The sequence below is a fragment of the Bradyrhizobium sp. 190 genome (assembly GCF_023073415.1).
In the GTDB taxonomy this organism is placed as follows: domain Bacteria; phylum Pseudomonadota; class Alphaproteobacteria; order Rhizobiales; family Xanthobacteraceae; genus Bradyrhizobium.
Map to the genome: position 1 here is coordinate 322,501 of NZ_JADPJL010000012.1, position 111,279 is coordinate 433,779.

113 protein-coding genes, 2 tRNA genes and 3 pseudogenes (1 of these 118 only partly in view) are annotated in these 111,279 nt (G+C 58.6%); 71 read left to right on the forward strand and 47 right to left on the reverse strand.

What is annotated here, in order from left to right; translation table 11 throughout:
* Positions 1-57, reverse strand: the beginning of a protein-coding gene (locus IVB22_RS10600; RefSeq protein ID WP_256467397.1) for a DUF2199 domain-containing protein. The gene continues 447 nt to the left of window position 1, outside the view; 57 of the gene's 504 nt are visible here — the first part of the coding sequence; its start codon is at positions 55-57; its stop codon lies beyond the left edge, outside the window.
* 272 nt (positions 58-329) lie between these two features.
* Between IVB22_RS10600 and IVB22_RS10605 the strand changes: the two genes are divergently transcribed.
* Positions 330-938, forward strand: coding sequence for a hypothetical protein (locus IVB22_RS10605; RefSeq protein ID WP_247517271.1), 609 nt, complete (start codon positions 330-332; stop codon positions 936-938).
* 174 nt (positions 939-1,112) lie between these two features.
* Here IVB22_RS10605 and IVB22_RS10610 read toward each other — a convergent pair whose 3' ends face one another.
* Positions 1,113-2,201: a TRAP transporter substrate-binding protein gene (locus tag IVB22_RS10610; protein WP_247517272.1), complete on the reverse strand. Its 1,089-nt coding sequence runs from the start codon at positions 2,199-2,201 to the stop codon at positions 1,113-1,115.
* 343 nt (positions 2,202-2,544) lie between these two features.
* On the opposite strand from IVB22_RS10610, the gene IVB22_RS10615 reads away from it, so the two are divergent.
* A complete protein-coding gene (locus tag IVB22_RS10615; protein ID WP_247517273.1) occupies positions 2,545-3,630 on the forward strand; it encodes an SDR family oxidoreductase in 1,086 nt (361 codons plus the stop codon).
* Positions 3,631-3,638: 8 nt separating this feature from the next.
* Here IVB22_RS10615 and IVB22_RS10620 read toward each other — a convergent pair whose 3' ends face one another.
* The 3 genes from IVB22_RS10620 to IVB22_RS10630 form a co-directional block, all read right to left on the reverse strand.
* Positions 3,639-4,952: an NAD(P)H-dependent oxidoreductase gene (locus IVB22_RS10620; protein WP_247517274.1), complete on the reverse strand. Its 1,314-nt coding sequence runs from the start codon at positions 4,950-4,952 to the stop codon at positions 3,639-3,641.
* Between the two features lie 107 nt (positions 4,953-5,059).
* Complete coding sequence (locus IVB22_RS10625; protein ID WP_247517275.1) at positions 5,060-5,860, reverse strand: phytanoyl-CoA dioxygenase family protein; 801 nt, start codon at positions 5,858-5,860, stop codon at positions 5,060-5,062.
* Positions 5,861-5,893: 33 nt separating this feature from the next.
* Positions 5,894-6,571 (reverse strand): GntR family transcriptional regulator, encoded by a 678-nt coding sequence (locus IVB22_RS10630; protein ID WP_247517276.1) that lies wholly within the window; start codon positions 6,569-6,571, stop codon positions 5,894-5,896.
* A 137-nt stretch (positions 6,572-6,708) separates the two neighbouring features.
* Between IVB22_RS10630 and IVB22_RS10635 the strand changes: the two genes are divergently transcribed.
* Positions 6,709-7,521, forward strand: a complete 813-nt coding sequence (locus IVB22_RS10635) for a class I SAM-dependent methyltransferase (protein WP_247517277.1) — start codon at positions 6,709-6,711, stop codon at positions 7,519-7,521.
* 6 nt (positions 7,522-7,527) lie between these two features.
* Here IVB22_RS10635 and IVB22_RS10640 read toward each other — a convergent pair whose 3' ends face one another.
* A complete protein-coding gene (locus IVB22_RS10640; protein WP_247517278.1) occupies positions 7,528-8,385 on the reverse strand; it encodes a sigma-70 family RNA polymerase sigma factor in 858 nt (285 codons plus the stop codon).
* A gap of 115 nt (positions 8,386-8,500) precedes the next feature.
* Here IVB22_RS10640 and IVB22_RS10645 point away from each other — a divergent pair, with 115 nt between their 5' ends.
* Positions 8,501-8,956 carry a carboxymuconolactone decarboxylase family protein gene (locus tag IVB22_RS10645; RefSeq protein WP_247517854.1) on the forward strand — a complete coding sequence of 152 codons (456 nt, stop codon included), beginning with the start codon at positions 8,501-8,503 and terminating at the stop codon, positions 8,954-8,956.
* Between the two features lie 153 nt (positions 8,957-9,109).
* Entirely contained in the window at positions 9,110-10,837 is a 1,728-nt protein-coding gene (locus tag IVB22_RS10650) for an adenylate/guanylate cyclase domain-containing protein (RefSeq protein WP_247517279.1), read from the forward strand.
* A gap of 14 nt (positions 10,838-10,851) precedes the next feature.
* Here IVB22_RS10650 and IVB22_RS10655 read toward each other — a convergent pair whose 3' ends face one another.
* Both IVB22_RS10655 and IVB22_RS10660 read right to left on the reverse strand, forming a co-directional pair.
* Complete coding sequence (locus IVB22_RS10655; protein WP_247517280.1) at positions 10,852-11,676, reverse strand: alpha/beta fold hydrolase; 825 nt, start codon at positions 11,674-11,676, stop codon at positions 10,852-10,854.
* 5 nt (positions 11,677-11,681) lie between these two features.
* Positions 11,682-12,506 carry an alpha/beta fold hydrolase gene (locus IVB22_RS10660; protein ID WP_247517281.1) on the reverse strand — a complete coding sequence of 275 codons (825 nt, stop codon included), beginning with the start codon at positions 12,504-12,506 and terminating at the stop codon, positions 11,682-11,684.
* 184 nt (positions 12,507-12,690) lie between these two features.
* Between IVB22_RS10660 and IVB22_RS10665 the strand changes: the two genes are divergently transcribed.
* Positions 12,691-13,233 carry a methylated-DNA--[protein]-cysteine S-methyltransferase gene (locus IVB22_RS10665; protein WP_247517282.1) on the forward strand — a complete coding sequence of 181 codons (543 nt, stop codon included), beginning with the start codon at positions 12,691-12,693 and terminating at the stop codon, positions 13,231-13,233.
* Between the two features lie 6 nt (positions 13,234-13,239).
* On the opposite strand, the gene IVB22_RS10670 is transcribed toward IVB22_RS10665, so the two are convergent.
* The 6 genes from IVB22_RS10670 to IVB22_RS10695 all read right to left on the reverse strand — a co-directional run bounded on the left by IVB22_RS10670 (position 13,240) and on the right by IVB22_RS10695 (position 17,897).
* On the reverse strand, positions 13,240-14,043 hold the full coding sequence (locus tag IVB22_RS10670; RefSeq protein WP_247517283.1) for an enoyl-CoA hydratase/isomerase family protein: 804 nt from the start codon (positions 14,041-14,043) through the stop codon (positions 13,240-13,242).
* Positions 14,040-14,909, reverse strand: coding sequence for an MBL fold metallo-hydrolase (locus IVB22_RS10675; RefSeq protein WP_247517284.1), 870 nt, complete (start codon positions 14,907-14,909; stop codon positions 14,040-14,042). Before IVB22_RS10675 ends, IVB22_RS10670 begins: the two co-directional genes overlap by 4 nt.
* Positions 14,906-15,193 carry a hypothetical protein gene (locus tag IVB22_RS10680; RefSeq protein ID WP_247517285.1) on the reverse strand — a complete coding sequence of 96 codons (288 nt, stop codon included), beginning with the start codon at positions 15,191-15,193 and terminating at the stop codon, positions 14,906-14,908. The genes IVB22_RS10675 and IVB22_RS10680 overlap by 4 nt, the downstream gene beginning before the upstream one ends.
* Before the next feature lie 22 nt (positions 15,194-15,215).
* Positions 15,216-15,830, reverse strand: a complete 615-nt coding sequence (locus tag IVB22_RS10685) for a glutathione S-transferase family protein (protein ID WP_247517286.1) — start codon at positions 15,828-15,830, stop codon at positions 15,216-15,218.
* A gap of 143 nt (positions 15,831-15,973) precedes the next feature.
* Complete coding sequence (locus IVB22_RS10690) at positions 15,974-16,816, reverse strand: fumarylacetoacetate hydrolase family protein (RefSeq protein WP_247517287.1); 843 nt, start codon at positions 16,814-16,816, stop codon at positions 15,974-15,976.
* Positions 16,817-17,042: 226 nt separating this feature from the next.
* A complete protein-coding gene (locus IVB22_RS10695) occupies positions 17,043-17,897 on the reverse strand; it encodes an MBL fold metallo-hydrolase (RefSeq protein WP_247517288.1) in 855 nt (284 codons plus the stop codon).
* 116 nt (positions 17,898-18,013) lie between these two features.
* Between IVB22_RS10695 and IVB22_RS10700 the strand changes: the two genes are divergently transcribed.
* A complete protein-coding gene (locus IVB22_RS10700) occupies positions 18,014-18,427 on the forward strand; it encodes a DUF3775 domain-containing protein (protein WP_247517289.1) in 414 nt (137 codons plus the stop codon).
* A gap of 10 nt (positions 18,428-18,437) precedes the next feature.
* On the opposite strand, the gene IVB22_RS10705 is transcribed toward IVB22_RS10700, so the two are convergent.
* From IVB22_RS10705 to IVB22_RS10715, 3 genes are all read right to left on the reverse strand, one after another.
* Positions 18,438-19,427 carry an NADPH:quinone reductase gene (locus IVB22_RS10705; protein WP_247517290.1) on the reverse strand — a complete coding sequence of 330 codons (990 nt, stop codon included), beginning with the start codon at positions 19,425-19,427 and terminating at the stop codon, positions 18,438-18,440.
* Positions 19,424-20,206, reverse strand: a complete 783-nt coding sequence (locus tag IVB22_RS10710) for an SDR family oxidoreductase (protein WP_247517291.1) — start codon at positions 20,204-20,206, stop codon at positions 19,424-19,426. The genes IVB22_RS10705 and IVB22_RS10710 overlap by 4 nt, the downstream gene beginning before the upstream one ends.
* A gap of 243 nt (positions 20,207-20,449) precedes the next feature.
* The gene (locus tag IVB22_RS10715; protein ID WP_247517292.1) at positions 20,450-22,057 is read right to left on the reverse strand and encodes a GMC family oxidoreductase; all 1,608 of its coding nucleotides are present in this window, start codon (positions 22,055-22,057) and stop codon (positions 20,450-20,452) included.
* Between the two features lie 326 nt (positions 22,058-22,383).
* On the opposite strand from IVB22_RS10715, the gene IVB22_RS10720 reads away from it, so the two are divergent.
* The 14 genes from IVB22_RS10720 to IVB22_RS10785 all read left to right on the forward strand — a co-directional run bounded on the left by IVB22_RS10720 (position 22,384) and on the right by IVB22_RS10785 (position 40,101).
* Positions 22,384-22,460, forward strand: a tRNA-Met gene (locus tag IVB22_RS10720).
* 130 nt (positions 22,461-22,590) lie between these two features.
* A complete protein-coding gene (locus IVB22_RS10725) occupies positions 22,591-23,859 on the forward strand; it encodes a site-specific integrase (protein WP_247517293.1) in 1,269 nt (422 codons plus the stop codon).
* 161 nt (positions 23,860-24,020) lie between these two features.
* Positions 24,021-25,442 (forward strand): hypothetical protein, encoded by a 1,422-nt coding sequence (locus IVB22_RS10730; protein ID WP_247517294.1) that lies wholly within the window; start codon positions 24,021-24,023, stop codon positions 25,440-25,442.
* A 326-nt stretch (positions 25,443-25,768) separates the two neighbouring features.
* Positions 25,769-27,322 (forward strand): DEAD/DEAH box helicase, encoded by a 1,554-nt coding sequence (locus IVB22_RS10735; RefSeq protein WP_247517855.1) that lies wholly within the window; start codon positions 25,769-25,771, stop codon positions 27,320-27,322.
* Complete coding sequence (locus tag IVB22_RS10740) at positions 27,319-29,280, forward strand: hypothetical protein (RefSeq protein WP_247517295.1); 1,962 nt, start codon at positions 27,319-27,321, stop codon at positions 29,278-29,280. The genes IVB22_RS10735 and IVB22_RS10740 overlap by 4 nt, the downstream gene beginning before the upstream one ends.
* Before the next feature lie 563 nt (positions 29,281-29,843).
* On the forward strand, positions 29,844-31,112 hold the full coding sequence (dcm, locus tag IVB22_RS10745; protein ID WP_247517296.1) for a DNA (cytosine-5-)-methyltransferase: 1,269 nt from the start codon (positions 29,844-29,846) through the stop codon (positions 31,110-31,112).
* Entirely contained in the window at positions 31,105-31,560 is a 456-nt protein-coding gene (locus tag IVB22_RS10750) for a very short patch repair endonuclease (protein WP_247517297.1), read from the forward strand. The genes dcm and IVB22_RS10750 overlap by 8 nt, the downstream gene beginning before the upstream one ends.
* Positions 31,560-32,882 carry an MvaI/BcnI family restriction endonuclease gene (locus tag IVB22_RS10755; RefSeq protein ID WP_247517298.1) on the forward strand — a complete coding sequence of 441 codons (1,323 nt, stop codon included), beginning with the start codon at positions 31,560-31,562 and terminating at the stop codon, positions 32,880-32,882. Before IVB22_RS10750 ends, IVB22_RS10755 begins: the two co-directional genes overlap by 1 nt.
* 157 nt (positions 32,883-33,039) lie before the next feature.
* On the forward strand, positions 33,040-35,190 hold the full coding sequence (locus IVB22_RS10760) for an ATP-binding protein (RefSeq protein ID WP_247517299.1): 2,151 nt from the start codon (positions 33,040-33,042) through the stop codon (positions 35,188-35,190).
* Positions 35,187-36,518, forward strand: coding sequence for a hypothetical protein (locus tag IVB22_RS10765; protein WP_247517300.1), 1,332 nt, complete (start codon positions 35,187-35,189; stop codon positions 36,516-36,518). Before IVB22_RS10760 ends, IVB22_RS10765 begins: the two co-directional genes overlap by 4 nt.
* Before the next feature lie 271 nt (positions 36,519-36,789).
* Positions 36,790-36,990, forward strand: coding sequence for a hypothetical protein (locus IVB22_RS10770; protein ID WP_247517301.1), 201 nt, complete (start codon positions 36,790-36,792; stop codon positions 36,988-36,990).
* Between the two features lie 197 nt (positions 36,991-37,187).
* A complete protein-coding gene (locus IVB22_RS10775; protein WP_256467398.1) occupies positions 37,188-37,862 on the forward strand; it encodes a DNA methyltransferase in 675 nt (224 codons plus the stop codon).
* A gap of 613 nt (positions 37,863-38,475) precedes the next feature.
* Positions 38,476-38,649, forward strand: a complete 174-nt coding sequence (locus IVB22_RS10780) for a hypothetical protein (RefSeq protein ID WP_247517302.1) — start codon at positions 38,476-38,478, stop codon at positions 38,647-38,649.
* 126 nt (positions 38,650-38,775) lie between these two features.
* The gene (locus tag IVB22_RS10785; protein WP_247517303.1) at positions 38,776-40,101 is read left to right on the forward strand and encodes a hypothetical protein; all 1,326 of its coding nucleotides are present in this window, start codon (positions 38,776-38,778) and stop codon (positions 40,099-40,101) included.
* A 315-nt stretch (positions 40,102-40,416) separates the two neighbouring features.
* On the opposite strand, the gene IVB22_RS10790 is transcribed toward IVB22_RS10785, so the two are convergent.
* Positions 40,417-41,679: a type IV secretory system conjugative DNA transfer family protein gene (locus IVB22_RS10790; RefSeq protein WP_247517304.1), complete on the reverse strand. Its 1,263-nt coding sequence runs from the start codon at positions 41,677-41,679 to the stop codon at positions 40,417-40,419.
* A gap of 371 nt (positions 41,680-42,050) precedes the next feature.
* On the opposite strand from IVB22_RS10790, the gene IVB22_RS10795 reads away from it, so the two are divergent.
* From IVB22_RS10795 to mobQ, 4 genes are all read left to right on the forward strand, one after another.
* The gene (locus tag IVB22_RS10795; protein WP_247517305.1) at positions 42,051-42,776 is read left to right on the forward strand and encodes a MobA/MobL family protein; all 726 of its coding nucleotides are present in this window, start codon (positions 42,051-42,053) and stop codon (positions 42,774-42,776) included.
* A gap of 38 nt (positions 42,777-42,814) precedes the next feature.
* Entirely contained in the window at positions 42,815-43,099 is a 285-nt protein-coding gene (locus IVB22_RS10800; protein ID WP_247517306.1) for a hypothetical protein, read from the forward strand.
* A 30-nt stretch (positions 43,100-43,129) separates the two neighbouring features.
* A complete protein-coding gene (locus IVB22_RS10805) occupies positions 43,130-43,426 on the forward strand; it encodes a hypothetical protein (RefSeq protein ID WP_247517307.1) in 297 nt (98 codons plus the stop codon).
* Positions 43,427-43,650: 224 nt separating this feature from the next.
* Entirely contained in the window at positions 43,651-44,826 is a 1,176-nt protein-coding gene (mobQ, locus tag IVB22_RS10810; protein WP_247517308.1) for a MobQ family relaxase, read from the forward strand.
* Here the strand turns inward: mobQ and IVB22_RS10815 are convergent.
* The 3 genes from IVB22_RS10815 to IVB22_RS10825 form a co-directional block, all read right to left on the reverse strand.
* On the reverse strand, positions 44,795-46,303 hold the full coding sequence (locus tag IVB22_RS10815) for a type IV secretory system conjugative DNA transfer family protein (protein ID WP_247517309.1): 1,509 nt from the start codon (positions 46,301-46,303) through the stop codon (positions 44,795-44,797). The two genes, mobQ and IVB22_RS10815, sit on opposite strands and share 32 nt — an antisense overlap.
* A gap of 298 nt (positions 46,304-46,601) precedes the next feature.
* On the reverse strand, positions 46,602-47,162 hold the full coding sequence (locus IVB22_RS10820; RefSeq protein WP_247517310.1) for a recombinase family protein: 561 nt from the start codon (positions 47,160-47,162) through the stop codon (positions 46,602-46,604).
* A 191-nt stretch (positions 47,163-47,353) separates the two neighbouring features.
* Complete coding sequence (locus tag IVB22_RS10825; protein WP_247517311.1) at positions 47,354-47,731, reverse strand: hypothetical protein; 378 nt, start codon at positions 47,729-47,731, stop codon at positions 47,354-47,356.
* A 273-nt stretch (positions 47,732-48,004) separates the two neighbouring features.
* Between IVB22_RS10825 and IVB22_RS10830 the strand changes: the two genes are divergently transcribed.
* The 4 genes from IVB22_RS10830 (at position 48,005) to IVB22_RS10845 (ending at position 51,061) form a co-directional block, all read left to right on the forward strand.
* The gene (locus tag IVB22_RS10830; protein ID WP_247517312.1) at positions 48,005-48,214 is read left to right on the forward strand and encodes a hypothetical protein; all 210 of its coding nucleotides are present in this window, start codon (positions 48,005-48,007) and stop codon (positions 48,212-48,214) included.
* Between the two features lie 230 nt (positions 48,215-48,444).
* Positions 48,445-48,870: a hypothetical protein gene (locus tag IVB22_RS10835; RefSeq protein ID WP_247517313.1), complete on the forward strand. Its 426-nt coding sequence runs from the start codon at positions 48,445-48,447 to the stop codon at positions 48,868-48,870.
* A gap of 1,177 nt (positions 48,871-50,047) precedes the next feature.
* Positions 50,048-50,782: a LuxR family transcriptional regulator gene (locus IVB22_RS10840; RefSeq protein WP_247517314.1), complete on the forward strand. Its 735-nt coding sequence runs from the start codon at positions 50,048-50,050 to the stop codon at positions 50,780-50,782.
* A 126-nt stretch (positions 50,783-50,908) separates the two neighbouring features.
* On the forward strand, positions 50,909-51,061 hold the full coding sequence (locus tag IVB22_RS10845) for an acyl-homoserine-lactone synthase (protein ID WP_247517857.1): 153 nt from the start codon (positions 50,909-50,911) through the stop codon (positions 51,059-51,061).
* Here the strand turns inward: IVB22_RS10845 and IVB22_RS41350 are convergent.
* A pseudogene (locus IVB22_RS41350) lies at positions 51,062-51,205 on the reverse strand (hypothetical protein); the annotation flags it as partial.
* A 94-nt stretch (positions 51,206-51,299) separates the two neighbouring features.
* Between IVB22_RS41350 and IVB22_RS10855 the strand changes: the two are divergent.
* Positions 51,300-51,605: a hypothetical protein gene (locus IVB22_RS10855; RefSeq protein ID WP_247517315.1), complete on the forward strand. Its 306-nt coding sequence runs from the start codon at positions 51,300-51,302 to the stop codon at positions 51,603-51,605.
* A complete protein-coding gene (locus IVB22_RS10860) occupies positions 51,595-51,738 on the forward strand; it encodes a hypothetical protein (RefSeq protein ID WP_308200377.1) in 144 nt (47 codons plus the stop codon). The genes IVB22_RS10855 and IVB22_RS10860 overlap by 11 nt, the downstream gene beginning before the upstream one ends.
* 215 nt (positions 51,739-51,953) lie before the next feature.
* Here IVB22_RS10860 and IVB22_RS10865 read toward each other — a convergent pair whose 3' ends face one another.
* Complete coding sequence (locus IVB22_RS10865; RefSeq protein ID WP_247517316.1) at positions 51,954-52,118, reverse strand: hypothetical protein; 165 nt, start codon at positions 52,116-52,118, stop codon at positions 51,954-51,956.
* 227 nt (positions 52,119-52,345) lie between these two features.
* Between IVB22_RS10865 and ligD (IVB22_RS10870) the strand changes: the two genes are divergently transcribed.
* Complete coding sequence (gene ligD, locus IVB22_RS10870; protein WP_247517317.1) at positions 52,346-53,239, forward strand: non-homologous end-joining DNA ligase; 894 nt, start codon at positions 52,346-52,348, stop codon at positions 53,237-53,239.
* On the opposite strand, the gene IVB22_RS10875 is transcribed toward ligD (IVB22_RS10870), so the two are convergent.
* Positions 53,236-53,409, reverse strand: a complete 174-nt coding sequence (locus IVB22_RS10875) for a hypothetical protein (RefSeq protein WP_247517318.1) — start codon at positions 53,407-53,409, stop codon at positions 53,236-53,238. The two genes, ligD (IVB22_RS10870) and IVB22_RS10875, sit on opposite strands and share 4 nt — an antisense overlap.
* Before the next feature lie 103 nt (positions 53,410-53,512).
* On the opposite strand from IVB22_RS10875, the gene IVB22_RS10880 reads away from it, so the two are divergent.
* Together IVB22_RS10880 and IVB22_RS10885 are read left to right on the forward strand one after the other, a co-directional pair.
* A complete protein-coding gene (locus tag IVB22_RS10880) occupies positions 53,513-53,689 on the forward strand; it encodes a hypothetical protein (protein WP_247517319.1) in 177 nt (58 codons plus the stop codon).
* 275 nt (positions 53,690-53,964) lie between these two features.
* Complete coding sequence (locus IVB22_RS10885) at positions 53,965-54,171, forward strand: hypothetical protein (protein WP_247517320.1); 207 nt, start codon at positions 53,965-53,967, stop codon at positions 54,169-54,171.
* A gap of 61 nt (positions 54,172-54,232) precedes the next feature.
* Here IVB22_RS10885 and IVB22_RS10890 read toward each other — a convergent pair whose 3' ends face one another.
* Positions 54,233-54,406, reverse strand: coding sequence for a hypothetical protein (locus tag IVB22_RS10890; protein WP_247517321.1), 174 nt, complete (start codon positions 54,404-54,406; stop codon positions 54,233-54,235).
* A gap of 109 nt (positions 54,407-54,515) precedes the next feature.
* Entirely contained in the window at positions 54,516-54,791 is a 276-nt protein-coding gene (locus IVB22_RS10895; protein WP_247517322.1) for a DNA -binding domain-containing protein, read from the reverse strand.
* 337 nt (positions 54,792-55,128) lie between these two features.
* Here IVB22_RS10895 and IVB22_RS10900 point away from each other — a divergent pair, with 337 nt between their 5' ends.
* From IVB22_RS10900 to IVB22_RS10930, 7 genes are all read left to right on the forward strand, one after another.
* Positions 55,129-56,001, forward strand: coding sequence for an ArdC family protein (locus tag IVB22_RS10900; protein WP_247517323.1), 873 nt, complete (start codon positions 55,129-55,131; stop codon positions 55,999-56,001).
* A gap of 258 nt (positions 56,002-56,259) precedes the next feature.
* Complete coding sequence (locus IVB22_RS10905; RefSeq protein ID WP_247517324.1) at positions 56,260-56,481, forward strand: hypothetical protein; 222 nt, start codon at positions 56,260-56,262, stop codon at positions 56,479-56,481.
* Between the two features lie 906 nt (positions 56,482-57,387).
* Entirely contained in the window at positions 57,388-57,945 is a 558-nt protein-coding gene (locus IVB22_RS10910) for a hypothetical protein (protein WP_247517325.1), read from the forward strand.
* Positions 57,946-57,956: 11 nt separating this feature from the next.
* On the forward strand, positions 57,957-59,081 hold the full coding sequence (locus tag IVB22_RS10915; RefSeq protein ID WP_247517326.1) for a DUF3800 domain-containing protein: 1,125 nt from the start codon (positions 57,957-57,959) through the stop codon (positions 59,079-59,081).
* Positions 59,082-59,536: 455 nt separating this feature from the next.
* Positions 59,537-60,184 carry a hypothetical protein gene (locus IVB22_RS10920; RefSeq protein WP_247517327.1) on the forward strand — a complete coding sequence of 216 codons (648 nt, stop codon included), beginning with the start codon at positions 59,537-59,539 and terminating at the stop codon, positions 60,182-60,184.
* 5 nt (positions 60,185-60,189) lie between these two features.
* Entirely contained in the window at positions 60,190-60,435 is a 246-nt protein-coding gene (locus IVB22_RS10925; protein ID WP_247517328.1) for an ABC-three component system middle component 6, read from the forward strand.
* Complete coding sequence (locus IVB22_RS10930; RefSeq protein WP_247517329.1) at positions 60,432-62,198, forward strand: DUF2326 domain-containing protein; 1,767 nt, start codon at positions 60,432-60,434, stop codon at positions 62,196-62,198. The genes IVB22_RS10925 and IVB22_RS10930 overlap by 4 nt, the downstream gene beginning before the upstream one ends.
* Positions 62,199-62,362: 164 nt before the next feature.
* Here the strand turns inward: IVB22_RS10930 and IVB22_RS10935 are convergent, their stop codons facing one another.
* Together IVB22_RS10935 and IVB22_RS10940 are read right to left on the reverse strand one after the other, a co-directional pair.
* Positions 62,363-63,301, reverse strand: a complete 939-nt coding sequence (locus tag IVB22_RS10935) for a hypothetical protein (RefSeq protein ID WP_247517330.1) — start codon at positions 63,299-63,301, stop codon at positions 62,363-62,365.
* A gap of 73 nt (positions 63,302-63,374) precedes the next feature.
* On the reverse strand, positions 63,375-63,620 hold the full coding sequence (locus IVB22_RS10940) for a DUF2188 domain-containing protein (protein WP_247517331.1): 246 nt from the start codon (positions 63,618-63,620) through the stop codon (positions 63,375-63,377).
* A gap of 314 nt (positions 63,621-63,934) precedes the next feature.
* Here IVB22_RS10940 and IVB22_RS10945 point away from each other — a divergent pair, with 314 nt between their 5' ends.
* The 10 genes from IVB22_RS10945 (at position 63,935) to IVB22_RS41580 (ending at position 77,639) form a co-directional block, all read left to right on the forward strand.
* Positions 63,935-64,231, forward strand: a complete 297-nt coding sequence (locus IVB22_RS10945; RefSeq protein ID WP_247517332.1) for a nucleotidyltransferase family protein — start codon at positions 63,935-63,937, stop codon at positions 64,229-64,231.
* A gap of 35 nt (positions 64,232-64,266) precedes the next feature.
* On the forward strand, positions 64,267-64,584 hold the full coding sequence (locus IVB22_RS10950; RefSeq protein ID WP_247517333.1) for a DUF86 domain-containing protein: 318 nt from the start codon (positions 64,267-64,269) through the stop codon (positions 64,582-64,584).
* Complete coding sequence (locus IVB22_RS10955; protein WP_247517334.1) at positions 64,584-64,871, forward strand: hypothetical protein; 288 nt, start codon at positions 64,584-64,586, stop codon at positions 64,869-64,871. Before IVB22_RS10950 ends, IVB22_RS10955 begins: the two co-directional genes overlap by 1 nt.
* Before the next feature lie 275 nt (positions 64,872-65,146).
* A tRNA-OTHER gene (locus IVB22_RS10960) sits at positions 65,147-65,295 on the forward strand.
* A gap of 726 nt (positions 65,296-66,021) precedes the next feature.
* Positions 66,022-66,606 carry an SNF2-related protein gene (locus tag IVB22_RS10965; RefSeq protein ID WP_253075338.1) on the forward strand — a complete coding sequence of 195 codons (585 nt, stop codon included), beginning with the start codon at positions 66,022-66,024 and terminating at the stop codon, positions 66,604-66,606.
* Positions 66,606-69,542 carry a DEAD/DEAH box helicase gene (locus IVB22_RS10970; RefSeq protein ID WP_253075340.1) on the forward strand — a complete coding sequence of 979 codons (2,937 nt, stop codon included), beginning with the start codon at positions 66,606-66,608 and terminating at the stop codon, positions 69,540-69,542. The genes IVB22_RS10965 and IVB22_RS10970 overlap by 1 nt, the downstream gene beginning before the upstream one ends.
* A gap of 343 nt (positions 69,543-69,885) precedes the next feature.
* Positions 69,886-71,136 (forward strand): hypothetical protein, encoded by a 1,251-nt coding sequence (locus IVB22_RS10975; RefSeq protein WP_247517335.1) that lies wholly within the window; start codon positions 69,886-69,888, stop codon positions 71,134-71,136.
* Positions 71,137-71,462: 326 nt separating this feature from the next.
* Entirely contained in the window at positions 71,463-72,695 is a 1,233-nt protein-coding gene (locus IVB22_RS10980; RefSeq protein WP_247517336.1) for a DUF6361 family protein, read from the forward strand.
* The gene (locus IVB22_RS10985; protein WP_247517337.1) at positions 72,688-74,460 is read left to right on the forward strand and encodes a phospholipase D family protein; all 1,773 of its coding nucleotides are present in this window, start codon (positions 72,688-72,690) and stop codon (positions 74,458-74,460) included. The genes IVB22_RS10980 and IVB22_RS10985 overlap by 8 nt, the downstream gene beginning before the upstream one ends.
* An 83-nt stretch (positions 74,461-74,543) precedes the next feature.
* Positions 74,544-77,639 (forward strand): helicase-related protein, encoded by a 3,096-nt coding sequence (locus tag IVB22_RS41580; protein WP_247517338.1) that lies wholly within the window; start codon positions 74,544-74,546, stop codon positions 77,637-77,639.
* A 583-nt stretch (positions 77,640-78,222) separates the two neighbouring features.
* On the opposite strand, the gene IVB22_RS10995 is transcribed toward IVB22_RS41580, so the two are convergent.
* Both IVB22_RS10995 and IVB22_RS11000 read right to left on the reverse strand, forming a co-directional pair.
* Positions 78,223-79,023, reverse strand: a complete 801-nt coding sequence (locus tag IVB22_RS10995; protein WP_247517339.1) for a nodulation protein NodU — start codon at positions 79,021-79,023, stop codon at positions 78,223-78,225.
* Entirely contained in the window at positions 79,014-79,841 is an 828-nt protein-coding gene (locus tag IVB22_RS11000) for a hypothetical protein (protein ID WP_247517340.1), read from the reverse strand. The genes IVB22_RS10995 and IVB22_RS11000 overlap by 10 nt, the downstream gene beginning before the upstream one ends.
* 281 nt (positions 79,842-80,122) lie before the next feature.
* Between IVB22_RS11000 and IVB22_RS11005 the strand changes: the two genes are divergently transcribed.
* Positions 80,123-80,764, forward strand: a complete 642-nt coding sequence (locus IVB22_RS11005) for a glycosyltransferase family 32 protein (RefSeq protein ID WP_247517341.1) — start codon at positions 80,123-80,125, stop codon at positions 80,762-80,764.
* A gap of 74 nt (positions 80,765-80,838) precedes the next feature.
* Positions 80,839-82,992: a family 16 glycosylhydrolase gene (locus IVB22_RS11010; RefSeq protein WP_247517342.1), complete on the forward strand. Its 2,154-nt coding sequence runs from the start codon at positions 80,839-80,841 to the stop codon at positions 82,990-82,992.
* Between the two features lie 48 nt (positions 82,993-83,040).
* Here IVB22_RS11010 and IVB22_RS11015 read toward each other — a convergent pair whose 3' ends face one another.
* The 4 genes from IVB22_RS11015 to IVB22_RS11030 are packed head-to-tail and all read right to left on the reverse strand — an operon-like array spanning position 83,041 to position 85,879.
* The gene (locus tag IVB22_RS11015; protein ID WP_247517343.1) at positions 83,041-84,375 is read right to left on the reverse strand and encodes a hypothetical protein; all 1,335 of its coding nucleotides are present in this window, start codon (positions 84,373-84,375) and stop codon (positions 83,041-83,043) included.
* The gene (locus IVB22_RS11020) at positions 84,375-84,896 is read right to left on the reverse strand and encodes a hypothetical protein (RefSeq protein WP_247517344.1); all 522 of its coding nucleotides are present in this window, start codon (positions 84,894-84,896) and stop codon (positions 84,375-84,377) included. Before IVB22_RS11020 ends, IVB22_RS11015 begins: the two co-directional genes overlap by 1 nt.
* Positions 84,844-85,338 carry a hypothetical protein gene (locus IVB22_RS11025; RefSeq protein WP_247517345.1) on the reverse strand — a complete coding sequence of 165 codons (495 nt, stop codon included), beginning with the start codon at positions 85,336-85,338 and terminating at the stop codon, positions 84,844-84,846. Before IVB22_RS11025 ends, IVB22_RS11020 begins: the two co-directional genes overlap by 53 nt.
* On the reverse strand, positions 85,331-85,879 hold the full coding sequence (locus IVB22_RS11030; protein WP_247517346.1) for a hypothetical protein: 549 nt from the start codon (positions 85,877-85,879) through the stop codon (positions 85,331-85,333). The genes IVB22_RS11025 and IVB22_RS11030 overlap by 8 nt, the downstream gene beginning before the upstream one ends.
* 160 nt (positions 85,880-86,039) lie before the next feature.
* Between IVB22_RS11030 and IVB22_RS11035 the strand changes: the two genes are divergently transcribed.
* From IVB22_RS11035 to IVB22_RS11055, 5 genes are all read left to right on the forward strand, one after another.
* The gene (locus IVB22_RS11035) at positions 86,040-86,426 is read left to right on the forward strand and encodes an antitoxin Xre/MbcA/ParS toxin-binding domain-containing protein (protein ID WP_247517347.1); all 387 of its coding nucleotides are present in this window, start codon (positions 86,040-86,042) and stop codon (positions 86,424-86,426) included.
* On the forward strand, positions 86,426-87,139 hold the full coding sequence (locus tag IVB22_RS11040; protein ID WP_247517348.1) for an RES family NAD+ phosphorylase: 714 nt from the start codon (positions 86,426-86,428) through the stop codon (positions 87,137-87,139). The genes IVB22_RS11035 and IVB22_RS11040 overlap by 1 nt, the downstream gene beginning before the upstream one ends.
* Positions 87,140-87,159: 20 nt before the next feature.
* Positions 87,160-90,546: a TM0106 family RecB-like putative nuclease gene (locus tag IVB22_RS11045; protein ID WP_247517349.1), complete on the forward strand. Its 3,387-nt coding sequence runs from the start codon at positions 87,160-87,162 to the stop codon at positions 90,544-90,546.
* Positions 90,547-91,275: 729 nt separating this feature from the next.
* Entirely contained in the window at positions 91,276-91,719 is a 444-nt protein-coding gene (locus tag IVB22_RS11050) for an MbcA/ParS/Xre antitoxin family protein (RefSeq protein ID WP_247517350.1), read from the forward strand.
* On the forward strand, positions 91,720-92,415 hold the full coding sequence (locus tag IVB22_RS11055; protein WP_247517351.1) for an RES family NAD+ phosphorylase: 696 nt from the start codon (positions 91,720-91,722) through the stop codon (positions 92,413-92,415).
* A 321-nt stretch (positions 92,416-92,736) separates the two neighbouring features.
* On the opposite strand, the gene dinB is transcribed toward IVB22_RS11055, so the two are convergent.
* From dinB to IVB22_RS11075, 4 genes are read right to left on the reverse strand one after another with little or no spacing between them, the layout of a single operon-like run.
* Positions 92,737-93,840, reverse strand: a complete 1,104-nt coding sequence (gene dinB / locus IVB22_RS11060; RefSeq protein WP_308200378.1) for a DNA polymerase IV — start codon at positions 93,838-93,840, stop codon at positions 92,737-92,739.
* Entirely contained in the window at positions 93,837-94,562 is a 726-nt protein-coding gene (locus IVB22_RS11065; protein WP_247517352.1) for an SOS response-associated peptidase, read from the reverse strand. Before IVB22_RS11065 ends, dinB begins: the two co-directional genes overlap by 4 nt.
* Positions 94,499-95,014 carry a hypothetical protein gene (locus IVB22_RS11070; RefSeq protein WP_247517353.1) on the reverse strand — a complete coding sequence of 172 codons (516 nt, stop codon included), beginning with the start codon at positions 95,012-95,014 and terminating at the stop codon, positions 94,499-94,501. The genes IVB22_RS11065 and IVB22_RS11070 overlap by 64 nt, the downstream gene beginning before the upstream one ends.
* Positions 95,015-95,059: 45 nt before the next feature.
* On the reverse strand, positions 95,060-95,455 hold the full coding sequence (locus IVB22_RS11075) for a hypothetical protein (protein ID WP_247517354.1): 396 nt from the start codon (positions 95,453-95,455) through the stop codon (positions 95,060-95,062).
* Between the two features lie 144 nt (positions 95,456-95,599).
* Between IVB22_RS11075 and IVB22_RS11080 the strand changes: the two genes are divergently transcribed.
* The 5 genes from IVB22_RS11080 to IVB22_RS11100 all read left to right on the forward strand — a co-directional run bounded on the left by IVB22_RS11080 (position 95,600) and on the right by IVB22_RS11100 (position 98,568).
* The gene (locus tag IVB22_RS11080) at positions 95,600-96,532 is read left to right on the forward strand and encodes a Ku protein (RefSeq protein WP_247517355.1); all 933 of its coding nucleotides are present in this window, start codon (positions 95,600-95,602) and stop codon (positions 96,530-96,532) included.
* 5 nt (positions 96,533-96,537) lie between these two features.
* A complete protein-coding gene (locus IVB22_RS11085) occupies positions 96,538-96,873 on the forward strand; it encodes a hypothetical protein (RefSeq protein ID WP_247517356.1) in 336 nt (111 codons plus the stop codon).
* A complete protein-coding gene (locus IVB22_RS11090) occupies positions 96,860-97,537 on the forward strand; it encodes an HAD family hydrolase (protein WP_247517357.1) in 678 nt (225 codons plus the stop codon). The genes IVB22_RS11085 and IVB22_RS11090 overlap by 14 nt, the downstream gene beginning before the upstream one ends.
* 66 nt (positions 97,538-97,603) lie before the next feature.
* Positions 97,604-98,107 carry an NUDIX domain-containing protein gene (locus IVB22_RS11095; RefSeq protein WP_247517358.1) on the forward strand — a complete coding sequence of 168 codons (504 nt, stop codon included), beginning with the start codon at positions 97,604-97,606 and terminating at the stop codon, positions 98,105-98,107.
* Positions 98,104-98,568, forward strand: coding sequence for a metallophosphoesterase family protein (locus IVB22_RS11100; protein WP_247517359.1), 465 nt, complete (start codon positions 98,104-98,106; stop codon positions 98,566-98,568). Before IVB22_RS11095 ends, IVB22_RS11100 begins: the two co-directional genes overlap by 4 nt.
* 82 nt (positions 98,569-98,650) lie before the next feature.
* Here the strand turns inward: IVB22_RS11100 and ligD (IVB22_RS11105) are convergent, their stop codons facing one another.
* Positions 98,651-99,598 (reverse strand): non-homologous end-joining DNA ligase, encoded by a 948-nt coding sequence (gene ligD, locus IVB22_RS11105; protein WP_247517360.1) that lies wholly within the window; start codon positions 99,596-99,598, stop codon positions 98,651-98,653.
* Positions 99,599-99,751: 153 nt separating this feature from the next.
* On the opposite strand from ligD (IVB22_RS11105), the gene IVB22_RS11110 reads away from it, so the two are divergent.
* On the forward strand, positions 99,752-100,366 hold the full coding sequence (locus IVB22_RS11110) for a cell envelope biogenesis protein TolA (protein ID WP_247517860.1): 615 nt from the start codon (positions 99,752-99,754) through the stop codon (positions 100,364-100,366).
* Between the two features lie 35 nt (positions 100,367-100,401).
* On the opposite strand, the gene IVB22_RS11115 is transcribed toward IVB22_RS11110, so the two are convergent.
* Together IVB22_RS11115 and ligD (IVB22_RS11120) are read right to left on the reverse strand one after the other, a co-directional pair.
* On the reverse strand, positions 100,402-100,569 hold the full coding sequence (locus IVB22_RS11115; RefSeq protein WP_247517361.1) for a hypothetical protein: 168 nt from the start codon (positions 100,567-100,569) through the stop codon (positions 100,402-100,404).
* The gene (gene ligD / locus IVB22_RS11120) at positions 100,569-101,489 is read right to left on the reverse strand and encodes a non-homologous end-joining DNA ligase (RefSeq protein ID WP_247517362.1); all 921 of its coding nucleotides are present in this window, start codon (positions 101,487-101,489) and stop codon (positions 100,569-100,571) included. Before ligD (IVB22_RS11120) ends, IVB22_RS11115 begins: the two co-directional genes overlap by 1 nt.
* 109 nt (positions 101,490-101,598) lie before the next feature.
* Between ligD (IVB22_RS11120) and IVB22_RS11125 the strand changes: the two genes are divergently transcribed.
* On the forward strand, positions 101,599-101,784 hold the full coding sequence (locus tag IVB22_RS11125; RefSeq protein ID WP_247517363.1) for a DUF3606 domain-containing protein: 186 nt from the start codon (positions 101,599-101,601) through the stop codon (positions 101,782-101,784).
* Between the two features lie 38 nt (positions 101,785-101,822).
* Here IVB22_RS11125 and IVB22_RS11130 read toward each other — a convergent pair whose 3' ends face one another.
* The 5 genes from IVB22_RS11130 to IVB22_RS11150 all read right to left on the reverse strand — a co-directional run bounded on the left by IVB22_RS11130 (position 101,823) and on the right by IVB22_RS11150 (position 105,661).
* On the reverse strand, positions 101,823-102,089 hold the full coding sequence (locus IVB22_RS11130; RefSeq protein ID WP_247517364.1) for a hypothetical protein: 267 nt from the start codon (positions 102,087-102,089) through the stop codon (positions 101,823-101,825).
* Positions 102,090-102,189: 100 nt separating this feature from the next.
* Entirely contained in the window at positions 102,190-104,250 is a 2,061-nt protein-coding gene (locus tag IVB22_RS11135) for an ATP-dependent helicase (protein WP_247517861.1), read from the reverse strand.
* A 148-nt stretch (positions 104,251-104,398) separates the two neighbouring features.
* Complete coding sequence (locus tag IVB22_RS11140; RefSeq protein WP_247517365.1) at positions 104,399-105,061, reverse strand: SOS response-associated peptidase; 663 nt, start codon at positions 105,059-105,061, stop codon at positions 104,399-104,401.
* Between the two features lie 77 nt (positions 105,062-105,138).
* Positions 105,139-105,435 carry a hypothetical protein gene (locus IVB22_RS11145; protein ID WP_247517366.1) on the reverse strand — a complete coding sequence of 99 codons (297 nt, stop codon included), beginning with the start codon at positions 105,433-105,435 and terminating at the stop codon, positions 105,139-105,141.
* Positions 105,436-105,457: 22 nt separating this feature from the next.
* Positions 105,458-105,661 (reverse strand): hypothetical protein, encoded by a 204-nt coding sequence (locus IVB22_RS11150; RefSeq protein ID WP_247517367.1) that lies wholly within the window; start codon positions 105,659-105,661, stop codon positions 105,458-105,460.
* Between the two features lie 176 nt (positions 105,662-105,837).
* Between IVB22_RS11150 and IVB22_RS11155 the strand changes: the two genes are divergently transcribed.
* From IVB22_RS11155 to IVB22_RS11175, 5 genes and pseudogenes are all read left to right on the forward strand, one after another.
* A complete protein-coding gene (locus tag IVB22_RS11155) occupies positions 105,838-106,059 on the forward strand; it encodes a hypothetical protein (protein WP_247517368.1) in 222 nt (73 codons plus the stop codon).
* 303 nt (positions 106,060-106,362) lie between these two features.
* Positions 106,363-106,545 carry a hypothetical protein gene (locus tag IVB22_RS11160; protein WP_247517369.1) on the forward strand — a complete coding sequence of 61 codons (183 nt, stop codon included), beginning with the start codon at positions 106,363-106,365 and terminating at the stop codon, positions 106,543-106,545.
* A gap of 464 nt (positions 106,546-107,009) precedes the next feature.
* Positions 107,010-107,732: pseudogene (locus IVB22_RS11165) on the forward strand (ParB/RepB/Spo0J family partition protein); the annotation flags it as partial.
* A 45-nt stretch (positions 107,733-107,777) separates the two neighbouring features.
* Positions 107,778-108,275 (forward strand): annotated as a pseudogene (locus IVB22_RS11170) (TrbI/VirB10 family protein); the annotation flags it as partial.
* A gap of 3 nt (positions 108,276-108,278) precedes the next feature.
* Entirely contained in the window at positions 108,279-108,518 is a 240-nt protein-coding gene (locus tag IVB22_RS11175) for a DUF2274 domain-containing protein (RefSeq protein ID WP_247517370.1), read from the forward strand.
* Here the strand turns inward: IVB22_RS11175 and IVB22_RS11180 are convergent.
* Positions 108,494-109,450, reverse strand: coding sequence for a LysR family transcriptional regulator (locus tag IVB22_RS11180; protein WP_247517371.1), 957 nt, complete (start codon positions 109,448-109,450; stop codon positions 108,494-108,496). The genes IVB22_RS11175 and IVB22_RS11180 overlap by 25 nt on opposite strands.
* A 979-nt stretch (positions 109,451-110,429) precedes the next feature.
* On the opposite strand from IVB22_RS11180, the gene IVB22_RS11185 reads away from it, so the two are divergent.
* The gene (locus IVB22_RS11185; RefSeq protein WP_247517372.1) at positions 110,430-111,170 is read left to right on the forward strand and encodes an SDR family NAD(P)-dependent oxidoreductase; all 741 of its coding nucleotides are present in this window, start codon (positions 110,430-110,432) and stop codon (positions 111,168-111,170) included.
* Positions 111,171-111,279 lie beyond the last annotated feature (109 nt).

Here is a 111,279-nt window from a genome sequence, read left to right on the forward strand (position 1 = left end):
AAAGGTCGGCATGCCCTCGTGCCACTCATTGCAGCATGTGCACTTGAAACGAAACATTGCTCCGGGCCGATTGATTCATGTTGGCGACGCGCAACCCTCACAGATTTCGCATTTTGGCGCCAGTCGGTGAACCGCGAGGCCCGCTAACTCCGACCTCAAGGTGTCCGAACGACTGACGCGACGAGCGATCACCAAACTCTGAATGGGTTGTGATCATTCGGCCATGATTCGGCATCAGCTTTCGGCAAAAGTTCACGAGCCATTCAGTCGGGTTCCCATACCCCTTTTGCCCGAGAAACCCGCCCTGCCTTACCTCCAAGGAGCCTTCTATGCGTGAGATCTTTCGCCCCGCCGCCTGCGCTTTGAGTGCTGCATGTCTCGCGTTCGCGTTGTCGGCCATTTCCAGCGACGAGGTGCTGGCGCAGGCCAAGCAGGCGCCGCCGAAGCAATCCGCGCCGGCTCAGGCCGCCCCGCCGCCGGCTGCCGAAGTCCCTGCCATCAAGCAGATCGCGCTGACCGAGAAGCAGATCGAGGGTGTGCTTGCGGCGCAAAAGGATGTCGACGCGATCACCGACAAAATTCCGGACGACGCCAAGCCGGACCCGAAGATCGACGCCCAGCTCGACGCGGTCGCCAAGAAGAACGGTTTTGCCAGCTACGATGAATATAACACCGTGGTCGACAACATCAGCCTGGTGCTAGGCGGCTTCGATCCCGCGACGAAGAAGTTTGTCGGCGCCGAGGCTGTCCTCAAGGCGCAGATCGCCTTGGTCCAGGCTGACAAGAAGATGCCGGCCAAGGACAAGAAGGAAGCGCTCGCCGATCTCAACGAGGCGCTGAAGTCGCCGCCGCCGGCGATCGAGAACAAGGGCAACATCGATATCGTGGCGAAGTACTACGACAAGCTCGCCGAGGCGCTCGGCGAGGGCGAGGAATAGCCCGAAGCGTTTTCAAGCGAAGCATGCCCTCGGACGTGATCCGAGGGTGGACACCGGTTCGCGTGAAGAAAATGCGTCAGAAATAGAGAGCCAGCCGTTCAACGAAGAAGCCCCGGAGAAATCTCCGGGGCTTCTTTTTTTGTCAGCGATCGTGTTTGTCAGTGATCGTACGCCTCAGGTGCGGGTGCGCATCCGCATCATGAAGCTGTCGTAGCTCAATTCAGCCACCTGCATCCACGCCGTGGACTCGTTCCGGAACGCCGCCAGGCTGGTGTACATCTTGTTGAAGTGAGGATTGGTCTTGGACAGATCCGCATAGATTTCATTGGCGGCCTTGTAGCAGGCCTCGAGCACTTCCTGCGGGAACGGCCGCAGGATCGCGCCCCCCGCCAGCAGCCGCTTCAGCGCCGGCGGATTGACGTAGTCGTATTTGCCGGTGACCCAGGTGAACGTATCGTAGGAAGCGGTCTCGATCGCGGCCTGGTAATGCTTCGGCAGGGCGTTGAACTTCTCGAGGTTCACGATGTTGTGCCCCTGGCCGGTGCCTTCCCACCAACCCGGATAGTAGTAGTACTTCGCGACCTTTACGAAGCCGAGCTTCTCGTCATCGTAGGGACCGACCCACTCGGCCGCGTCGATGGTGCCTTTTTCCAGCGCCGGATAGATGTCGCCGCCCGCGATCTGCTGCGGCACGCCGCCGACCTTGGCGATGATGGTGCCCGCGAACCCGCCGACGCGGAATTTCAGGCCTCTGAAATCATCCATCGACTTGATCTCTTTCCGGAACCAGCCGCCCATCTGGGCGCCGGTAGAGCCGGTCGGCACGCCGACGCAGTTATATTCCTTCAGCAGGTCGTTGAGCATGTCCATGCCGCCGCCGAAACGCAGCCAGGAAATATGCGCGCGTGTGTTGAGACCGAACGGCAGCGACGTGCCGAAGGTGAAGGCCGGGTTCTTGCCCCAGTAGTAATAGAGCGCGGTGTTGCCCATCTCGACGGTGCCGTTCGAAACGGCGTCGAGCACCTGCAGGCCGGGCACGATTTCACCGGCTGCGAATGGTTGAATCTGGAATTTGTTGTCAGTGATTTCGGCGACGCGCTTGGCGAAAAATTCGCAGCCGCCATACAGCGTATCGAGCGCCTTCGGCCAGCTCGCGGTGTATCGCCACTTTATCTCCGGGTTCGATTGCGCAATCGCAGGTGCTGCAACCGCGCTCGCGGCGAGACCGACGCCGCCCACTTTCAAGAAATCACGACGTTTCATTTTTGCTTCCCCTCTGCTTTTTGCCGATACCCGACCAAGGGACGACGGTCTCATGCCGTCTTCTCTGATTACCGATGGCCGGTGCTGGACTGTTGTTTAAGGATGTGGGCCCTGAAACCTAGGCTCTTGGTGATGCAATCAATTTTCCCGGCTTTATGGACCTGCGGGCAGGATGACGAATTGGTGATCGATAATCAAGGGTTCTGGCTCCGCCGCAGTTGCGAAGAGATGCCCGAATACTAAGCGTTGAGCAGCCTTGCACGACGAAAGGCTAAGATCGTCCCTGACGTGGCTTGCTGCCGTCTGCTAGTGAAAGCTGCAATGCCCTCGCTGGAGTTCGCCAATGGCCGACAAGAAAGTGGTGGTGGCGGGTGCGACAGGGTTGGTGGGAAATGCCGCATTGCGGCACTTCGGCCGATCCGGCGGCTGCGACGTTGTAGCACTATCGCGCCGCAAGCGGCGCGATCTCTACGGCGCCCGCCATGTTCAGGTCGACCTGACCGATCCGGCGCAATGCACGCAGACGGCTATGGCGTTGCAGGGTGCAACCCATCTCGTCTACGCAGCGCTCTATGAAGCGCCGAATCTGATCGATGGCTGGCGCGATCCAAACCAGATCCGCACCAACGATCTGATGTTGCGTAATCTGATGGCGGCGCTTGAGCCGGTGGCGCAGCAGCTCCACCATGTGGCGCTGCTGCAGGGCACGAAAGCGTATGGCGTCCACGTCCGTCCGCTCACGGTGCCGGCCCGCGAAGGCCGCTCGGAAATGTACGAGCAGCCGAACTTCTACTGGGCGCAGGAGAATTTTCTGCGCGAACTGCAGGAAGGCAAGGCGTGGCACTGGAGCATCCTTCGCCCGGTCCTGATCGTCGGTGAAGCGATGGGCGGTGCCATGGATCTGATACCTCCGCTTGGCGTGTACGCGGCGATGCTGCGCGAGCAGGGGCGCCCTCTCGACTATCCCGGTGGCGCAGCGCGGGTGTCACAGGCGGTCGACGTCGATCTGCTGGCGCGTGCCATCGCGTGGTCCGGCGAGGCCGCGGCCGCGCGCAACGAAGCGTTCAACGTCACCAATGGCGACGTCTTTACCTGGGAGAACGTCTGGCCTTCGATTGCCGAAGCGCTTGGTATGGAGTGCGGCAAGCCGGAGCCGCTGTCGCTGGCGCAGGAATATCCGAAATGGATTGCCCCGTGGGATGAGCTGCGCCGCAGGCACAATCTGGTTTCACCCGGGCTCGAAGAATTCGTCGGGCTCTCGTTCCAATATGCCGATTACAGCATGCGTCATGGCCAGACGCAGGCAGGGCCGCCGTCGATCGTCTCGACCGTGAAGATCAACCAGGCCGGTTTCACCGAGATGATGGATACCGAGGCAATGTTCCGCAAATGGCTCACCCATGCGCGGGCGAGCCGCCTGCTGCCTTAGCCTTCCTGCTACCGGGGCGACGAGAATGCCGCTTCCATCGCCCGGCGCGTCTTGATGGTGTCGTTGTTTTCGTCGACCTCGACATCGCTCCAGCGCACAACAGCGCCATGGGCGACGTCGCTCTTCAGCTTGACGCGATGGGCAAGTCCGATCGGGAGCGCGCCGGCTGAGAGGCTCTTCGCTGCCGGCATCAGTTTGCCCCACACCGTGTAGCCGCCTTCGCCATCGAGCATTTCGCCGGCGCGCAGATCGCGCTTGGCCACCGCGGCAACGTCGCCACGAAAATCATGCGGCTGCCCGGTCGGCTCGTTGCGCAGCGCAGCCGACAGGATGGAAATGTTCAGCTCGAGCCCGATCAGATGATACGGCTTGTACATCGCCGCATATCGGCCTGAGGCGTCGGTCTTCAGCCCATATTGCTTGAAGCAGTCGGCGGCGTAGTCGTTCGGCGCTTCCAGCACGACATAGACGCCCCAGCGCAGGTCGCGGAAAACAGGACGGCCATCGCGTTCGAGCGACGACACGACCTCTGCGAGGCCGGCCTTCTCCAGCACACCGCCCGCCTCACGGGGCCGCATCACATGCGGCAGATCGTCGACGCCGCAGGGCGGAAACAGCAACCCGTCCGACGGCACGTCGAGCCCGCAAGCGTTCGCGATCGCCGCCATCTCGATCGCGGACTTGGTGCCGTCCAGAAACGAGTTGAACATCTGCGGGTTCATGCCGGCCGATTGCGCTTCGCCGGCCGTAAGTCCGTAATGGCCCCAGACGCCATCCGGCGTCACGTCGTGATAGGCGGGCAGATATTTGGTGCCCTTGCCGGCGGCCACGACGCGAAAACCTGTCGCGCGCGCCCAGTCCACCATCTCGGCGGTCAGCGCCGGCTGGTCGCCATAGGCCAGCGAATAGACCACGCCGGCCTTGCGTGCTTCCTCGGCCAATAGCGGGCCGGCCAGCACATCGGCCTCGACATTGACCATGACGACATGCTTGCCCGCCGCAATCGCCGCGCGGGCGTGCCTGATGCCGACGGCGGGATTGCCGGTGGCTTCGACAACGACATCCATCGCGCCGCCGGCAATCGCGCGCGCGCCATCATCAGTGAAGGCGGTTCGCGCGATCCGCTCTGCATCCCAGCCGACGGTGCGGCACGCTTCGCGGGCGCGATCGCGATCGAGGTCGACAATGACGGACACTTCGAGTCCCGGCGTGTGCGGCACTTGCGACAGGAACATCGAGCCGAATTTTCCGGCGCCGATCAGCGCGACGCGAACCGGCTTGCCGGCCGCAAGGCGGGCGTTGAGGAGGCGATGAAGGTTCATGAGGAATATCCGATCGGAGTAAGGCGTGTCCCGGACGCGGTGCAGCCTAAGCGATGCGTAGCGTCGTCCGGCAACGCTGCTCCGCAGAGCCGGGGCACGAGAGTATGTTACTCCGCCGCCTGGCGATGGGCACGCGCCAAACGCAGCAGCGCGTCATCCTCCACCGGCTGGATCGGCGTGAAATCGCGGTGCGCGATATATTCCGGCCGCGTCGGCGTGCGGATGTAGTTCGAAACCGCGTTCAGCGTCAAATAGACGATCTTGCGCGGGTAGGGCGTGATGTTGCCGCTTGATCCGTGCACCAGGTTGCCGTGGAACATCAGCATGCCGCCGGCCTTGCCGGTGGGTGCGACGATGCCGCCTTCCTTCACCAGCCGCGTGACCGTCTCCTCATCCAGCGTCCACAGCGGATAGGACGTCGTTTCCAGGTCGTGCGAGGCCTTGAGGTCGCCGGCGTGCTGGCTCTTCGGCACCAGCATCAGGGGTCCGTTGATCGGCATCACCTCGTCGAGGAAGATCGCGATGTTCATCGCGCGGGGTTCGGGCATGCCGTCATCGCGTTTCCAGGTGCCGTAATCCTGGTGCCATTGCCAGACGTCGCCCGTGAAGGCGGCTTTGGCGTTGATCTTGAACTGGTGCATGTAGAGCTTTTCGCCGAAGAGCTGCTCGATCGGCTCGATCATGCGCGGATGCGCGCCGAGCGCGCCGAACGCTTCGTTATAGAGATGCGCGGCAAAGGCGGTGCGCGGCGCGCCGCTCTTCTCGCGCCACACCTCGGGGCGGTTGGCGTCGTAGATGCTGACGGCCTCACGGGCGAGATAGTCCACTTCTTCCTGGCTGAACAGTTCGGGCAGGAACAGCCAGCCTTCGCGGTTGAAGAATTCGATCTGCTGCTGAGTCAGTTTCATGGCGTTCTCTCCTGTGGTTTTAATTGTCGGCGGTTATGCCGCCTTGTCGTCCGTCGCTCTCAGTCTCTCCTCGGTCATTCGTCCGGCCGTCTGCGCATGCGCCAGCGCCGCGGCTTCCGCGGCCTTTGCATTGCCAGCGAAAATCTGCGCTGCAATCGCCTCGTGCTCCGTCCAGGCGCTTTCGCGGTAATCGAGCTCGGCCAGCACGGTCGCCATCGAGCGGCGCATATGCGGCCATTGCGGCGCGATCATTTCCTCGATCGCGGGATTGCCCGCGAGGCGATAGATCGCGCCGTGAAAATCGACGTCGAGTGCGATCAGCCGCGCCAGCGGCGTGTTTTTATCGATGGTCCGCCCTGCCTGCAGCGCGGCTTCAAGCTGCGCGCGACCCGTAGCGTCGATCTTGGTTTGCGCGGCGGCCAGCCGTGCTGCCAGCGCGTCGATGGCGCCGCGCACTTCGTAGAGCTGGCGGATGCGCTCCGGGTCGAGCCGGGTGACTTCAAAGCCGCGGCGGCCGCTTTCGGCGACGAGCCCCTGCCGGTGCAGCAAATGCAACGCGTGGGACACCGGCTGGCGCGATACGCCGAGCTTTTCCGCAAGCTCGTTCTGCCGGATGCGATGCCCCGGCGGCAGCGAACGGTCGGTGATTGCCTCGAGGATCCGGGCATAGACCTGGTCGATCAGGTTGGGGAGCGGATCCAGGGGGATCATGCCGGCCGTCCTTTTGGAATACGGAATTCCGAATTCAAGGCTAACGGCAAAGGGTGGCCCCGTCAAGGTGGCGAGTCGGGCTGTCGGGGCGGCTGTCTGGGGTTATGCTTCCCGCCGGGGGCGATCGGAGGTTTGCAATGGGCAACGACTCGGCCGGCTTCATTGGCAATATCCCGCAATATTACGATCAAGGCCTCGGCCCGATCATCTTCACCGAGTATGCCGCTGATATCGCGAAACGCGCCGCCGCCAGCGGTCCGGCGCGAGTGCTCGAAACCGCCGCCGGCACGGGCATCGTGACCCGGAATCTGCGTGACGCATTGCCTGACGGCGCGCAGTTGACGGCGACCGATCTCAATCCGCCGATGCTCGATATTGCACAGGCAAAGTTTGGGCCGGGCGAGCAGGTCGGCTTCCAGCCTGCCGATGCAACCGCGCTTCCCTTTGCCGATCAGAGCTTCGACGCTATCGTCTGTCAGTTCGGCCTGATGTTCTTTCCGGACAAAGCCAAATCCTTTGCCGAGGCCTATCGTGTTCTCGCTCGGGGTGGCCGCTATCTGTTCAGCGTCTGGGATTCCCATCGCTACAATTCGTTTGGCCGCATCGCGCACGAGGTGGCAGCGCGTTTCTTCCCGACCGATCCGCCGCAGTTTTACAATGTGCCGTTCTCCTGCCACCAGATCGATCCCATCAAGGAGTTGCTGATAACAGCAGGCTTCGGTGACATCGGCATTGCTGTGATCAGGCAGGAAAGAGAGCTGCCTGACGTCGCGAATTTCGCGCGCGCGGCGATCCATGGTAACCCGCTGATCGATCAGATCCAGGCGCGTGGCGGCGTCGATCCGGCACGCATCGTCGACGCGCTGACGCGGGAATTTCGCCGCGAATTCGGCGATAATCCCGGCCGGATGTCCATCCAGGCCATCGTGTTCTCGGCGGTGAGGAGATGATCCCGCTTACGGCAGCATGGTCACGTCGAACGAACTGAGCCGTTCGGCGTCCGCCACCGCTTCCAACGCAGATATCCGCTCCCCGCTCAGGGTAAGGTGCAGCACGATACGCAGCTGCCCGCCGATGTTGACGGCGACCGCCAGCGTACCGTCGACCAGCGCCGGTTTGGCTGCCTGCGCGCGTCCCTTGAAGGTTTCGGCCACGGCCGTGGCGCCGCGGATTTCGCCGAGCGAGCCGAGCCGTTGGGCGGCAGCATCGGCGCGAAACACCACGTCAGGATCCAGCACCGCGAGCAGCCCTTCGAAGTCGCCCTCGCGGGAGGCCTTGAGGAAGGCGTCGACGATGCTTTTCTGCCGGTCGAAATCGGTGTCCGGCGGCGGCGAGCCCTGCACCCGCCGGCGGGCGCGGCTGGCCAGTTGCCTTGCCGCAGTGGGCGTGCGGCCGACGATCGGGGCGATCTCCTCGAACGGCACGGCAAACATGTCGTGCAGCACGAAGGCCAGCCGCTCGGCCGGCGCGAGGGTTTCCAGCACCACCAGAAGCGCTGCGCCGACGGAATCGGCCATTTCCGCATCGCGCCCATGCGCATCGTCCACGGCAGGTTCCGGCACATGCGGTCCCATCGGCTCCTCGCGCCGCGATTTGCGTGTCCGCAGCATGTCGAGGCAGATGCGGGCGACGACGGTGGTCAGCCAGCCACCAAGGTTTTCGACCGCATGTGCATCGGAACGGCTGAGCCGCAGCCAGGTCTCCTGCACGGCGTCGTCGACCTCGCTGGTCGAGCCCAGCATGCGGTAGGCCACCGCCCGCAGGCGGGCGCGATTGGCCTCGAATTGCTCAGCCAGAAACTTTTTCTCGTCCATCGGTCACATTCCCATATCGCGTTCCGTCTTGGCTATGACGAACGAAACCCCGCCGATGTGACAGCAAATCGGCGCGGCGGCGTCAGAACAGAACAACTCGTGGAGAGTAGAAATGATGCACGCACGCATGAATCACCCGGTCATGGTCGTCCCCGATGCCATGAAGGCGCTGCAGGCGCTGGGTGAATTGACCAAGAACAGCCTGCCGGAAAAGCTGCTCGAGCTGGTGCATCTGCGCGCGAGCCAGATCAACGGATGCAGCGCCTGTGTCGACATGCACCCCAAGATCGCCAAGCGGGCCGGTGAGACCGATGAGCGCCTGTTTGCGGTGGCCGCCTGGCGCGATACGCCCTACTTCACGGAAGGCGAGCGCGCAGCGTTGGCCTTGACGGAAGCGCTGACCCGGCTCAGCGATCGGTCCGATCCGGTACCGGATGAGGTCTGGAGCGAGGCCGACAAGCATTTCGACGAGGCGGAGCTCGCGGCGCTGATTCTGGCGATCGCCAATATCAATGTCTGGAACAGGCTCAATATCGCGGTGCGTCAGCCGGCAGGCGTCTGGAAGGGGTAGCCGCGACAAAATTCCGGTCAGTCTTGACGCTCGGGACCGTGCTTATTTTCCCGGCGCGCGCTAAACAACAAGCCCGGCCGGATCGGCCGGGCTTTCGCTTTTGTTGCTTCATCCCGTTTCCCGATCATGACCGTCCTTCTAGACCAAAAATCGATGCTACGGCCGACCATCCGAAAGCGAATCCTTGGCATCGCCATAGGGTTGATCTTCCTGATGGCGATCACATCGGCGCTGTCGACGGTGATGACACGCAAGATTGCCCATCAGCTCGACGAGTTCAGCGGCAAATATGTCGAAGCGTATGGGCATCTGGCGCGGATGAATATCCGTTCGCTGGAGCAGGCGCTGGCGCTGCGCCGGATCGTGATCGGCAGGATGCAGTCGCCGCCCGACATGGCGTTCTCTGCAGATCAGCGAAAAGTCTATGAAGCGAAGGGACAGGAAATCGAACAGGAGGCGCAAGCGGCGCGCGCCCTGATCAACGCGATCATGGACGATGTCTCCACCGAATCTGACAACGCCCGGCTCGGCCGGATCGACGATCGAATCGAGCGCGTGACCATCGATCTCCGTCGCTATCTCGGTGAGGAATACAAGCGGCTGTTGTCCTTGCTCGATGCCGGGAATTTCGTGGAGGCCAGGGCCAGCCTGACCGACACGCTGCGCGACGAACTCAACCAAAGGATCGAAGATATCCGCACGGACATGCTTGCGCAGGTCCGCAGCGATGCCGTGATGACGATGCGCGACCAGAAGACTGCGATTGTGATCTCCGTTGTCCTGACCTTGCTTGCGGGCATCCTCGGACTGATGTTTTCACTTTTCATCAGCACCGGCATTACCGGACCAGTCCGGCGTTTGCTGGAAGGTACCCGTGCGGTGGAGGCCGGCCGGCTCGACGGGTCGATCGACGTCACCACGCGCGACGAGATCGGCCAGCTCACGACGGCGTTCAACAACATGGTCGAGCAATTGCGCCACAAGGAACGCCTGCGCGAGACGTTCGGCCGCTACGTCGACCCGCGCGTCGTGGAAGGCCTGATCGACCCGCAATCGCTGGCTGCCAGCAGCGGCGAGCGGCGGGTGATGACGGTGCTGTTCTGCGACATGAAGGGCTTTACCAGCCTCAGCGAAGGCATGACGCCGCAGGGCCTCGTCAAGGTGATGAACCACTATCTCTCGACGATGTCGGGACCGATCCGCAGCCATCGCGGCATCATCGACAAATATATCGGCGACGCCATCATGGCCTATTGGGGGCCTCCATTTACCGAGCATAGCGAACAGGCGCGGCTGGCATGCCTTGCCGCCGTCGAGATGGCGGACCGCGGCAAGGCGCTGCGCACCGAACTGCCCGAGCTGCTCGGCGTTCGCACCGTGCCGAGCGACTGCGAAGTGCGCATCGGCATCGCGACCGGCGAGGTGCTGGTCGGCAGCATCGGCTCGGAATTCATGATGAGCTACACGGTGATGGGTGATGCGGTGAATCTGGCGTCACGCCTGGAGAACGCCAACAAGATCTACGGCAGCCATTCGCTGGCGTCAGAACCTGCGATCATCGCGGCCGGCGATGCGGTCGAAGCCCGCGAGATCGACCGGCTGGTGGTTGCGGGCCAGACCCGTCCCGAGGCGGTGTTTGAGATCATCGGGCGCGCGGGCGAGTTGACCGAGAAGCAACTTGAACTGCTGGCGCGGTACGCCGAGGGCCTCGCTGCCTATCGGGCGCGCCGCTGGGATGATGCGCGCCGGGCCTTCCAGGCGGCGCTCGAGGCCGTTCCCGGCGACGAACCGTCTAACGCGATGGCCCAACGTGTCGAGAACTTTCAGGCTAATCCGCCGGCCGCCGATTGGGATGGCGCGTGGCGGCTGGATCAGAAGTAACGCGCGCGGCGCGTTCAGGCCTTCAGAAACTCCAGCACCACGTCGCAGAATTCCTGCGGCGCCTGTTCGAACATCCAGTGGCGCGTGCCCGGGATGATCGCCGTCTTGGCACCCGGAATATGCTCGGCCAGCACGCGCCAGTTTACCGCCAACCCGCCCTTGGTGTCGCCGCCGCCGATCAACAGCGTCGGTGTCTCGATCGAGTTGGCTTCGCTCTTCAGAAACGGTTTGCGGTTTTCGCTGACCTGACCAAGCAGCGTATAGATATTGTCGCGCAATTGCTGCCGCGGCGCCGCAGGCCACCGCGCCCACGCGCCTTCGCCATCGATCCCGTCGACGAAGAGCGCGAGCGCGCCGTCGATGTCGCCGTTTCGCACCATCTCGGCCGCGACCGGAACGCGCGGACCCAGCGGCACGGGGCCCGGAGGCGGGGTGGTTGGCTGCAGCGCAGGTTCGAGATCGCCGCCCGGTTCGGCGAGAATGGCCTTGCGCAACAGGTCCGGCCGCGCCTGCGCCACGCGGAATCCAATATGGCCACCGCGGGAATGTCCCATCAGATCGACCGGCCCCACATTCAGCTTTTCGATGAAGCCGATCACGTCGGCTGTGTGCTGCGCCATCAGATAGTCGTTACCGATGCCGTCCCAATGCTCCGGAAAAAAGCGGCGCAGGCTGAGCGAAATCACGCGGTGTTTCCTCGACAAAGGCCCGAGCACGGCGTTCCAGGTGCGGAAGTCGCCGAGTGTGCCATGCACGAGAACCAGTGGCGGGCTGTTGTCGGAACCTCTGCCAACATCGAGATAGGCGATGTCATAGCCGTTGACGCTCAAGGTCTGCATGGCGATCAATCCTCCGCGAGATATGTCAAAACGATCTCGCAATATTTCTGCGGCGCCTGCTCGAACATCGGATGCGTGGTGCCCGGGATCATCTCGGTACGCGCACCCTTCACGTTGGTGGCCAGCGCATTCAGCACCTTCGGCAGCGTGCCCTTGGTATTGGCGCCGCCGATAAACAATGTCGGCGTCTTGATGGCCTCCGCATCCGCCTTGGAGAACGGAGGCCGCTCGTCGCGCATCTGGCCGATCAGCGTGGTGGCGTTGTCGCGCAGTAGTTGTTTCGGCGTTGCTGGCAGGCGCCTCCAGGCGCCGGGGCCTTCCAGCGCATCCATGAAGATTTGCAGGCCGCCGTCGATGTCACCTTTGGCGATCACCTCAGCGGAAGCCGCAATCCTGCCGGCCAGCGGTGAGGGGCCGGGTTTGTAGGCGGGATCGAGCGTGGTGTCGAGCTCGCCCCCGGGTTCGGCCAGGATCAGCTTGCGCAACAGGTCAGGCCGGCGTTGCGCGACGCGAAAGCAAATGTGTCCGCCGCGGGAATGGCCCATCAGGTCGACCGGCTTCGTATCCAGTTTCTCGATGAAGCCGATCACGTCGTCGACATGCTGCGCGATCGAATAGGTGTCGCCGACGCCGTCCCAATGGTCGGGGAAAAAATGCCGCAACGAAGGCGCGATCACGCGGTGCTTGCGCGTCAGCGGTCCGAGCACCGACGACCAGATCCGGAAATCACACAGCGAGCCATGCACGCACACCAGCGGCGGGCCATTGCCGGCGCTTTGGCCGACATCGAGATAGGCCATGTCATAGCCGTTGACGTGTATGGTTTGCATAGGGCTCGTGAGCTGAGGGGAGGCCAAAGGCCATTGAAAGGCGTCGCGACGTCCCCAGATCATCGGAAGTTGTTCATGCCGTCAAGTTCCCCCGGAATTCGGGTGGATAGCAATAATCTCCAAGCCTAGATTTGGGCTCAAGAGGAAGCTGGGTGGCATTGAACAGGAGAATATGGAGCCAGCCATGACCGGGCACCATTTTACGATATTCGACACCGCGATCGGCCGCTGCGGCATCGTGTGGGGCGAGCGCGGCATCACCTCGGTGCAACTGCCGATGGGCGACGAGAAGAAGACCCGAACCCGCCTGCAGCAGCGCCATGGCGACCTCGTCGAGACAGAGCCGCCTGCGAAGGTGCAGGCCGCGATCGAAGGGATCAAAGAGCTGCTCGAAGGCAAGCCGAACGACCTCGCCGACGTCGTGCTCGATCTCGACGGCGTTCCCGAATTCAACCGCGGCGTCTATGACATCGCGCGCACGATACCGCCGGGCAAGACCATGACCTATGGCGATATCGCCAAGCGTCTTGGCGGTGTCGAGTTGTCGCGCGACGTCGGCCAGGCGCTGGGCCGCAACCCCTGTCCGATCGTGGTGCCGTGCCACCGCGTGCTGGCGGCGGGCAACAAGCCCGGCGGCTTCTCCGCCAATGGCGGGGTGGTGACGAAACTGAAGATGCTGGCGATCGAAGGCGCGGCCGTGAACCACACGCCGAGCCTGTTCGATTGAGCGTATTCACCGACCCTTGAAGTTCGGCTTCCGCTTCTCATTGAAGGCCAGCACGCCCTCGCGGCGATCCTCGGTCGGGACCATGCGGTTATAGGCCTCGATCTCCAGCGCGAGGCCATCCCGCAGCGACAGTTGCAAGCCGCGATGGATCGAGAGTTTCGCCTGGCGGACCGAGATCGGCGCATTGCGGGCGATCCGTGAGGCGGTCGCCAGTGCCGCCGGCAGTAGTTCGGATAGCGGAAACACTTCGTTCACGAGACCCCAGGCGTGGGCTTCGCTGGCGGTAAACGGTTTGCCGGTCAGAATCAGCTCCTTGGCGCGGCGCTCGCCGACGGCACGGGCTAAGGTTTGCGTGCCGCCGCCGCCCGGCATGATGCCGAGCGTCACTTCGGTCAGCGCGAAGCGCGCGCTGTCAGCGGCATAGAGAAAATCGCAGCAGCCTGCGATCTCGCAGCCGCCGCCATAGGCCGCGCCGTTGACGGCACCGATGACCGGGACCGGGCAGTCGATCAGCGCCCGCACCATCCGCTCGAAAATGACGTGCTGGCGCGTCCATGCCTCGTCGGTCATGCCGCGCCGTTCCTTCAAATCGCCGCCGGCGCAGAACGCCTTGTCGCCGGCGCCGGTCAGCACGATGCAGCGCAGGCTCTTCGGATCGAGTGCTGTGTCCTCGAAATAACGAACGAGGTCGCGCCCCATCTGGGTGTTGAGGGCGTTGGACGCGTCCGGCCGATTGAGCCTGATGATCGCCACATGCTCGTCGACCGGCTCGACCGACAGCGTCTCGAAGTTGGATGGGTTCGAACTCATATCGCCTCGCAGGAGAATCCGCTGCCCTTGCGCCGGATCTTTCCGACCGAAGGGGAGGGGAAATGCGCGGTGCAGCACAGCGTATCGGTGTCGCAATAGCGCTCCAGAAAGCTGCGGCGTGTGGCTGCCGCCTGCGCCTGATCGACGTCGAACTTGACGGACAATTCCGGATAGTGCGTTTGCAGCGGGGAATGCATCAGGTCGCCGGAGAACACGGCGTCGTCCTTGCCGCGGCCGAAGGTGAAGGCGGCATGGCCGGGCGTATGGCCCGGCGTCGGGAGGATGCGCGTGTGGTCGCCGATCTCGTAGTCGCTGCGGACGATCTCGGCCTGTTTCGCCTCGACGACGGGCAGCACGCTGTCGCCAAACGCCGGCACGGGCGTTTTCGCGTGTGTCTCGGTCCAGTAGTCGAACTCGGTCTTGTCGAACACGTAGCGCGCCTTCGGAAAAGTCGGCACCCAGCGGCCATTGTCGAGTCGCGTGTTCCAGCCGACATGGTCGACATGCAGATGCGTGCACATGACATAGTCGATGTCACCGACGGAAATCCCTGCAGCAGCCAACCCGCGCGCGTAGGTGTCGTCGGTCTTCATGTTCCATTTCGGCCGCTGCGGCCGCGGCTTGTCGTTGCCGATGCAGCTATCGATCAGGATAGTGTGGTGCGGCGTCTTCACGACGTAGGACTGGAAACACAGGATCAGCACGTCCTGGTCGTCGAGCGCACCGGCCTTTTGCATCCACGCCCGGTTCTCCGCCAGCAACTCCGGCGTCAGACCCGGCAGCATTTCCAGTGCCGGCAGGAAGGTGGTTTCCTGTTCGATGATACGGTGGATGGTGAGATCGCCGACCGTGAATTTGAGGCTCATGCCTGTTCCCTGCTTTTCTGAAGGAGATCAGCGCGCGTCGTTCTATGCCCGGGCACGAACATTGGCGTTGGCGAACTGCAGCCGCGCAGCGATGCGCACAGGCGGCCACCATCGAGCCCGATGCGCTCCGGCGTCGCGGTAGGCCAGCCATCGCCGATGGAGGCCGGGCTGCCGCAGGCGAGGTTGCGCTGGCCGGTGGAGAATTGCGCGTCAGCGGCAGATGCCGCGAGCATGCAGAAGGCGGCAAGACCGATGCGCCGCAATCGCTTGCCACCCTCGCGCATGCCGCTATCTCCGTTCCAGATGTTACGCCGGCGGCGGCACCGAGACCTTCACCGATGGCCGCTCCATCATCTTCTGATGGAAAGCATCGAGCTTCGGAAAGGCCTTGCGCCAGCCGCAATCGGCAAAGCGGAAATCCGCATAGCCGAGCACGCAAGTAAGGCCGATCTGCGCGATGTTGAACGGGCCCGACAGCACCTCGGGCTTGTTCTCGAAGCGCGCCATGCCGGTCCAGGCGCGGTTCCAGTGATCGTCGGACCACGCCTTCCACCGCAGCGGCTCCGGCCGCACCATGCCCTCGTAGCGGCACAGCAGCATGGAGTCGAGCATGCCCTGCAGCAGCGAATGGTCGCTCTTCACTTTCCATCGCTCGGGGCCGGAGGCGGGGATCAGCTTTCCGCCGCCGGCGAGTTCGTCGAGGTATTCGACGATGACATAGGAATCGAGGATGACGTCGCCATTGTCGAGGATCAGCACCGGCAGCTTCTTCAGCGGCGTGATCTTCGAATATTCTTCGTTGGCCTGACCCGGCGCGACGGTCGCGGGGGTGAATTCGATCTTGTCGATCAGGCCGGTCTCGATCGCGGCGATGCGGACTTTTCGGGCGAACGGCGAGGCGGGGGAGAAGGTGAGTTTCATTTTCTTGTTTCCTTGGATGTTTCCTCCGTCATGCCCGGGCTTGTCCCGGGCATCCACGTCTTTCTCGCGGCAAGCGAGTCAAGACGTGGATGCCTGGCACGAGGCCGGGCATGACGACAGCGCAAGCGGCCGCAGCTCGAACCTCACGCTGCGATGATTTCCTGGCGCTGCTCGCCGAGGCCGTCGATGCCAAGCGTAACGACGTCGCCGACATTGAGGAAGGTCGGCGGCTTCATGCCGAGGCCGACGCCGGGCGGGGTGCCGGTGGTGACAAGGTCACCGGGCAACAGCGTCATGAACTGCGAGACATAGGAAATGCACTTCGCCATCGAGAAGATCATGGTCGAGGTGTTGCCGGTCTGGCGGCGCTGGCCGTTGACATCGAGCCACATGCCGAGCTTCTGCACGTCAGGGATTTCGTCTTTGGTCACCAACCACGGGCCGACCGGCCCGAAGGTGTCGTGCGATTTGCCCTTGGTCCACTGGCCGCCGCGCTCCTGCTGAAAATTGCGCTCGGAGACGTCGTTACAGACGCAATAGCCGGCAACGTGGTTCAGCGCATCGGCTTCCGAGACATACTTGGCGCGGGTTCCGATGATGGCGGCGATCTCGACTTCCCAGTCGAGCTTGGTGGAGCCGCGCGGCTTTTCGACGGCGTCGTTCGGGCCCGACAGCGAGGTGTTTGCCTTGATGAAGAAGATCGGCTCGGTCGGGATCGGAGATCCTGTCTCCTTGGCGTGGTCGGTGTAATTCAGGCCGATGGCGACGAATTTCGAGATGCCGGTGACCGGCGCTCCGAAGCGCTGCTTGCCGTCGACGGCGGGAAGTTTGGCGGCGTCCAGCGCGGCGAGCTTGGCGAGCCCGGCCGGCGAATAGGCCTCGCCGTCGAGGTCCTTCACCTGCGCCGAAAGATCGCGCAACTGGCCGGATTTATCGATCAGGCCGGGCTTTTCCGCGCCCTTGGCGCCGTAACGAACAAGCTTCATTTTGTCACTCCCTGCGGGGTTTCTTGGGTTTTGTCGGGGTTTTTGCCCTTCAGAAGCTTCTTGGAACAGCGGGCGCGGAAATTCAACTGCCGAAAGCGCAGGGTAGGGTGGGCAAAGGCGCCCTTGCGCCGTGCCCACCATCTGTCGCCGGGCTTAATGTTGAATGGTGGGCACGCGGAGCCTGTCATCGGGCGCGCGTTCGTGCGACCCGGTGGCTTTGCCCACCCTAGGGATTCTCCAGCGCCACAAACTTGAACGCATCGCCGTCGCGCTTGATGTGCCCGGCGCTGAAGTGCCCGCCGATCACCAGCGTCGGCGTGTCGGCAAAGCGCGAGAACAGCTCGCGGCGACTTACCACGGACTGCTTGGGATCGGAATCCGCAGTCGACGACCAGTCGAGATGGGCCATCTGGCAGGGATGGTGAGCAACGTCTCCCGTCAGCAGGGCTTCCTCTCCGTCCGACCTGATATGGATGCTCATATGGCCCGGGCTGTGGCCGGGCGTTGGGATCAAGGTGATTTCGTCCGCAAGCTGGGCATCGCTGGCCACGAACTCGGCCTTTCCGGCCTCCGCAATCGGCTTCACGGAATCGCTGAACACCGCGAGCCTGTCCGGCGCATCGCTGTGGTCGCGCCAGTATTCGTATTCGGTCTTGCCGAACACGTAACGAGCATTGGCGAAGGTCGGCACCCATTTGCCGTCGACAAGTTTCGTGTTCCAGCCGACATGGTCGACATGCAGGTGCGTGCACAGTACGGTGTCGATGCTATCAGGGGGAAAGCCCGCCGCCGTCAGCCTGTCAAGGAACGGATCTGTTCGGTTGTTCCAGGTCGGCACGTTGCGGCCCTGCTTGTCGTTGCCGAGCCCGGTGTCGACGATGATCCGGCGCGTGGGCGTCTCGACCAGGAATGAGTGGATCGACATTTTCAGCCGCCCTTCCTCGGTCGCAAAATGCGGGATGAGCCAGGGCAGTTTCTGGATTTCCTCGTTGGACGCGAGCGGAAGGATGAAACGGGTGCTGCCGACCGTCTCCATTTCGACAGCTCTCGTGATCTTGACCCTGCCCACCTTCCAGCGCATCCGGCGTTTCCTCTCGGCTCTGTTATTCGCTCAAGGATGCGGGTTTCCATGTTCCGGTGCAATGGATCATCTGACGGCGTTCGGCGTTATCGCATAGCCCGTATGAGGAACATGCGATGCCAGAACTCATGATTTCGCCTGAGAAAGTCGGCTTCCTGATCGAGAAGGCCCGGCAGTTCGACGTCAAGGAAAGCGCGTCCGATCCGGACTCCGGATCCAACGCCACCGATGACGACATGATCGATGTGCTCGAGGACGACGGGCGCGATCCCGTCGCGCGCGAGATCGCCGGCTTCATCGATGCGCTGAGCGAGGATGAGCAGATAGACCTCGTCGCGCTGATGCGGCTCGGCCGCGGCGACGGAACCATCGAGGAATGGAAGGACTTGCGGCAGCAGGCCGCGGAAGGACGCAGTGGTCCAACCGCGCGCTATCTGTTGGGCGAGCCGATGCTCGGTGATTTTCTCGCCGATGGTCTCGGCGAGTTCGGCCTCTCCTGGACGGAGGAACGGACCACGCCGATCCAGTAGCTATCTCTAGCTACTTGGCGCAGTCCACGATCACGGTGCCGAGCTTGTCGCCTTTCTCCACCGCGAGATGCGCCTGCGCAGTGTCCGAGAGCGCGAACTGCGCCGCGACGTTGTGCACGCGCGGACCCGCCGCCAGCCACTTTGAAATGTCCGCCTGCGCCGCCGCCAATAACGGCTGTGGCAGCGCGAACAGCACCAGCGCTCGCAGCGCGATGCATTTTTCCATCAACTCGCGCATCGGCACGACGGGCGTGCGGTTGCCGTTGCTGGCGTAGACCGCGATCGTCGAATTCATGCCCATCAGTTTCAGCGTGGTATCGATATTGCCGCCGAAATCGACATCGACGACGCGGTCGACGCCGCGCTGCCCGGTGAAGGCCATCGCTTTGGCGACGACATCCTCGCTTTTGTAGTTGATAACGAGGTCCGCGCCGGCAAGCCGCGCCTGCTCGGCCTTAACAGCCGAACTGACGGTCGCGATCACCTTGGCGCCGCCCCATTTGGCGAGTTGCACGGCATAGTGACCGACGGCGCCCGCGCCGCCGGTGACGAGTACCGTCTGTCCCACGATCGGGCCATCGCAATAGAGGCAGGTCCACGCGGTCATGCCGGGAATGCCGAGGGTGGCGCCTTCCGCAAACGACAGATTATCCGGCAGCGGCGTCACTAGATGTTCGGCGAGCGTAATGTATTCAGCCGCTGTGCCGAAGGCGCGACCGTTGCGCTGGCCGTTGAACAGCCAGACGCGCTGGCCGGCCTTGAGCCGCGTGACGCCGTCGCCGACCTGGTCGATGATTCCAGCACCGTCGCTGTTCGGAATGACGCGCGGATATTCCATCGGCCGGTAGCCGCCGCCGCGGCGGCCGACATCGGCGGGATTGACGCCGGACGCCTCCAGCCGCACCCGGACTTCGCCCGGCCCGGCCACCGGCGTCGGCATCTCGCCATAGGTCAGCACCTCGGGCGCGGGGCCCGTTCGCTCGTACCAGACTGCCTTCATAGCGTGCCCGGGAAGGCGCCGCCGTCGAGCAGGATGTTCTGGCCGGTGATGAATCCGGCCTTGTCGCCGCACAGGAACGCGCAGGCATAGCCGAACTCGGCCGGGTCGCCAAAGCGGCCAGCCGGATTGAGCTTGGCGCGCTCGGCGAGCACCTGGTCCACCGTGATGCCGCGCTTCTCCGCTTCCGGCTTGGCTGTTCCAGTCAGGCGATCGGTGACGAACGGGCCCGGCAACAGGCCATTGATGGTGACATTGTTGATCACGGTCTTGCGCGAAAGGCCGGCGATGAAGCCGGTGAGGCCGGCGCGCGCGCCGTTGGAGAGGCCCAATATGTCGATCGGCGCCTTGACCGCGGCCGAGGTGATGTTGACGATGCGGCCGAATTTCCGCGCCATCATGCCGTCCACCGTCGCCTTGATCAGTTCGATCGGCGTCAGCATGTTGGCGTCGATCGCCTTGATCCAGTCGTCGCGGGTCCAGTTGCGGAAATCGCCGGGCGGCGGACCGCCGGCATTGTTGATCAGGATATCCGGTTCGGGACAGGCCTTCAGCACGGCCTCGCGCCCGGCCGGCGTGGTGATATCGCCGGCGATCTCGGTGACGGTGACGCCGGGATTGGCTTTGCGAATTTCATCGGCGGTCTTTTTCAGCGCCTCCGCGCCGCGCGCGGTCAGCGTGACATGCACGCCTGCGTCAGCCAGCGCCATGGCGCAGGCGCGGCCCAGGCCCTTGCTCGATGCGCAGACGATGGCGCGGCGGCCTTTGATCCCAAGATCCACTGTTTCTCTCCCGTTGTGTCACGTGATGTTCTTGTAGTCCGATGCAGGCACTCTAGCCAAGTCGCGTGCCGCTGACGAGGTCCGCCGATAACGCATAATACGATCCCGGAAATCGTCTCTCTCGTTGCGAGAAACGTAGGGTGGGCAAAGGCGCGCCAGCGCCGTGCCCACCATCCATCCATTAATTCGATGGGTTGGTGGGCACGCTTCGCTTTGCCCACCTACGATCGCCGTCGCTCGCCTTCAGTGTGCCCGCATCTCCGCTCTTATCATGTCGGCAGCCTTTTCCCCGATCATGATGGTCGGTGCGTTGGTGTTGCCGCCGATCAGCGTCGGCATGATGGAGGCGTCGACCACGCGCAATCCTTCGACGCCGTACACTTTCAGCTTCGGGTCGACCACGGCGAGGGGATCGTTCACACCCATCATGCAGGTACCGACCGGGTGATAGACGGTGTCGACGCGGGCGCGCAGGAGGTTGCGGATGTCATCATCGGTATGGACGCCTTCCGTGAACATCTCCTTCTTCTGCAACGCGCGCAGTGCCGGCGTCTCCATCAGTCGCCGCGTGGTCTTGAAGCCCGCGACCATGGTTTCCAGATCGTCCGCCTCGCCGAAAAAGTTCGGATCGATCACGGGCGCGGCCAGCGGATCGGCGCTGCCGAGCGAAACGTCGCCGCGGCTTTTCGGCCGCAGCAGGCAGACGTGGCAGGTAAAGCCGGTGCCGCGATGGCGCTTGCGGCCGTGGTCATCCGCCAGCGCCATGCCGAAATGGAGCTGGATATCGGGGATGTCGAGGTCGGGCCGTGTTTTCAGGAAGCCGCCGCATTCCGCGAAATTGGACGTCATCGGTCCGGTGCGTTCGCGGCGATACTGGCGGATGGCCCGGAGCAGCCGCGGCAGCGCTTTAAGCGAAATGCCGTTGAAATTGGGATTGTCCGACATGTAGCCGAACACGAAATCCGGATGATCCTGCAGGTTCTGTCCGACGCCGGGCAGATGATGCACGGTGGCGATGCCGTGCTTGCCAAGCGCTACGCTGTCGCCGACACCCGAGAGCATCAGGAGCTGCGGGGTCTGGAACGCACCGGAGGACACGATCACCTCGCGCCGGGCGCGGATTTGCTTCAGCTCCTTGCCCTGGCGGTATTCGACGCCGACCGCGCGCTTGCCTTCGAACAGGATGCGGGTGGCGTGAGCATGCGTCTCGACGCGCAGATTGGCGCGGTTTCCCATATGCGGGTGGATGTAGGCGCGCGCGGCGCTGCAGCGCTCGCCGTTCTTCTGCGTCAATTGATAGATGCCGAGGCCCTCATGCTCGTCGGCATTGAAATCCTCGCGCAGGCGAAACTGCGCTTCCTGCGCGGCCTGCAGGAAGATCTGCTGCACCGGATTGCCGGTGCGCGACTTGTTGACGGACAGCGGCCCGCCCTTGCCGTGATATTCGCCGTCGAAATCGGCGTTGTTTTCCGCGCGCTTGAAGTAGGGCAGCACGTCGGCGAACGACCAGCCGGCATTGCCGAGCGAGGCCCATTGATCGTAATCGGCGCGGTGGCCGCGGATGTAGACCATCGCGTTGATCGCCGATGAGCCGCCGAGCCCCTTGCCGCGCGGCTGATAGCCGATGCGGCCGTTGAGGCCCTTCTGCGGCACGGTGTTGAAGGCCCAGTTGTTGACGTTGCCGGCGACCATCAGCACGAGTGCGAACGGCGTCGTGACCACCCAATTGTCGTTCCGGCCGCCGGCGTCCAGCACCGCCACCGAAATGTTTGGATCCTCCGACAGCCGTCCCGCCACCGTGCAGCCGCCCGAGCCGCCGCCCACCACCACGAAATCGAAGGTATCGGTCACGCTCATTCCCCCCCGGATTTTTTGTTCGAGCGACTGCCTGGCCGCCCTTTGGGCGCAAAACTCCGCTTTTGCGGTCTTTCTGGCAAGTGCGGTTCCAAGGCGCGGTTTTGGGGCCGCAACCGCCCGTTTTTACTGTCATAAAAACCGTAAAAGCGGGTCCTTGCCCCTTTCCAAAGCAGGGCGACGTTGATACATACCCCTCGCACCCGATGGCTTTGCCCGGGTTGCCTTCTCAGGAAGCCTCCGGACGGGATCGAGCGGCGCCGAACACGCGTTGGCCGGTTCACTTCCGGTCCGGTTTTTTCGAAGGCGGTGCAACGGTTTAACGCGGGGTGGAGCAGCCCGGTAGCTCGTCAGGCTCATAACCTGAAGGTCATAGGTTCAAATCCTATCCCCGCAACCAAATTTACGATGTAATACAAAGGGTTAGGCGAAAGCCTAACCCTTTAATTTTGCGTAAATGGCCTAGCACACGGCTAGCACAAAATTCGACTTTTTGGTTCCCTGCGCTAAAATGCACGTGGAGGTGCATGATGATGGCCAGGCACGAGCTTCTAGGTGGTTTGATCCAGGTATACCGGCGAAACGGCCGATATTGGCACTGTTCGGCCTCCATCGACGGCCGCCAACACCGCTGCACCACCGGGGAGGAGGAACTCTCCCTCGCCAAGCAATTTGCGGAAGATTGGTTTATCGGTCTTCGCGGGAAGGCGCGGGCTGGGCTGCTCGTGAATGAGAAGACCTTCCGCCAGGCCGCCGACCAGTTCCTGAAAGAATACGAGGTCATCACCGAGGGCCACCGCAGCAAGCGCTGGGTGGAGGGTTACGAGATCAGGCTGCGCCTCCACCTGTTGCCGTTCTTCGGCAACATGGGCTTATCGACCATCACGCCGGGCAGGGTGCAGGAATATCGTGTGCACCGGATTGCCACGTCAACGACGGGCAAGGCGCCCGCGCGCAGCACCATCCACGATGAAATTGTGACCCTGCGGCAGGTGATGAAGACTGCCATTCGGCACGAATGGCTCGCGCACCTGCCGGACTTCTCACCACCGTATAAGACCTCGGGCAAGGTGGTGCACAGGCCGTGGTTCAGTCCCGAGGAATACAAGAAGCTCTATGAAACCACGCGGGCGCACGCGAAAGCCAGCGAGATTCATCACCGTTGGAGTGCCGAGCAGCTGCATGATTACGTCCTGTTCCTGGCAAATACGGGGTTGCGGCCGGATGAGGCCAAGAACCTCCAGCACCGTGATGTGACCATTGTCGTGGATGAGCACAGCGGCGACCGCATCCTAGAGATCGAGGTGCGCGGCAAGCGGGGCGTCGGCTACTGCAAGAGCATGCCGAGCGCGGTAAGGCCATATGAGCGACTGTTGGCCCGTCCCAAGTACACCAAGCAGGGCAGGGCGAGGCAGAGGGCGAAGATGCCACCGTCAACAGTGCCGCCCCAGTTACCGCAGCCGACCGAGCATGTGTTTCCGGGCAACCACATCAAGATGTTCAATGCGCTTCTTGATCGAGGGGAATTGAAACTTGATCGCGATGGCAACCGGCGGACGGCCTACAGCCTGCGGCATACCTACATCTGCATGCGCTTGATGGAAGGTGCTGATATTTATCAGATTGCGAAGAACTGCCGGACCTCGGTGGAAATGATCGAGAAGTTCTATGCGGCGCACATCAAGAACAGGCTCGATGCTTCCGCCATCAATGTGCGTCGGGCCAAACCTACTCCTCGCAAGCAGTTAAGTGAGGTGTACCAGGCGCCGGTTGATCCCGAAGCGCAGGATTTCGTCTGATTCAACATAAGGCTTGCCGAAATCGCTGATGGAGGCTCACCTTTTCTTGAAGGGCCGAGGGGCCCGCTCTTTCTTACGAACCGGGAGCGGTTCGCCTTTGAACTGCTTGGCAGGGCAACTACGGGGATAAACTCGAAAAATCTGTTATCTTGGATAAACCTGTGATTGAATCGCGGGATAATTTGATGATTGCGGGGGGAACAATGGTTTCAAACAATGAATCTGTCAGGACGCAGGCTATAGCTTCTGCGCTGGCGAGTGCGGAGCAGAACCCCGATGCTGAACGGATTCAGCTTCCATGGCGCGGATCTAATGTCAAAGCGACCGTCGTAAATATCCCCGTTGATGGAGTAGTGTTGAATCCTCGAAGCCACCGAATTCGAGCGCAACTTGAGTCCAGCCTGGACGCCGACCTCGTCAAGAGCGCACCGTTTGAACCTAGGGCCCAAGAAGTCATCACCGAGATTTTGCGACTCACTGACAAGTTTGATGATTTGAAGGCCAATCTCAGGGACGTTGGACAAACAGACCCTGGCGTAGTTACGCATGCGGGTCTGCTGGTCAATGCAAACACCCGATGCGTAGCGCTTCGAGACATAAATGCTGGGCATATTCGCGTAGCCGTCTTGCCTTCAGATGCGAGTGACGAGGACATTGACCGTTTGGAATTGAACCTCCAAATGGTGCGCGACTTTCGTCGCGAATATACGTTCACGAATGAACTCCTCTTCATCGAAGAGTTGGTGACCAAGTACAGATACAATTCCCTCGAAATCGCAATTGAGATGAATTGGGTATCGCGGTCGGACGGCGCGGCGACCCGGCGAGCTGAAGAAGGAGTTCAAGCCCGACTTAGAATGCTAGCGCTGGTGCGAGAGCTTCAGGCGCTCAGCGGAAATCGTTTGCGTCTCGTGAATTTCGACGCGGCTCGCCAGGCCATCAACGAGCTCGATGAGGAGTGCGAAGCTATCAAGCATCAAGACCCAGAGGGAGCTCGCCAAATTCGCGATATGCGTCTGGCGGGCTTATTGTCTGGCGCTGGTTATCGTGACCTTCGAGAAATTGACGAAGATTTTTTGGAAGAGTACCTGATCCCTGCTTTGGAGGAGCAGTCCCTCTTTCAAGGCAACGTGGAAAATATCGTTCGGCCTCTTCCACCGAGGAACACGCAAAATTTAACGGGCTTGGACGTGTTGCAAGGCGATCAGGCTGAGACATCCGCCGGGACGCAAACTGCTGAAACCTTACTGACCCTGCTGGCAGAGTCGGTCGGTCGCGATGTGGTGCTTGTACCTGGAACCGCAGATGCAACGATTGAAATCAACAGAGCCAGCTTCGTCGAGGAATTGAAGCAAGCAGTTGAAGCTGCTGCCGAAGATGCTCGTCTCAACAGGCAGCAAGGCAACTTGGTTGATCGGCCACGATCGTTTGTCCGAAAGGCCAGCAAGCAAATACGAAATGCCATCGAAGCTTACCAGCAGGCTCGCGACAATCCGCAGTTCGATGCTGATAAGTTCCTAGCTGCTGTAGCTGAACACTCGGCCGCCCATGAAGCACTCCAAAACTTGATTGGTCGCGAGTGACAACAACCTCAGCTTTCCCATTGGTATCAATTGCCAGCAATAGCGCTGCTACTCAGGTAGTGGTTACACGCGGTCCAGATGTCCCGGACGTTTTCTGGACAAGACTACTAGCTGAATGGGGAATAGGTGGCGCGGATCCGGCGGCGCAAATATCCGTCCCCGTGGAGCGTTTTCTATCAAAATTGGAATGGCTACCTAGTTCCTGTCGAAGGTTTGGTGTTTCGCTCGGTTGGGATGACGGGGCAAGGAACCTTGTTCGAGCCATCCAGGCTGAACGAGCGGCTCTTGATCAAGCTTCGCGCGCTAACCCGCTTTCACCTGAAGCCGTGCGTGGGCGATTGGCCGGTGGGCGCTTCACGCGTGCGTTGCGAGATTTTCAAGTTAGAGACCTTGGAAAGCTCTTGGCGCTACCGCACGGTGCCAATTTTTCAGTCCCCGGCGCTGGGAAGACAACGGTTGCATACGCGCTGTACGAGGCCGAACGCCTATCAGCCAAAGTAACTAGGTTACTCGTCGTTGCTCCCTTATCTGCCTATGATGCGTGGATGTCCGAGGCACAGGACTGCTTCAGCGAGGCCCCTGTTGTGCATCGTTATGACGGAAGTTCAATTCCTGCCGACGCAGAGGTTTGCTTGGTAAACTACCAGAGACTGTCGTCAGCTTACGAAGACGTTGCTCGTTGGGCTTCTGATCGCCCGTGCCATGTCATTCTCGATGAGGCCCACAGAATGAAGCGGGGGCGGGCAGGCGAGTGGGGCAAGTCAACGTTGAACTTGGCCTATCTTGCTAGCCGTCGAGACGTGCTTACTGGAACGCCAGCACCCCAAAGCATCCGCGATCTGGAGGCCCTTTTGGATTTTGCATGGCCGGGGCAAGCAAGACGTATTCTGCCGGAACAAGTATTCCGGGCGGCACCTACACCGGAAGTTACCGGCGCTGTTGCGACAGCCGTACGCCCGTTTTTCGTTCGTACAACAAAATCTGATTTACGACTCACGGCTCCTCAGCACAGCGTCTTGCTCGTTCCGCTGGAGGGGCTTCAACGAGAAATCTATGAGGCGCTCAGAAATCAGTATGCTGGGCAGTTCTCCGTTACTAGGCGCGAGCGCACTGATTTTGCTCGCATGGGTGAAGTCGTCATGTACCTTCTTGAGGCGGCAACCAATCCGCAGCTATTGAATGTAGGTGGGTCAGAGTACGATCTTGTGGGTTTTCGGCTCCCACCAATCGTTATCCCTCCCGCCTCTGGATTGGCTGATCTGCTTGCGAGATATTCTAGTTTCGAGACCCCCCGGAAGTTTATTGAGCTATTCAAGCTTGTTCGTGCAAACGCCGATCTTGGACGCAAAACTCTCATCTGGACCAATTTCGTACGAAATATTACGGCTCTCGAAACGGCTCTTGCCCGTTACAATCCTGCGGTGATCCACGGCGGAATACCGTCAGAGATATCGCAGCCGAACGCAGCTAGAAAGCGTGAAGACGAGCTCTCAAAATTCCGAAATTCTGCCGATTGTTTGGTTCTGCTGGCGAATCCCGCAGCAACGAGCGAAGGCGTAAGCTTGCACCTCCACTGTCATGATGCGATTTATTTGGATAGAACATTTAATGCAGGCCAGTACCTACAAAGCGTTGATCGTATTCACCGGTTGGGAATGCCGCCAGGCGAAGATACTCGAATTACATTCCTAGTGACCGAGGATACCATCGACCAATCCGTCGATGCTAGAATCCGTGAAAAAGCTGAACGGCTTGGGGCGATACTTGAAGATAATGACATTGCCACCATAGCGCTCCCCGACGAAGAAGATTACGGGCGTGTAATTGAGAACGACGCCGATCTCGCCGAGCTTTTCCGGCACATCCGGGGTGGCATGTGACCCACACGTCGTTGCATATCCAGTCGCAGCGCTCAATTTCGGTAGTTACCGAGCCGAAATTGACGATAAAAAGTGTGCTCAGGCATCTCGACCAGAAGAAACTTAGTGAGGAGGTTGCGAAGGAGACGCGCAATCGCGAGGTGCATTTACCCCCAGTGAGCGTTTATCGCTGGTGGGCACGTCGCACTCTTTCAGTTAATGGCGCTTTGTTGGATGCCGCGAGAAAAGAGCTTGAGCTCTTACCCGAAAATATGCTCGTGGCAGACCCTTTCGCAGGTGGCGGAGTAATTCCTCTTGCGGCTTTAAAGCAAGGACTCAGGGTATACGCTCAGGATCTCAATCCTTGGGTTGCTAAAGGGCTAGCCGCAATGCTCAGTCTTCCGACCGCCAAGCTATTGCGTGATGCTCGGCTTCAGCTTGTAGAGTTATCTGAGACGATTTCCGCCAAAGCTTATGGGACCAAGTTTGCCGATGGTGAGCATGCCAAGATTAGCCAAACCCTAAGAGTCGCGGTGTCGCCTTGCTCTAAATGCGGATTAGAACACCGACTGTTTCCGCATGCTTTGGTTTCGTTGACTAAGCGCAAGGAGTTGAAGACTGGAAAGGCGGTTCTTGCCTGCTCCAGAGGCCATCTATTTTTCGGCAGCCGTTCGCGAAAAACAGAATGCCCCAGCTGCCGTGAGATCGTTAATCCCCGCACGACCTATCTCAAGGACCGAATAGTGACTTGCCCCTCATGCAAGCACGAGGAGTCGCTCTCTGAGCGCGCTTCTCTCAAATCTTGGCGATGGGATGTAGCGCTTGTCGAGCGCACCAACGGTAAACGTCGTGAAATAGGTCTACCAACTTCCGCAGAGCTCTCGCAGGCCTCTTCGAAAACGTGGAGGCCGAGTCGCACTCTAGGGCGAATCCCTGAATCACAGGAAACGAGGGTTTTGACCAGGCACGGGTTTCGCCTTTGGGAGGATATATATCCAAACCGCCAGCGTCACGTTCTTGAATATCTCTTGCGCATTAGTCGAGCTTTCAAGAATCCAAGGGTCAGGGAAGCAGTGGAGATGGCGATCCTCGGTAGCACCGAGATGGCAGGCCTCTTATCTCGATGGGATCGATTTTATCTCAAGAGTTTTGAGAGTATGTCATCTCATCGATTCAATTTCTCGACTTTGGTGGCTGAACCAAACGTTATCGGCGCTGGTGCTGCCGGACGCGGAACAGTTTTTCGAAGGCTGATGTTGTTTGAGAGAGCTGCTGCCTGGCTTGAGCAAAATGACTTTACTAAGCGCGGCGTGAAAATTCTTCAGTCCAGCCAATCGAGGTTCCGTAAGAGTCCCAGTAGGGATGCGACGATTGTCGTCGGTAGTTCCGAAAGAATGCTGTTACCTGACGCAACGGTAGATCTGATACTGACCGACCCGCCCTATTACGATGATGTTCAATATCATGAGCTGTCTCTGCCTTTCCGAGCTTGGGCTCGGCTGAGCAAAGAAAGAGGTAAAGGAGAGGCTGTTGTAATTCCACATGTGAAAGATTTGGCGAAGCACGCTCGCTACCGAGGCGTGCTTACAAGGGTCTTTAAAGAATTTCATCGTGTGCTGAAGCCGTCAGGTAGGCTCATCTTTAGTTACGCTAATCGCGAACCCGCCGCGTGGGTAAATCTGTTCGCAGCTTTGAAGGCGACTGAATTCAAGCCGATCGGATATACGATTGTTCAAAGCGAGAATGAGCACGATCTACAAAAGCGCAATGGACGATCGTGCCGTCTTGATTTGATTTTGGAATTAGCTCGATCGACCTCCGGCCAGATTTTACAATGGCGTCCAAAACCCGTATTTAAAACGAATGAGGAGAAATATTTGATCTCGGTGGGCGAAGCATTCCTTAGATCAGGGGAGATGGTCAACGGATGGGAAGCCCACCTTGTAGCTCAATTGAAGACAGAAATATTCGTTGAGTGATTTGCTTCTAGTGCGCTGTCGGAGGCGTTCAGTTTGCTGATGAAGCGGGCCCGCTCAGTTTTCAGGTCGGGGATGCCCCGGTGGAAGTCCGTGCAGAACTCGAACGGATTGTCGAACCCTTCATGGTGCTGACAGTAGACGACTCTGTTCCAGAGAATTTTAAAAGCGTGTCTAGTCGCCCCATAACTTGAAGCTCTGTTCTTTCTTCGTATCAGTATTTCAGCAGAAACTTCGGCTTTCGGAGGATCCCGCGAACACGCGTCACTTGCCGGAGGCGCTCGGTCCCGCATTTGCCTCCGGCATCGCTATCACTAATGCGCGCGCCGAGTGCCTTGCTAACCGGTCGCGGGACTCCGAGCTTGCTTTGCCGCGTTCGCCAGAGCCCTGCTGGCGGTGCTAAACGCAGGTCGCCGCGACTCACTCCTTTTGTGGTCCACCCAAGCTGTGCGAAATTTGCCACGGGGGGTCTCAAGACTGGATAGTGTGTGGGCAGCCCCTATTGTCGAAACGGACAATTGACGTCAGTCTGTCAAAAAATGACACAAAACTGATTCGGGGCTTTCATGGCACTAAAACGAACAAAAAAGTTGACGGAGTTTAAGCGGCTGCGAGAGCTGGCTGGACTCACCCTGCCCGAAGCCGCTGACGCTGTTAAGGTAGATCTCCGCACTGGCTATCGATACGAACGCGGTGAAACAAAGCCCACCAAGTTGGCTTTGGATAAGCTTCGGGAGCTGGCGGAGCCCCGGTTGATGCCGCTGACATCTGCCGCCAACAATTTTCGCTTTATCGACTTGTTCGCCGGAATCGGCGGACTTCGCATGGGATTTGAGTCTATTGGCGGGCGTTGTGTCTTCACGTCCGAATGGGACAAGAAATGCCAGGAGACATACGCCCTTAATTTCCCGGACAATCACCCGATTGCTGGCGACATCCGCCCCTACTCGGAGCATCCCGAACGCATTCCGGAGCACGATCTCTTGGTGGCGGGTTTTCCCTGCCAGCCGTTTTCGATCGCGGGTGTTTCCAAGAAGAATGCGCTGGGACGCCCGCACGGGTTTCTTTGCGATACGCAGGGAACGCTCTTCTTCGACACTGCGCAAATCATTGCGCACCACCGGCCAGCAGCCTTCGTACTTGAGAACGTCAAGAACCTGGAGCGGCATGACAAGGGGCGCACCTTCGCTACCATTATAAACGTGCTGGAGAACGAGCTGGGCTACCACGTTCAGTACCGCGTCATCGGTTCGCAGTCTTGGGTCCCGCAGAAGCGGGAACGAATTTTCATTGTCGGTTTCCGGGAGAAGACTGACTTTGATCTCAATGCACTGAAGGTTCCGCTGGCGGGCCGGGGTCCGAAACTGGGAACCATTTTGCAACACCCCGATGAGGTCGACCCCAAGTACACTCTCACCGCCCATCTCTGGAAATATCTTCAGGATTACAAGGCAAAGCACACAGCTGCAGGCAATGGTTTCGGCTTCAGTCTCTTTGGGCCGGACGACGTGACCCGCACCTTGTCAGCCAGATATTACAAAGATGGCTCGGAAATCCTGATTGCACAAAACGGCAATCGGCCGCGTCGCCTGACTCCCAAAGAGTGCGCCCGCCTGATGGGCTTCGAGACCAGCAAGCGTCAGTTCAAGATTTGCGTGTCGGACACCCAGGCCTACAAGCAGTTCGGCAACGCTGTCGTTGTGCCGGTGGTCGAATTTATCGCTAAAGCCATGAAACCTCATATCGAGGCAGCGCTGCAGAAGCGTACCTCGAAGAAAGAGCCGGTTCGTAAGGTCACTCGTCCTGAAAAACCGGCTGCATTGATGTATGGCTGACGTCGTCACGCCCGAAGTGCGAAGCCGGATGATGTCCGGCATTCGCAGCACCAACACCAGGCCCGAACTGATCATTCGACGTGGCCTGCATGGAATCGGATTCCGCTATCGTCTTCACGCAGCCAGCCTACCCGGCAAGCCCGACCTTGTCTTTCCCCGCTACGGAGCGGTTATTTTCGTTCACGGATGTTTCTGGCACGGTCACGATTGCCACCTTTTCAAATGGCCTTCGAGCCGCATTGATTTCTGGAAGCAGAAAATCTCACGCAATCAAGTTGTCGATGCGCGCAATGAGGCCGCTGTGGCCGAGAAGGGCTGGCGCTATGCAGTCGTGTGGGAATGTGCGCTCAAAGGCCGTTACAGGCGACCGCAGACTGACGTGATCAGGGATTGCGCAGGCTGGCTTCGCTCCCGGAAACCCCATCTTGAGATCCGGGGCACCGCCTGATGTTTTCACTTAAGCAACTCCGCGAGGCGCTGGCGCAGCATGGCGTCACTCAGCTCTTGTTTAAGGAGCTTGCTGCGAACGACAATTCCAAGAACCAGCCCTATCTCGGGGGCAACCTCGAAATTCTCAACTTGCTTCCTATGGGCGAAGTCAGGGAAGAAACCACCCCTTCGGGAAAGACAGGCCTAAAGGCGCCGCTGCCTTTGCACTGGTTGCGGCCTGACGGCTCGCTTACGCCCGCCCCTAACACGCAGATTATTCTCTATCCCCAGTATCCGGAAATTCGCATGTCGGGATTTCTGAAAGGTGCGCAGGGCGGCCCGAACGAGCTGATGACAGTACGCCAGGCCGGACGCATGCTGTTCCTCGGCATAACGTCGGATCGCCGCATTGTCGGCTGGGTCACTGCGCCAGACAGCCCTCTGGCGGATCAAGTCAGGCACCTCGGCGAGCTCAAGCAGACCGGCGTTTTCCGGCACATCCCCATCGGCACCGCTGACACATCACGTGAACGTCTCATCCAGCGATTACTCTCCATTCACCAGATGGGATGGATTGCGTCCCAACGCCTCGATGCAGCGGGCTCATTCTGTCCCTGCAACGGCTCTAACTGCGGCGGCTATACACTTGAGGCGCATCTTGGGGTCATCCCTAACGGCAAGGCAGAGCCCGATTTCGAAGGCTGGGAAATCAAGGGCCACTCCGTGACGGATTTCGTTCGTCTTGGCTCGGGCAACCTGACCCTGATGACGCCAGAGCCGACCGGAGGCCTGTACAAACAGCAAGGCGCGGAAGCCTTCGTGCGTCGGTACGGTTATGCGGACCAGTCTGGTATTATCGACCGCCTCAACTTTTCCAGCCCTCACCGTTACGGCATGCGCAACGAGAAGACGGGCCTGACGCTTCAGTTTATCGGTTATGACGTTGAACGGAATAGCATCACCGATCCGAAGGGCGGGTTCACCCTCGCCGACGATCGTGGAAATGAAGCCGCGACCTGGCATTTCGCGGGCCTGATCGAACACTGGAACAGAAAGCACGCGAAGGCTGCGTATGTGCCTTACAAGGCGCGCAAGGATCCCGCGCAGGAGTATAGCTACGGCGGCATCGTCAGACTGGCGGAAGACACCGATTTTCTGCGCTTTCTGAAAGCGATGGCCGAACGTGCAGTGATTTATGACCCTGGTATTAAGCTTGAAGGCGCGGGGAGCAGTAAGCCGACGGTCAAACGTCGGAGTCAATTCCGGGTCAAATCAGCAGATATTGAAGTGTTATATGCCAACACTTCCTCCCAGAATCTTCTGACAGGAGGTGCACCATGATGTGCATTGCCAGCACACGAGCCCTAGTAAGAAGTGCGTTGCAGCCACGGGCACCCCATAGCCACCTAGACACTGCAGAAATGACCTGCAACAATCAGCGGATGTGTGAAATTCCCGCCTGGCCAGTCCCGAATGGCGCCAAGAGAATATTGGTGCGATGAGCGACCTTGTAAACGTCAGTCTGCCCTTTCGGCCTCGTGCCCGGCTACTTCAATTGCTCGGCGACCAGCTAATCGGTTCGCCAAGACTTGCGGTGTTTGAGCTGGTCAAGAACGCCTACGACGCCGATGCCGAGCAGGTTACCGTTACCATTGAGGATCTCGGAACGAATGACGCTTCGATAACCGTCGAGGACGACGGCGAGGGAATGACGATCGACACCATAAAGAATATCTGGCTGGTACCAGCTCATGACCACAGGGAGTTGCAACGCCTTGCGAAGAAGCGAACACGCCTCAACCGACTGCCGCTCGGCGAAAAAGGAGTCGGACGCTTCGCTGTTCACAAGCTGGGTGACCACATTGAGCTGATAACTCGGGCGAAAAACAGCGACGAATGCGTCGTGAAGATTGACTGGTCATCACTCATCGAGAAGGGTTTTCTCTCGGATGCCAAGGTGACGATCCGGACAAGGACACCGACCGTTTTTAAAGGCAGGAATACCGGAACGCGCATCATCATCAGTAAACTTCGCGAAAATGACTGGTCAAGAGGCGACGTCAGAAGACTCTTTCGACAAATCACGTCAATTTCGTCTCCCTTCGAAGAGCGCTCAGATCGCTTTGAGGCTTCCCTCCATGTTCCAGATCATCCCGACTGGATTAAAAGCGTACCGGACGTCGAAACCCTGCTTGGTCGCGCTCCATGGAAATTTACGTTCAGCATCAGCGCTGATGGCAAGTTGAACTGGACGTACGAGTTCCGAGGAATAGCCGCTATCAAATTGCCCGCACGGACAATCAAGAAGCGTTCCGAAACGCTTCTACTGTCCGACGTACGGGAGGATACTGCCGGGCTTGTCCGCAAGGGAAAAGGACGCGTTACAGCCGACCAGGCCTTTTTGAAAGGCATAGGACCAGTCAAAGGCCAATTTTACATCTTCGACCGCGATCGTGCAGTGTTGAACAAGCTGGGTGACAGTCAGTTAATCCAGAACTATCTCGACGAAAACGGCGGCATTCGCGTCTATCGCGATGGCATACGGGTTTATAATTATGGCGAGCCCGGTGATGACTGGCTTGGGCTTGACTTACGGCGCGTAAATGCGCCCACCCGGAATATTAGCCGCAACATCATTGTTGGTGCGCTCGACCTTTCCCTGGAGGATAGCGTTCTCCTCAAGGAGAAGACAAACCGCGAAGGGTTTATTGAGACCGATGCCTACGAGAGGTTCAAGAGAGTGGTGCTTGGTGCGCTTGGTCTAGCCGAGACAGAGCGAAAGATAGACAAGGACAGTATTCGTCAGCTTACCACGAAGGGCTATGACCCTGAGGTCGAGAGAATACAAAAACCGCTGGAAGAGCTTCGTGTTGCTGTTCGTCGTCACAAGCTATCTAACGAACTGGAGCCGCTTATCGACAAGGTTGAGCGTGACTACGCCGAGATGCGCGATACTATGCTGCGCGCCGGACTTTCCGGCATGGGACTGGCGGTCGTTTTCCATGAGATCGAGCAAGGCGTCCGTGTCCTTTTTAATGCAATAGAATCCGGCGGCAACCGCGATAGCATCCAGACACAGGCGCGAGAGCTTGTGCGCATCCTTGACGGCTTTACCGAGCTACTCAGAAAGGGCGACCGGCAGACCCACGCGCTAAATCATCTTATCAAGCGCGCACGAGACTTGGCGTCGCCGAGGTTCAGGATCCATAATGTTCGCCTGGTGTGTCCCGCTCTTGAACCGGGTGCACCTGAATTATCAGCGAATTTTGCATACAGCTTGGTTCTCGGTGCGATGACGAATATCATCGACAATGCCATCTTCTGGCTCAAGGCACGGTGGCCGGAAGAAACGCAAAAGCCCTCAAAGAGGGCCATCTACATTGGCATAGACACCGACCTCGCTCCCGGCTCACCTGCAATTGTCATCGCTGACACCGGCCCTGGCTTTCAGGACGACCCGGAGCGCCTTGTTCGGCCATTCTTCAGTCGCCGACCGGACGGTATGGGCGTGGGTCTCTATTATTCGAACATGGTTATGGAGATCAATGGCGGCCGATTGCTGTTTCCTGACCGGGACAGTGTCGATCTGCCTGAGGAATTTGACGGCGCAATACTTGCTCTCATCTTTGATAGTCCGAGGAAAAAATGATCTTTGCAGCACCGCGTTTTGTGGTGGTTGACGATAAGGCAGAGCATCTCAAGGCTATTGTCGACGTCTTTCAGACCCTTGGTTCTCCTTGCATTGGTGTCCACTACGATCCCAAAAAGGATTTGGATGCCAGCGTGTTCAGCGGGGTCCGCGTGCTCTTCATGGACCTGCATCTTGTGGACGGAGCAGCCACTACTGATCAAACTCGCCATTATGCGAGCATAGCGAGCCTTCTGGAGACCAACCTCAGCGCAACGGGGGGGCCGTACGTATTAGTGATCTGGACCGAGCATCCCCAGCACAAGGATGAACTCCGCGAGTATCTGGACAAGGCCCTTGATCCTGAAAAGCCGCACCTCTTTCCGCTTGCCGTTCTCGCTTTGTCGAAGACGAGCTATATCGACACATCGAGCGGAGCCACAAAGGATGCTTCAGCGCTTCGAAAAGCAGTTCTCGAATCTGTAGAGCAAAATCCGCAAATGGCGGCGCTTCTCACTTGGGAAGCTGACGTCTTGGCCGCTGCCGGGGATACACTTGCGCAGCTTCAGGCACTGGTCCCGGCCGCTTCAAGGTCAAGCGCAACATACCCCGCAGCCCTGAACGATTTGCTGAGCCTGCTGGCGCGCGAGGCAGTAGGGAAAAAGAACGTCAATGCCGATCCCCGCAGTGCACTCAACCATATTTTGGTGCCTTTGCTGGCGGACCGCATCCTGAACGCAGCCACGTCCAAGGATACCAAGGAAATTTGGAAAAAGGCTGTAACACGAGCTGAAGATCCCAAACTTTCCAACGCCGACGATGCTGCGTCCGCCTTGATCAACGGTATGCTTCACGTTGCATTACCCGATGCGGAGACGATCCCGCCCGACGCTTGGGGTGCCATCGTTGAAGTACCGGAAAAATGGCTGACGGATGAGGGTCTCAGCGGTTTCTTCGACCTTAACAAGAATCAACTGCTGACGGATGTCTTCAAGATAAAGCCTGAAAAATTCCAGGACGTTGGCTGGTTTCTCATAAGGATCGGTGCTGCCTGCGACTACGCTCAAAAGCGTGCCGGGCCGGTGCCTTATGTCCTCACAATGGCAGTTCCCAAAGATGGCAGGTCTAAGGGTATGAAGCTGCCCGAGGCGGAGTGGACCTCTCCATTATTGATGCAGACGGAGACAGGGCCGTATTATCTGTCGTCCAATTCGAGGTTCATCCTCAGCCTTACGCAAAAGACCATTAAGGATCTTAAGGTCCTGGGACGACTCCGCGAGCAGATTCTGATGGAGTTGATTGTGCACGCCTCGTCGTACACGGCGCGTCCCGGCATCATCAGAGTTTAGCGCCTTCCTTCCCCTTCCACCGTACTGCAAAACTCGCTTTATTCGGCTCCTGCTTCGTCTCCGGGTCTCATCCCTTTGTGCAGCTAACCCCATTGCACGGCCAGTAACGACGGAAGTTAGGACCGAGGCGCCCCGGCGCAAGGCATCCAACCGTATCCCGGAGGGTCCCTCGGTCGGAGCCTCCTTGCGCCGCTGCTTATGACTCTGGTCCCTTTTCACTCCCGTCCGGCCGCGATTGGCGCAGCTGGAATAACAAACGGGAGATAGTCCGATGAAGACGAACCAAAAGAGCCAGAAACCTTACGCGGTCTATGTGGTCGAAGGTGAAGGCGACAAGGCCTACTGGACCAAGATCGGCGGCGCCTGGCGCCACGAGGACGGCAAGGGCTTCAACATCCAGCTCAGCTGCATGCCCCTGAATGGCCGCCTGGTCGTTCGCGAGCCGAAGGCCGACGCGGAGGCGGGGCGATGAGCCCCGCCGCTACGCGGCGCTACCGCGTCAGATTCTTCGAATTGGGTGAACATGAGACCTTCGTGTTCGCCACGAGCGAGGAGGACGCAATATCCAAGGCAGCTGCCATGCATTACCTGGGACGGACTGGCGCAGTTTACGTCCAGCTATTCCAAGAGCATCAAATGGGAAGCCGACCTTGTCCCGGAGGTGCGCTCATGAGCAGCCAAACCAACAACGCGCTCAACACAGTCGTTCACGGCGACTGTGTTCAGGTCATGCGCAAGCTGCAGACCGCGTCGGTGAATTTCATCCTCACCGACCCGCCGTACCTGTGCCGATACAAATCGCGCTCGGGCCAAACCATCGCCAACGACGATCGCGACGAATGGCTGGAGCCTGCGTTCTCCGAGGTGTATCGTGTGCTCAAGCGGGACTCGCTATGCGTAAGCTTCTATGGTTGGAATGCTGCCGACAAGTTTATCGCCGCCTGGCGCGCTGCGGGATTCCGACTTGTCGGACACGTGGTGTTTCCGAAGAGCTATGCTTCCTCCGTGCGCTTTGTGAAGGGCATGCATGAGCAGGCCTACCTTCTTGCGAAGGGCGACCCGCATTTCCCTTCGGCACCCATCTCCGATGTCCTCGACTGGGAGTACACCGGCAATCGTCTGCATCCAACACAGAAGCCAATCAGCGTCTTGCAACCGCTTATTGAAGCATTCTGCCCACTGGACGGGATTGTGCTCGACCCGTTCTGCGGGTCTGGTTCAACGCTGGTTGCAGCTCGACGCGCCGGCAGGACGAGTGTCGGTATCGAACTTGATCCGAAGCATGCCGAAACAGCTTCCCTGCGACTGAATGCGCCGGAGTTTCACGGTAGCAACAGTAGCTAGGCACGACATCGCCGCAGAGCCTTCAGCAGTTGCGCCCTCGTGCGCAACCATCAGGAATCATTTGCCAATCTCCAGTCCAGAATAGTTCTATTGGTTTGACACATGTTATTGTCTGTGCGAGTTTTCGGACGACCGTGACTTTGCTGCATCTATTTTCCCTTTCTCACCGTGCTCGTACCACGGGTTCGTTGTTGCCTTAGGCTTTGTCCCAATAGCGAACATGAGAAAAACGCCCCGGCAACAGCCGGGGCGTTGCTCGTTAGACACGGTCAACGTAATGCGAAACGTTCTCCAATTTTATGTGTTGCGGAGCGCCGCCATAATTCGCAGCCTATGGATATCGATGGAGTACGAGCCCATCGGTCGCTCGCGGGACTCGGGCGGTTTGGACAAAGCCCCATTGCGACCTACGAGGCGCTCCTGTCCCGGCGGAGCGTTTTTTGTGGCGACCGTAGTGTTCGCAATGTGGCGTCATCCTTGAAGGAAACGACGCATGTCAGCGCAACCGGAATAATTCATGGGTACGTCGCGCAGTAGCGCGGACGTTTCCTATCACTCTCTTCATCGCAATCCATGAAGCGTGCTGCAGATGCAGTTCACGCGGAGAATTCTCATGTTCCTAGTAATCGCAGGCACAGCTGCGGCAGTGGCGTTGCTCGCCTTGGTCGTGGTTGTGCCATTGATAATAATCGCAGAAATCGTCGAAAAAAATCCTCTCGTCGGGATCATATTGATCGCCGTTGTAGGCTCGGTCGTGCTCGCTACAATCGGGCCGCGCATTCTTTGAGAGGATTCGTTGAACGACCCCTTAAGGGGGCCCGGGGGCTTTGCCCCCGGGCCGCAAATATCACACAATATATGCAGCGACGGTGACGCAAGTCGAGAGAAGGGCCCATTTTGGTAGGGGGAAGAAATGGCTGGCGGACGACAACTGTTTGAATCCTTTCGGACGAAGGTGCTGGGGCAACTCTCCCAGGCCGAGAGGATGGACGTGGAAAAAGCCGTCAAAGTGCTGCGTGGATACCTCGATGGCAAGAAGGCCAAGGATGAGCACTCCAAGGAGGTAGACAACCATCTGGCAGAGTTGGAGTCGGGTGATTCGAAACGCCAGCGGAAGATTCTTGCAAAGCCGGAATTTCGGTCTCGCCTTGCGAATGAGGTCCAGCGTGTTGAAAGAATCAATGCCTTGCATTTTTTCAAAACGTCTTCATCAGGGTCTCCGTTCTCATACAAGAAAGCGAGCGCCCTAGCGTTTGAGACGCACAGGTTTTATGTCCAGAGCGGAATCGCCAATGACAATGCAGAAGGCGAGCGTCTCCGCAGCGTTCATTTTGGCGCTCTGAAAACCGATATCGAGCGATGGGAAGCCGTCCAGTTCTGTATCGTTTTTGCCTATGCGTTAGCCTTCCTCCCGGCCGCGAACAACAGCGACCTGATCTCGGATGAGACGTTGAGAAAGCGTATCCTGAACGAATGTGTGAAGCGGCTCTCCAGCATAACGGATGATACGTTGCTGAATGCTTCGATTGCCAGGTTGGAGAATATCCCGAACGATATCGAGCCGGTTGCGATAATGCACTATGCGGATGTCTTCAGGCAAACAGGATGGTCCCAGCCAATTACCGCCGGTCGCCTCGCCGCAGATGTTGAAGCCAAACGAGTAGCTGCGGAAAAGAGGAGGCAGGTCGAGACCCAGCTGACATTCACGGTCAAGGATGAGACTCTCGACATCTCCATGTATGGCTGGCCGCGCCTTGTCGACGCGGCGGATAAGGTAACTCTCTTCGAGAATCTCAGGGCCGCTTTTGCACGCGCGATGAAGCTGAGGTTCGCATATAACCCGGATTTCGGCAGAGGGCTACTGGCCGAACGCGGTATACGCTCGATGAGTGTTCGACAGCTCGCTTGCGTAAAAAACCTGATATGGGCTGATCGTGTCGGGCTTCAATTCGAGTTCAAGGAGTTAGGGGACCTATCGCGGAGCTGTGCACAAGCGATGCTGGAACTCCTCAACGCGGATGGTCATGCTTTCATTCAGATAAGGGATGGGAAAACTTATGACTTTGAACCGTTGGACGCTGAGTTGGCGGCGAAGTGGAGGGCGGATTTGGACGATGCCTGGTTGCAGCACGCGGACACTTTCCAGAAATGGATAGAGTCCGACACCTTCGCCGGTGAATTGACCAGATGGATCGTAGAGGATCCGGGCGACAGCGCGGGATGGGCGACGTCCCGCTAGGGGTGTCAGGCCTCGCGTTAGCGAGGCCCTCCATAAGCGAACGCGACAATACGATCGCGTTTTCACATGGAGACACCCATGAATACCTCGCTCAGGCTCCCCGCGTCCCAACTGACCGGCGAAGCCCGGCAACGAAGGATCGACCAGCTTGCTGCGGAGGTGCCTAGCGCCGAAGCGATGGCTGCCTACAGAAGCAAGTTAGCTGCAGCCGTAGCTGATCACTTCGAAGAACTGGCACTCATACCGTATCCTCCTCGGAAGGGAAGATAACAACGCGCGGTCGCCCCTTGGGGCGGCCGCGTTTGCTTTGGGACATCATGGCTTGCCGAGACGGTTCCCGAGCGCCGGGTCGTCGAACGCCTTGAGAGCGCGCAACCTTGCGGGGCGCCGACCACCTTCCAGAACAATGACCTTGTCCGCATATTCCGGGCCCATCAGCTGCTGAGCGGTCGCGAGCGGCTTGAGCGTGTTTGAAAACAGGTCGCGGACCGAACCCAGCTCTTTCGAGAGTTCGTGTGCCATCGTGCCGGTTGGCTCGATGAAGCACCGAATGGCCATCATCTCAAGCAACCGGTCGGCATCGCCGTAGGCTTGCTGAAGCTGTGCCTTGGTCTGGGCGAACAACCAGAGCCGCAGGCCGGACTGGCGGCCGAGCGCGAGCATCTGCTCTACTTCCTGCATGTAGCCGAGCTGCGGAAACTCATCGAGGAAGAACGTGACCGGTGGCTGTCCCCATTGGTCGCGAGTATCCCGGATCGTATAGAAGATCTGACCGAGCAGGGCGCGAATAAGGGGCCGGTAAGTCACCAGTTCTTCCGGGGTGACGCAGAGATAGAGCGTGCCTCTGTCGCGGCGAAGGTTGGCGAAATCGATGGTCGTCTCCGCGATGACCGGCTCAAGCTGGGGCGCGCCCCATACGTCGATATGGCGCAGCACCGTGTCGAACAGGTTCGACCGCGTTTCCTCGTCCGCGCTCTCCAACTGATTTCCGATACGCACCAGGCTGCGGACGCCCGACTCCTGCAGAAAGGAAATCTGCATCTTGAGCTGGTTGGCCGAGGGGGAGAACCAGTCCACCACCGCCGACATATCACGGCGGCCCTGGAAGCCGTGCAGGCACACATCGTAGAGCGCGCCGTGGAGGAGCTGGGCCGCCCGGCCTTCCCAGAAGCCTTTCGCCGATTTGGAATCGGTCGGCACCATCAGCAGCGGCAGCAGGCGGCTGATTGCCGTATATGCCTCGACGGGGTCCGAGGGGATTGCGTCGAGCGGATTGAAGCATTTGGTGGCCTTGGCATCTCCCGGCTTGAACAGCTGTACCGGACCGACGTTGGCACCCCGCCAGGCGCTCGTAAGGCCGAAAATCTCAGGCTTGACGTCCAGAACGATAGCGGGTGCCCGGAGGTACAGCAGGTTACGGACCACGTGTGCCTGGGTTTTACCCCGGCCGGGACGTGCGATGGTGATCAGGCTCTCGTTGCTGTCATAGACGTATTCCTGGCCGGTGCCCTCGAACACGCCAAGGGTTAACGGCGCTCTCGGTCCCACGCCGCCAAACGGGTCGTCTATGGCTTTCACGCGCTTTTCTCCCCCGGTTCGGCATCCGCTCCGCATTCAGCAGGGGCAGGTATCCGGCGTCAAGGAGCGTGGCAAATCGCATTCGGGGCATTCGGGAGCCATCTGGCGGGTGGTCGGCGGCCCGGAGAAATTTTCATCGGCCCGGGGCGAGGGCGCTCTTGCCAAGCGGGCGGCTGTAGCTAAACTTCGGTAGTGCGCACTTATGGGTTTTCGCAGAAAACCCGGCGCACCGCCCTGAGGTGCCTGTGGCTATATACAGCCTGCATCACAGCTCGATAGGCAAGTCCACCCAGGACGAGCCATACACCGCATCTGCGCATATCCGCTACATCACCAGGGCTCGCGCGCTAAGCAGGCTTGAGGGCAACCGCATGCCGACCGACGCCGACGAGGCGATGGACTACCTGCGCAAGGAGGAAGACACCAGCCGGAAGAACGCCCGCGTCCTCGACAAGGTGATGCTGGCGCTCCCGGTGGAACTGGATGCCGAACAACGGGCTGCTCTGGTGCGGTCGTTTGCCGAGGATGTAACCAAGGGCCGAGCCCCATGGTTGGCTGCCTTCCACGACCGGGGCAAGGATGCCAAAAATCCGCACTGTCATCTGGTTATCCGGGACCGTGATCCCAAGACCGGCAAACGAGCCATCGGTATGAGTGAGGCCGGTTCGACCGAGCGCCTGCGGGAATTGTGGGAGGAGCATGCCAACAATGCGCTTGCTGAGGCCGGCCTCGATATCCGCATTGACCGGCGCACCCTGGAAGAGCAGGGCATCCGCCGCAGGCCGACCATTCATGAAGGTGTCCGTGCGCGGCGAATGAGCAAAGAGGGGCGGACTCCGCCATCGCGGCGGAGGTCATACCGTAACCAGCCGCGCACGCGCAGCCGGAGCCGGGTCGTTGACTACCGGAAGCTGGACAAAGGTTTGAGCCGTACCGCCTACAATCGGCGGATCCGGATGGAGCGAGAGAGCGAGAAGGACCGCTGGGCGGCGATTGACGCTGACCGGCAGCACCGGGAAATCGAAGACTTGCGGGGCATTCATCGGCCCGACCTGGACGATGGAATGGCGCGGGGGCGTAAACGCAAGCTTGAATAGTGTTGGCTGATACGAATCATTGTCGTACGATTCCAAGAGTGGAAGACCTTGATACCCAACTTTCTCATGCCCGGGCACGCACCATGCTTCAGGTGCGCAAGCGTCTCGATCGAAGAAAAAAACTTCACGACGAGATCGCTGAATTCAAAACAATACTGGCTGACCCCGCCCGGACTCATGAGCATGCCTACACGGCCAAGTGCCTTGCCAAGGCGGCCATACTCGATGAAAAGCTGTCGCTGCTCATTCAAAAGCATCTTCGTCATCTGGACCTGCAGGAGGAATCGCTCAAACTACAGTTTCAACTCTTGGACACGCTATAATTTTCGTTTCGCTTCGCCTGGAGCAATCGTATGACAAAATTGGAAGACATCGATGACGAGTTGGCCGATGCCGAGAGTGACCTTGATGATATTCAGGAGAAGATTCTGTTCTTAGAGCGCCAAGTGCCGGGTTTGCGCGCAAGATTGGCTGATGCCACTTCTCCCCAGGAGAAGGCTCGTCTGGAAGACTTGTTGAGAAAAAATGAAGAAGAGCGCGACAAACTACGAAGGGAAGAACAACGCGTGGAAGCCCGCGCTGACGAACTCGGCAAGGAATTTCGAGAGGAGCAGAAACTTAAGCCTAAAAAGCCGAAGCCCAAACTGTAGCTCCTCGTCGGACATCTGATATCAGGTACCATCGCGCGCCCCACTGGGGCGCGTTTTCGTTTGAGGGAATTGGGAAAGTAAGCCCTGTAGCCAAAAAGTAACGGTAGAGGTCTGTAGTGGTTGGGGGAGGGGGAATGGCGCACTTATACATCGCTACGCGACATAGGTGCACGGCCGACACAGCGGCCGTAAGGTGTCGCTAACGCGACAACTTCAGGAGAGCTATGGCTTCTTATCATCTTTCGGCTCAGCCGGTGAAGCGCTCGGAAGGGCGTTCGGTGGTGGCAATGGCCGCCTATCGGGCGGGTGTCTTGCTGAAAGATGAGCGTCGTGGCGTTAATGCGGATTATCGGCGCCGACGCGGCGTAGTGCATGCTGAAATTCTGGCACCAGACGATGCCGCCGAGTGGTTGTATGATCGCGAAGCGCTCTGGAACACCATTGAGCGGATGGAGGTTCGCAAGGACGCCCAGCTCGCCCGTGAAATCAACATGGCTTTGCCGCATGAGCTGACCGATGCCGAGCGGCTGGAGTTAGTGCGCGCGTTTGTTCTTGAACAGTTTGTGTCCCTGGGAATGGTCGCGGATTTTGCCATCCATGCTCCAGTGCCCGAAAAAGGCGATGACCCGCGCAATCATCATGTCCATGTACTTCTCACTCTCCGTCAAGCCGGTGGTGGTGGCCTGCGGCGCGTGAAGACGCGGGAGTGGAACAGTGACGCGATGCTGATCCGCTGGCGCAAGGCCTGGGCGGATATGCAGAACGAGGCGCTGGGCCGGTGTGACCATCCGGCCCGGGTTGACCACAGGAGTCTTGTGGTGCGTCATGCCGAGGCTGTGCGGCTCGGGCGGCGACGGGAGGCTGTCGCGCTGGCGCGTGTGCCAGAAATTCACGTTGGCCCGAAGGCCAAGAAGGCTGCCGGGGCACGGCCACCAGTCAGCAAAGTTCGTAAGGTCGGGCCAAAGAGAAAAGCGAAGCAGGGACACTTGTGGGCGCTGGCACGACGGGAGTTGCGCTATCCAGACTTCGATCGGGGCAGCCGGGGCGAATGGACAATGCAGCGGCTCAGCCAAAATGCGCGGACGTATGAGAAGGCCGTCGCGCGGGCGGATCTGCAAATGATGCGCTTGCGACAGCGCCAGGTTTATTATGCGAAGGCGTCAAAGCGTAGAATAACACGTGGCGATCGGAGCCGCGCAGATGGCCGGATGGTGTCAAAGTCGCACGCGCGCAAACGGCTGGCGGAGATTGCCTACTGGATCAACGAGCTTGACCTTCTCTTCTTCGCTCTGCTGGGCCTTCGCGAGAGTCAATTGGTCCGGCGCACCGTCTGGTCCAACCGGCTAACCGCTTCCCGAATGCGGGGACTTACACGCGGGCGGGTCTGGATGCCCGGTTAGGCGGCCAGGCGTCGTACTTGCCTCGCCAGAGCAGGTGTCGCCATGAACGATAATTTACCTTCGATGCGAGCACGGGGTGCCGCAGGATGTCACTGCGATAGATGACAATGGCCCGCCTTCCGGGCAGGCGCATCACCTCGGAAGGGTCGAGTAGCCATCTGCTCGTTTCAGATTGCCCGAGCGAATGGTGCTGGCGGATCGGGTCCAGGTTGCTCCGCGATGTGCCTGCGTTGTGCGAAAATGACGTGGTCTGGCCGATGATTTCCGAAACAAACCGGGCAGCATCCAGATCGGCGACGTTGAAGAAAACCTTGCATGTGGCGTTTGCCAGAAAAGAGCCTGCGCGCCGATAGATTGCCCGTAGCTGGCTCATGTCCTGGAACACGAGCAGTGGTGTACAGTAGGCGCGAAGATAGCCAACGCCACGCTCCAGTGGTTCGAGGTTTCCAAGTGCTGCCGCTTCGTCGAGCAGCAGCAAGACCTTGTGTCTGGGACGCGGGAGGTTCTTGGCGCGGGTGAGCGAGTTGATGACGCTACCGACCATGACCCGCAGAAAGCCCGCGTAGATGTCGAGCTTTTCCTCGTCAACGACCAGGTAGATAGTCTTGATCCGTTGCACGAGGTTGGTGAGGTCGCAGTCCGAAAAGCGGCTTATCTCGCCGGCGGGCCCGCCGGCTGTCCAGACGCGTGTTGCCTTCTCGGTGTTGGAGAGGATGCTACGAAACTCCTCACTCCCGTCCATGGAGAGAAAGCTTGCAGCGATTTCCGCAGCCGCACGGGGGCCGCTGGTACTTATTTCTAGCAGCAGCTCTTTTAATGACTCGGGCGGCAACGTGGAAAGGCTACGGACCTGCGAAAGGTTCCGTTGCGCGGGTTCGAGTCGCATCACGTGGAGAATGATGCAGGCCAACAGTCCCTCGGTTTTACTGTCCCAGTGACTGGTCTTATCGTCTGGAATAATCATGAGGCGCGCCAGCGCCTCAGCATCATCGCGTTCGTGAAACGAGCCGGTGCGGATAAGGTCGAGTGGATTGAAGTGATCCGACGTCGCGGGGTTGGTGGTATCAAGGATGCGCACCGTTCCCAGTTGTTCCCGTCGACGGCGCGTAATCGCACTGTTCTCGCCCTTTATGTCCGTGCAGACGATGGAGCCGCGATAGTCGAGCAGGTTGGGAATTACCACGCCAACTCCCTTGCCAGCACCCATGGGCGCGAACACGGTGATCATGCCGTCCTTGTTGAACCGCAAAAAAGAACGGCCCTTCCGGCCGACTATTGGTCCACTGCCTCTTCGCGCTCCGGACCAGAACAGCTCCCAGTTGGTGGCGAATCGCGCAGAACCGAGGGCGCCACCAGGAGCGAAGCCGCCCCAACGGTACAGCATGTGCAAAAATTCGAGGACATATCCGAGTGCCAGGAATGTGCAACGTATCATCAGCCAGACGACGCGCATCATCCCGAGCAACAAATCCACCATGCGGTAAGATTGACACGCACGTCCCGCGCGCACCATCGACCGAAGGGCTGGAGTCAACGCATGAATCAGGAAAGTGTGACCTGAGCCCGCAAAAAGCCGCAGGATTGATTCTAGATCCGAATAGTGCAAACCGATGTCTTATGTCAGGTGGCGCCCCTCCGTCGTCGCATCAAGGGTAATACGAGCGGCAAGCCGCCCTTGACGCGACGCCAGCGGACCGCGATGGGCTTGCCATGGGCGATTGCCCAAGTCTGGGCATCGGGCCCGTCTCACAACCAGGCATCAGGCCATATTGCCTTTACGAAGGTTTTGGCTTGATCCGAAGGATTGTCGAGGCACTGACCTTAAAAGACTCGGCTATCACATCTGGATGCTCGCCAGCGAGGCGACGACTGAGAGCCTGAGACTGCTGCTGCGGCGTCAGCTTCGGCCTTCGACCAAATTGTACGCCCGCTTCCCTGGCACGCTGTCGGCCTGCGGAGGTGCGGCGAATGATGTCCTGCCGCGTTTTCCGTGCAATGTAGCCAACCAAGGCAGCCAGGACTTCGCCTAGCTCCGTGGTCGTGTCGGCCCAAGGTTCGGCGAGAGACCGGTACGTCGCCCCACGCGAGGTGATAGACTCCAGGGTCGCCAACGTTCGGTATGGCCCCTCTCGCGTCAGGCGGTCCAGTGCGGCGAAAACGATAACGTCGCCGGGCCGGACATCGCGTAGCAATCGTTTAAGCATCGGTCGTTTAGGGCTGATGCCGCTCTCTTTCTCGGCGTAGATCTTGCTGCAGCCCTCCGCGCGCAACTGAAGTTCTTGAATGTCCAGCACCTGAGCGTGGGTGCTTACCCTTGCATATCCGAGCATTGCCATCACAGGACCCCTCCGCAATACGATGAGGTCCCCGCAGATGTCCTGACTTTTGCAAGCCCAAACCGGCTATATTGCAGTGCGTTTGTTTCCTCGCGGATTCCTGAGTCTTCGTGCGGGGTTAGCCGGTCCAATTCTAGAAACTTCCATTTTCCTTATCGTCTAATCCTGCGCCTAGAGTGCAAAAGCGTAAATCAGAATTTTTGCGCATGAATCGCTCCCTTCCACTTTAACCGAGACAGGACCATGCGCTTTACCGTGATCAAAAAGCCACGCCGTACGTGGCTTGCTATTTTCGCTGCGCTGATGACTGCACCACCGGCCGCCAATGCGGCTGGACCCATCTTGAGAGTCAGTACTGCCTCCGGCCTACCCGGATGCAAAGTCTTCATCATGCCGAATGGCCGCCAATGGCGAGCCCAGAGCCACGACATCTCAGCCGGGGGAAAATGCCCGGCTGAATTTCTGTCCGGTCGGATGATCGGACGAAACCAGGTGCGGCTGGGCAATGGTGCCACCTGCACCTTTGACGAAACCGGCAACGGCACGTGCAGGTAGGAGCCAAAGCTCATGATTAAGCTCTTTGGGATCTGCGCGCTGGCACTTACCGCTGCGCTTGCTTCAAGCACGCCTCTGGCGGCTCAAAGCAGGGAGTACTGCACGGGGCTGTGCGGTGGAAGACCCGGCGGCGAAGCGGCAAACCCGCCTAGCGTGGTTGCTTGTTTCCGCAAGTGCATGGGGGAGAGCGGCAGCAGCGATACCCCGAGCAAGAAGCGACCGACGCAGTCAAAGTAGCCAAAGCAATCTCTTGAAACGCAATAGAAACCTAACCCACGGAGAGACCTATGAAGAAAGTCGCTTTATTTGTAACGGCAGCAGCGATGCTTGCCTTGACCGCTCCTGCAAAGGCGGAGCCGCGCAACGACACACCGCAAGCGCTGGCCTGCATGAAGAAGTACGGTTTCACATACGCCCAATGGCGCGCCAATGCCGTCCCCGGCGAGAAGGCGAACCCGTACCGGGCGTGTCGAGATAGCGGCAAGGGAGGCCGTTAAGTCAACCGCCATAGACGTCGGCCTGAGCGTGAAGCGCAGGAAAGGGATTCAGGACCACCATGGCTTGAACGACCCGCTCCGCGAATTCATGCACAGGCCGTCTTCTGCGGAACGAAAGCCTGACCTCGGACCAGCCCTGCTCGCGCTACTTCTGCTCACTTGCACGGCCGCGAACCTCGCGGCCATAGTCTGGACGGTGCTCAAATGGCGTTAGTGCGGGAGGGCCGAGAGTGATTCACCAATATCCTGAAACCGTCACCTTTGCTGTATTCTCCGACGAAGTGCCAAAGCCGACCGTCGTCATCAAGCGCAACGGCTTGCTGAAGCAGAGAAACCCCTCGCTTAATACCCGTGACGTTACGGTGTTACTTCAGGGCGATGACAAAACGATCGACATCACCGCCAAACAATACCGGGCAATGGTGCAGCTTGTACGGATCGCTTTGCGTCACAACCCGTGTGCCAAGATTGTATTCAACGGGGCAGCGTCGCCCTGGGGGCTCGATTGCTTGCCGAGGTATGACGAACGCTGGATGACCGTTCCAGACGCCATGCGCATGCGGCCAACCAAGATACAAAAGGTGCTCGTGCGCAAGAAGGCCTTGCACCCGGTCATAAAGGAAAGGCGCGCGGAAGCACGGCAAGGTCTCCAGTGAGCATTATCTACTTAATCGCGCGGTGCCTGTTTCCTTCAGAAGAGGAGGTCTTGCGCTGGTATCGATGGCTGTTTCCGTCCGGTGCACCCAAATGGCTCGGGCCTGCGTTGTGGAGCGCCGAGATTGTCGCGCTGCTTGCGGCGTACGCGCTCATTCTTCTGTAGGTTTGCCTGTCATCCTACCAAGAGGGGAATCCGTCACGGGCCAGCGAGGCAAAAGCGCTCAGCTGGCTAGCGGATCTGCAGGGCGTGTTAGCTTGGCATTGCCGCGAGGCGAATGGCCGCTACGTTGAATAACCAAAAGAAAGGCGAAGACCATGAACCTACGTGGCACGCTCGCTCTATGGCTAGGCAAGCTGAGGATCTTCTTCTCGGTAAGCATTAGCCACTAAAGCAACAGGGGCCGTTCGAGCGGCCCCTGTTTTCGTCGAATAACCATTCAGGCGATGGAAGCTGTATGAGTCAGAACGTATTTTTCGTCAATACGTTTCTTAGACCACCTGATGAGGCATTGTCCCTTCGTTGGCGGTCCTTCCTAGATGCGGATGTAGGAGCCACCAGGCGACAGTGGCTACCGGGACAGTGATGATTAGTGTTATCATCACAAAAATCTCAATCCGGCCCCGGCGCATGAAAGCTTTGTGAGCGGCTTCATTATCGACCCAGTGAGATTGCATGGTTGGGCTCCGTGGCATGGTCTTCCAGGCTGACGACAACATAAAACATCACTCATCAGACCGACAGTATGGCCGCACCGCAGAAGCGGGCCAATCTACAACTAAAATTCCGCGACGTAGCGATTTGACATGGTCGTCAGACCTTGCCCCCGGCACACTGGGCTACAACCAAAAACCTGGCCTTTTAAACTTAGCGTCAATGCGAATCTCCCCAGAGCAGCGGCGAGGGATGTCGTCATGCGAGGGGTTGAAGAAGCATGGCGTAACCTGATGACTCGCAAGGTGTTGACGTCCCCCTTCATCGGGGGATTTTTTAATACGCAATGTAAGGAATCGGCACGTTTGTATACGGCGGTGGCAAAAATGAAACGCCCCAGCGTCGTAAATCGGCGGATCGGATGCAGTACACCGTCAGCCAAGTTATGATGCGCACGTGCCAAGATTGGCTCGCGCGCATTGGTATTGCTGTCGTTTTCGCAACGATACAGCCGGCGTCTTACAGTGAACAGTGTTGTCGCCGATTTTATAGAGGCTAGCCGCAAGGCCTCCACGCTTGATCATTTGTCTGAGCAATTCAACACGGCACTTCAGCGATTGGGTTTTGACAAGTGGGCTTACCAGCTCGTCAACCCTCGTCATGACCGCGACCGAAAGCCCGTCATCGTCTCAAGTTATCCGCAGAAGTGGGTGACTCACTACATTGAGAAAGGCTACCAGCACGTTGATCACGTAATCCTGAAAGGTCCGCAACAGATACTTCCCTTTACGTGGAGCGGGCTCTGCAAGCAGTACGGCATGACGGCTCAGCAGAAGCAGTTTTCCAACGAATCTGCCGATAACGAATTGTCTGATGGCCTGGGTATTCCCGTACACGGAGCCAATGGTGCGTACGCCATGGTAAGCATGGCATCACGGGTAAACGGAGATGAATTGCAGAGGCTTCTGAACAACTATCAGAAGGACATCCACATTATATCGCTAGTCTACAACACCGTGGCGCGGGACCTGTTGGAAGCTCAGAAGTTTGGCTCCGTTGTCCCTGTGCTGTCGCATCGTGAAAAGGAGTGCCTGTTGTGGATGTCGCGAGGCAAGACGGCATGGGACACCGCGCAGATCCTCCACGTATCAGAGGCTGCCATCAAATTTCACCTGGCCAATGCGCCGACCAAACTGGGCGTCACGACAACCCGGGAAGCTCTCGTATTCGTGATCATGAAGCGCCTGATAGAACCTTAGTACCTATGCTTAAGGCTAGCTGTCGAAGCTAGACAATATCCACACACTCCCCAAAAAAGGGTTGGGGGAGTGTTCAAGGTTCTATCAGCCGCAAACATGCAGGAATGCAGCGACGATTTCGCATCGATGCACCGGCTACGCCACCGCGTCTTCATTGAGGAACTGCAGTGGCCGGTTGGTGTCATCCGCTCGGTCAACGGAATGGAATACGATCAGTTTGATATTCCCTTTGCCCACTACATTGTTCGGCGCATTGGCCAGCTCGATCTCAGCCTTTAAAGCGTCGATGCGGCGTGCTGCTTCGCTAGCGGTCAGGTTCGGCTCAAACAGTCTCGGCTGGTAAGCCTCGACGCTAAGCGTGCGCAAGGTTGCCAGCTGGCGTGGGATCATGGGAGCGTCGATCTGGTCAGGCAGGCGGGACATCGGAACTCCAAAGGATTCTTTGGCTGGCCTGCATTCTTAACTTGAAATTTGTTCTCAGTTTGTTCTCTATAGGCTCGACCCAGCGAGGTGAGCCATGGACAACCGAATTAACGAAATCCGCAAGAAAATCAGAGCATTAAGGGTCAGCATGCTTCAGGCTGAGACCATCATGCATGACCAGATAAACCGGGACGAGGAATGCTCGGAAATCGCGGGAGAGGTTATGGGGATGCGCGCCGCGATGAGCCTGCTGATCCAGGAGCGTGCCCGGCTGGGCGATCGGGAGCCTATCCTGGTCAACAGCTTCTTCATTCCGCGCCGCGCACCGGCAGCGCCAAGGCCGGTTGCTACGCGCCCGATGAAGCGTCACCTGGTCCCCGCTGAAAAACGTGTCCGATGAGATGGAAATCCTGAAGCTGCGCGGTGAACTGCTCGAACTCGGTTCGATGGTTCGCCAGCTCAAGCAGGCAGGCCTTGATGGCGCGGCGGCGCAGCTCCTGCTTCGCGCAAGCGTGCCGAATTGGAAGACGTAATGTACCGGAGGAAGAATGCCGCCCGAACCTCCCAAGTGGTACGACGAGAGTGTGACTGACCCTTGGCTGAAGTCGCTGGCTGAAACTCGCCGGCTCGCTGCCCGCCAAGGGTGGTGCTACCAGTACGTCCAGGCTCTTATCGTTGCGATCGACCAGTATGCGGAAGCCGCCACAGGCAACCGCTCATATTTCTTGGACAGGCCTCAGCGCATCGGCTAGGCCGCCGACGGTCCGGTCAGGGAGCTATCGGCCCACTTCGCGATGTCGGTTTTCATGGGGTCGACCTTGTCGCACTTCAGACAAAGCATCTCGGTCTTTCCGGTCCGATCCGTCATTGCCATCAGTCGCTTTTTGCACTTCGGGCAGCGGGTTACGTCCATCTAAACCTCCCATCTTCGGGCAATATAACGCCGAAGGAACCGTTGGGTTTCATCAAAAAACTCTTGGTATCATTGGGTTTAGTCCGCTAGCGGACTCAGGAACGGATTCGGATTTCGGCGCTTTAATTTCTGTCCCTCCCGAGGGCGTCTACCTTGGCCCGTCGCATTCGTCCCCCGGTGCGGCGGGCCACTTTTATGTTAGTCTGCCGTTTTGTTTGAGTTGAGTGATGGTCAAGCGTACCGAAATGCCGGGGTTCATTAAGCCCCAGCTTGCGACCCTGAAGGCCAAAGCGCCCAAGGGCGACCAATGGATTCACGAAATCAAATACGACGGCTACCGCGTCCAAGTTCATGTCAACAGCGGTAGGAAGAAGGTCTACACCCGCAATGGGTTGGACTGGACCACACGCTTCTCTCTCATCGCCGGCGCCTTCGACATCTCCGGCCAAGCCATAATCGACGGGGAAGTGGTGGTCGTCCATGAAGGCCGAACAAACTTCTCCGAACTGCAAGCAGAGCTGGCGGCCGGCGGGCAAGACCGGCTCGTGTTCTACGCCTTCGACCTTCTCTGGCGTGATGGCGACCTTCGCAAACTCCCTCAGCTCGGACGCAAGCAGTTGCTGCTGGACCTGATTGGCGAGAACGATATCGAGACGCCGGTCCTCTTCAGCGAACACCTGAGCGGCGACGGGCAGGAGATGTTTGAGCATGCGGCGAAGCTGGGTTGGGAAGGTATTCTCTCCAAGCGGGCAGACGCGCCGTACCGATCGGAGCGGACTGAGGCGTGGCTGAAAATCAAAACCTCCCAGCGCGGAAAATTCCCGATCATCGGGTTCGTGAAAGATCCTACGGGCGTTGCCGCTCTCTATCTCGGCAAGCGCGAAGGAAAAGAACTGGTCTACATGGGCAAGGTCGGCACGGGGTGGTCCCGTACGGTTTCAAGCCAGATTAGAAAACAGCTTGATACCGTGGTCAGCCCGAAGTCCAAGCTAACCAAACCAATCAAGAAGCCGAAGGCCACGTGGGTGGAGCCGTCATTTGTCGCGGACGTTGAGTATCGCGATATTACGTCGGAAGGTCTACTCCGGCAGAGTTCGTTCAAGGGGCTGACGAAGCGCTAAAAACCGCTTTTTTCCTTAAGCGGTTGAAGCTCGTCTTCCTTCTCGATCCGCTGCTCGGGCATGTGGCCCGGCTTGGTTTTGGAAGCCTTCTGGGCGCGCTCTTTATCAGCCGGTTGTTCCTGGGATTTCTCGTCAAGAACAATACCTTGGCTGCTTTTGTCTTTTTGCATGGCATAACTCCTCCCGGAACAACGCGACAATCTGGCATGCGTTCAAAGGAACCACCGCGCTTTTTCAGAGTTTTTCCCGACGTACAACTCTGGAGAGTTTGCAATGCAGGAAGTTGTCGACAAGGTCATGCAGACCTATGGCCTGATGAAGACGATGTCCGGGGAAGAACTTGAAGAAGCCCGCGAGGTCCTGCTGGATTTTCTGTCCAAGCGGCCAGGAACCGATGAGCACACTGCGGCAGTCGATAGCCTGACCTTCCTCAGAAACCTCAAGACGTGAGCGTGCCATGGAAATCGTTTACTTCGTTGGTGCCTTCATTCTTCTCGTCGCGCTGATTTACGGCACTCTCCACACGCGCTACCGGAACAGATACCAGCGCAAGGTTGCGGACCAGGTTGTCCGGGACAGGTATCATCACAACGAAACCTGATTGGTGGCCTAAGTAGGCGCCATGGAGCGCACGGAATGCCAGCGGTCTCAGGAGCTGGGGTCGTGCGCTTTTTTTGGAACCAATGCTTCCCTTCGGCGTTTCGTGTGCATTCTCGGGGTAGAAAATGCGCAACCGCTATAAGCATACCACCACGCTTGAAGAGCGTCTGCTCAAAGCGGCGGGAGATTTGCGGGCCAAAGCGAGAGACTTGCCGCTTGGCAAAGACCGAGACACGCTGCTGGAAAAGGCTCGGCAGTTCGAGAGTCACGTTTCCACGAACGAATTGTTCGCACCACTTCAGAGCGCAGACGGGAAATCAATTAAACCTTAGAGCGCTGCCGAAAGCCCAATGGCAACACTGACTGCGACGAGAGTAAGCGCGAGCTTGCCCATTACTTCTCGTTGCGAACGCCCTTGAATTTCTTGGCGCTCTTCTTCACGGCCATGAATTCTCCGCCCATCTTATTGCGTTTCGTCGAAGTCTGCGTCAGCGGATTCTTCAACTGCGTGCGTTTTTTCACCGCGCCCTTACGTGCGTTGTCACCGGTCGGTTTGTTGACAGCCATGGATACCTCCAAAAGAAACACCAAGTTGTCAATCGGCGGTTTGGTTCCCGACTTAGTATTTGGGGTAGATGCCTGAGCTGAACCGCCATGAACTGTTTCAGCCGATAGCTTAGTCTGCGCCTCCACGGAGAAGGTGACGATAGCCTGTCGCAGTCATCCATTGTGCGCGGGCCAGATGGGTTTCCCATGCCCGTTGCGCTCGCTCAGGTTCGCGATCGGGGTCAATGTGTAGCACGATCCTGGCTACTTCTTTCCAATCCGCCCCCTCGGCGATGGCGTCAAGCAGCCGGAGGTGGGTGATTATGTGCTGCTCATCGTAAACAGTGAGCTGGTTGGATACCGGCGCCTCATCGGAGACGTCGGGATCGAGCGGGGGTTTTCGCATGAAATCTCCTCGTCGTTTGCGTCACTCTCATCTCCGCGGATAAACCGTCGTTGGTCCGTGCGGTAGTCCCTTTAAATGCACCACGTGGTGCGCTGCTGGCACCACTGCCAGCGGCCGTCCCGAGGAATCCGTCGGGTTGATCGGTTGCCTTCTCGATCCCATTGCCAAGCTCTCCTTGGCGTCCACTGGCCATGCTTATCGGCTGACCTGACGCAGATTTCCGCTCGCTGCAAGGGTCAAGCCCTCGCGCAGGCGCGCCCTGCGGGTGCAGCTCCCGTCTCTCTCCGTCCTTTCGGTCGCCGGCACGGCCGAGTGGCCGCCAGCAAAGGAGAGACCAATGAGCAAAGAACGTTTCGATATTCACCAGTACCTCACGGACCGCATCGTCTCGGCCATCGAGGCCGGGGCAGGGGAGTGGCAGATGCCTTGGCATCGTGGCAGCGGTGGCCGCCATCCCGTCAACATCGCGTCGGGCAACAAGTACCGCGGGGTCAACGTCCTTGGCCTGTGGGTTGACGCGCAGGTGAATGGCTACAGTTCCCACCAGTGGGGCACTTACCGGCAATGGGCCGAGAAGGGCGCCACCGTCCGCAAGGGCGAGAAGGCGTCTTACGTTGTCTTCTACAAGCAGATCGAGATAGACGCCGAGGAAGGCGCTGAAACGGATTCCGCGCGGCGCTTATTTGCCCGAGCAACGCCTGTATTCAATGCCGATCAGGTCGAGGGCTTCGGTGAAGCGGCGACTGAGGTTGCTGTTGAAGGCCTGGACAGCGTCGACACCTTTATCGCCGGTACCGGTGCAACCATCGTCCACGGCGGGGGCCGTGCGTGTTTCATCCCCAAGCTGGATGAAATCCATATGCCTGAGCGGACCTCTTTCATCGGGTCCGCCACGTCCACCGCCACTGAAGCCTACTATTCAACTGTACTGCACGAGTTGACCCACTGGACGGCTCCTGCGCACCGTTGCAACCGGGATCTGTCCGGACGATTTGGCAGTGAGGCCTATGCGATGGAAGAGCTGGTTGCCGAGCTTGGCGCTGCGTTCCTTTGCGCCGAGCTTGGGATCACCGTTGAGCCGCGAGCCGACCATGCACAGTACCTGGCACATTGGTTGAGCGTGCTGAAGGCCGACAAGCGGGCCATCTTTACGGCAGCGTCGAAAGCGGCCGAGGCCGCTGCGTTCTTATCCAAGCCGCCGCCGAGGTGACTCGTCAGCCGCCTTAAAGCTGCTTACGAATTAAGCACCGTCCATTGCGCTTGTTTGGCAATCCTCAGATTGTCGGCCGCATGGACATCAAAGAACTGCAAGAGAAAATTGAGCACTATCGCATCCTTGAGGACGAGGTAGTGACCCGGCAGAACGCCGCAACGACCGATGCTGCGCGCTTCGAATGTGAACGCATGCGCCGCCTCATCCAGGTTGCTGTCTCCGGCCTGTTAGACAGCGCAAAGAGAGAATTATCACGTGACCACACTGGACGAGTTGAACATCAGGCTGTTCGTAGCCAGGCAAGAGCTTAGAGGCTTCGAGGAGGCCAGCGCGGACGCCAGAAAGTCCGCGCGTGAGCCAAATGCCGAGTTTGCCCCGGAAATCTATTTGAGTCTCGCCGCAGACATCGACGCCCAGGCCAGCGCCAAACGTCAGGAAATCATTGAGCTGGAAGCGGAGCGCGCCAAGCTTCTGTAGTTCGATCGCGGGGCGGTTATGAATGACTGACCCAGATCGGTGCGTCCGCCTATGGCGGACCGGGCTCTACTCGCTTTGCTCACCAAGCCGCGTCGCGTCTTGGCCGACCGGTAACGATCCCTTGCGCAAGAACATGCGGTGCCCCTTGCCGGGGAGCTTGATCCCGTCTCCCGCCTGATAGCGGCGCTTTGCTGGCGCTGCTTCGGTCTATTGCGATGCTAGGCACTTTCAAAACGCTCATGCATGCATTCTGAGAACGAACAAAGCGGAATGGTCCCGGCTTGTTCGCGGTTTGAGTCGGGTTTGGTCAGGGTGGGAAATCAACGGGGTAAAGTGTTGGGCCGCGCGGCTTCGTGCTTTGTTCTAGCTCACCAAGCCCACCTCGCGGCTTGGCCATCCAGTGACGATCCCTCGGGCAAGACATACGGTGCCTCTCGCCGGGGGCGTTCGATACCGTCTCCCGCCTGGCGGCGGCGCTTTGCTGAGACTCCTGCGGGCGCCCTTTCAGACCGGTCTCGGGGCTGCACTCGGTCCCGCGCCCGGCTGCGCCGCCGCTTTGCTGGCGCTCCTGCGGGTGCATTTTCATTGATGAGCGCCGCTTCGCTGCGCTCATGGGCCGATTGTTTGTATGATGAAGGCTATGGGGCTTCGCCCCTCGCGCGGGCAAGGGGCCGAGCCTCGGTCGCTGCGCTTCCTGCGGCCGCACCAAGACGCCCTTGCCCTTGCTACCCCCAGTCCTCGCCGGACAGGCAGGGTTCATGCCGGGCATGAACAAGCGCCAGCAGCAGAAGACCAGAATTACTGGAGGCGCGTTAGAGCTGAATGCAGCGGACGCTTTTTTGTGTCGGTTGAGGTATGGTCGTTTCCATTGCTTGAAACGGATGAATTTGTGGAGGGGAGGGTATCATGGAAAACCAGCCAGCGAAGATTGCGACGATTTGCGGGTGCATCGACCACTGCTTTTCGTATGCAATGTGGTGTGAGGACTTTGCCCCATATCTCGATCCGGACGATATGATTTGGGGCTTAGATCGAGCAGCCGAACTTCTTTCCGATGCAACCAGGCTGCAGAGCTTTCTTGCATTGCGCAAGCTGGATGATTTTTTCGGTGGCGTGAAGCCCAGGGATGGGGATCTCACGGCTGCCGACTTCGGCATTGATGTGCCGAGCGTGCTTGGGGAAGTCGGTGCCACTTTCCTGTCGAAGGAGGATGAGCGCGAGAAAATCAACAAGGGCGTTGCTCACCTCACCGAAGAGCTTTCCCTCGACGATGACAGCGAAGTTGATCTTCATCAGATCCTCAAGCGCTCGATACCTGTTCTCACCAGGCTGGTGGCAGAGCTTAGGAAGCGGGAGGCCGCGCAGGAGGCCACCTACTGGCTTGATAGAACCGATGACTTGATTAAGCGCGGCAAGGACATCAAGACACCGGCCGAGAAGCTCGCCGAGGCGCAAGCAGGATAGGCTTGCGGTAGATGGACATAGACGAGCTGCGGAATGCTGGAATACAGCTGAACGGCCTGACCAAGGCCGACCACGTCTATACATTTTACCACGACGAAACCAACAATATCCGTCGGTTGCACATCAATGCGGGTCGCTTGAACGTTGCCGAACTGAAGGTGTTCGTGTTGGGCGGCATCGCGCATGAGGGCGGGCCGCGACCGATTGAGATACAGTCGCTCCGCGAGGCGATGCGTATTCAAAAGTCGGCCGTTGAGATCAAGCTTGAGCATGTAGCCAAGGGTGATTTCCTGGGTGTATTGGCTTCCAGGAAGCTAACCACGTTCTTGCGGTGGATTGCCGATAGTGGGCTGATGATCCATTACCACGACCTGGACCCGCTCTATTGGTCGATCGCCGATATCATCGATTCGATATTGCCCAATCTTGGTGATCGCGGGCTCTTTCCCTACCACTCCCTGCTGAAGAGTGACTTGGTAGAGGTTCTGCGATGCAATGTCGCCGCAACCATCAAGCTGTTCCATGATTACGGGTATCCGGGATTATCACCCGAGGGGCGTAAGCCGTTCTTGGAAAAGCTCGTTGAGCTGGTTGACCACTACAGCGCCGCTCTGCCGGTGCAGAATAAAACGGTTCTCAGAAGTGTTCTCAGGGCCGGACGAACGCTGGAAAGCCTGGACTTCATCGAGGGATATCCATCCAACCTCTTGATCGATGAATTCAGTACCTTCTATCTGGGCCGCATCGCGTTATTCAAGCATTCCAGCCATATCCTGGATATGGAGGAGGGCATTCGAGATCGGCTCTTGGCATCGCCGCTTACGAGCAATGGCAGCCCGGTTACAAATTTCCGATTTGCGGATTCCAAAGCTGAGCCCGGCATCCAACTGTCTGATGTGGTTGTCGGTGTACTCGGTAAGATGCATACCTACTTCACGAATACGGAGCGCGATGAAGTTGCGGCAGACCGAACAGCTCTGTCAGGACCAAGCCTGGAAAACGTGAACCTCCTCCGCGATCTTATTTCCGCTTCACACGAAGCCAACATTGCGTTCCTGAATCATGTTGCGAGCGTGCATGATGTAGAGAAAATCGATCTGTTTCTGCGGTTTTCAGATGGAGCTTATGCAGCTTGAGGGCATTGCCGCCAAGTTCATCGGCTCAACCACGTCGAGCGCCACTGAACGGCCGCGTCGAAGGCGGCCGAGGCCGTTGCCTACCTTCCCAGCAACCTGCGAAGGAGGGGGGCCCTTAGGGTTCAATCCAGCCGCCGCACCCCATGCAGCCGACTGTTGCAACGGCGCTTTGCTTCCGCGTCCAAATGCGAAAACATGGTGCAGTATTGCTCCATGGCCCTCGGCGAGGCACACAATTTGTGGTAGTCAACTGCCAGCCAACAAACAGAAGCCAAGCGCGTGATAGGAAACGGGACCCTGTGAACTCTCTCAGTTCGACACCCAGCGAGCCGCCTGCCAAGGCAAGCCCACCTGCACGCAACTATTCCCCAAAAACCCTGAAAATATTGTTTGCCCTGTCTGGCAACAGATGCGCGCATCCGACTTGCAACGAACCGGTTATTGCGAATGCGACCGTGGATTCCACCGACCTTGTGGTCGGGCAGATTTCACATATCTATGCGCATAGCGACAAGGGACCGCGCGGTAAGCCCGGGATGACCGAGAAGGAGCGTAACCAGGCAGATAACCTGATGCTGTTTTGCCCAACCCATCACGTGATTATAGATGGGCAGCACGAGACCTTTACTGCAGAGACGCTTCTCGGTTGGAAACAGCAACACGAACGCCGCTACCGCGACAATCTCTCGGCAAGACTTACGGACATCGGCTATGCAGAGCTTGAGGTTGCCGCGCGCGCACTGCTTGCACCGGCAGTGGTCGGTAACGGAGATTACGGAAATATCCCCCCGGCAGAGAAGATTGCGAAGAATAAGCTTGGCGCGACATCAACTGCACTCCTGACCTTGGGCGCGGCAAAGTCAAAAGAGGTAGAGCGCGTGCTGCTCGATGCTGCACAGTTGGATGCTGGATTTCCCGAACGTCTGCGCAACGGCTTCGTTACCCGGTATGATGCGTTGCGGGCTGAGGGACTGGCTGGGGACGATCTCTTTTTAGCCATGTACGAATGGTCAGGCGGCGGTGGCGCTGATAAAGCTCGGGAAGTCGCAGGCTTGTGCATCCTTACCCACCTGTTCGTTATCTGCGATGTCTTTGAGAAGTAATTGCCATGTCTGTCCTTCCCACAAAGTACGTCCCCATTGATTCCTCGATACTGGGTGTAGCATCAATTCTGCTCGGTGATTTAGGCTCGAATGACACTGTTTCCTCGTTGTGGGACCGTGTGAGGACCATGCCGCAAGTCCGTACTTTCGATCGCTACGCAGAAGCTCTTACTTTGCTTTTTGCTGCGCGCATTGTGGACCTACGCCGTGGCATTCTGGTGCAGACCCGTGAAGCTGGTGCATCGCAATGATCCGGCGCGTTTGGTCTGACCTCGCAACGTTCAAGGAGGCTCGATTTGACGCGGGCTTTAACGTGGTGCTGGCCGATACAGCTGAAGATTCGAAGGAAACCGAAAGCACCAATGGACTTGGTAAGACGACCCTGATCCGCATCATACACTTCTGCCTGGGCAGTGACTTGGCCAGGGATAAGGCTCTCAATCATCCCGATCTGGCCGGTGTAACTTTCGGTCTCGATTTGCAACTCGGCGAAGCCCTCGTAACGGTTTCTCGGAATACGGCGACGCCAAAGGAAATTGTAGTCAGTAAATCCCTGGTCGAAGCCCTTTCGATCGAACGCAAAGCCCTCGATGACGAGATGGTCGCAATTTCCCTGGATGACTGGAAATGGGTGCTTTCGGAGCGCTTTTTTCCCTTTGCACGCACGCAGCCAGGAACTTATCAGCCTTCGTTCCGTGACATAGCCGGTTACTTGATGCGCGTTGGAAAGCCAGCTTTCACCGATCCACAGCTATCGTTTCAGGGACAGCCGGGCGCTTCAAAGAGACTCACCCTCAGCTTCTTGTTGGGGCTTAACTGGGGACTTCAAAGATCCATCCTCGATCAGATAGCAAACCGGGGCCACCTCAAGGACGCCTCGAAATTGCGTCGCACTGCCGAAAGTTCAGGGGACCAAAAGTCAATTGGAGAGCTTGAAGCTGAACGCGTTACGCTAGAAACGCTGCTGCGGACAAAACAAAAGGAGGTTGAAGCGTTCAACGTCCGCGAAGACTATCGCGATTTAGAGGCGAATCTAGGTGCCATCGACCGTCAATTGCACGACACTATAAACGAAAATTTCGCTGATACTCGCCTTCGCGATTATTACCTCCAAAGCACAACGGAAGTGCCAGAAGCGGATAGAGCGCGACCACTGGCCATTCTTCAAGATGCGGGTGCCATTTTTAAGGAAGAAGCCCTTCGAACACTCGGTGAGGTGGCTTCGTTCCACGAGCAAGTGTACCGGAATCGCAAGGAATTCTTGCAAGGGGAGATAGCTCGTCTCAGTGATGCAATAAACGAGCGGAACGAGAGAACAGACCAGCTATCGAAGGAGAAGCAGCGGCTGCTTGGCGTGCTGCGGACGAGCGGAGCAATAGATACTCTGATAGCGCTCCAGCGTACTCATACCGATCTCAATGCGCGTCATCAGGTTCTTTTGTCTCAAATCGACGAGCGAAAGGCAGTCGATCGGAAGAGCGACGAGATCGCGGCCGGAATTGCGCGCGACAAGACCCTGTTGAAAAGCGATTTGGAGGATCGGCGAGAAGCAATCGATGAGGTTCGCGCTCTCTTTGCTGAGTACACTCAGGTTCTTTATGGCCGACCAGGTCGTCTGGGCGTTGATGTGGGCCCGGAGGGCTATTCGTTCTCATTCACAATCGACCGTGAAGGAAGCGATGGCGTTGATCAGATGGTCGTTTTCTGTTTTGATCTTACGGTTGCCAGCGTCTGGGCGAAGCGCGGACAGGGCTTTCTGGCTCTCATCCATGACAGCTCGCTCTTTGCGGATGTGGACCCGCGCCAATATGCGGCGGCTTTGAAGCTCGCCGCAGAAAACTCGGAAAAATATGGCTTCCAGTATATCTGCTGCTTGAACGTTGGCTCGCTGCCGCGCGATCACTTCGCTGACTTTGACATTGAGCCGTTTGTCCGCCTGAGGCTTACGGATAAAGGGCCCGAGGGGCGCTTGCTTGGTAAGCAGCTTCCTCCGCGTGAGAAAAATGCAGCATAAGCGATGAGACCTGTATCGCAGCCGTTCGGCCCCCGGTGCACTAGGGCACTCCACTTCAAAGCGGCAAAAGAACTGGCAATGATGGGATGGATAATCATCTATCGCATTGTTACTGAAAGAATATATCGCCAGTTCGAGCGGGAAAAACATAAGGTCTTGCAGCCTTATGAAGGTGGGGTCGGTGCCGAAAAGCCCGTGAAAAGCTTTTGGCCAAGACTTTCAACGATCCCAATGGCCTGTGCTACCTCGTCGGAGGATACACGAACACGGCGTCCTGCTACTGCATCCGGATCAGCCGCCTTACGAACGTAGTCTTCATCCACCACCCCCATCTTGTGAGCAAGCAGGTGCCGTTTTTCAAACGCCCGAACGATAATGGCCCAAGAGTCTGCGTCCAGGTCAGCAGCAAAATCGAAACTGAAAGTCTCCTGAACTCGCCGCCTCGCGGCAGTGATATTTTGGAAGCGAATGTCGGAGCCTTTTTGAGAACACAACTCGCGCCCGAAGCCATCAAACGCGGATACGATGTTTTCTAGGGCGTCACCGATCAGGTGCTCGCTCAAATCGGTATCCAGGGTCTCTGCGAGGGTAAGCTCCTTTCGCGCGAGTTCGAGATTCTTGATCAAGATATGCAGCGAGTTGTGGGCTCCGCAGTCTGGACACCACCCGAACACGCCGTAAATAGCAAAGTGCAACGTGCATTTGTCACAAACCACTTTCGTTTCAAGCTGCTTCTCCTGATAGGAGCGAACAGGCGGTAAGGGAGAGTTTTTTACTTTGAGACTGATGCCGATCCCAAATCCACCTTTTGGCTTGTGATCGAATTCGAGCGACTTCAGGTCCTTTTGAAAGGCGTCTGCGACCTGCCGAAAAACCACTGATTGAGCATATTCAAGTTGGGCCGGTGTGAAGAATTTGTCATGTTCGGCAGTATGCCCACAGTAAGGGCAGTGACAGGGAGCTGGATCTTTTAGACCCGTGCCAGGTTTGATCTTGAAATAGCCCAGGCATGAATCAACCGGGCATTCACGGCCGATATACCCGTCCTCGTCGGGTTCAAGCGGAATCGAAAATTGATTCCCGAGTCTTTCTACGTGGCTCATGGATTCTCGCTTGTTTCTCCAACGCGTAACAATGCTCTACTTACTCATGGGGTCTCATATAGTGAGAGTCCGCTCAACCTTTGGATTCTTTGGGATCCGCGCTGCGTGGGAAGGTGCGTTCCTCTTGGAATTTCCCGTCCTGCTTCTGGATCTTTACGGAGCCTCCTGCCGCTCCAAGAGCTTTCTCTAGAGCCCCACCGGCAGTGGCCTCAGCTTTGTTATCAAAGGACTTCACGAGCTTGTTCGTTTTGTCCTGGCGTAGATCCCATGATTCCTTCTTCTCGTTGTAAGAGAGAGTAGCTTTTGGAAGTTTGGTCATCGTTCTCCTCCTTGCTTAGAGCTTAACAATACTCCTTTTCTGGTGTGGTGGCACTCCACCTTTGGCACTACCGACAGTAGGCGTCCGTCCTCCCAGCCTTGAGAGGAATGTTGGCTGATAAGATTGGGTTGCAAAGGCAGTTGGCTGCCTTGGACGAGGGTGAGTAGCCCGGCCTCATTGGGAAAACCTTGAGGTAACTATTTGAAAATCTTAGGTTGAATGGCGTGGGATTTCGTACACAGGGCCTCCTGAGAAGCTCAATCCACTAGAATTCGCTTTTGGCGGGTCCCATATGTTTATGGTAGGATTGGCCCATGAACCGGATAGCAGCTGTTAAGAAACTTCGTACTTTTTCCACCGCTCTCAAAGAGTATGGGGCAACGTCGTTGTACCTGTTCGGCTCGACCGCTCGTAACCAAGCTACGAGCAAAAGTGACCTTGATCTCTTTCTCGACTACGACCCTCGCAGCAAGTTCAATGCTTTTGACCTGGTAGCCGCCAAGCGGTTGCTCCAGCAAGGCATGGGGGTTGAAGTCGACTTGACCACCCGGAATGGGTTGCACCCCCTGATCCGAAAGAAGATCGAGTCTGAGGCTACTCGGGTCTTCTAATGCCGACACGTACCTCCTTGCTCCGCATCCACGACATGCTGGAAGCCATTCGGGGTATCGAGAAGGCCATTAAGGGAAAATCTTTTCGGGACTATCAGCGTTCATGGGTTCTGCGTTCGGCGGTAGAACGCGGCGTAGAAGTGATCTCAGAGGCCAGCCGTCATCTTGAGCAGAAGCTGAAAACACCCCACAAGGAAGTCCGCTGGAAAGACATCGCCGGCATTGGCAATGTCCTGCGGCATGAGTACCAGCGTGTGGATGGTCAGATTATCTGGAAGGCGGTGAAGGATGATCTGCCGCCGCTCAAAGAAGCTCTTTTGGAGATAAAGTCTTCTCTAGAGGAAGACGAATAATGAGCAACGATAAGAAGGTGACCGTCGGCAGCGGTAACGTGTTCGCAGACCTTGGCTTTGCCAATCCCGAAGAAGAACTCCTCAAGGCAAAACTTGACCGAGAACTTCGCGCCAAGAGAGCAAGAGCCAAACCGTTCGTGCTGGGCGCTGTGGCCTTTGCGCAGATCAGCGCTGTAGAGGGCATCAAACTGACCCCGGCAATGAAGCGGCGGGCCGCCAAGGCCGATAAGCAAGGTCTCACCGCTGCCCAACGGCGCCGGGCCATCATCAAGGCGTACAGCAAGTAGGCGAAAGGTCTGATGAGCTATAGGAAGCGCGTTTCTATAGCTCACGCGTATTGTCCTGCGCTTCAAACCGGCAAAAGAACCGGCAATAGAAAGGGCAGGGGGCGTGCCTAAGATTTTGTTTTCTTGAACATCTGAAGGGAAAACGAACCGGCAAATCCGGCTTGGGGAGGGCGTGCCAGTCTACCAAGAGCTCGGCGGCGAGCGATAATCCACGTTGAGTCCCAGGTGGGAGGGTCGTCAAGAGGGGTTGCCTAATTGTGTGACGTATGTCACATTGGGGGGTATCTAAGCTACTGATTTAGCACAAGTTCTAGCACAAGAATATTTTTGGTACGGAATTCTGTTTAAATATCAATCAACTATCTGGATCGCTATCCGTCTCATAACCTGAAGGTCATAGGTTCAAATCCTATCCCCGCAACCAAGTTTTAAGCCCTTGAGAACGTTTCGTTTTCGAGGGCTTTTTGCTGCGCTAAACTTGGCTGGAAATTTCGCTCGTGGAAGCGCCGTGGAAGCGGCAGGAGGAAAGTCGCAGCGTAGAATCGGCGCGGGCAGACGCGGCGTAATGACTCGATTGTGATCGCTGGTCGATGGGTTTGCGCCGCAACTCACTTCAACAGCGCGCGTTTCGGAGACCGCGTGCGAGCAAAAACCGAACACTCACCTCCGTCGAACATTCCGCCGTGCATGCACAGAAGTGGTTTGTCTGTGGAACAGGAGGTCGGTGGTTCGAGCCCACCCAACTGTACCAACGAAATCAAGCAGTTAGGGCTAATCCGCGAAAATCCGAAAGCTGCCTTAGCTACCATATAGCTACCGTGACACCTGCTAATGCTTGGTCCTCAGCGGGTCCGCTTGCTTGACCAACCGTTGCCAACAGCCCTGCAGGTAATCGTCGCAGATTTGTTCCCCCTGCAGTGGTAGCTCTTTGCCCGCGGCCATCGGTGGCGCTCGGGTCACTTGCCGACCGTGGCCACGCGCGTGCCTGACGCATTTCTCATTTTGATCTGTCATCGCGGACGCCCATGGGTTGTCTTTGGGGACCCGCGAAAGTGGGGCTTGCAGGCGGACAAATCCGACGGCACTCTTAAATTTATCAGGCAGGGTTTGGCGTGTAATGTCGTCGGGGCGGGGGCTACAAACCAAGATATTGCGACGCGCCCGGTCACCCGGCGAATACGCGGTCTATCGCGCGGCGCTGGAGTGGGGGCTCACCGATCCTATCGTGATCGAAAGCCGAGACGATTTTAAATCCGAGACCCGTTGGAAGGATCGGCTGGAGCCCTTTCATCATCAGGTCCAAAATCTCATCACCTTCTGCCGCCGATTGCCAGTGACTTTGCTTGCGGACGACGTCGGCCTCGGCAAGACGATTTCGGCCGGGCTCGTCGCAAGCGAGCTGATTGCGCGCAATCGCGTCGCCAAAATCCTCATCGTCGCGCCAAAACTGCTCGGCCCCCAATGGAAGGACGAACTGGAATCCAAATTCGATATTCGGGGTGAGGTGGTCACCGGAAGCAAGCTCGCCTCGGTCAAGCCTGCCGACGTCGGCGCAGTCATCACGACCTACCATTCGGCTCGCGCGCATCTCGACAAGATACCCGACGACCGCTTCGACATGCTGGTGTTGGATGAGGCGCATAAGCTGCGTAATCTCTACGGAGTCGATCCTACGCCGCAAGTCGCCAAGGTCTTCATCGCACGCTGCAGCAACGCCGCTTTCGTTACGTGCTGATGCTCACCGCGACGCCAATCCAAAACAGGCTATGGGATCTCTACTCGCTGGTCGACCTGCTCACCGTCGCGCGGGGACACGAAAATCCCTTCGGCAGCGAGGGTGCGTTCACCCGCCGCTTCATCGCCGACAAACGCGAAACCGCGCGCGTTCTAAAACCCGACGCGCGGGAAGATTTCCGCAAGATCGTGTATGGCTACATGTCGCGCGTGCGTCGAGGCGACGCCAATCTGGATTTTCCTGAGCGCAAGATTCAACTGCACAAGGTCGCACCGTCGTCGGAGGAGCTTGAGCTCATCAACGCCATTGCTAAGCCCATTCAGAAGCTCAATCGCCTTTCGCAAATTAGCATCCTACAGGCGCTGACCAGCAGCCCGCACGCGCTCATGGCGCAGCTCCAAACGATGGCTCGCAATAAGACCGTACCTATGGAGTTAGCGGCAACCGTGCAGGCTATCGTAGTGCCCATGCGAACGAGCGCGAAGCTTGAGGGCCTCCGGCAACTCGTCGAAATGCTGCAGCAGCAGAATCCGACTGGCTGGCGCATGGTGGTGTTCACGGGGCGGCGCGAGACCCAGACAACCATTCAGAGTTTTCTTGAAGGGCTCGGCCTCAAGGTCGGCATCATCAACGGGTCGTCCGGCCAGCGGAACCAGGACACCATCGCCAGGTTTCGCGCCGATCCCCCCGAGATACGAGCCATCGTCTCGACCGAGGCCGGTTCGGAGGGCGTCAATCTCCAGATTGCCAACGTGCTGATCAATTTCGATTTGCCTTGGAATCCGATGATCGTCGAACAGCGCATCGGTCGAGTTCAGCGCTTGGGCTCCGAGCACAAGAATGTTGTCATCTACAACGTCATGTTGGCCGGCACGTTTGAGGAATACATCGTCGGTCGTCTGATGACCAAACTTCAGATGGCGACGGACGCCATCGGCGATATTGAATCGCTACTTGAGGCATCAGGGGTCGGCGATGGCGAGGAGGGCGCCGGCTTCGACGAGAAGATCCGCGAGCTTGTGGTCGCCGCCCTTGCCGGACGCGACATGGCGGCGGCCGCTGAAAAGATTGCGCGCAGCATCGACGCGGCCAAGAAAACCCTCGAAGAGGAAAAGGCCAACATCGACATCACGCTCGGCGCGATGGACGGTTACGAATATGTCGGGCCGCAGACCCCGACGCTCGAAAAAGTTCGCCCTTCGATGGAGTTCGAGCCCTTCGTTCGCGCGGCATTCGCCAATCTTGGTGGCACGATCAGTGAGGTCGCGCCCGGTGTCCTACGCGTCACCATCAAGGGAGCACCGGAGTATGTCCGGTTCCGCGAAGATGCTGGCGTCGATTACGCCAAGGCACCGCTTTACCATCCAGGAAGCCCGTCGTTCCTACGACTCGTCGACCGGGTGACGGCTTCGGGCCTTCATCAGGTGCATGACGCCGATGACGAACCGCGGCGGAAGCTGGAGGAATTGGCGTGCGGCTGGGTGGCGGATTTCGGTGGTAATCTACTCAAAGTCACCGTGCTTGGTGCGCAACGGCGTTTTGAGGGAAATGCCACTGCCCGCGTACGCGCGACGACAGGTCACGACAGTTACGAGCGCATTGTAACCATCGACTGCAAACCATCCGACGAAGTTCAAGCGGCGACGGCACTCGACTCACTGCCCGAACTACTGCAGCAGCCTGAAATGGTCGGTGCGGACGCTGCCCGTATCCTAGACGAAGCGCTCCGTGATCCGAACGTTGTCGAATTCAGCCGCTTCTACCTCGAACGGCGCGAGAACGAATTGCGCGCCGCCGGAAGCGACGTCCGCAAACGCAAGAAGCTTGAAGACGATTTCACGCCGCGGATCGATGCCACTCTTGTTGCTTTAGACGGACAGGTTAGCCGGCGCGCCAACCTCATGGTGAGCTATCAATTGGAAGGCGCGTCTTATGAGAGCGAGCTCGTCATCTCGCCCTCCGACGGTCGCATCGAGTCGGCGCCCGCACTGGAGCAGTGCGCGCTGGCGCACCTCATTGTGCCAGCCGACTGCCTCGCCACCTGCGCATTATCCGGCACTCGCGCCATGAAGCACCGGCTTGCTCGCTCTGAAGTGAGCGGCCGCTATGCCTTGCCAGAACATCTTCTCCGCTGCTCGCTGTCTGGAAAGCCAATGCTCGTCGATGAGGCCGGTATGTCCGATATCACGAATGCCGTTGTCGATCGGACGTTGCTAAAGAAATGCGCCATCAGCGGCCGCAAGGGAGAGCCGGCGCATTTCGGAACATGCGCCTTCACAAAGGCCGACGTGCTGAAGGAGCAGCTCGGACAAAGCGAGATTTCAGGCAGACCTTATCGGCTGGACCAGGAGGCTATCTCTGCATTTTCCGGTACGCGCGGACACGCTCAGGAATTTGTGCGGTGTCAGGAAACAAGACGGTTGTTGCTGCCTCGTGAAGCCGAACGTTGCGCCAAGACCGGCAAGATCGTCGCTCCCGACGTGCTTCGACCCTGCGCCGTCTCGGGCGGGCGCGTGTTGCCCAACGAACTCCGCGCGTCGTCGGTCAGTGGCAAGCGCGTTCTGCCAGAACACCTAGTCAGCAGCAGCGTTTCAGATGCCGTGTTCCTGGAAGAGGAAGGGGTGCGGTCGGCCTACGGTAAATTCTGTGCGCCCGTCGAGGCCAAGCGGTGCCAGTGGAGTAGCGCAGCGACGCACCCCGACGACATTCGTACGTGCGCGCTGCTTGGCTTAGCCGTGCATTTTCAGTATCTGACCGATGAGTCCAGACGTTTGCAGCCCATGGAAGAGCTACTTGCCGGCACGCGCCGAACAACGGATGCGCACGATCGATGGGACGGCCTTCATCCCTCGGTCGCGGGCGCGCTAAAGACCTCAAAGTGCAACATCGAAGCCGGGAAGCTTTCGCCCGATGACGGAATCTCGCGCTTGCTGTAGAGGTCAGATCCATGTTCGGCTTAAGAACTCATCACGCGGGCATGCTCTACTCGCTTGCGGACAAAGCAATCCTCGGTCACATCGCCGTCGTGAAGCGAGATGGTCGTGGCGGTTTTCGCTAAAGTGCTGATGGCAGAATTGCATAACCTCATCCAGAATTCTCGTCGATTTCGGTCACCCCAATCCATTTGAGCGCAAAGATTCTACGCATGAAAAATACTCATTTGTTGGGCATATGATCCGGCCCCTCATTTAGTGCTATCAATCGTGCTCTGGTAGAAAGAGCCCGGCATTCAGCTCGTTAGGCTTTGCTCATCGTCGGTTTGAGTGCAGTGGAGACCAAATGCTGACCATTTTGTATCCCGAAGTATTGCAAGATATTCGCTTATTGCCCCATGGGCTCCTCCCAATCCGGCGTAAGGACACAGATGCTCTAGCGCTGGCGATCAAGGCCCCGAAGGAGATAATCCTGACGGCGAAAATCAAGAAGGGCTTCAAGTTTTACGTCGTGCCACTTGCCACAAATCTAGGTACGACGCTCGGGCTTGTTGCCGCATTCTTCGATGATGAAGACGAGCCACTGGTAATCAAGACGCCGATGTTTGACGATGACTTGGTTGGGGACCTTCGCGAAATTCTTAGTTACGAGAAGTTGGACATCTATTTTTTTGACGAGCATTGTCGAGAGTGGATGAGCTGGCGCGCAAATGTTCGGGATGGTGGAAGTTGCCTCACGGATGGGACCACCTGGAGACTTTTCGAGTTTACCGAGAGTCGCGCACAGGCCGCCTTCAAGGGGCTAGACCATTGGTTTGCACTTCGCTCGGCGAGAGACGATGAGCGGGCGATCTCCGTCACATTCGTCGAGGAATTGGCGCCCAGCGACCTCCTCATTGTCGATCTTGATCCGATGGGAGTCGACTATTTGGGGAGCGATGGTGCCAATCGTTCGGAACTCGTGCGTGAGCGCCCAGGGCCGTATCAAGAGCGGGACATAGCAACGGCCCTTCGACGGACGTTCTCCGGTGAGCAGGTGGCGATTAATCCGCTGAGGGCAGATACAAACAAGGAATTCTCGGACGGGCTTGCCGTCTCGCACAAGCATCTACTCATCATTCAGGCGAAAGACAGTCCCAATACTGAGTTGAGCTTGAGCCGATCGCTACAGAGGAAGCGTAAGGCGTCAGGCGCTCATTTGGAGAAGGGACTAAGACAAGCCATCGGAGCAGCCAAGCATTTGCGCGGACGTGATACGGTCGAGCTAAGGATCGATGGAGAGAGGGTGGACTTACCGATCGGGGCGCGCGAGCCATTTTGCGCGGTTGTAGTAAAAGAACTGTTCGCGGACGAAGGAGCGTCCTACGTAGCCGCTGTTCAAACGATGGCGAATGAAGGAATCAGGGGCGTAGTTTTGGATTATCCCGCTTTCCATGCCTTTACACACTGGCTTCGGGAAGCAGAGTTGTTGATGACGGCGTTGGAGGACCTGCAAGCTACGGCTCTAGCTACCGGCCGCTATCCTGATTTGCACACGTTTCTTGCTAATTTCACTGCATTTGGGAGTCAGGCGAGATATCCTTATGGGGTACCGTGAGTGAGCAGCAATCCGCTGGCAACGAAGTTGGTTCGATTGATCGTGGATTGTTCAGTCGAAGCGATATATGGGGTCTCAACTCGGCTCGCCTCCCTTCGCTGACACCAGCCTCAGAGCGCCTGCTTCAGATTGGCCGGCAGATTGATGTTGGCCTTTACTGCAGGAACGAATTCGGATCATCCCCTGCCGTGATCGGCGCCACAGGCTGCAACTTTAACACAGGCGCCCATGATCGTCGGAGCCCGGGGCGCATACGGCAAACTCCGGTAGATGCGCTAACTGGGTATGTCGAGGAACGGAGTGGTCTTAAATAAAAGGGGGCGGGAATGAACTTTCTTGGTTGGATTGACCACGACGCCGAACAGGAAGATGCGATCCTGCGCGGGTTAGGTGCTGCCAAGGGGCAGGATGCACGTGATGAACTCGGCCTTGGCACCATCAGGGACAGCTTCGCGGACCTCTTCTTTCCTGGTCTTTCGACTATCCAGCAGCGTGTCCGCTATTTTCTATTCGTCCAGTGGTGCTGCGAGGTGGCAGCGTCGCAAGGAGAGTCCGATCGCATTCTTAGCAGATTGCGGGAGAACGAAGAAGCACTGATCCATTCGCTCAAGCACCTCGGAGAGGGCCAAGGTGTCATTGGGATTGTGAGCCAGGAAGATCTCGAACGCATGCCGAGCGAAATTTACTGGAACGGGCTCATGGTGCTGGGGATGCGCCGGACCCGTGGCAACCGACAGCGCTGGGCGCGACAGGTCGCCGCAAGCCGGAGCTCCGCTCGAACTGACAATCTTGTGGAAGAAGGCTCTAGGCCTTCGATCAATCTCGGGTTCGATCCCGATCGTCCTCCACCGCCAGAGGGTTTTCCAAAGGTCGCCGATCTGGACTTCACGCTGAATGGCGACGAAGCCGACTTCCTTCGCGCGCGCCTAGCAAACGCCTGCGTGGATTCGACCGGGCGCGGACATGAATATAACTTGTTCGGGGCGTTCTCACGCTATCGGCTCAAAACCAATGCGCGAACTCCCTGGGACCACCCGCGTATGAGCAGTCTCAAGCCTGAGGCTCGCGATATGTTGCTGCTGGCCGCCGCTTTTGCCCAGCTCATGCACGGCGCGGTAATTCTTTATAACGTCTGCGTTTCACGCCTGATGCCTTCGAATGACACGACGAACCACACCCTCTCCAGCCATGTCACAGCGTTCTCGAATTGGGCCAAAGATCTCAACCCTGCCGACGTGACGTTGTTCGCACAGCGCATTCCGGAGTTACCCGCGCTTGGACTGATGACCCGCCATCGCATCGATGAAAAGGCTATCTCCTTTGTTCGGCGATGGACACAATTTTGCGCAGAGCCGGAGAAGCTGCTCGATAATTCGGCAGCGAACCGGCTCGTGAGTGACCGGGAAGTCTTTTTGAAGGCCGGCAGCGGTATATCCCGCATTCGCTTCAGCAAGCAAAGGGAACGATGGGGCGGTGAGTCGGGGAGCCAGCAAATGGACTTCCGCTGGCACACGGCGCGGAGCTGCCTCAACGATTTGGCGACGCCCGCACATGCTTGAGCCGCAAGCTCGACTGTCGATCTACGATATCCTGCGTCCGCCAGGTGGTTTTGAACTGGATTGCCTGGTCGCCACAACTTATTCGGCATCGCTCGATACCGTGCTTTCGTTACCCGCAGCGATGCTTGTCGATAGTACCGATGCGGCCAAACAGCAGGCTAGAATCTTCACAGCTAACGACCTCGCGGCGCTGAAACGCGTCTGCGGTCGCACAGCCATCTTCTGCCAAGGCGCTGCAATTCACCCAGCGGAGCTGGTGCCCCCCGCGATCATCGAAGCCGAAGAGATGGTCCATGAAGTTTCGGCTCCGAACGGAGGGAGCTTCCACCCCAAAGTGTGGCTCATTCGTTTCAAGCATAGCGACGCAAAGCGCTCGCTGTTACGCGTGGCGATCATGAGCCGCAATCTCACAGGCGACGCGTCCTGGGATGCGGGCGTAGTTCTGGACAGCAAGTCCGGCGCTGGAGCGCCTAAGGCCAATGATCTGGGCATGCTGCTGCGCCTTCTTCCTACCTGGTGTATTCGCCCGCTCGATCAGGCCCGGCGCGAGTTGCTTCTGGAACTCGCAAGCGAGGTCGAAGTGGCAAAATGGAAGATGCCTGCGGGAGTAGGTACTCCCACGTTCCATGCTGTCGGCAACCGACCCGGACGCGCTTGGATTCAGCCAGAAAGCAAACGGCTCGCAATCATCTCCCCGTTTCTGACTGCCTCGGCAATCAAAGACCTCGCGAAGTCGGCGGATGCCCTCTCGCTCATCGTCTCTCGACCGGATGCCCTCGAGCGATGCTGGGAGACCGTCAGCGACCGCTCCGAGCGTCAGATGGTTCTGGCACCACCCGGAGAACCAACCGAGGGGTCGCGCACCAAGGGTCTCCACGCCAAACTCCTGATCTGGGAAAGCCGATCGAGGATCCGCCTTGCCATTGGGTCGATGAACGCCACCTCCGCCGCGATCAACGGTCGGAATGTGGAGTTCATGGTCAGCTTCGATTGTACCGAGGCCATTGGCGAAGGGGCTATCGATGCACTTCTCGAGCGGCGCTCCATGGGCTCGGTACTGGAGGATTTCGAACCAGCGAAAAGAAGCGAGCCGCTACCGGACCCCTTCGATGATCGTGCGGCACGCGCCTATCTTCTCGCTGCGCAACTTCATCTTGAATGTAGCCTCGCCGAAAGCGGCTGGGAGCTATGCCTGACACCCCGAGCTGCGCACGCAGATATCGAATCGCTGCTGCCTGGCCTCCGATTTCGCCCGGCGACGCTCGCCAGCATCCGCTCAGGCCCGTGTGGCGCGTCGCTGGCAGCCGGGGAGCCGGCCAAGCTTCCTGGTACGCTCGACCTTGCCGAGATAACCGGCTTTATCGTCTTCGAAGCTGATACCCCCGACGGGATGATCGCATTTGTTCGCAATCTTGAGGTGCGCGGCGTCGAGGGAGATGCACGGCGCCACGCAGCGCTCAAGGCGCTCCTTCCGGACAAAGGCAGTTTCTCAGATTTCCTCAGGGTCCTTTTAGGAGACTTTCGTTCCCTTGAGGCGATCACGACCATGAACGGAGCTAACGGCGAACCCACCACCTGGAGACCAACTGGCCAGTCGGGTATCCTCGAAATGCTAATCCGCTGCGCAGCCGATGACCCTGCGCGGCTGCAATCGATCGAGGCAACGCTCAAAGCCTTCAGGCCGGAGGAGCTTGAGACGGTCACTCCGCCTGAATTCCGAGAACTCTGGTCGGCCATCCTCGAGATGGTGAGCGCAAGACGATGAGCGCTACGTCCCGCAGGAGCGAACCAACCCGCTTTCAGGAGAGGACGATAGCCTATGTCGTCAAGAGATTTTGGGAGGATGCTGTGCCGGCCCGACGCTTCCTTGTGGCCGACGAGGTAGGTCTCGGAAAAACCATGGTCGCTCGGGAGGTTCTTGCCGAGGCTCTGCGGCGCAAGCCCGACGAGAGTATCGACATTGTCTACTTGTGTTCGAGTCAGCCTGTCGCAAGTCAGAACCTGAAGCGATTGAAGGTTCATGGCCATGGCGGTAATACTAAAGCAACCCGGCTGACATTGCTCGCGGCTGAACCGCTCGCCAATGGGGGCGTGCGCTATTTCGCACTCACGCCCGACACATCTTTCAAGGTGACAGGCCGCTCAGGTACGGTTCGCGAGCGAGCTCTCATCTACCTGTGCTTGCGTTCGACGTTCAAGAGCGCTGGATTTCTGGCGATCTTGCAGCAAGTCACGGACGCCAGCTGGAAGCGAGTGCTCGATGGACTGGACGTCCCCAAGTTTGATCAATCCGTGATCAAAGCGTTCAGAAGCGCGGTCCGAGCAGATGAACCGCTCCTGGCGGAAGTACGCAGTCTCGCCGGTGAAGCCACGACGGTTGGGCCGTCAGATGCGAAGAAATTCAAGAAAAAGCGGGATGGGCTGGTAGGGCGATTGCGCAGGGAACTTGCCCTGCGGAGCGCTGAGGCGCTGGCAAGCAACGGGTTGATCATCGTCGACGAATTCCAGCGCTTCGCGTCCCTCTTCAACTTTGCGAATGTCGAGCGGGATTTCGGCGTACGCCTTGCCGAGCGCCTATTGACGCAAGACATTCCTGAGCGTCGCGTCCTGCTTCTCTCCGCCACGCCGTATCGCATACCGGGCGGTGAACTGGCCCCGGACGAAAAACCCTATGCCGACTTTGTAGCGCTGGTACGCTTCCTCGCTGGCACGGAGACGGCGACTGCGTTGTCGGAGGCGCTCGATATATATTCGAGGGCCTTACGAGCCCATCCGCCAGAACCAGACGCAGTCATGGCGGCGCGCGACGATGCACGATCAATCCTTCGAAAGATCATGTGTCGCACGGAGCGAACCGGCGCAATGTCTAACTCCAACGCCATGGTCAACGAAGAGGTTCTTGGTCTGCTTCCTGAGGCTCGGGATCTCGGAGGGGCGCTGGCCGCGCGTCGCATCGCCCGACGAATTCAGGTTCGTGATCCGGTCGAGTATTGGAAGTCCGCCCCCTTCTTCCTCGATTTCATGCGTGGATATCAATTTCGGGACGCCGCAATCGGCGTCGAGAAGGAGAGGGATCGCCGATTTGTTGCGCAGCAGGCAAAGAGAGGGGGGCTATTGCTCGACCCGCAGGTGCTCAAACGTCTCGACCCCCTGGTGTCGCCGTCGCCGCGCTTGCGCCATCTGGTAAAGGACGCAATGCCCGACGGCGTTGAGCGATTACTCTGGATCCCTCCGTCGCTGCCCTATCTCAGGCCGGGCGGGCAATTCTCCCAGGCTATGCCGGACCTGAAACGGCTCATATTCACGGAATGGCGGCTGGCACCCGACGCCATTACAGCGTTGACTTCCTACGAAATTGAACTGCGACTTGCAGCAGGGATGCGGGCCTCGCGCACGACGCGAAGCCGCCGCGCTGACCGCGGTCTTGGCCAACGACACAAGCGCTTCGGTGACCTGGGGAACATGCTTCGTCTTGGCCGCGCCAATCAGGCCGCAGGCGATCCCACCTTGTCGATGGTCCCTCTCGTGCTTCTTTTGTCTGGGCCGTGCATGGCTTTATGGGGAGATCCCCTGCCGCACGCGATTGCCGCCGGGGCATCGGTCGAGCCCTCGCAGGTCTTAAAAGTCGCCGAAGCCAGGATCAGGGCGGCGCTCAAAATGCTTTCTCCGGGCACCCAGATGGGGCGTGTCGACGACCGCTGGTATTGGGCAGCCCCGCTTCTGCTAGAAGAGGGGTCCCACAATCAACAGTGGGTTTCGATGGAGGACCCGTTTCTTGCTGCGAAGGAGGTCGTCTCGACGGACCTGGATCGCGTGAAGGAGGCTATCTCCGCTATCCTTGACCACCCCGAGCAGCTTGGAAAACGTCCCAGAGATCTTGTCCAAGTACTCGCAAAGCTTGCGACTGCGGGACCGGGCAACTGTGCCTTTCGCGCACTGTCGCGAACTGCATCCGGGCCTGTGACGGTTTCCCAGCTGAAACGCGGCGCGTTCCACGTCGCCCGCGGATTCCAGAGCCTATTCAATCAAAGCGAGGCGGCCGCTGCAATTCAACTCGAACATCCTGGCCGAAAGCGTGTGTTTTGGGATCAAGCACTCGATTATTGTATCGCCGGAAATCTCCAGTCGCTTCTCGACGAACAATTGCACTTCGAGGCCGATGGTCTCGCGATGTTCGATGGAACGGACGCGGAGAAGTTAGAGATGGCCGCCACAGCGGTTCACGCCTCGCTCACTCTGCGTCGCGCGTCTATCGACGTGCGAGGTCTCGAACGGCGCCGCAGCCGGAAGGCCGACTCGACCGCGGACTTGGTTCGCTTACGGTGCCGGCATGGGGCGCGATTTGCTGAGGTCAAGGAGGCCGACGGTGCAGTAAGCCGCCTCGACGCAGTCCGTGCGGCATTCAATTCTCCCTTCAAACCTTTCATTCTGGCCTCAACCGCGGTTGGACAAGAGGGACTCGACTTCCATCCCTGGTGTCACGCTGTGGTTCATTGGAATCTGCCTCGATCGCCCGTCGAACTGGAGCAGCGCGAGGGGCGCGTCCATCGATACAAGGGCCACGCGGTCCGCCTGAACATTGCAGGGTTCATCGGGCTTTCCGGCTTGGCCGAGGCAAGCGGCTCTCCGGGGTCCGATCCATGGCAAAAGCTTTTCGAGATCGCCGCAACGTTAGACACCGTCAATGAGCTGTCGCCCTGCTGGTTGTTCGAGCAGGGAGCAAATCCAACCAAAATTAGGCGAATTATTCCGTTCCTGAACTTCAGTCGTGAAGAAGACGGTTGGCCTCAGTTGCGTGCGCGATTGGCGACCTACCGCCTCGCAATTGGTTTACCCAGAGCGAATGATTTACTCGATGCGCTCGAGCGTAATGGCATTACAGCCGATCAGGCCTCCGCGTGGAAAATCGACTTACGGCCGCCGCCTCTTTTCAGTAAGTCCTAGCCAGTCGAGTAGCGCGTTGCACTGCCCTTATCCACCTTTCGATCAAGCAGTTTCTCTCGAATTGCTATAGCGCCAAATCCGCCTCATCAATCGTTTTGATCGCGGCGGAGCAGGCCTCGATTGGCCGGCGGCTGGCCTTACGGAAATAACCCCCGGCGACGCTTGCCATTCTGTACCTTTTCAACGCCGATCGACGTGGTCGCGGTCCAGTGTGTTGTACCGTCACGGGCCGCCCGTTCCATGATTTTATCGAAGGCCTTGTCGAGGATCAGGTTGAGCTGTTGATTGACCCGTTCATCCAGAGAGCCCCTGCAGGTTCTAGAATGCACTCGCTTTCAGCCCGCCGTCATTTCATACCGCCGTCGCTATCACTGTCCCGAAATCGGGTTTGTCTTCCAGCGGGCCTACGCTCGCGCTCCGGCACTGTAGGAATGCCCTGCTTGCGTCGGTCTCGGTGCGCGATCGGCGCGCTTGTGTCGCAGCGCCGGATTACAGGAACAACTAAAAATGAGATTATATCGCGAATCATGGCCACGCTGGCTTTCGGTGCGCCCTCCGTACCCATTCGGCGCCGCATCGCTCCTCAAGCGTTAGCAGCATTCGAACTTCGTATCCTTAGGTACGCTTGGTAAAACGCGGATGATTTAAGAAGATAAGCTTTCGCCTCGACTACAAAGCCATCCAAATTGTGCTCCACTGCGTAAGCCGAGAGGTCGTCGATTTTGTTTATGAACCCTCTGCCCTTGAAGTTCAGAGAGGTATTGCAGAGGACGCCATAACCGGTACGGGCCTTACATGCGCTTAGCAAATCGTGCAATTTGCGGTTCGTCGAAGCTGACACTGTCTGGATTCGAGCGGTACCGTTAACGTGCGTAACAGCGGCCAAGGAGTTCGTTCTGACCCGATGCGTGTAGAGCATGTAGGGGCTGGCGTGATCGCAGCCAAACCATTTCGCAGCCTCTTCTTCCAAGCAAACAGGCGCAATCGGACGGAATTGTTCGCGCTGCTTAATTTCGTTCAGCCGCATTCTGGTACTAGCTTCGAACGGCGCAGCAAGGATCGAGCGGTTACCCAAAGCTCTCGGGCCGATCTCATATCTGCCACTCGCCCACCCGAGAATGAGACCGTTGGCCAGCATGTCGGCAATGACGGCATAGTCTGACGCGTGAATATCATACATCGAAAGATCGAATGAACCGGTCGTATTGAATTCAAGGCCAGAATAGACGTTCCAATCGATCTTTGGATTACCCATGAGATGAAATTGGGCATCGATAGCTGTTCCAATTGCCGAGCCAGAGTCGTTCGCCACAGGTGGCACAAAGATCTCGCTAAAGAGGCCGGTCTCCGTCCACTTGGTATTCCAGTCGCAGTTCAGCCGCATCCACCCGCAATCAACAGCGGCAGTCCTTTCTTCATGTTCGATTTGGCGAACCGATGGAAGATGTCGAATATCCTGTCGCTAAGAATGCCCGCGAAGTTGCGGAATTCTGGATCATCCAATCCGACATTGAAGTGCGGCGAATGCTCAAGTTGCTGGTATAGGCTCGCTTCGAGATATGGAGGGTTCAATAGAAGGTCGATCAGCTTTTCTTCTTCAGCCGAAGGTACCTTGCGTTTCGAAAACGAAGTCAATGCCATGAGTTTTCCCGCGTCGGAGAAGCGAGAAAAAGGCGCATTCTTAGGAAAGGTTGGGTCGGCCAAACCGTAGAGCGAGATATAGCGATTTCCTGGCTGATTCAGGACATCGGCGAGGAGCTTTATGTTCAGCGCGGAATCGATCTCGTAGAACGCGCCGATTGCTCCCTCCCATACTAACACGTAGCACGGGGTGCCTTTTGGTAGACTCGACAAGCCAAAAGCACACAACACGTGCGATCGCTCGTGAGAAGAGGAGAAATATTGGATCGGCCTGCCCATGAGGCGCCGCCGCTCGATGATGACGTCGCTACCCGACACGCCGCGGTATCCGGCGAGCGCATTTGGGCCGAGTACGCGATGCTCGCGCGGCCACCATCCGCCTGTGCAAAGCACGTCGGGAATCTCGTCAATCTCGCCAAGAACGCTGAAAACATCGTGACTGGATACGGGCGAATATCGCCAGTTCGAATTCTTCTCCGCCTCGATAGAAACCTTTAGCTCCGCCCCTTTCAGGTAGGCGATCGCGCCGTCGTGCCCAGGGTTATAAGAGAGAATATTCATTGCGTTGCGAGCCCCCCAATCGATCCTCAGTCAGTCGCCGCTAACCAGCGTTTTGCACCGCGACAAACCCTTTCCCAATGGTACAACTATGAGTATACAATAGCTTTTCGTGTAAATGGCAAGCCATGCAACCATGATAGGTCATGCCCAGTCGCTTAGATATGACGGACGGTCCCGAGCACCATCGCCAGCGTTCAGAGTTCATCAGAGGGCTCGTCCAACGATCCGACACAAAGGCTCCAATCAACGATAGGTACAAGCGAGCGCCCCCTAGAACCATCGTGCAGTTTTGGCATGATCTCGGCGAATTGCCGGCGGACATCAAGGAGTGCATCGCCTCGTGGGCACGCTGGACAGCAAGCGGCTTCACGCATCGCTTGTTCGACGAAAACGGCGCCAGAGAATTTATCAGGGAGGCGCTGGATGCACGCCACGAGCACGCTTTTGATCGCTGCTACCATCCCGCCATGCAGGCCGACTATTTTCGGTTGTGCTACCTGTTTGTTGAAGGAGGTCTTTATGTCGACGCGGACGATGTATGCGTCAGTACGGAAATTGGCTCGCTATTCGATGACGGTCGACTGAAGGTCCAGCCGCTATGTTACGACATCGCTTCGGCGGCAATGGTAAATACAGCCAGCTTCCTTTCTATCGGCGCATACGAGGCCAGTTGGATATTCTACGTAAACAACAATCCTCTTATAGCAAGCAAACGGCATCCGATCATCGAGCGGGCGCTCCAGCGAGCGACCGATCTTCTCCAAGATGCCGACGAAGGCGTGTTACCCGAGATACAAACGACGACCGGACCGGGAAATCTATCGAGATCAATCTTCGAGCGCGGCGCTGAATCGGCGGAAGCGGAGGGAGAGCTCGTCGTGCTGCGAGATTGGGAGTCATTGCTGTCTCAAGATGGCCCTTGAGCCATCGCAGCGATGCTCGAAACTGGCGGCTCTCAAATCAACAGAGGTTTCGTCGTGGCGAAAGCTAATCTCGAATGAATTTGTCGAAGCCGCTGCGCGCCGTCTCCCTGTTCTTGCATTCGTTAGCCCTGCGATGCCGTGTATACTTGCCACGCAAGCAGTGCTTAGCGTTTGTGTCGCCAGCAAACCCACAGCAAACGGGTATCTCCCAGATATACGTAATCAATCTGGATCGGCAACCTAACCGCTGGGCTGATGTTCTTCGCGAGTTGGCTTGCATCGTGGACTCCAGCGGCACCCCTTTGACACATAGAGCGAACAGGTTCTCTGCAAGCGACGCGCGGTCCACTCAGCACGACCTGACATGTCTCGCTGAGATCGATCCGTTCTATTCGCTCGGCGATCAGTTGTATGTAGAGCCGCAGCCCCACGCGTTGCCCGATGATTTCGATCTGGTTCGTCCCATTCGAATGAGCCAGGCGGAAGTCGCAATCGCGCACTCGCATATCGGCGTCTGGAAGACGATAGCACAGTCCTCGGCTCCCTACGCACTTGTGCTCGAGGATGATGTCTGGTTCGAGAGAGATTTCTCGCGCATTCTCGATCATGCGTGGCGCGAGATGAAGCATGCCGACGGAGAGGAACCTGCCTTCGATGTGTTGTATGTATCCTACGCGGAAGCGCGGCACGGTGCTCCGAAGGAACTGCTTTCGGAAAACGTGTTTCGCCCAGAGCGCGGGCTTTGGTTTCTGTCAGGTTATGTGCTGTCGCGGAAGGGTGCACAAGCGCTTCTTCGGCTCCTTCCGTGCCGCGGCCCGATTGATCTATGGATAAATCACAAGTTCCATGTGATGGACGTACGCGCTCTACGTCGCCCGGTGGTCAACCAGCGCGCCGATCTTCTTTCGACGAATTCGTATTCGATCCTTCCAGCCCTAAGCACGCTTGGTGTGCTCGACTACAGCGCTACGGCGCTTTTTCATCAGAGACCAAGCCATTATCTGGTGTTCGCCTTTGGACCGCCCGGTTCCGGATTGTCGTCGCTCGCATTGGCGCTCTCTATGCTGGGTTATCGTTGTTGCAGCGATTTTGACCGCATTCCGGAATGTGAGTTCAAGAGACTAATGGCCGGCAGTGCTTCGCCTGTTTTTGACGCCTATGTCAATGTAGGCTCACTGAATACGCATTTCCACGCTCTCATGCTGCGCTATCCGCATGCAAAATTCATCGTGACCGAATGCAAGGGAACCGTCGGTGATGATGTGATTGAGATGCTACTAGGGGCCGACCTGGTGCGCTTGAAGCATAATGACACCAACCCTTGGCGCGCGCTTTGCGAACACTTGAGACTACCACCGCCCACCGCACCGTATCCAGTTGTTCAAGACATTGGACAGCGTAAAGCTCGGGCACCCGTGGCCGGCACAGCAATGAACCGTTCAACCAAGCGACTTCGGTATGACCGATCGCCGTGGATTGTAGAACCACGCGCTGGCTGGGAAGGAATAAACGCGAATGTACTGGAAAAGCCGGCGCAACCTGGATCGGTGGTCAAGTTTGAAGATGATCTTACCGATATCCAATCGACACGATGGGTGTTGAGAAACGACACCTTTCCAGGAAACCTCGGATTATTTCGTCCGACCAATGTCTCTGCGAACTCGGGCGGCGGTCTTGGGCTTGCCGTGCATAGGGAGCCACTTGGCGTTCGGAATTACAGCGCGGCAGCGATTTCGAGCCGAGACAGCTTCCTGTATGGGCGGTTCGAAGCAAGGCTGCAAGCAACGAATGTTTCAGGTCTAGTGACCGGATTCTTCCTCTATAGATCCTCGCCTCGACAAGAGATCGATATCGAGATCACTGGAAATCGTCCGACGCGACTTCTGGTCAACGTGTTTTATAATCCAGGCTCAGAGGGCGCTAAGTTTGACTACGGATACCGGGGGACGCCGGTAGCTATCCCATTGGGGTTCGACGCGTCGAAAGCCCCGCATCGGTTTGCGATCGAGTGGGACCCCTGCGAGATTCGGTGGTTGGTTGATGGTGGACTGGTGCACCGCCGCGCCGTATGGAATCCAACCCCCATTCCGCACCTCCCAATGAAGTTGCATGCCAACACTTGGCCAACTCGTTCCCGAGGTCTTGCGGGCCGGCTATCGGTCAGCGCACTGCCCGCGTCTGCGATTGTGCACGATATTGCTGTCGATGCATTCAAAGCAGACGTGTAGGCCGCGTCAGGTTTGCGCTGCCCGGGACAGAATTGTCTCCAAGCCGATTCATAACTGAAGTGCCGCGCTTCCCACGTTCACGTTTGGCTTGGCAACGAAGTCTGCCACGGACGCCATCTCAGGCGCACTGAGCTGCATCTGAAGAAATCGTGCCGTCGGCTCCAAGGAGGCAAGACGGATGGCCTGAGCGATGACGAGGGCTCCCGCCGCTGCCCCGACAAAAGGCACTGACGTGCTAGCCTCAGCGAAGCTGACGATCCCACATTGGCCAATCTGCTTTTCGAGATCCTTATAGGCCGCACTGGCTTGACGATCCGATAGTGTCTCGTCAACCTCATGCTCGGGCTCGTTCCATAGATCGCCGGACGAAGCGCCTTTGGCAATTACGCGTAGCTGGATGCCCTCGAAATCATGCGGCCCATGCCCGAGGCCGGCGTCAATCATGTAGTCAAAACCATGCTTCGCCATCACGCGGCGCGGCTCAACGCGGTCAAGGCCACTCAAGAGATACGGCGGGTCGTCGGGCGCAAACCGAATATCACCATGATGTCGCCGCTCGATGAGGTCTGATGTCCAGCCGGCGGCCCTTAGCCACGTGGCAGAAATCCGCGCTTTCTTCTCCCCGATGTCGTCACCAGACACCAACAGACTCGTCGCCTCGTTTTCCTCCCCGATGGTCTGATCGTCCTGAAGGACGGCGCGGCCGCCTTTTGATCCAAGAAGACACAGGTTCCAGACAAAGCCTTGGCCAAGATGGCCGAGGCCCAGAAACCAGAACTGGTCAGGTACATCGAAGCATTCGGGCCCAATGTCTTTACGGTCGGCGCCCATCCATGGCGTCCAAAGCGAAATCGTGGCATCTCTCGGGCGTAGCATTTTCCCAGCAAGGACACCGGCAAAGACTTGGCGCACGGCGAGTGCGGCAGCAAACACGCCGGAAAGAGCCAGCCGAGAATCACCAATCGTCCCATCACGCACACGCGTTCCGGAGAGCCATCGGTCCCACCAGCAGCGGATCGTCCAGCCCCTGCCGCCTAATGCGTGCCCAACAATGACGTTGTGCGTCGTTCTCGCAGGCGGCTTTCGGGCAACCTTGGCGCCGAGCTGTCGTGCCGCACGATGAAGCGTTGCGCCTAAGGGAAGGCTTGCGATCAACGGAACATCAGCTTCGCTGACGAGCGTGACGCGGCCAAAGCATTTGCGCGCGGTGACGATGGCGGTTAACGCCGCCGCCTGGCCGGCGCTGGTCGTAGCCTGATCGGCGCAAACTACCACCGTTATGTGGATGGCGTCGAGGCGCGCTTCCGCTTCCTCAAAGGAATTAGCCCGCGCAGCGTCAGCGAGAGCCTTGGTGATGCGCGACCGTTTCCAGTGGTTCGTCATCAGAACCACCCAACTCTCAGAAAGCGGCTTTTGCTCTTGCTGTGATCAGCCCACCGGCCGTTGCCCAGAAATTCGTACATCCCTATCCCGCCGGGCTTAGGCGTGCCCCGGGCAAAATTCGGCAGGATGAACGCAATATGTCCGGGGCGAGGCATGACGGGTCCTGCGCGATCGGACGCGCTTTGCCCATACCCGGACGGGTGCACGTGCACATCCGCAACGACACCGTAGCCCCGCGCCCGGCAAATTTCCCAAAGGCGCGGTAAGGCAGTTTCACGAATGGTCACGATACCTGTGGCCAGCGCCTTCGGATCAACGTCGTCATAGAACACGAATTCGAGGATCTCGTGCGTGCCGTTCTTCAACGTGCGGCCGAGCAGATAAGCGCCGCTTTCACGTGTCTCGTTCAGCGTGCGGTGCGCAAGCTCGCGCACGCCTGGTTCCCAGACGCGTCGCGCGCAAATAATTCTAGGCGGCGCGAGACCGGCCCAGCCAAGCAGCGTGTTCAGAAACGAGCTCATACAAGCGCTCCATAATGAAAGTGATGTGCCGATCCCGGCGCCAGACGAGATCCGGGCGTTTCGCTGCCCAGCCGTTATGCAGTGCGGCAAGACGCTGCCACGGGCGGTAGATGCCGCCATACGCTCCCGGCTGATCACCCCATTCCTTCAGCGCATCGACAACGCTGTCGGCGCTCGCCGCGAGGGGGGCAGGACGTTTGCCTTCCGCATGGTCCCAATGCTGGATGAATGGGCCCACGGCCGGAAAATTGTCGCACACCAACTGGAAGCCGGAGGTCACGCTATGACCCGTCGGCGGATCGAAGCCGGTAATGTTCATTTCGAGTTTCGGGAACGCATAACGCACGATCTGCCAGCGCCCCTGTTCGACACCGGCAAGGAAGCGCACCGACCGAAGATGCGCGTCCAGCGTTTGCTGCGCGGCCGACAGAGCGTCAGCCATTGCTGAAATCCTTCAGCGTGAGATCGACGACCAGCGTGCAGTGGCTGTGCTTCACGAACTTGCCCAGCGCATCCTCGCGGGGAAGCGGCGCGTCGGCGCCCGGCAAGATCAGATTGGCCTTCGCCGCAGCTACGGGATCGAGGCCGAAGCCCTTCTTGCCCACGGCCCACTGCAAGGCCTTGAAGACCGTCTCGGACGGAGCGAAGTGATGCTCGATCGTGCGATGTTCGTAGCGCACCTGGAGCGTGACGACCGGGCAGCGGTGCCCCACCAGGCGAATGGCCTTGCGTCCATGCGGTGGGCGAGGAAGCGGCTTGTCGTGGCCGTGTTCAAAGAGGTGCATGTCTTCGGACACGCCGATGCGAGCACGAACGGTCTCGTGGAAGCGCTCGTCGACGACGACCGAAAAGCCCATCGCCTCCTCGCGGTCCTCAATCTCGATTTCGACGTCGATTTCCAGGACCTCAATGACCTCAAGCGCCGAATCGGGAGGTTGACCTTCAATATGCTTGGGATTCGCGGGCTGGTTGCTATGTTCCATGGTATGATCCTTTTAGCTGTGGCTTCGGCCCCACAAAGGGCGACAAAAGCGCGGTCTATGTTCGGAAACGGACAAAATTGGTTATTTCGTACGTTCTTGGACTATCTGTAATCGAACGAATATGCTACGTCAAGTCCGATTTTGGACTTATGGAGCCGTCATGCCGCCAGCCGCCACACCCGCCGAAACATCCGCAAACGCGTCCCCAAGCCGGGCCTTGGATGTGTTTTTCAAAATTGCCGACGCCTGGAAGCTATCGATCGAGCAGCAGATCACGCTGCTCGGCGCCCCGGCGCGGTCGACGTTCTACAAATGGAAAAAGGAAGGTGGCCTCTTATCGACCGATACGGAGGACCGCATCTCGCACCTCGCCGCCATCTATAAAGCACTGCAAATAGTCGTTCCCGATCCACATGCGGCCGACACATGGATCGAAAGGCCCAACAAGTATTTTGGAGGCCGCACCGCGCTCGACGTGATGCTCGATGGAAAGCTCACCGACATCTATGCGGTCCGCGTTTATCTGGATGCCCAGCGCGGAGGCTGATGGCGATGTATTCCAAGCGTTCGTTCGATCAGGATTGTTACCAGCTCATCCCCTCGCGATTTCCGATCATCGAGGTGTACGAGCGGCTGGGCGACGACCAGTTACAGACTGCCGCGAAGGTTCTGGAGGAGCGCACAAATCCTCGCCTGGCAGCGATCAAACAGCTACCCAGTGTACCGAAGGCAGGCGAAAAATCTGCCAGCCAATATCAAAACTGGAATCACGCGCCTTTCGCCTACAAGGACCCGCGCGGGACCTTTTTTCTCGGGCCTACGCTCGGATGCCTTGAGCTGGCCAGCGATATCAACACCGCTCTGGCCTTTGCCCTACTGCGCCGCGAGGAATTTCTCGGCAGCACGGGCGAACCCGCCATGGGTCTCGACATGCGTGTCTTCAGCCGTCGCATTACAGGAAGTTTTCACGACCTTACGAAGCTCGACCCCAACCTCCCGAAGGCCGAGCGTCGGAAGATCGGGCATCAGCTTCATGACAGCGGCTCGCCGGGCGTTCTGTTCTGCCGGCCGGCCTTCAGCGATCATCGCTTCCTTTCCGTATTCGACGCCGCCTTGTTGCCTCGCGCCGTTCAGGGCGCGCATTACCGTTTCGTGTGGGACGGGCAGAAGATCAAAAGCATCTATGATTTTTCCGACGGAAAAGAAATTTTGCGGGGCGCGTTAGTGGCGCCCGATGTCGGCAGAGACGCTGCCGAATAGATAGAAACAGGGGGCAAATCATGAGGGAGGACGCAGGAAAACGCATTTATTCGGCAACCGACCTTGTGAATTATCTTGGCTGCACGCATGCAACGTTCAACGACTTGCGGCAGCTTGTGCACCCCGTGGTGTTTCCGGAAGACGATGAGCAGGCCAAGCTCCTTCAGGAAAAAGGCATCGAGCATGAAAAGGCTTACCTTGCCCGGCTACGGAAGGAAGGCCGAACGGTTGCCGAGATAACGAGCGAAGGCAGGCTCCACGAGCGCGTTGCCGCCACGCACAAGGCGATGCAGGCTGGCGCCGACGTCGTATATCAAGGCGCGCTCTACGGCTCGCCCTGGCACGGGTTCTCAGACTTTCTCCTGCGCATCAATGACACCCCGTCGCGGCTTGGTGACTACGCCTACGACGTCGCCGACACCAAACTCGCACGCACCGCCAAACCAAAGCACGTGATCCAACTTTGCGTCTATGCGGACCTTCTAGGTGCCGCTCAAGGCGTTGAGCCTCCGCAATTGCATGTCGTGCTTGGCGACGGCCGCACGGCTTCGCTTCGCACATCCGATGTGCGTCACTATTACGGCGTGGCACGAGGGCGGTTCGAAACCTTTGTTGGGACGCCCCCGACGGCCTCGGTCGCAGAGCCGTGTGGTCATTGTACCTTCTGCCGGTGGTCCGACACTTGCACCGATGAATGGGAGGCGAACGATCATTTGAGCCTCGTTGCGAACATTCAGCGCAGCCAGATCGATAAGCTACGGGCAAGCGGCATCACGACTGTCCGCCAGCTTGCAGCTATGCCGGCGACCGCACGTATTCCGAACCTGCAAGCCGATACCCTGTCACGGTTGCGCGCGCAGGCCGCTTTGCAGGTGGCACGCCGCGATACCGGAAAGAACCAGCATGAAATGCTGCCGCCATCGCCCGGCCGTGGGTTTGAGCGACTTCCCAAGCCGAACCCCGGCGACCTCTTCTTCGATATGGAAGGCGATCCCCTTTACGAAATGGGACTCGAATATCTCTTTGGTCTTGTTCACTACGATGGGGGCCGGGAGAAGTTCACGGCTTTCTGGGCGCACAATCGCGAAGATGAGAAGAAGGCATTCGAGAACACGGTCGACTTCATGACCGCGCGTCTTGTGTCTCATCCCGCCGCCCACATCTACCACTACGCCAGCTACGAAGAGTCAGCCTTGAAGCGCCTCGCGATGCTTCATGGCACGCGGGAAACAGAGGTCGATAATCTGCTGCGCCGGCACAAACTCGTCGACCTTTACAAGGTTGTGCGCGAATCCGTACGGATCTCGGAGCCGCGATATTCAATCAAGAATCTCGAACGATTTTACCTCGATGAGGCACGATCCGGGACGGTCACCACAGCAGGTGATAGCATCATCATCTACGAGCGGTTCCGCCGCCTCGGCGCTAAAGAGCTGCTCGACGAAATCGAGGCTTACAACAAGCTTGATTGCCAATCGACTGCGAAGTGCCGGGATTGGCTTGCCACGCTACGCCCTGCCACCATGCCATGGCCTACGGAAATCGCGCCGGAGAAGGCCGATCCCGTACGCGAGCAAAAGCGCATCGAGGCGGAGCAGCGCACCGCCGCGCACATTCAGGCGCTGACAACGGGATGCGCGCCCGAAGATCGTCCGTGGCGGACCTTGCTAGCCTATTTGCTCGAATTTCACAGGCGCGAGGCAAAGCCGAAATTCTGGGCAATGTTCACGCGGCAGGAAATGACGGACGAGGAGTTGATCAATGATGCCGAGTGCATCGGCGTCCTTACTCCGGACCCCGCGCGACCGCCGCGCCCGGAAAAGAAATCGATGATCTACTCGTTCACATTCCCACCTCAAGACTTCAAGATGCGTGTCGACGACGAGGTCCTGCGCGCCGGCACGCTGGAGTCCGCCGGCGAAGTCTTTGAACTTGATGAAGATGAAAGGCGTATCTCGCTGAAGCTTGGGCCGAAATGGTCGCGCCTCGCCGACGGCGCGTCGCTCATTCCCAAGGGCCCTCTTGGCGATCTCGTTCTGCGGGCAGCGGTTCATCGCTATGCCGAAACCGTCATCGCGGGCGATCTAAATTGCTACCGTGCCCTGACCGATATCATGAAGAAGTCGGCGCCCCGTCTCGTAAAGCAGGCGCAAGGCACGCCCATCATCGCGCAAGGTGAAGAGCTGCTACATGGATCGGTGGCCGCACTAAAGCGCCTCGATCAAAGTTATATGCTCATTCAAGGCCCACCCGGTGCCGGAAAGACCTATACTTCATCACACGCGATCGTGGCTCTTTTGGCCGAGAAGAAGCGCGTCGGTGTTGCCTCCAACTCACACAAGGCCATCAACAACCTCCTGAAAGACGTTGAAGCTGTCGCAAAAGAGAAAGGCATCCGCTTCAGCGGAATTAAGGGATCGACCAAGGAGGAGCAGTATTTCCAGGGGAGGATGATTACCAACGCGGAGAACAAAGACGCGGCAGCGGCTCAGGCTAATCATCAGCTCATTGCCGGGACCGCTTGGCTCTTTGCGCGGCCTGATCTCGATCAGACGCTCGACTACCTCTTCGTAGATGAAGCAGGCCAGGTGAGCCTTGCGAATGTGATTGCGATGGGTGTCGCTGCGAAAAATGTCGTTCTCGTCGGTGATCAGATGCAACTGTCCCAACCCATTCAGGGCGCACATCCGGGTGGCTCTGGCATCTCCGGGCTCGATCACTTGCTCGCCGGCCTGGCAACCGTTCCGCCTGACAGGGGTATCTTCCTGGCAACGACTTTCCGGATGAATCCCGGCATTTGCAAATTCATCTCAGATGCAGTCTACGACGGCCGCCTCGTATCCGACCCATCTGCCAAACAGCAAACTATCGACATCGGCGATACGAAGGATGAGGCGCTAGCTACGACCGGACTGCGCTTTGTCCCCGTCGATCATGCCGACTTTGCGCAACGGTGCCCGCCAGAGGCCGAGCGCCTTAAGAAGACTTACGAAACATTGCTTGGCAAAACGTGGGTCAACCAGAAAGGCACCAAGAAGACCATCGGCGTCGACGATATTCTGGTCGTAACTCCTTATAACATGCAGGTGAACTATCTCCGCGATGTCCTACCGAACGGCGCTCGCGTTGGAACAGTCGACAAGATTCAAGGACAGGAAGCTGCCGTCGTATTGATCTCGATGACCACCTCATCCGGCGAGGATATGCCGCGCAACATCGAGTTTCTTTACAGCCGAAATCGTCTCAATGTGGCGATCAGCCGCGCACGCTGCCTTTCCGTAATCTTCGCCAGCCCGCGTCTTCTGGAAATCCCCTGTCATACGATCGAGCAAATGCAACTCGTGAATACGCTGTGCTGGGCAAAGTACTACTCTGACCAGTTGGTAGCTTCGCAGAGTTCCAACTAGCGGCCTACCTTCAATTGAGCCTAGGCCTATTCTGCTTCTTCAACTTGAGGGTAACGAGACGGCCGGTAGGTCATGTAACAATTGATCTAAGGCGGCCACAGATGCCTTCTTGGAATGCACAATGATGCGATCGTAGCGCCATTTCAGACGCGTTTTTCGCGCCGTTGAAGTGGTTGATCTTTTCCCACGACGACCAAGCCGTGAAATGTCACATGTCGGGGCACCAAATGGATTTCGTAGTCATCTGACTTTTCCATATCACCAAGTTTCCAGAATCAGGCCGATTCTCTGCGAGAATCCGTACTCGAGCTACGGTGACCATTTAGGAGTCGCTTTCGCGTCTGCTGTGACAAGATACTGTTCGGCCTGGCATCCTCGACTCAACTGAGAGGTAGCTTTTCGAAGTCAAGTCGCCGCGTGGAAACATCGCAGCGACGCGTACGGAGCCACTATGAGGCAATGCCCGTTCGTGCGCGGCAATACCTGGGATCTCCCAGCGGTGAATTCCGGCGCTGCCGAGAAACCATCGCAGGCCTATCCGAGAATCGAAACCGCCGTGCATCCTTACATGCTGTCTCGAGCTGCCGGAATTACTCGAAGGTGAGAGTACTTATCCGGCATACGCGGTTTTCGAGAACGATTTTGTTGCAATTACAATGACTTAATTGACCGCTTGCAAATCCGCCAATTGGCAGTATATTTACTGCCAATTGGCGGAGGCCCGCTTTGATGAGCCAAGCAGCTATTAGACCAGCGATAGACCCGGGCGTGGGGCCATCGGCACCGAACCTTTCGGATGCCTCTACGCGCGAACGACTGACACCATCGGCCGTCGACGGCATGGTTCGGCTTGCCGAGATCTGGCGTCTGACCGGACCCGAAGTTTGCGCGCTGCTGGGTGATGTATCCGAACGAACCTGGTTCCGAATGAAGAAGGGTGAGTGGTCGGGTATACTATCGCAGGATACGCTGACTAGGATCAGCGCGCTCATCGGCATTTTCAAGGGGCTTCGTTTGTTGTTCTCCGAGCCATTGTCGGACGAATGGGTGCGCTTACCAAACAAGGGACCACTGTATGGCGGCCGTCGTCCACTAGATACAATGATAGAAGGCGGCATTCCGAAGATGCTGGAAGTGCGCCGACATATCGACGCGCTGCGCGGCGGTTTGTGAATGCCCCTGCCACCTACGGTCAGCCTGTCCCAGCGCGACACTGTGCGGCTTATCTCAACAGGTCGGCTTAAAGACCCGGTGTTGCTTCCGCTTGCCGCCAATCACGGTGCACTTGAAGACCTTGCCGCACTCGAGAGTGCTACGAACGGCCGCTTGGTTGCCCAGGAAAGCGGGCTTCCGCAGCTCGATCCTCGCGAACTTGTGTTTGGTAGGGCTGGTTTCACTTTCATCAACGCAGCATTCACGCATACGCGACCCGGCGGTAATCGCTTTAATGACGACGACCGCGGTGCCTGGTATTGCGCTTTTGACGCGGACGCCGCCATTGGCGAAGTTTCATACCACGTGACGCGTGAGCTTGAGGCCGTCGGCCGCTTTGAAAACGTTACTGATTACGCTGAACTCATTGCCGATTTCTTCGGCCCGTTTCACGACCTGCGTGATGTCAATCCCGAGGTCGACCCGGTCCTGCACAAAGACCCTCCTATTGCTTATCCCGCCGGTCAGAAACTTGCTCGGCAGCTGCGGATCGATTACTCGAGCAATGGGATTGTCTATCCATCAATTCGGCACGCGGGAGGCACGTGTCTCGTCTGCTTTCGCCCCGACCTTGTCCAGAATTTACGTCAAGGCAGCATTTGGCGCCTTGAATGGCAGGGGACGCCAAATCCGGCGGTGAATCGCCAAGGACAGTAAGGTCAGGCAGATTCGCGAGGCAACGACGCCTCCCGCTATCGGAACTTTTCGAAGAGGGACCCTGTCCTCATCCTTAGGGCGTAAGGATAACGGCGCACGGACGACGGTCTCATGCTCGGACCGAAAACCGGTCAAACGCCGTTAAGGTCTGCAAGCGCGGCTCCGCCTCGCGGAGATAGATCTCGGCCCAAGGAAGGCGATTTCTCATCTAGCTTGTCTTCGTCGACGTCGACATCGCGGCCAAAGTTAGATCAGTTTCAAGCATGGTGTGTTGCGATCCTTCGGATACGGATTCGTGCATAGCCGCAAGTCTAGTCCGGTTCAAATCCCGAAATCCAGTTGCGGCTCTGTGTCGTTCTCGCCTTGCAGGGAAGACAGTGAAACCCCCAGCAGGCGCACCGCCTTTGGAAGGGGCATGTTGTCCTCCAGTAGTCCAATAGCCAGCTCCGAGAGCTCATCGCGACTTGCGACCGCCGAAGGAGCGGATCGGCTGCGCGTGATGATCTCGAAATCTGCAAACTTTACCTTCAGCGTTACTGTCCGGCCCCGTGAGCCCTTGTCTTCGCAGTACAGCCAGACCTTGTCGATCAGCGGCTGCAATTCTGCGAGCATGGGCCCAAATTCCGTGAGGTCGGCCGAGAAAGTGTTCTCGGCGCCGACGGACTTTCGGATCCGGTTCGCCCGGATCTCACGATCGTCGACGCCCCTGGAGATCCAGTAGTAATAGCTGCCAGCCTTGCCGAAATTGGCCTGCATGAATTCGAGCGACTGATTGCGCATGTCGAGGCCGGTATAGAGACCGAGGGAATTCATCTTGGCGCTCGTCGCTGGCCCGATGCCGTGGAATTTGCCGACCGGCAGGGTTTCTACGAATGCCAGCCCCATCTCCGGCGTGATGACGTACTGGCCGTTCGGCTTTCGGTGGTCGGAGGCGAGCTTCGCAAGAAACTTGTTGTAGGAAATCCCGGCGGAAGCGTTGAGGCCGGTCTCGGCCTTGATCTTGGCGCGGATCGCCAGCGCGACGTCGCGCGCCAGCAAAATCCCCTGCAGGTTTTCCGTGACGTCGAGATAGGCCTCGTCCAGGGACAGCGGCTCAATGATGGCCGTGTGCTCGGCGAAGATCTCGCGGATCTGTTGGGAGACCGCCTTGTAGACCTCGAAGCGGGGCTTCACGAAAATCAGGTCCGGACACTGGCGTTTCGCCGTCACCGACGGCATCGCTGATCTCACGCCGAACTTCCGGGCTTCGTAGCTCGCGGCGGCGACGACGCCCCGCTCGCGCGATCCGCCTACCGCGACCGGCTTGCCGCGGAGGTCCGGATTATCCCGCTGCTCGACCGATGCGTAGAACGCATCCATGTCGACGTGGATGATCTTGCGCTGGCGGGGCGGGCCCGATCCCTTATCATCGTCTTCGTCCGTCACGCTGGCGGCCCGGCCGGGTCTTCCTTTGCGCCGCGGGCGACGATCCGCAGTGCGCCGTTCGCGAGGGGCCGCTGCAGCTTCAAGGCCTCGTCTGGAGGGGCGGTCATCCAGGTCTCGACCTCGTCTGGCTTCGTCAGGATCACCGGCATTGCCTTCGGGTGAATGGCCGCGACTTCGGCGTTTGGCTCCGTCGTGAGGAACGCATAGAGATCGTTAGTGGTCTCGCCTTCCTTGACCTTCCGGACGGACGTCCAGTTGGTCCATATGCCGGCAAAGCAGGCTAGGGGACGGGTCTCGTCCAACGCGAACCAGATATCGCCGCCTTCGGCCTTGTTGAACTCGCTAAAGGAGTTGAACGGCACGACGCAGCGATTTTCGACGCCGAGCCAGCGGGCCCAGTGTTTGCTCTTCACGTTGCGGATGTTGGTCGTGCCGCCGTCCGGCTCCAGCCGCAGCAGTTCCTTGAAATCGACCGTCTTGCCCTTGGCCTGCAGCTTCTCGGCTCGCTTCTCGGTGGCGTCCATTAGGGCCTTCGATGACGATGGCATTCCCCACCGCGCCGTGGCGAGCTCGCGGCCCTTGGCTCCGTTGCGCATGATCGGTGCCTTGTAGTCCGGGAACACGCCGGGCATCGGCGCCAGATTGCCCACGTATCGGTTCACGACTCGAAATAGCGCGCTGATTGCGGCCTGGTTCGTCGTGATCGAATAGAGATTGCACATCGGTCAAGCTTCGTTTCGAGGTGGCGGGGCTGCCAAGCCAGTTGTAGCAGAGTCGCGGATGGGCGCCGGCCCACCTTGGCGCATTTGCGGCAGCGCAGCCGGCTGGCAAGATCGTGCACGAAGGTAGTCGGCGGATGTTTCATCGCCGCGAGGTCGACGTCGCTTGGCGTCTTGCAGCGCGCGCACCTGATCTCAAGCCAGGGGAAGCCTCCGTTCACGGCCTGGTCGATGGAGGGCGAGGGATCGATCGGTTCGCCATCGCTCCACATCCGCTCATTCCAGCTTTCGCAAAGCAGTCTGTCAGCTTGTTGGATGATGGCCTCGCCCTTGGCCCGCATCTCCGCCGATTGGGCGGCCAGGATGTTGGCCATCGCGCGTGCCTTGCCGAGCTCCTTTGCCAGAGCCTTGCGATCACCGCCCGACAAGGGCGTAGGGTGATACTTCGGGGCCATCCGGACATCCAGGCGCTAAGAGATCGAAACGGCAATCCGGAGCGGTTACGGCGCCTCGAACGCCGGCCAGCACCCGTCTTCTTCATGCCTGCCGGTGCGCTGCTGGCAGGTGTTGTCGAGCAACCGCTGAGCCACGTCCTTCCAGACAGCGTTGCCGCCATACAATCGGACTGCATCGGCGGTTTGGATTTCCACGGTCCGCTCGCAGCGACTGCACGAGATGCGCAGTACGTGGCGTTGAATCTCGGAAAGACGTCGCTGCCGCTTCTGGGCTCCGGTCTCGTCGGCGCGAGGGTCTTTGAGTACCGATTCCCAATATTCCACCGGAAGCGGCGCTTCCGGAGCCGCCGTGGAGGGGCCCGGTCTACGGGCAGCTTCAGCGGCCAGCTTTTCCATCTGTTTTGGGGTCGGCATGCGCCAGCTCGCGGGTTGATCGGTCATTCGGAATTAGAACATAACAAGAACAAATGTCGAGTCCGCTCGGACCCTCGTCGAGAAAAAATCATGCGGTTGGAAGGGACACGATGTCGGAACCAAGCCGGGCCGTTCGTCTTGAATCCGGCACCTGTAATGGAGTTCCCCCCGATGGCCCCCCGCGCTAACTGGAAAGGCTTCTTGCGTCTATCCCTCGTCACCTGTCCGGTCGCGCTCTATCCGGCCACGTCGGAATCCGAAAAGGTCTCGTTCAACCAGCTCAACCGAAAGACCGGTCACCGCATTAAGTACGCCAAGGTGGACGCTGATACCGGCGAGGAGGTCGACAACGAGGACATCGTCAAGGGCTACAAGGTCGACACCGACACCTTCATCGAGGTGACGAAGGAGGAGCTGGAGAACGTCGCGCTGGAATCAACGCGAACCATCGAGATCGATGAGTTCGTCGACCGCAGCGAGATCGACCCACGCTACTTGATCCGCCCTTACTACCTGACTCCAGATGGCAAAGTCGGACACGACGCCTTCGCCGTTATCCGCGAAACCATCCGCGAGATGAACAAGGTCGCGATCGGTCGCGTGGTGCTGACCAATCGCGAGCACATCATCGCGCTGGAGCCGCTGGACAAGGGGCTGATGGGAACGCTGTTGCGCTATCCCTATGAAGTCCGTTCCGCGGAGGAATATTTCGACGATATCCAGGATGTCAAAGTCACCAAGGACATGCTTGATCTCGCCAAGCACATCGTCAACCAGAAGGCGGGACATTTCGAGCCGGACAAGTTCGAAGACCAGTACGAGACTGCGCTCATTGATCTGATCAACCAGAAGCGCGCTGGCAAACCCATCACCGCGAAAGCGCGTCCCCGCGGCGAGAACGTGGTGGACTTGATGGACGCATTGCGCAAGAGCATCGGAGGAGGCGCGGCGGCCGCGACAGAGGCGCCGAAGAAGCCAGGCAAGAAGCCGCGCAAGGCGGAAGTCGGTCAGAAGGAAATGCTGATGCCGATCGCCGGCAAGAAGCCGGCGAAAGAGGCCGCGGCGAAGAAACCGGCGGCAAAACCGCAGCGGAAGTCGGCTTAGGTGTTGTGAAGCATCCGGTGACGCCAGACGGCCACTACTTCGTTGTCCGCGGCAGGCTCTGGCGGATGGCGAAGCCCGGTCTCGACGACGTCACGCGAGACCATCTTGTTGCCCGGCTAATGGCGGCGCGGCGGGCGGTGCGCGACGCCAAAAAGGCGGCCGACCGCGAGGCTGAATCAACGGCGCATAGGGCTGTGGACGAGGCTAAGCAGGCGCTCGGCGAGCGCGGTCCGGTATGGTGGGACGACGGCTCGCCGGATCTCAACCGGCGCATGGCGAAGAACACGCTTTATGCCGACTGGTATGCGAAACTAACTCGCTCCGACCATGGAGGACTTTGAGGTGCCAAGCGCCGCAATCTTCGATCTGGACGGCACGCTTCTGGACTCGGTGGATCTCCATGCGATGGCATGGCAGGAAGCTATGCTTAAGTTCGGCCACGACGTGAGCTTTGAACAGGCACGAAGCCAAATAGGCAAGGGAGGTGACAAACTCATTCCCGTCTTCCTGTCAGCTGACGAACAACGGGACCACGGCAAGGAACTGGAGGAGTGGCGTGGCAAGCGTTTCAAGTCGGAATATCTGCCGCTTGTGCGTCCCTTCTCGGCGGTCCCAAATCTGTTGCGACGCGTGCGCGAGGCTGGACTTCAGATCGCGATTGCTTCCTCGGCTAAGAAGGATGAAGTCGATGAGTATCTCGACATCGCTCGCGTCGTCGATCTCGTGGATATCACAACTTCTTCCGACGACGTAGATGAATCAAAACCGGCGCCCGACATCTTCAATGTTGTTCTCAAGAAGCTCAAGATTGATGGCGCCGACGCCGTCGCGATCGGTGATACACCGTACGATGCGGAAGCGGCTGGTAAGGCGGGCGTTCGCACGGTCGGCGTGCTCTGCGGAGGCTTCACGGAACACGAATTGAGGAAAGCCGGGTGCGCCGAGGTCTATCCGGGGCCAGCTGCGCTACTGGCCCGTTTCGAACGATCTTTGCTGTGCAATTAGCCAGTCGTCGCGCCTCAGGGATCCTCGCCTGCTCAGATCTCGATTGCTCTGCAAAATAGAAGCGACATGGCTGCGGTGAAAAAGACTTCCAGGAGATCGACCTTGAGCGCGGGCATTCTCGCCTACCGCAAAGGCGCTCGCGGGCTCGAGGTTCTGCTCGTTCATCCTGGCGGTCCGTTCTGGCGCAACAAGGATAATGGCGCCTGGTCCATTCCAAAGGGCGAAATCGATGCCAACGATCCTCCGGAGAACGTCGCTCGACGCGAGTTTGCCGAAGAACTCGGCCCGAGCGCTTCGATTGGTCCACTCCAGGAGCTTGGGGAAGTCCGACAGCGAGGAGGGAAGCGCGTCATCGCATTCGCCGGCGAGGGCCGCTTTGACCCGGCGGCGCTGACCAGCAATACCTTCGATATCGAATGGCCGCCCCGAAGCGGTCGACGGCAGAGCTTTCCTGAAGTCGACCGCGCGGAATGGTTCGATATCGAGTTTGCACGGACGAAGATGCTGTCCGGGCAGGTCGAGCTTCTCGATCGTCTTTTGGCGATCGTGGTTGAGAGCGCCGGAAAATGATGTTCAGGATTGGAATCATTTCGGACACGCACGGTCTGTTGAGGCCCGAGGCGGAACGAGGCCTGACGGGCGTCGATCACATCATTCATGCCGGCGACATCGGGCGCCCCGAGATCGTCGACGCGCTTCGCCGGATCGCGCCTGTCACCGCCATCCGTGGAAACGTAGACAGCGGCGAGTGGGCCCATCAATACCCCGACACGAAACTCGTGCGCCTGGCGGGAAAGTCGATCTACGTTCTGCATGACCTGAATTTGCTGCAGGCTGATCCCGGCGCCGGCATCGATGTCATCGTCTCGGGGCATTCCCACGTGCCGAAGATCGACACGGTCGGTGGCGTTCTCTACCTGAATCCCGGCAGCGCGGGACGGCGACGCTTCAAGCTGCCGATCACGCTTGCGACGCTCGAGGTCACGCCTGAGGGCATGCGACCGCAAATCCACGACCTTGGAGGCGACTGAGCGCACCACCGCGCAGGGAATTCACAGCGGGGGAGGCGAATGCGTCAATTCGTTCCGTTTGCCGAACGCCCAAAGGGAAGCGCTATTTGCGCGGACGTTCTCGCTCGCGCACGACAGCCTTCGCCCGCTTGTCGGACCTGAGCCCGAGGTAGACGGGCTGGCGCAGTTCGCCCTTACTCGTCCACTCCGCGAATTTGACCTCGGCAACCAACGAGGGCCTGACCCAGGTCGTGGCGGCCTCGTCCTTCACTTTGGCAGGGAAGGGTGATTTAGGGGTCGTCAGCTTCACGAGCTTGGCATGGAGGTCTTCCAGGACCTTGTGGCTGAAGCCAGTGCCGACATGTCCGATGTAGCGCCATGCGTCATCTTCCCGCACGGCGAGGACCAGGGCGCCGAAGAACGGCCTGGTGCGCCTGGGCGCCGTGAAGCCCGCGATCACCACTTCCTGCCGCTTTGCCGTCTTGATCTTCAGCCAATCCACCGTCCGGCTTCCGGACGCATACGCGCTGTCGGCGCGCTTCGCCATGACGCCTTCCAGACCCTTCCGCTCGGCCTCGGAGAAAAATTTCGTGCCGTTCGCTTTGCGGTGACGGCTGAAGGCGATCAGCCGGTGGCGCGGCAGGATCGCTTTCAGCCGCTCCTTGCGCTCGAGAAGAGGCTGTTTGCGCAAGTCCGCTGCGTTCTGAAACATGAGATCGAAGGCGCAATACAGGAGCTTCGCTTCATGGCGCAGCGCGTTTTGAAGCAGCTGGAAATGCGAGACGCCGTCCTTTCCGATCGCGACGAGCTCGCCGTCGATCACGGCGTCGCCCTTCACGCCCTCCAGCGCTTTGGCGACCTCGATATAGCTGCGGCTGATGATCTTGCCGTTGCGGCTGTAGAGCGAAACCTTGCCCCGCCGGATTTCCGCGATCATCCGGAAGCCATCGTATTTGTCCTCGAAAACCCAGCCGGGGTCGTCGAACGGCGCGTCAGTGAGCGTAGCGAGCATCGGCTGTAAGCGTTTGGGCAGGGTCGACGTCCGGCTCATTCAAGGGCCAATCCTTCAGAGCTTGTTGCGTAATGCATGGACGTCCTTCAAGAATGAAGGAACGCTCAAAGCCATGGCATGTTCCGTCAGACGCCGCGGCAAATCCCAGGGCGCGCGGCGTTGACTATCGAACGGGAAGGTCTGATCAGGCCGATGGCCAGAAAACTGAAAGCCTACCAGACGTCGCTCGGATTCTTCGATCTGGCGATAGCCGCTCCCTCCATGAAAGCGGCGCTCGAAGCGTGGGGCGCAGACAGCAATCTCTTTCATCAGGGCGCGGCGAAGGAAAGCGATGATCCGGACATCATCGCTGCGACCATGGCAAAGCCTGGCGTCGTACTCAGGCGCCCGGTCGGGTCCGACGGATCTTTCAAAGAACATGCCGAGCTTCCCACCGATCTCGGCGGCGGCAGACCCACGAAAGCTGCCCGCAAGTCGAAAGGCCCAAAGGCGAAGAAGCCTTCCTCTCGCCCCGTCGATAAGGTTGCGGAACGGAAGGCCGCTTTCGACTACGAACGGGAACGGAGGCGCCGCGAGCTTGAACGGGCGAGCGAAGAGGCCGCCAGGCAGAAGGGCCGTGAACGCCGGCAGCAGGCCATCAACAAGGCGCAGGCTGCGTTGGACAAGGCCGAGCAGGAGCACGCGAAGCGGGCCGCCGCCATCCAGGCCGAGGTCGAGGCTATCGAGAAGAGATCGCAAACCGAAGAAGCCCGCTGGGACAAGAAGAAAGAGCGATTGCAAGCCGCCTTGCGGCGCGCGCGGGGTTAGTTTCTGTGGCGGCATCCACGCTCCCCTTCCAGCGTTCATCGTTCGGGATCCAGCATGCTTGCTGCGGCTTGGTTCACCGCGGCGCGGTTTCGTCGGGCCTCAGGAGCAAGCTCCATGACCGCTCGATGCAGCTCGGCCGGAATCGTCAGCTGACTTTCCAAGGGCTTGGTGGCCCACTGCCAGAAGCGGTCAAAAGCATCCATCACAGATCCTCCCGAAGTCCCCTGAAGAAGGGATGGCGGACTTTCCCCTCCGCCGACTTCGCGCGGTATTCGATCTCGGCCAGCAGCTTCGGCTCGACCCAGATCCCCTTGTGCGCGATCCGCTTTGCATAGGGCTGCGTCTTGCGGACTAGCGGCCTCAGTCGCTTCAGCAGGTCGGCAACGGACGCCTTGTCGAACCCATGGTCCACCTTCCCGGCGTACATCAGATCGTCGCCCTTTTGGCGGCCGACGTAAATGCCATCCCACTTGCCCTTATCGAGGGCATATCCAGCAATGGTCAGCGTCTCGCGTTGCGCGCAGGTCGTCTTGACCCAGTTGTGTCCTCGACCACTCGCGTACACGCTATCGCGAACCTTCGACACGACGCCTTCGAGACCGAGCTCGCAGGCGTGCGCGAACATCTCGCGTCCCTCGATCTCGAAGCTTTCGCTGAATTGGACGTCGGTGCCCGCGATGATCTTCGTCAGTTCGGCCTTGCGCTCGAAGAGCGGCAGCTTTCGGATGTCCCTACCGTTCAGGTAAAGCAGGTCGAAGGCGATCAATACGATCTTGGTCGAAGTGCCCTTGAGCTCTTTCTGTAGCACCGAGAAATCGGTTGCGCCGTTGGTGGCCGGCACGACGACCTCGCCGTCGATGATCGCCGAGCCCGCCTTGATGTGCCAGGCGTCATCGGCGATCTTCCGGAAGCGGCTGGTCCAATCATTGCCGCGCCGGGTGAAGACCCTCACGGCCTCGTTTGCCAGATGGACTTGGACACGGTAGCCGTCGAACTTGATTTCGTGAATCCAGCGGGACCCGCTCGGCACCTTCTCGACCAGGCTGGCCAAGGCCGGTTCGATGAAGCCAGGCAGCGGCGCCTTGACGCCAATTGCCGCCGGTTTTCGACGCTGGAACGCCACGCACGAACTCCACGCCACAGGTGATTCAAAAGTGGCACAGCTCGAATCGTTCCGGAACCTGTGAATCCTTTGCGGCGTTGCATGTCGTCTGGTCACAAAGGAGGAGCCGATGGCGACAGCGAAGAAGACGGCCCGCGGGCGCAAACAGGACAGGGCCCGGGTAGCGGGGCGGCAGAACTACGAGCTACGGTACGAGTCGAAAAAGACCGGGCGCTCAGCGGCCGCTGTGAAGAAGGCCGTCAAGAAGGTCGGCAACAGCCGAAAGCGCGTCGAGAAGCGGCTTGGGAGCTACTAGGCCAACTTGCACGCCGTCGATTTCCCGGCGCCGGGCCTCTAGCAGTCCGGCGGGCATTCAGGGCAAGTGTCGCCGATCGAGGCTAATACGTCCTCGATTTCGGCGACCGCCTCTGCCCGAGAGAGTCCGTCTGGCGGATCCAGGCGGGCCATGTCGAAGGCGCGCTTGCGGGCGTGCGGGTCGGCGCGATCTTGCATCCAGCCGTGCTCCTCGCACTCGCGGATGGCGCCCGCTTCCTGCAGCACCGAGATCGCCCAGCCACGCAGCGTCCGGATCGCAGATAGGCGCTCGTTCGTCATAAGCATTGGGGGTTCTCCTGCCGGGGGAATCCCTACGACCGGCGGTTCGTTCCTCGCCCCTGTGGCAGAGCAGGGATTCGAAATGGTAATGCTTATCCGCAAAGCTTCAGCGCCACATCCCTCGCATGCGAGATCCGATGTCGATTCGCGGCCCCTGGCTTGGACCGCGCGCAGCGGCGTCTGCAGCGGCTGCCGGCCAATTCGTGCGGTCGAACAGGCCAAGCAGCTTCTCGGGGATGAAGCGGGTTCGCGATGCATAAACGTGCCGGTCGCCTTGGGAATGCTGACCGTGCGTGAAGAAGCGCTGCGGCACTACTAGATGAAGATCGTTCTTCGCCCGTGTCATCGCGACGTAAAGAAGGCGGCGCTCTTCCTCGAGCTCGGCGGAGGTGCCGGCTCCTAAGTCGGACGGCATGCAGCCGTCGACTACGTTGAGGACATACACCGACTTCCATTCCTGGCCCTTGGCCGAGTGGATGGTCGATAAGATCAGATAGTCTTCATCCAGCAACGGCACACCGGCCTGGTCGCTGGTCGCGTCTGGCGGGTCCAGGGTGAGCTGCGTCAGGAAGCGTTCGCGCGAAGGATATCCGCCGGCTATCTGTTCAAGTTGAATGAGATCGGCGCGCCGGACCTCGGCGTCTTCGTGGATGCGGTCCAGATGTGGTTCGTACCACAGGCGGGCGCGCTCCAGGTCCGATGGCCATTCCGAATATCGGAGGTTTCCGACCGTCTCGACGAAGGTGGTCCAATCGTCGCCGGCGCGGGGCGGGCAGGGAAGGGTACAAAGCGCGCCGAGCGGGTCGGTGGATTCCGCCATGTGATCAAGGATGCGTTGCGCGGATGCGGGACCGATACCGGGCAACAGATGCATCACGCGGAACCCGGCGACCCTATCGCGGGGATTCTCGACGAACCGCAGCATTGCGAGCAGGTCCTTGACGTGCGCGGCATCAAGAAACTTCAGGCCGCCGAACTTGACGAACGGGATATTGCGACGAGTAAGTTCGACCTCCAGCGGCCCGCTATGCGAGGACGTACGGAAAAGCACCGCCTGCTGCTTGAGGAGGGCTCCTTCCTCGCGGGTTTCGAGAATGCGCTCGACGATGTAGCGCGCCTGGTCGGTTTCGTCGCGCACGGCGACCAGGCGAGGCTTTGTCGATGACGTGCGCTCGGTCCAAAGGTTCTTGGTGAAGCGCTCCCTGGCGAGATCGATGACGCCGTTTGCCGCGGAAAGGATCGGCTGTGTCGAGCGATAGTTGCGGTCGAGGGTGACGATCTCTGCCCTCGGACTGAATTGCTCGGGAAAATCGAGGATGTTGCGTACGGTGGCAGCCCGGAAGGAATAGATCGATTGCGCATCGTCGCCGACCACCGTGAGACCCCGTCCTCCAGGCTTCAACGCCAGCAGAACTGAAGATTGTAGACGATTTGTGTCCTGGTACTCGTCGACGAGCACATGATCGAAGCGGCCGCCGACGTCGTCGGCAATGCCGGCGTCGGACATCATCTGCGCCCAGTAGAGAAGAAGGTCGTCGTAATCGAGGACGTTCTGCTTCTGCTTGGCCTCGACATATGCAGCAAAGAGATCTTTGAGTTCCGCGGCCCAGCCGGAACACCATGGGTATGACGCTCCTAGCACCTGTTCGAGCTGCGTCTCGGCGTTGACGCAGCGCGAGTAGATTGAAAGGCACGTGCCTTTGGCAGGAAAGCGGCTTTCGGTCTTCGAAAGCCCGCGCTCGTGCCTGACCAGATTCATCAGATCGGCTGAGTCCTCACGATCGTGAATAGTAAAAGCGGGATTGAGGCCGATCTGGTCGGCATATTCGCGAAGAAGTCTGGCACCGATTCCGTGGAAAGTGCCGGACCAGCTTAGCGCGTCGGTCATGATGCCCGCGTCGGCGCCGAGAACTTTCCGGGCGATCCGCTCGACCCGTTTTGCCATCTCGGACGCGGCGCGTCGCGAGAACGTCATCAACAAGATCCGGCGAGGGTCAGCACCGCTGACAATGAGATGGGCGACGCGGTGAGCAAGCGTGTTCGTCTTGCCGGATCCGGCGCCGGCAATGACGAGCAGGGGCAGCCCGACATTGCTATTGCCGCAGACGCCGTGCTCGACGGCTCGGCGCTGCTCCGGATTAAGCGTCTCAAGATATGATGCGGCCATCGAAGCGAGCACGAATCAGTTCCCCTGCTGAAATTCAACGCTCGATGATTCCCGCTGGAATCGCAACAAATTCGAATGCTGTCAGAGCACGTGGTAAATTCTTGGCTTTGTTCCTCCACTTGCTCCGTTGTGCAGTCAAAAGGCAAGCCTACGCCGCCGCCTTGTCTTCCTTATCGGGGCCGCGCATGACGATCTGGAGCGCTTCATCTGGCAGCGGACGCTGCAGCACCTTCGCCTCGTCCCACGGAGCACGCATCCAGACGTCGCGTTCTTCCTCGGTCGTAAGGATTACCGGCATTGCCTTTGGGTGGATCGGCGCGACGATCGCGTTCGGGGACGTGGTCAAGAAACCATAGACGAGATGAGGCCCGGGGATCGGCTTCGACTTCGTGCCGCGATCTCCTTTGAACTCGGTCCAGATGCCGGCGAAGCAGAACAGCGGCCGGTTGTCGTCGAGTGCAAACCAGACGACGTCCTTCTTCTTGGTCTCCGGATTTGGCTCGGGAGCGTATTCGGCGAAGCTGTTCGCTGGCACAAGGCAGCGGTTCTCTGGTTTTAGCCAACCGCGCCAATGTGGAGAGGACGTATTGCGAATATTCGTCACCGGCGGGCCGCCGGTTCTCGGTGGAGGCGGCAGGCCCCAGCGCATCAACAGCATCTCTTCAGCGTCATCGACATTGCGGATCACCGGTGCCGGATAATCCGGAAAAACACCGGCCATCGGCGGCAGGTTGCCGACGTACCGGTTCATGCGTCTGAACAAGCCGGCGATCGCCGCCTGGTTCGTCGTGATCGAATACAGATTGCACATTTCAGCGTTCGTTCTCGACGATCATGGCCAAAGCCCGACCGAGGCATTCCGCGCATCCGGGTCCGCATGTCCGGACGTCATGACACCTTCCTCACTCGGTTTTGTTCAAATGATCGCATCGTGATGCCGTCGAGGATCTTGCCCGCGGCTGCTCGAACCTTTCTCTCGGTATCCTCAGGCATCGGTGGGAGCCTATAGGTCGCCACGAGATCCGTAAGTTCCTTATGGACATCTGTACGGAAGCCGCGCGGGTCATCAGCCATTTCCGACAGGAGTTGAAATAGCGTCATGAGCGTGAACTGCATGGCCATGTCAGCTCCCATGTGCTCGGCCTGGTCGTCCGTGATGAAAGAACGCGTGTCCTGATGCTTCATGCTCCTCATCGAACTCCGACATCTATCCTGTGTAGGTCCGAAAGCGCCCGCGCATGTACGCATGCGATACGGCCTTCTTCAGCTCCGCTCTCTCCGATTCCAATAGATTGTTCGCGACGATTAGTGCGCGAACAGCCGCACGCGGATCGCCGTGGCAAGTGGCGATCGCCTGGTCGACGGCGGCTTCCAGCCCGTCCTGTTCGTTCGGCCGAGAGACCGTGGACATGATCCTGTTCCAGGTTCGCCGTCGACGGTCCATGTTCTTATTTTGTTCTCATGAAGTCAAGTGCGCTGGCCTGCTTCCGATAGAGTGGACCAGTCGCCTCCGTCGGCCTAGATCCGATTTTCCCGCGGCTGTCATGATCCCGTGTTAGAAGGAACTTGCGCTGGGATTGTGCATCGATGCCCATCTATCGCCTGCTGCAAAATTCTCCGCTGGGCCCGGAGGAAATAGCGGTTTTGACCGATGCTTATGAGCGCACCTTGCGCGCGCTCAGTTTGGTTGATCGCGGTGATCCCATCGCAGAATTGATTGCCAAAAAAGTTATTGAACTTGGTCAGCGCGGCGTTCGCGATCCGAAACAATTATCATCACTCGCCATTAAAGAGCTCGGCGTCGAATAGGCGGGGGCATCCGTGCTGTTGGCAGGAGTCATGTGTTTTGTCGGACTTGTAGTGGCGATCGGGATCACCATCCTGATAAGTCATTTCAGCGCCCGCGCGTGAACAGTCGCCATCAGAAAATTGAGACCGCCTCAGTCAGGAGCCTCTTCGTTGGAGAACACTGCTTGCCTCCACCGTGTGGGAGGCTCTGATGTCAAACGAGCGGTGACCTATCTCCACAGTCGCGCGGGCGGCTCTAGCGTAGTTTGGGCGACTCACGCTAACCCATCAATTTCAACCACCTCACTGCACAAAAGGAAGAAAATGGTTGCAGCGACTCGTGAATTGCCGGCCTCAGGTTACGCGCTTGAAGTGGACGGCCGACTCAAAGCCGAATTTGCTACCAAAGATGGGGCCAGGGCAGGTGGAGTAGAGCTAAAGAAACGCTTTCCCATGCTTCAGATCAGGATCTATGACGCGCAAACGAATGCGCGCGAGGAAATTTAGATCTTCTCAAGTCTAAGCGGATTTTCTGCTAAATGCGCATGCGGCTTCCGCCGCACCGGGCTTCTCGTGAACCGAGCCGCTGACGCGTCTCGGCCGTCCGGCTTCGATCCCTTGCGCGATACGGTGTCGCTCGCCGGAGGCACTCGCGTTAGGGGCCGCCGGCATTGCATGCCGGCGCCGCTATCACTGCCCCGAACGCGGGTGCCTTGTTAACCGGTCTCGCGACTGCAGTCGTCTCGGTGCCCGCGGGCATTTCATGCCCGCGTCGCTATCACTGCCCCTTCGTCGGCTGCCTTTTCTCCTGCCTCCGCTGCGCTTCGGCCGAAGAGTATCTCCGAGGGCTAGTTCATGATGCGCGGTACGTTGCTTGCGGAGCCGTCGAGAGCAAGAGGAGAGCCGGGATTTTCGTGACGGGTTGGAGGCCGAGAGAGAGTCTCACGGCCGCCCGTCATGGAGAATCCGACATGGCAAGCGCCGTCCAGAAAATCAAACTCAGTCCCTCCCGGGATATTCCATTCAACAAGCTGGTGCTGAGCCAGTCTAACGTCCGGCGCGTCAAGGCCGGCGTCTCGATCGAGCAACTCGCCGAGAGCATCGTGCAACGTACACTCTTGCAGAGCCTGAATGTCCGGGCCGTCGTCGATGCAGAAGGCAACGAAACCGGCATGTTTGAAGTCCCGGCGGGCGGCAGGCGCTATCGCGCGCTGGAACTTCTCGTGAAGCAAAAGCGCATGGCCAAGACGCAGCCCGTTCCCTGCGTCGTGCGCGAGGGCGGTATCGCGGAGGACGATTCGCTTGCCGAGAATGACGAGAGGGTCGGGCTCCATCCGCTCGATCAATTCCGAGCCTTTCAGACCTTGCTTGATGCCGGCTTGACCGAGGAGGAGATCGCGGCCCGTCACTTCGTGACGCCGGCCGTCGTGAAGCAACGACTGCGGCTGGCATCCGTGTCGCCAAAGCTGCACGAGGTCTATGCCGAAGACGGCATGACCCTCGAGCAGCTCATGGCCTTTTCTGTTACCGCCGATCAGGCCAGGCAGGAGCAGGTCTGGGAGAACGTCAGCCGGTCCGGCTACGATGAGCCCTATCAGATCCGGCGCATGCTGACCGAAAGCACCGTCCGCGCTTCTGATCGCCGGGCGCAATTTGTCGGCCTCGATGTTTACCAGCAGGCGGGTGGCGGCGTTTCGGCCGCACTTATCACGGGCATCCGCTCCGATCTGCCCGGGCAGATCATGGCGCATGTGACCGAACCGCTATTTGATACGCCGTCCGGCCAAACTTTGCTGGTGCCCCAGGGTGCGCGACTAATCGGAATCTACGACAGCCAGATTGCCGTCGGACAGTCGCGCGTCCTCCTGGTCTGGACACGTCTGATCATGCCGAACGGCCGATCGATCGTCCTTGAGCGCCAGCCGGGTGCCGATACCGCAGGCTACGCTGGGCTTCAGGACGAGGTTGATCATCACTCGGGTGAGCTCTTCAGGGCGGCGCTGCTGTCGACCCTGCTGGGTGTGGGAGCCGAACTTGGGTCCGGCTCGGATGCCGACAACGGAAGCAGCGCCATCCTCCAGGCACTTCGCCGTGGGGCAGGGGATTCCCTGACCCAGACCGGTCAGCAGGTCGTTCGGCGCAATCTCAACATTCAACCGACCCTGACGATACGGCCGGGATTTCCGGTGCGGGTCATCGTCAATCGCGATCTCGTGCTCGAACCATACAGAGGCTGAAAAATGGCGAAGCTGAAGCTCGGCGCCATCGCCGATGAAAAGCCGGTAAAACTCACCGTGGAGCTGCCGGCCGGCGTCCATCGCGACCTCGCGGCCTACGCTGACGTGCTTGCCCGCGAAACCGGGCAGTCGATTTCGGACCCGGCGAAGCTGGTTGCTCCCATGCTAACGCGGTTCATGGCTACCGATCGAGCCTTTGCTAAAGCACGGCGCAAGGGTCAGCCAGCGCAAGGCAAGGGATAGCGTTCGCTCAACAGTTTGAGGAAGTTCGCCAGCGCCGGATTGTCATTGTCCTTGCGCCAATGTGCTGAATAATTGACCTGGCTCGGCCCCGTGCCGTCTCGTATCTCTCGATAAGTCAGGCCTACAAAAGTGACGCCGATGTCAGATTCGGCCACCAGGCTGACACCAAATCCTATGGCTATGAGGGTCTTGATGATACCTCTACTAACGTCATGGCGTTCGATCTTGGGGCGGTCTGCTGTCGAGATGAGCTTTGCCAACAAGAGATCTTCAAGTTCTCGTCCCGGATCGTATTGACTGAAAAGGACTGTTTCATTCCGCAGGTCGGTCCAGTAGATCGCTTTTTTCGTAGCCAACGGATGGCCTTCGGGCAATGCCAACAGGATACGCTCGCTCCACAGCGGCAAAGCGTTGCTGTCAAAGACATGTCCTCCGTCGGTCGCGATGACGACATCGATTGCACCGTTGCGCAGGGCGGTTACAAGGCGCATCCGCGACCTCTCGACCATGCCAAGCGCGACCTGTGGGCACCGCTGCCTGAAATCTACCAACGTCGCCCGCAAATTGCCGGCCGACAGTGACGTGTAGAACCCCACAGACAGCCGGCCAGCCTCGCCGCGTCCGTTGGACTTGGCTGACGTAACCAGCGCATCCATTTGTTCGAGAATCGACCGCGCCGCTCGGAGAAAATCCCGGCCAGCCGACGTTGCGCAGACGCCGCCGCTCGATCGTTCGAACACAATCACGCCTATCGAGTCCTCGAGTTGGCGAATGCAGCGGCTCAGCGTCGACTGCTGCGTCAACAAGACTTCGGCGGCCCGTCGGAAGCTTCCATACTCCGCGGAAACAACCGCATATCGGAGCTGTTGAAGGGGGATCGTTGAAGATTGATTGCGGAGAGACAAATATTTGTGGTCTTGTTCGTCGGCCATTCGCGACCATCGGATGCTTTGAACAGGTTGGAGCATCGACAAGACATTTTGAATTGGGTAATTTCATCAGCCGGCTGTGTTCATTGTGGGGCGTGGCCGTTCGCGATTGATTGATAAGCAAATCGTATAGAGGCATTCAGTTTAAAAATTCAGTTATTTTGTCATCAGATGTGGCGTTGCTTCCTCGCTCACGTCTCTATTCGGATGCCGTCGCCTATACGAAATGGGCCTTAAGACGACCTCTCTAATACCGTACGACCAACTGCAAGTGTTTGCTGCGCTGGCGGTTAAGAACAGCTGCTCCTCGAGGTGGTCGCGCCTCTAGCCTTCTTCGTATCGCTTAACCGCACGGCGATCGATGTATTCGGCGCACTGACTTGGCTTGATCCTGCGATCGGCTGGGACTTGTCCGCAGCCGTCGAGGTACGATCCTTGATTCCTGCATTTTTCGGCCCAGCCGCGGACAATGCCAAGCAAGGCCGCCGACGACCTTAGGGCGGCGAGTTCTCCACTCGTTCGCGCGCCGCGACCATTGGCGAGATCAGCCGCGTCGCAACCGACAGAGTTGCGACTGGTCATCGCGAAAGCAATAGCTGCCGCTTTAGCGGGAGCCTGACGGTCATCAAATCGACAGAGGTGAGCCGAGGCGACGGGATCCCCGCCAAGATGCTCCGTTTGTTATTCGCGCTCAAACGAGCCCCCATCCAGCCTTAGCAATCCATTCCATAATGTACTTTTAGTTTCCCATTAGACAATTAAGAGCCTTCGGTGGGAACCCCATGTACATGCCTTAAAGCTGGTGTGAACCGCTGATCATAGCTGGGATCGGCCTCGCGGGGTCGTTATGCGAGTTCCGACTGGGACGAAAGATGTTGCACTATAAAGAAATGCATTTATAATAGACAATACGGGTAAGGGCCCGACGCTCGCGTTGGGATAGTACGCATCCCCAGCGAGGGTCCTCGCCTCGGAGAAGCTGATGCACAGAGATCGCATTGTGGTCATTACTGGCGCCGCCGGTGGCATCGGCACTGTGCTCGTCGATCGCTTTCTCGCGAACCAAGACACGGTGGTCGCCGTGGACATCAATGGCACAAGTTTGGCCAGCCTAGTGCAGACGCGTGACGCCGGCAGCCGCCTCGTCCCTTTAAGAGCTGACCTTTCACAGGAGTCTGACTGTGAAAGATTGGCGCGCTCCGCGGGTGAGGTAGCTGGTCGAGTGGACGTGCTGGTGCACTGCGCGGGCTACTTTCCGATCTGTCGGTTCGAAGATATGAGCGCGCAGGACTGGCGCTCGGTTATTGACATCAACCTCACCGCGACCTTCTTTCTTACGCGCGCCATACTTCCGCTAATGAAGGGCAGAGGCTGGGGGCGAATCATCAACTACACGTCAAGCTCGATCTACGATGGCGTACCGGGGCGGGCACACTATGCCGCTGCCAAGGCCGGCGTGGTGGGCTTCTCACGTACTATCGCGCGCGAGCTTGGCTCCTACGGCATTACCGTGAACATGATCTCGCCTGGCCTTACCTTAACGCCACCAGTACTAAAGCATTTTTCGCCTCAGATGTTGGAGAACCAACTCACGCGGCGCGCTATCCAGCGCGACCAGGTACCCGCGGACTTGGTAGGAGCAACATTTTTTCTCGCCTCGCCTGAATCGGAGTTTATGTCGGGCCAGACCATCAACGTCGATGGCGGGAGGACGATGCTTTGAGCACCATCGTCGTTAATTCGTACGCTCTCTCCGATCTTGCACTCTCGCCTTTATCTTCCCTCGCGCAACAGAGAATTCGATGTCTTTGAACAAGCTGGCAACGCTAACG

Excerpts from the sequence above, each read along its gene's own strand:
- IVB22_RS10880 (WP_247517319.1), top strand. The coding sequence starts at position 53,513 with ATGCAGGAAGTTGTCGACAAGGTCATGCAGACCTATGGCCTGATGAAG.
- IVB22_RS10700 (WP_247517289.1), top strand. The coding sequence starts at position 18,014 with ATGCCAGAACTCATGATTTCGCCTGAGAAAGTCGGCTTCCTGATCGAG.
- IVB22_RS10970 (WP_253075340.1), top strand. The coding sequence starts at position 66,606 with ATGCTCACCGCGACGCCAATCCAAAACAGGCTATGGGATCTCTACTCG.
- IVB22_RS10830 (WP_247517312.1), top strand. The coding sequence starts at position 48,005 with ATGAAGAAAGTCGCTTTATTTGTAACGGCAGCAGCGATGCTTGCCTTG.
- IVB22_RS11180 (WP_247517371.1), bottom strand. The coding sequence starts at position 109,450 with ATGGCCGACGAACAAGACCACAAATATTTGTCTCTCCGCAATCAATCT.
- IVB22_RS11095 (WP_247517358.1), top strand. The coding sequence starts at position 97,604 with ATGGCTGCGGTGAAAAAGACTTCCAGGAGATCGACCTTGAGCGCGGGC.
- IVB22_RS10675 (WP_247517284.1), bottom strand. The coding sequence starts at position 14,909 with ATGAGCCTCAAATTCACGGTCGGCGATCTCACCATCCACCGTATCATC.
- IVB22_RS10670 (WP_247517283.1), bottom strand. The coding sequence starts at position 14,043 with ATGAGTTCGAACCCATCCAACTTCGAGACGCTGTCGGTCGAGCCGGTC.
- IVB22_RS10825 (WP_247517311.1), bottom strand. The coding sequence starts at position 47,731 with ATGAGCTTTGGCTCCTACCTGCACGTGCCGTTGCCGGTTTCGTCAAAG.
- IVB22_RS10895 (WP_247517322.1), bottom strand. The coding sequence starts at position 54,791 with ATGCGAAAACCCCCGCTCGATCCCGACGTCTCCGATGAGGCGCCGGTA.
- IVB22_RS10775 (WP_256467398.1), top strand. The coding sequence starts at position 37,188 with ATGAGCAGCCAAACCAACAACGCGCTCAACACAGTCGTTCACGGCGAC.
- IVB22_RS10950 (WP_247517333.1), top strand. The coding sequence starts at position 64,267 with ATGCTGGAAGCCATTCGGGGTATCGAGAAGGCCATTAAGGGAAAATCT.
- IVB22_RS10645 (WP_247517854.1), top strand. The coding sequence starts at position 8,501 with ATGCACGCACGCATGAATCACCCGGTCATGGTCGTCCCCGATGCCATG.
- IVB22_RS11185 (WP_247517372.1), top strand. The coding sequence starts at position 110,430 with ATGCACAGAGATCGCATTGTGGTCATTACTGGCGCCGCCGGTGGCATC.
- IVB22_RS10610 (WP_247517272.1), bottom strand. The coding sequence starts at position 2,201 with ATGAAACGTCGTGATTTCTTGAAAGTGGGCGGCGTCGGTCTCGCCGCG.
- IVB22_RS10630 (WP_247517276.1), bottom strand. The coding sequence starts at position 6,571 with ATGATCCCCCTGGATCCGCTCCCCAACCTGATCGACCAGGTCTATGCC.
- IVB22_RS10865 (WP_247517316.1), bottom strand. The coding sequence starts at position 52,118 with ATGGACGTAACCCGCTGCCCGAAGTGCAAAAAGCGACTGATGGCAATG.
- IVB22_RS10995 (WP_247517339.1), bottom strand. The coding sequence starts at position 79,023 with ATGCGGCTGAACTGCGACTGGAATACCAAGTGGACGGAGACCGGCCTC.
- IVB22_RS11045 (WP_247517349.1), top strand. The coding sequence starts at position 87,160 with ATGAGGGAGGACGCAGGAAAACGCATTTATTCGGCAACCGACCTTGTG.
- IVB22_RS11115 (WP_247517361.1), bottom strand. The coding sequence starts at position 100,569 with ATGGATGCTTTTGACCGCTTCTGGCAGTGGGCCACCAAGCCCTTGGAA.
- IVB22_RS10625 (WP_247517275.1), bottom strand. The coding sequence starts at position 5,860 with ATGAAACTGACTCAGCAGCAGATCGAATTCTTCAACCGCGAAGGCTGG.
- IVB22_RS10845 (WP_247517857.1), top strand. The coding sequence starts at position 50,909 with ATGCACCGGCTACGCCACCGCGTCTTCATTGAGGAACTGCAGTGGCCG.
- IVB22_RS10765 (WP_247517300.1), top strand. The coding sequence starts at position 35,187 with ATGATCTTTGCAGCACCGCGTTTTGTGGTGGTTGACGATAAGGCAGAG.
- IVB22_RS10915 (WP_247517326.1), top strand. The coding sequence starts at position 57,957 with ATGGACATAGACGAGCTGCGGAATGCTGGAATACAGCTGAACGGCCTG.
- IVB22_RS10855 (WP_247517315.1), top strand. The coding sequence starts at position 51,300 with ATGGACAACCGAATTAACGAAATCCGCAAGAAAATCAGAGCATTAAGG.
- IVB22_RS11015 (WP_247517343.1), bottom strand. The coding sequence starts at position 84,375 with ATGACGAACCACTGGAAACGGTCGCGCATCACCAAGGCTCTCGCTGAC.
- IVB22_RS10890 (WP_247517321.1), bottom strand. The coding sequence starts at position 54,406 with ATGGCTGTCAACAAACCGACCGGTGACAACGCACGTAAGGGCGCGGTG.
- IVB22_RS11070 (WP_247517353.1), bottom strand. The coding sequence starts at position 95,014 with ATGGCCCCGAAGTATCACCCTACGCCCTTGTCGGGCGGTGATCGCAAG.
- IVB22_RS10770 (WP_247517301.1), top strand. The coding sequence starts at position 36,790 with ATGAAGACGAACCAAAAGAGCCAGAAACCTTACGCGGTCTATGTGGTC.
- IVB22_RS10640 (WP_247517278.1), bottom strand. The coding sequence starts at position 8,385 with ATGGACGAGAAAAAGTTTCTGGCTGAGCAATTCGAGGCCAATCGCGCC.
- IVB22_RS11035 (WP_247517347.1), top strand. The coding sequence starts at position 86,040 with ATGCCGCCAGCCGCCACACCCGCCGAAACATCCGCAAACGCGTCCCCA.
- IVB22_RS10885 (WP_247517320.1), top strand. The coding sequence starts at position 53,965 with ATGCGCAACCGCTATAAGCATACCACCACGCTTGAAGAGCGTCTGCTC.
- ligD (WP_247517360.1), bottom strand. The coding sequence starts at position 99,598 with ATGAGCCGGACGTCGACCCTGCCCAAACGCTTACAGCCGATGCTCGCT.
- IVB22_RS10820 (WP_247517310.1), bottom strand. The coding sequence starts at position 47,162 with ATGGCAATGCTCGGATATGCAAGGGTAAGCACCCACGCTCAGGTGCTG.
- IVB22_RS11175 (WP_247517370.1), top strand. The coding sequence starts at position 108,279 with ATGGCGAAGCTGAAGCTCGGCGCCATCGCCGATGAAAAGCCGGTAAAA.
- IVB22_RS10955 (WP_247517334.1), top strand. The coding sequence starts at position 64,584 with ATGAGCAACGATAAGAAGGTGACCGTCGGCAGCGGTAACGTGTTCGCA.
- IVB22_RS11075 (WP_247517354.1), bottom strand. The coding sequence starts at position 95,455 with ATGACCGATCAACCCGCGAGCTGGCGCATGCCGACCCCAAAACAGATG.
- IVB22_RS10980 (WP_247517336.1), top strand. The coding sequence starts at position 71,463 with ATGAACTTTCTTGGTTGGATTGACCACGACGCCGAACAGGAAGATGCG.
- IVB22_RS11155 (WP_247517368.1), top strand. The coding sequence starts at position 105,838 with ATGCCCATCTATCGCCTGCTGCAAAATTCTCCGCTGGGCCCGGAGGAA.
- IVB22_RS10690 (WP_247517287.1), bottom strand. The coding sequence starts at position 16,816 with ATGAAGCTTGTTCGTTACGGCGCCAAGGGCGCGGAAAAGCCCGGCCTG.
- IVB22_RS10945 (WP_247517332.1), top strand. The coding sequence starts at position 63,935 with ATGAACCGGATAGCAGCTGTTAAGAAACTTCGTACTTTTTCCACCGCT.
- IVB22_RS10780 (WP_247517302.1), top strand. The coding sequence starts at position 38,476 with ATGTTCCTAGTAATCGCAGGCACAGCTGCGGCAGTGGCGTTGCTCGCC.
- IVB22_RS11020 (WP_247517344.1), bottom strand. The coding sequence starts at position 84,896 with ATGAGCTCGTTTCTGAACACGCTGCTTGGCTGGGCCGGTCTCGCGCCG.
- IVB22_RS11160 (WP_247517369.1), top strand. The coding sequence starts at position 106,363 with ATGGTTGCAGCGACTCGTGAATTGCCGGCCTCAGGTTACGCGCTTGAA.
- IVB22_RS11040 (WP_247517348.1), top strand. The coding sequence starts at position 86,426 with ATGGCGATGTATTCCAAGCGTTCGTTCGATCAGGATTGTTACCAGCTC.
- IVB22_RS11050 (WP_247517350.1), top strand. The coding sequence starts at position 91,276 with ATGAGCCAAGCAGCTATTAGACCAGCGATAGACCCGGGCGTGGGGCCA.
- IVB22_RS11000 (WP_247517340.1), bottom strand. The coding sequence starts at position 79,841 with ATGAATATTCTCTCTTATAACCCTGGGCACGACGGCGCGATCGCCTAC.
- IVB22_RS10660 (WP_247517281.1), bottom strand. The coding sequence starts at position 12,506 with ATGCAAACCATACACGTCAACGGCTATGACATGGCCTATCTCGATGTC.
- IVB22_RS10620 (WP_247517274.1), bottom strand. The coding sequence starts at position 4,952 with ATGAACCTTCATCGCCTCCTCAACGCCCGCCTTGCGGCCGGCAAGCCG.
- IVB22_RS10975 (WP_247517335.1), top strand. The coding sequence starts at position 69,886 with ATGCTGACCATTTTGTATCCCGAAGTATTGCAAGATATTCGCTTATTG.
- IVB22_RS11125 (WP_247517363.1), top strand. The coding sequence starts at position 101,599 with ATGGCGACAGCGAAGAAGACGGCCCGCGGGCGCAAACAGGACAGGGCC.
- IVB22_RS10655 (WP_247517280.1), bottom strand. The coding sequence starts at position 11,676 with ATGCAGACCTTGAGCGTCAACGGCTATGACATCGCCTATCTCGATGTT.
- IVB22_RS11110 (WP_247517860.1), top strand. The coding sequence starts at position 99,752 with ATGGCCAGAAAACTGAAAGCCTACCAGACGTCGCTCGGATTCTTCGAT.
- IVB22_RS10605 (WP_247517271.1), top strand. The coding sequence starts at position 330 with ATGCGTGAGATCTTTCGCCCCGCCGCCTGCGCTTTGAGTGCTGCATGT.
- IVB22_RS10940 (WP_247517331.1), bottom strand. The coding sequence starts at position 63,620 with ATGACCAAACTTCCAAAAGCTACTCTCTCTTACAACGAGAAGAAGGAA.
- IVB22_RS10805 (WP_247517307.1), top strand. The coding sequence starts at position 43,130 with ATGACAAAATTGGAAGACATCGATGACGAGTTGGCCGATGCCGAGAGT.
- IVB22_RS10725 (WP_247517293.1), top strand. The coding sequence starts at position 22,591 with ATGATGGCCAGGCACGAGCTTCTAGGTGGTTTGATCCAGGTATACCGG.
- IVB22_RS10795 (WP_247517305.1), top strand. The coding sequence starts at position 42,051 with ATGCCGACCGACGCCGACGAGGCGATGGACTACCTGCGCAAGGAGGAA.
- IVB22_RS10935 (WP_247517330.1), bottom strand. The coding sequence starts at position 63,301 with ATGAGCCACGTAGAAAGACTCGGGAATCAATTTTCGATTCCGCTTGAA.
- IVB22_RS10785 (WP_247517303.1), top strand. The coding sequence starts at position 38,776 with ATGGCTGGCGGACGACAACTGTTTGAATCCTTTCGGACGAAGGTGCTG.
- IVB22_RS11130 (WP_247517364.1), bottom strand. The coding sequence starts at position 102,089 with ATGCTTATGACGAACGAGCGCCTATCTGCGATCCGGACGCTGCGTGGC.
- IVB22_RS11030 (WP_247517346.1), bottom strand. The coding sequence starts at position 85,879 with ATGGAACATAGCAACCAGCCCGCGAATCCCAAGCATATTGAAGGTCAA.
- IVB22_RS10900 (WP_247517323.1), top strand. The coding sequence starts at position 55,129 with ATGAGCAAAGAACGTTTCGATATTCACCAGTACCTCACGGACCGCATC.
- IVB22_RS10760 (WP_247517299.1), top strand. The coding sequence starts at position 33,040 with ATGAGCGACCTTGTAAACGTCAGTCTGCCCTTTCGGCCTCGTGCCCGG.
- IVB22_RS10815 (WP_247517309.1), bottom strand. The coding sequence starts at position 46,303 with ATGGTGGATTTGTTGCTCGGGATGATGCGCGTCGTCTGGCTGATGATA.
- IVB22_RS10665 (WP_247517282.1), top strand. The coding sequence starts at position 12,691 with ATGACCGGGCACCATTTTACGATATTCGACACCGCGATCGGCCGCTGC.
- IVB22_RS11065 (WP_247517352.1), bottom strand. The coding sequence starts at position 94,562 with ATGTGCAATCTCTATTCGATCACGACGAACCAGGCCGCAATCAGCGCG.
- IVB22_RS10635 (WP_247517277.1), top strand. The coding sequence starts at position 6,709 with ATGGGCAACGACTCGGCCGGCTTCATTGGCAATATCCCGCAATATTAC.
- IVB22_RS10685 (WP_247517286.1), bottom strand. The coding sequence starts at position 15,830 with ATGAAACTCACCTTCTCCCCCGCCTCGCCGTTCGCCCGAAAAGTCCGC.
- IVB22_RS11055 (WP_247517351.1), top strand. The coding sequence starts at position 91,720 with ATGCCCCTGCCACCTACGGTCAGCCTGTCCCAGCGCGACACTGTGCGG.
- IVB22_RS11090 (WP_247517357.1), top strand. The coding sequence starts at position 96,860 with ATGGAGGACTTTGAGGTGCCAAGCGCCGCAATCTTCGATCTGGACGGC.
- IVB22_RS10875 (WP_247517318.1), bottom strand. The coding sequence starts at position 53,409 with ATGCAAAAAGACAAAAGCAGCCAAGGTATTGTTCTTGACGAGAAATCC.
- IVB22_RS11010 (WP_247517342.1), top strand. The coding sequence starts at position 80,839 with ATGAATTTGTCGAAGCCGCTGCGCGCCGTCTCCCTGTTCTTGCATTCG.
- IVB22_RS11135 (WP_247517861.1), bottom strand. The coding sequence starts at position 104,250 with ATGGCCGCATCATATCTTGAGACGCTTAATCCGGAGCAGCGCCGAGCC.
- IVB22_RS11150 (WP_247517367.1), bottom strand. The coding sequence starts at position 105,661 with ATGTCCACGGTCTCTCGGCCGAACGAACAGGACGGGCTGGAAGCCGCC.
- IVB22_RS10985 (WP_247517337.1), top strand. The coding sequence starts at position 72,688 with ATGCTTGAGCCGCAAGCTCGACTGTCGATCTACGATATCCTGCGTCCG.
- dcm (WP_247517296.1), top strand. The coding sequence starts at position 29,844 with ATGGCACTAAAACGAACAAAAAAGTTGACGGAGTTTAAGCGGCTGCGA.
- IVB22_RS10705 (WP_247517290.1), bottom strand. The coding sequence starts at position 19,427 with ATGAAGGCAGTCTGGTACGAGCGAACGGGCCCCGCGCCCGAGGTGCTG.
- IVB22_RS10755 (WP_247517298.1), top strand. The coding sequence starts at position 31,560 with ATGTTTTCACTTAAGCAACTCCGCGAGGCGCTGGCGCAGCATGGCGTC.
- IVB22_RS10680 (WP_247517285.1), bottom strand. The coding sequence starts at position 15,193 with ATGCGCGAGGGTGGCAAGCGATTGCGGCGCATCGGTCTTGCCGCCTTC.
- mobQ (WP_247517308.1), top strand. The coding sequence starts at position 43,651 with ATGGCTTCTTATCATCTTTCGGCTCAGCCGGTGAAGCGCTCGGAAGGG.
- IVB22_RS10930 (WP_247517329.1), top strand. The coding sequence starts at position 60,432 with ATGATCCGGCGCGTTTGGTCTGACCTCGCAACGTTCAAGGAGGCTCGA.
- IVB22_RS11025 (WP_247517345.1), bottom strand. The coding sequence starts at position 85,338 with ATGGCTGACGCTCTGTCGGCCGCGCAGCAAACGCTGGACGCGCATCTT.
- IVB22_RS11080 (WP_247517355.1), top strand. The coding sequence starts at position 95,600 with ATGGCCCCCCGCGCTAACTGGAAAGGCTTCTTGCGTCTATCCCTCGTC.
- IVB22_RS11140 (WP_247517365.1), bottom strand. The coding sequence starts at position 105,061 with ATGTGCAATCTGTATTCGATCACGACGAACCAGGCGGCGATCGCCGGC.
- IVB22_RS10650 (WP_247517279.1), top strand. The coding sequence starts at position 9,110 with ATGCTACGGCCGACCATCCGAAAGCGAATCCTTGGCATCGCCATAGGG.
- IVB22_RS10615 (WP_247517273.1), top strand. The coding sequence starts at position 2,545 with ATGGCCGACAAGAAAGTGGTGGTGGCGGGTGCGACAGGGTTGGTGGGA.
- IVB22_RS10910 (WP_247517325.1), top strand. The coding sequence starts at position 57,388 with ATGGAAAACCAGCCAGCGAAGATTGCGACGATTTGCGGGTGCATCGAC.
- ligD (WP_247517317.1), top strand. The coding sequence starts at position 52,346 with ATGGTCAAGCGTACCGAAATGCCGGGGTTCATTAAGCCCCAGCTTGCG.
- IVB22_RS10695 (WP_247517288.1), bottom strand. The coding sequence starts at position 17,897 with ATGCGCTGGAAGGTGGGCAGGGTCAAGATCACGAGAGCTGTCGAAATG.
- IVB22_RS10750 (WP_247517297.1), top strand. The coding sequence starts at position 31,105 with ATGGCTGACGTCGTCACGCCCGAAGTGCGAAGCCGGATGATGTCCGGC.
- IVB22_RS11100 (WP_247517359.1), top strand. The coding sequence starts at position 98,104 with ATGATGTTCAGGATTGGAATCATTTCGGACACGCACGGTCTGTTGAGG.
- IVB22_RS11145 (WP_247517366.1), bottom strand. The coding sequence starts at position 105,435 with ATGAAGCATCAGGACACGCGTTCTTTCATCACGGACGACCAGGCCGAG.
- IVB22_RS10925 (WP_247517328.1), top strand. The coding sequence starts at position 60,190 with ATGTCTGTCCTTCCCACAAAGTACGTCCCCATTGATTCCTCGATACTG.